The sequence below is a fragment of the Enterobacter cloacae complex sp. P14RS genome (genome assembly GCF_014895895.1).
Classification (GTDB): Bacteria; Pseudomonadota; Gammaproteobacteria; order Enterobacterales; family Enterobacteriaceae; genus Enterobacter; species Enterobacter bugandensis.
This window is the reverse complement of record NZ_JADBQM010000007.1, coordinates 56317-169749: the sequence shown is the minus strand read 5'-3', so window position 1 is coordinate 169749 and position 113433 is coordinate 56317. Positions and strand designations below refer to the sequence as shown.

The following is a 113433-nucleotide window of genomic DNA, read 5'->3' as shown; positions in this document are numbered from 1 at the left end:
CGCCAGCGGCGTAAGGCGCTCAGCAACAACGAGGGTTACGGCACGGATCTGAAAAATGAACCCGAGACGCCGGATAACATTAATCTCCCGCATCCGCTGATTGCTATCTCCCCGCTGCTGGTGGTAGGCATACTGAACCTGCTGTTTACCCGCTGGATCCCCGGCTGGTACGGCGTGAGTCACGAGCTTACCCTGCCCGGCCTGGCGAAACCGATTGTGACCGAGGTGGGCAAGATCACCGCCATCTGGGCCGTGGAGGCGGCGCTGATCGCCGGTATCGTGCTGGTGCTGATTTTTGGCTTTCGCAATATCCGGGGGCGTCTGGCTGAAGGCAGCCGAACGGCGGTGAGCGGAGCCATTCTGGCGGCGATGAATACCGCCTCGGAATACGGTTTCGGCGCGGTTATCGCGGCGCTGCCTGGGTTCCTGGTGTTATCCAAAGCGCTGGCGGCCATTCCGAATCCGCTGCTAAATGAGGCCATCAGCGTGACCGTGCTCGCGGGGATCACCGGTTCGGCGTCCGGCGGGATGAGTATTGCCCTTGCCGCTATGTCCGACTCGTTTGTTGCCGCCGCCCATGCGGCCAATATCCCGCTTGAGGTGCTGCACCGCGTGGCCTCGATGGCGAGCGGCGGGATGGATACCCTTCCCCATAACGGGGCGGTGATTACCCTGCTGGCTATCACCGGCCTGAGCCATCGCCAGGCCTACGGCGGCATTTTCGCTATCACCATCATTAAAAGTCTGGCAGTACTTTTTGTCATTGCCGTGTTCTATCTGACCGGCATTGTGTAAGGAGAGAAAAATGAATCTGAACGGTAAAACCGCCCTGGTCACCGGCTCAACCAGCGGCATTGGTCTGGGGATCGCCCGCGTGCTGGCGAAGGCGGGCGCGCAGCTGATCCTCAACGGCTTCGGCGACAGCGGATCGGCACGGGAAGAGATTGCGCAACTGGGCAAAAAGCCGGGCTATCACGATGCGGATCTGCGGGACGTATTGCAGATTGAAGCCATGATGCGCTACGCCGAATCGCAGTTTGGCGGCGTGGACATTCTTGTGAACAACGCCGGGATCCAGCACGTGGCCCCGGTTGACGCCTTCCCGGTGGAGAAATGGAACGACATTATCGCCATTAATCTTTCCGCGGTGTTTCACACCAGCCGGCTGGCGCTGCCGACCATGCGGGATAAAAACTGGGGGCGCGTCATCAATATCGCCTCCGTTCACGGGCTGGTCGCGTCGAAAGAGAAATCGGCCTACGTTGCGGCAAAGCACGGCGTGGTGGGCTTTACCAAATCCCTGGCGCTGGAAACCGCCCGCACGGGTATTACCGCCAATACTATTTGCCCCGGCTGGGTACTGACCCCGCTGGTGCAGCAGCAAATCGACAAACGTATCGCGGACGGCGTACCGCCGGAGCAGGCTCGCGAACAGCTTCTGGCGGAGAAACAGCCTTCAGGGGAGTTTGTTACCCCGGAACAGCTGGGCGAGCTGGCGCTGTTTTTGTGCAGCGACGGCGCCGTAAACGTTCGCGGCGCTGCGTGGAATATGGATGGCGGCTGGGTTGCTCAGTGATGAACAGGCCGGGTAAGGCAACGCCGCCGCCCGGCTAAAATCGCTAGCTTGAGCAGCTGACCTCCAGCCGCTTGCCCCAGTCAGGCGGGCGGCTGACGTAGTCATCATCCCGGTCGGCAAACGGCGTGCGCAACGCCAGATGCAGCCGGTGTAACTCGTCGTACTCACCCTGCTCTGCCTGCTCAATCGCCCGCTGCGCCAGCCAGTTGCGTAATACCATCGCGGGATTCGCTGCATTCATCTGCGCCTGACGGGTAGCGTCGTCTACCTGCTCCTGCTGCAGCCGCGTGCGGTACTGTGCAAACCAGTCGTCAAACGCCTGACGGTCAATAAACTCGTCGCGCAGCGGCGAGGCGGCGCTGTGCTGCTCCGTCTGGCCCAGCATTCGGAAGGTGCGGGTGTAATCGCTTCCCTCACGCGCCATCAGGGCAAACAGGCCGTTGAGGATGTCGTTGTCGCCCTTCTCCTGGGTCATCAGCCCCAGCTTGTTACGCATCAGCGTGCCGTATTCCCGCAGCAAAAGGTCCTGATAGCTGTCGAGCGCATCGTTCAGGGCATCAACGTCGATAAACGGCGATAAGGTTTGTGCAAGCCGCTGGAGGTTCCACAGCCCAACCGCCGGCTGATTGTCAAAGCTGTAACGCCCCTGATAGTCGGAATGGTTGCAGATATACCCCGGCTGATAATCGTCCAGGAAACCAAACGGACCGTAATCAAAGGTCAGGCCGAGAATCGACATGTTGTCCGTATTCATGACCCCGTGAGCAAAGCCTACCGTTTGCCAGCGCGCAATCATCGTGGCGGTACGGGCAACCACGTCCCGGAACCAGAGAACGTATTTATCCGCCTCATCCTGCAGATGCGCCCAGTGGTGGCGAATGGCGAAGTCCGCGAGCTGGCGAACCTTGTCCGGCTCGCGGCGATAGTAAAAGTGCTCAAAATGACCAAAGCGGAGATGGCTTTGCGCTATGCGCATCAGCATAGCCCCCTTTTCCACCGTTTCGCGCGTCACCGGCGTGTCGCTGGTGACGATCGACAGCGCGCGGGTGGTGGGAATCCCCAGCGCATGCATCGCTTCGGATGCCAGACTTTCGCGTATCGTTGACCGCAATACCGCGCGCCCGTCGCCCATTCGTGAGTAAGGGGTAAGACCTGCGCCTTTCAGATGCCAGTCAACCGTCTCCCCGTTGGGAAGCCGTTGTTCGCCGAGCAGGATCCCCCTGCCGTCACCCAGCTGCCCCGCCCAGACGCCAAACTGGTGTCCGCTATAGACCTGAGCCAGAGGCTGCATACCGGGGAGAAGCGTCTCGCCTCCCCAGACGCCAGCACTGTCTGAACGCTGAAACAGATCGGGCGGAATGGCCAGCTCATCGGCCAGCCGATCGTTATGCCAGATAAGACGTGAATTATGTAACGGTGTTGGTTTGAGTGCGGTGTAAAAGCCAGGCAACTCGTCATGCCAGTGAGCAGTAAAAGACAGGGTCATAAGTCCTCCTGCCTTTAGTGTAGAGGGTTTACCCGGACTTAAACACGGGCGAAAGGCAGGGTTATCGCTGCTGAACGAGCGTCGTGACGTGCTCCGCCGAGACGGCTGGCCAGAGCGCACCCTGCATGGCACCAAAATTGAAGGACAGAACGCGCTGCAGCAAACCGTGGTCGTCAATGCCGGAGACGATCACCGACTGGCAGTGCGGCGTTATTTGCCAGAGGATCGCGCGCATAAAAGGCTCGAAAGAAAGCTCAGAAGCACGCTGCTGGATGAATCCTTTATCAAGAATAACCCGTTTAAATAATCCATCATAGACGGCCTTGAGCGATGCAGCACCGGCTCCAAAGTTTGCCAGCACCAGCGGAAAATGGATCGCCATTCTTGCCAGCTGCAGATCGTCCTTTCCGTTATTTAAACCTGGATAGTTCTCATTAACAGTAAACTCAAGAAACGGATAACGCTCAAGAATTGAAACAGCATTCCCATTACTTAATAAAAACTCAACAATTGCTGGTGTAATATTGATCCATGCAATTAACTGATGCTGAATAAAAAACAGTTTACAGGTATCAAGCAATTGCAGTTTTTCGTTAAACAGCGCTAACTCCTCTGCCGCTGAAAGCCGAGGGATAACGAGCTCAGTGGGGATCCTCACATCGGTGCCGACGCCAGTAAAGTTAACCAGTATTTCTAAACCTTTTAGCTCGCCTGCGCTATTACGGGCAGGCAGAAGCATCAGTTCAGACTGGTAAGCATTATCTAGCGTAATAATCATTGCACTCGCCCCGCATTAAAGATGAGAGAGGACATCCTGGAGCAATTGCTGACACAATTCCACTGTCTTGATTTTAATAAGTTTAATTTCATTAGTTCCGTATTAATTTTCAGATTTATCCCTGAATCTGAAATAATCTTATCCTGGTTACTGAGTAATAGCCAGTTTTAGATAAAACAGACACATAAGGATGTTGCTAATTTAGGTAAATTTAACTTTAATCAGCTTATTTGAGAAAAACGGCATGGTTTAATAGTTACCATGCCGACATAAGAAACGTGTTCGGGCAGTCTAAATACGTCGCGCCTGCCAGAAATTTTTACGCCAGTACACGTTATCGAGAGAAGAGCGCATCACGCCGCGGCTGGTAGAGGCATGAATAAACTGATTGTCTGTATCATATATCCCAACATGCAGGCCGCTTTCTCCCGATCCGGTTTTGAAAAAGACCAGATCACCGGGAAGGAGATCGTCTTTATCAATTTCAGTGCCTATTTCCGCCTGCTTGCGCGTGTCTCGCGGAAGCTGTAAATCAAACTTGTCACGAAACGTCATCAGGACAAAGCCTGAGCAGTCCACCCCGCCGCGGCTCATGCCGCCGTAGCGATAAGGCGTGCCGCGCCAGTTGCTCAACTGATCGTTAAGGCTGGCAATAACGGTGATAGAATCCGATAGCCGCGGATTAGGCGGCGGTGCTCGATGGCTGCTGCATCCCGCAAGAAAGAGTGCCGCCACGAAGAGAAACCAGAATCGCATTTTCAGACGAATCCTCTGCTTTTATTGTTCTTTTGGTAATTTAGCGTGCAATTGTGTTAACAGGCAAGAAACGGTTACTCCTGCCCGGTAGAAATCAGCATCTTATGTCCCTCTATATCCAGCCTGCGGAACGACATGTTGTAGGCGCGGGCAAGATTTGGCGGCGTAAGGACCCTATCCCGCGTACCGCTGGCGATCATCCTGCCGCGCGACAGGAGCCACACGCGATGGGCGTGACGTAACGTATGGTTAAGATCGTGGCTGCTCATCACTACGGCGATACCTTTTCTGCTCAGAGCGCTTAGCAGGCTATCCAGCGCCGCCTGCTGGGCAACATCCAGACCGCTCATCGGTTCATCCAGCAGCAGCATCCTCCCGTGAGGATTGCCCGCGGGATGGATCTGCAGAATGACCGCCGCCAGACGCACCCGCTGCCATTCTCCTCCAGAAAGCTGGCTGGCATGCCGGGACAGTTTATCTTCCAGCCCTAACGCCGCAGCCACTTCCTCCAGCAGTGCCGTATGCTGTTTGTCGTGCAGATGCAGCATCAGATAATGCCAGACCGGCATCGCAAAAGGCGGTACCTGCTGCTGCACCAGGTAGCTGCGCCGGTGGGCCAGCGAGGCGGGTGACCAGTCGACCAAAGCATGTTCCAGCAGCGTAATCTGCCCTGGCCCGGTGGTCAGCCCCGCCATCCGCGCCAGCAGCGTACTTTTACCCGCGCCGTTTGGCCCGACGAGATGCAGGATTTCACCCGAATTGATGTCGCAGGTTACCGGCTCCAGACGCCCCTTCTCGGCGACGTCCGTGAGCTGCATCAGCAGCGACATTATTTCGCCAGCGCCAGCTTAATAGATTCCATGACGATCGGGTCCTCAGGCGTCATATCCGGCGAAAAACGCTGAACGACCTGGCCGTCACGACCAATCAGGAATTTTTCGAAGTTCCACAGAATATCGTCCGGATAGAGCGGCGCGCGGCCTTTGCTGGCCATGCGCTCGTAAAAACCGCTCTCTTCCGGCGCAACGGCCTTCGGCGCGGCGGCAATCAGCTTCGCATACAGCGGATGGCGGTCTTCACCGTTGACGTCAATTTTGCTGAACATCGGGAACGTCACGCCATAAGTGGTGCTGCAGAAGGTTTTGATCTCTTCCTCGCTGCCCGGCTCCTGGCCCAGGAACTGGTTGCACGGGAAGCCCAGCACGGTAAAACCGTCTTTCTCCCAGGCCTTCTGAATATTCTCCAGCTGCTCGTACTGCGGCGTCAGGCCGCATTTCGATGCCACGTTGACGATGAGCAACACCTTGCCTTTGTAGCTTTCCAGCGTGGTGTTATCCCCATCAATGGTGGTCACTTCGGTATTCAGGATATCTGACTGCATAGCATTTCCTCAGGTTGTCGATTTAACGTCCAGCTTTTAATAGTAGCCAGATAAAGACTGGCGCGCCCAGCGTTGCGGTCACCACGCCAACAGGCAATTCTGCGGCCGTCAGGGCGAGACGGGCGATGATGTCGGCCACCAGCAGCGTGGCTGCCCCGGCAACCGCCGAGGCCGGAAGCAAGGTTCGATGATCCGTGAAGCCGCAAAGACGCAGCATGTGCGGAATGACCAGCCCGATAAAGCCAATCGCCCCCGCCAGGGCCACGCTCACGCCTACCAGCCAGCCAATGGCAATGACCAGTACGTTACGCCAGAAACCAATCGGCATGCCGAGCTGGCGGGCAGAGATTTCCCCCAGCGCGAGCCGATTCAGCGGCTGGGCCTGCAGCGCAGCCCACGCGATGACCGGCACCAGCAGCGCCATTAGCCAGCCCTGGTGCCAGTCGACGCCGCCAAAGCCGCCCATCATCCAGTACATGAGCTGACGCAGGTCAAAGGAGGTCGAGAAGTAGACCGCCCAGGTCATCAGCGCGCTACAGATGATCCCCAGCGCGACGCCGGCAAGCAGCAGCCGGCTGGTCGACAGGTGCCGTCTGGCGAAGCGAAGAAGAATGATTGTGATCAGCAGTGCGCCGAGAATGGCGCTCAGGCTAATGCTCCAGCCGGAGAGTTCTCCCCCGCCCAGCATCACCGCCGCAATCAGCCCGACGCCTGCACCGTTCGACACCCCCAGCAGGCCGGGCTCCGCCAGCGGGTTTTCGAACAGCGCCTGCATAATAGTGCCAGACAGCGCCAGCGCGGCGCCGACCAGGATCACCGCGACGGTGCGCGGCAGGCGAATTTGCCAGACGAAGAGCTGCCCGTCAGGCCCCAGCCAGCTTTCAGGCCCGATCCAGCTGTCGCCTGCGCAGAGGCTAATACCCGCGGCAAGAATAAGCAGCAGCACCAGCAGAAGCAGGCGACGCCGATCGGAACGGTGCTGGCGATGAGCATAATCAAGCATGTGTACGGTTTGTTAGCGAGTGATGTAATTGATTTTACGGCGTGTTTGCCGGAGAGCGCAAAGAAAAAAGGCCGCGTGGGCGGCCTTTTTGGTTAGTTCATATTACTCTGCTTTAGGCGTTGCGTTTTCGACGCGGCTCTTTAACTTCTGGCCGGGTCTGAAGGTCACCACGCGGCGGGCTGTAATGGGAATATCTTCCCCCGTCTTCGGGTTACGGCCCGGACGTTGGTTTTTGTCTCGCAAATCAAAATTGCCAAAACCGGAGAGTTTTACCTGCTCACCATTTTCCAGAGCACGACGGATCTCTTCGAAAAACAGCTCTACCAGCTCTTTGGCATCCCGTTTGCTAAGCCCAAGCTTATCAAACAGATATTCTGACATTTCAGCTTTTGTAAGCGCCATAGGTTCAATCCCTCAATGATGCCTGGAATCGCTCTTTTAATGCCTCTACACATTTGGCGACGGTAGCGGCAATCTCCTCTTCTTCGAGTGTACGGCTGGTATCCTGAAGGATAAGGCTGATAGCGAGGCTCTTGAAACCTTCTGCTACGCCCTTGCCGCGGTACACGTCAAATAAGTTTACGCCAACTACCTGATTTACGCCAACTTTCTTACATTCGGCCAAAATATCTGCTGCGGGCACGTTTTCAGCGACCACAACCGCGATATCACGGCGGTTCGCCGGGAAACGGGAGACGTCCTGCGCCTGAGGAATGACGCGGTCTGCAACCGGGCTCCACTCCAGCTCGAACACGATGGTACGGCCGTTCAGGTCCAGCTTACGCTCCAGCTCCGGGTGGACAACGCCAATGAAACCAACGCGTTTGCCGTCTAAATAAATCGCCGCGCTCTGGCCCGGATGGAGCGCAGGAATCGCTTCCGCGCGGAATTCAATTTCAGATAATTTACCGGTCAGATCCAGAATCGCTTCCAGATCGCCCTTCATATCGTAGAAATCAACCGTACCTTTTGCCAGGTCCCAGTGCTCTTCGTAGCGGTTACCGCTGATGGCACCAGCCAGCATGAGATCCTGACGGATGCCTAAATTTGCCTGATTATCCGGCACAAAGCGCAAACCGCTTTCGAAAATGCGCACGCGGTTTTGCTGGCGGTTCTGGTTGTAAACGATAGTCCCCAGCAGGCCCGTCCACAGGGACAGACGCATCGCGGACATTTCGCTGGAGATTGGGCTTGGCAGGATCAGCGCTTCCTGACCCGGGTGGATCATCTGCTGCAGCTTAGGATCAACGAAGCTGTAGGTGATCACTTCCTGGTAGCCTTTGTCGTTCAGCATGGTTTTCACACGCTTCAGGGACAGGTCGGCTTCACGGTGGGTGCCCATCACCAGACCCGCCTGCACAGGCTCGTCAGGGATGTTGTTGTAGCCGTAAACACGGGCCACTTCTTCCACCAGATCTTCTTCAATTTCCATGTCGAAACGCCAGGATGGCGCAACGGCCTTCCACTCGTCCTGACCTTCGGTCACTTCGCAGCCCAGGCGCGTCAGGATGTCGGTCACCTGCGCGTCGGCAACGTGGTGACCAATCAGGCGATCCAGCTTGCTGCGGCGCAGGGTAATGGTCGCACGCTTCGGCAGGGTCGCTTCGTTGGTGACGTCGATAACCGGACCCGCTTCGCCGCCGCAGATGTCGATCAGCAGGCGGGTTGCACGCTCCATCGCTTTGTACTGCAGCGCCGGATCAACGCCGCGCTCGTAGCGGTGAGACGCGTCGGTGTGCAGGCCGTGACGGCGCGCGCGGCCGGTGATGGAGAGCGGGCTGAAGAACGCACACTCCAGCAGGACGTTTTGCGTTTCGTCGTTGACGCCAGAGTGTTCGCCACCAAAGATACCGCCCATCGCCAGCGCTTTGCTGTGGTCAGCAATCACCAGGGTGTCGGCGTTTAGTTTGGCTTCTGTGCCGTCCAGCAGCACCAGGGTTTCCCCCTCTTTCGCCATGCGCACAACGATGCCGCCGTCGATACGATCTTTATCGAACGCGTGCATCGGCTGGCCCAGCTCCAGCAGAACGTAGTTAGTGACGTCAACCACGGCGTCGATTGAGCGGATACCGCAGCGGCGCAGCTTCTCTTTCATCCAAAGCGGGGTTGGCGCTTTAACATTAATGCCTTTTACCACGCGACCGAGGTAGCGCGGGCAGGCATCAGCAGCGTCAACCTGAATCGGCAGCACGTCACTGATGGTCGCTTCAACCGGCACAATCTCCGGCGCGTTGAGTTCGGTCTGGTTCAGTACGGCCACGTCGCGCGCCACGCCGATAATACCTAAGCAGTCGGCACGGTTTGGCGTGACGCTGATTTCGATAGTATTGTCATCAAGCTTCAGGTATTCACGGATATCGGTGCCAACTGGCGCATCCAGCGGCAGCTCGATGATGCCGTTGTGGTCGTCGGAAATACCCAGCTCGGAGAAGGAGCACAGCATGCCTTCAGACGGCTCACCGCGCAGCTTGGCCGCTTTGATTTTGAAATCACCCGGCAGTACGGCACCGACGGTCGCCACGGCCACCTTCAGGCCCTGACGGCAGTTTGGCGCACCGCAGACGATGTCCAGCAGACGGTCGCCGCCTACGTTCACTTTTGTCACGCGCAGTTTGTCGGCGTTAGGGTGCTGGCCGCACTCGACTACTTCACCCACCACGACGCCGTTGAAGGCACCGGAAACCGGCTCAACGCCGTCAACTTCCAGGCCCGCCATGGTGATCTGGTTGGAAAGCGCTTCGCTGTCCAGCGTGGTGTTCACCCACTCGCGTAACCACAGTTCACTGAATTTCATTGTTCTGTCCTGCCCTTATTTAAACTGTTTGAGGAAACGCAGATCGTTTTCGAAGAATGCACGTAAGTCGGTCACGCCGTAGCGCAGCATGGTCAGACGCTCCATGCCCATGCCGAAGGCAAAGCCGGAGTATACTTCCGGATCGATACCCACGTTGCGCAGCACGTTTGGATGCACCATGCCGCAGCCCAGCACTTCCAGCCATTTGCCGTTTTTACCCATCACGTCAACTTCCGCAGACGGTTCAGTGAACGGGAAGTAGGACGGACGGAAACGAACCTGCAGATCTTCCTCAAAGAAGTTGTTCAGGAAATCGTGCAGCGTGCCCTTCAGGTTGGTGAAGCTGATGTTTTTATCAACAATCAGACCTTCCATCTGGTGGAACATTGGGGTGTGGGTCTGATCGTAGTCGTTACGATACACGCGGCCCGGCGCGATGATGCGGATTGGCGGTTCCTGATCCTTCATGGTACGGATCTGAACGCCAGAGGTCTGGGTACGCAGCAGACGCGTCGCGTCAAACCAGAAAGTGTCGTGGTCAGCGCGTGCCGGATGATGGCCAGGAATGTTCAGGGCGTCGAAGTTGTGGTAATCATCTTCGATTTCCGGGCCAGTCGCCACGGTAAAGCCGAGCTCACCGAAGAAACTTTCAATACGATCGATAGTACGGGTAACCGGATGCAGACCACCGTTTTCAATACGGCGACCCGGCAGAGAAACGTCGATGGTTTCTGCCGCAAGACGCGCGTTTAGTACCGCGCTCTCCAGCTCGGCCTTACGCGCGTTCAGCGCCTGCTGAACCTGCTCTTTGGCTTCGTTAATCACCGCACCCGCTGCCGGGCGTTCTTCTGGCGGCAGTTCACGCAGGGTTGTCATTTGAAGGGTCAGGTGCCCTTTCTTCCCAAGATATTCGACGCGGACATTGTCTAACGCGGCAACATCTGAGGCCTGATTAATGGCGGCTGTTGCACTGGCAACCAGCTCTGCGAGATGTGACATGATTTTCCTCATTATGTCGGTGCAGACACCGATTTGGTGGAGTTATTCTCTCAAATTCAGGCACAAAAAAAGCCTCCATCGGGAGGCTTATCTGGCGCTGTTTTTCGTTTCATCTTTCACGCGCTAGCCTCCTGGAGTCAGGTGCTAAAGTAAAAGAAGAAGCGGAAAATAGCAGCATTCATGCTTGCGTTACCTTGTTGGGTAAAAACCGGTAAGACCTTATTGAAAAGCCTGCACGGATAAATGTCAATCTTCTGATGGTGTTAAATGAAAAGAGGGAGCCAGGCCCCCTCTCTCAACTGGCTTATGCCAGTGCTGCTTTCGCTTTTTCGACCAGAGCGGTGAACGCTACTTTGTCGAATACTGCGATGTCAGCCAGGATCTTACGGTCGATTTCAACAGAGGCTTTTTTCAGGCCGTTGATGAATTTGCTGTAAGAAATACCGTTCTGACGTGCTGCTGCGTTGATACGCGCAATCCACAGTTGACGGAACTGACGCTTACGCTGACGACGGTCACGGTAAGCGTACTGACCTGCTTTGATAACAGCCTGGAAGGCAACGCGGTATACGCGTGAACGCGCACCGTAGTAGCCTTTAGCTTGTTTCAAAATTTTCTTGTGACGTGCACGTGCAATTACACCACGTTTTACGCGAGCCATATGTGCTCTCCTGTATCTATATTCTTAGTAAAAAATTAAACGTTAACGGCTTATGCGTACGGCAGGCACGCGATAACCAGACCCAGATCGCCTTTAGAAACAAGGCCTTTTGGACGCAGGTGACGTTTACGCTTAGTAGATTTTTTGGTCAGAATATGACGCAGGTTTGCGTGCTTACGCTTAAATCCACCACCACCGGTTTTTTTGAAGCGCTTAGCAGCACCGCGTACGGTCTTAATTTTTGGCATCTTAATAACTTCCACTTCGCATTGTTAAATAAACGAAACATAGGCGAACAAAACCTATGAAACCCGAAGGCTCCACAGATTTTGCTGCTTGAAGGCCTTACTGTTTCTTCTTAGGAGCGAGCACCATGATCATCTGGCGGCCTTCGATCTTCGTAGGGAAGGATTCGACTACTGCCAGTTCACTCAGATCGTCACGGACGCGGTTAAGCACTTCCATACCAATCTGTTGGTGGGCCATCTCACGACCGCGGAAACGCAGTGTGATCTTGGCCTTATCGCCATCTTCCAGAAAGCGAATCAGGCTGCGGAGTTTTACCTGATAATCGCCATCGTCGGTACCAGGACGGAATTTGATTTCCTTAACCTGGATAACTTTTTGCTTCTTCTTCTGTTCCTTAGAAGACTTACTCTTTTCATAAAGGAACTTGCCGTAGTCCATGATACGACAAACTGGCGGTTCGGCGTTAGGGCTGATTTCAACTAAATCTACTCCAGCTTCTTCAGCCTTTTCGATCGCTTCTCTCAGACTCACAATCCCCAGCTGCTCGCCTTCCAGACCTGTTAAGCGAACTTCCTGGGCGCGAATCTCGCCATTGATACGATTCGGACGTGCCGTTTGAACTCGTTTTCCGCCTTTAATACCTTATTCCTCCAGTTGTTGAAGACTGCGGCTGCGAATCTCTTGTTGCAGCTTCTCAATCACTTCACTTACGTCCAGGCTGCCCAGGTCTTTACCACGGCGGGTGCGAACGGCAACTTTGCCTGCTTCCACCTCTTTATCACCACAGACCAACATATACGGGACACGACGTAAAGTGTGCTCGCGGATTTTAAAGCCAATCTTCTCATTTCTCAAGTCTGCTTTTACGCGAATGCCCGCATTTTGTAGTTTCTGCGTCAATTCTTTAACGTAATCTGCCTGAGAATCGGTAATGTTCATCACCACGACCTGCACTGGCGCAAGCCAGGTTGGGAAGAAGCCCGCGAACTCTTCGGTCAGGATGCCGATGAAGCGCTCCAGAGAACCGAGAATAGCACGGTGAATCATGACCGGTACCTGACGCTCGTTGTCTTCGCCAACATAAGAGGCGCTTAAACGCTGCGGCAGGGAGAAGTCCAGCTGTACAGTACCGCACTGCCATGCGCGATCGAGGCAGTCATACAGGGTAAATTCAATTTTCGGACCGTAGAATGCGCCCTCGCCCAGCTGGTATTCGAACGGAATACCGTTCTCTTCCAGCGCTACGGCGAGATCCGCTTCTGCGCGATCCCAGGTCTCATCGCTACCGATACGTTTTTCCGGACGCGTTGAGAGTTTGACCACGATCTTCTCGAAGCCAAAGGTGCTGTACATATCGTAGACCATACGAATACAGGCGTTAACTTCATCACGAACCTGATCTTCAGTACAGAAGATATGCGCATCATCCTGCGTAAAGCCACGAACGCGCATCAGACCGTGCAGCGCACCTGATGGCTCGTTACGGTGGCAGCTACCGAACTCCGCCATACGCAGCGGCAGGTCGCGGTAGGATTTCAGACCCTGGTTGAAGATCTGAACGTGGCCCGGGCAGTTCATTGGCTTGATGCAGTATTCACGGTTCTCGGACGAGGTGGTGAACATCGCATCTTTATAGTTGTCCCAGTGGCCGGTTTTTTCCCACAGCACACGGTCCATCATAAACGGGCCTTTCACTTCCTGATACTGGTACTCTTTCAGCTTGGAACGTACGAACGTTTCCAGTTCACGGAAGATAGTCCAGCCATCGTTATGCCAGAACACCATACCCGGCGCTTCTTCCTGCATGTGGTACAGGTCAAGCTGCTTACCGATTTTACGGTGGTCACGCTTCGCGGCCTCTTCCAGGCGCTGCAGGTACGCGTTCAGGGCTTTCTTATCCGCCCACGCGGTACCATAGATACGCTGCAACATCTTGTTGTTGCTGTCGCCACGCCAGTAGGCGCCGGCGATCTTCATCAGTTTGAAATGATGACAGAAGCGCATGTTCGGCACGTGCGGTCCACGGCACATGTCGACGTATTCTTCGTGATGGTACAAGCCAGGCTTGTCATCATGAGCAATGTTTTCATCGAGAATAGAGACTTTATAGCTCTCGCCACGCTTGACGAAGGTTTCACGCGCTTCGTGCCAGCTGACTTTCTTCTTGATGACGTCATAGTTGGTCTCGGCGAGCTCGTGCATACGTTTTTCGAGCGCGTCGATATCTTCCTGGGTCAGGGTGTGGTCAAGATCAACGTCGTAGTAGAAACCGTTGTCGATAACCGGACCGATCGCCATTTTGGTGTTTGGCCACAGCTGCTTGATAGCATGACCCAACAGGTGTGCGCAGGAGTGACGAATGATCTCCAGACCTTCTTCGTCTTTCGCGGTGATGATTGCAAGCGTCGCATCGTTTTCAATCAGATCGGACGCATCAACCAGCTCACCGTTAACACGGCCAGCGATGGTCGCTTTCGCGAGGCCAGGACCGATGTCCAGGGCGACATCCATAGGGCTAACAGCGTGGTCAAAATGGCGTTGGCTGCCATCAGGAAGAGTAATTACAGGCATTTTATATCCTTATTTGCAGTGATGCCCCACACATAAGAGCATATACAAAGAAAATAATCGTGATTTGACAATAGATTACGACACCATCTGACCAACAATCGTCAAATTGGTTCGTCATCATGCACCTGCCGAATTCAGATTAATGCGGATTTACGGCAAGCGACGTAATGTTAACACTATCAGCAAGGAGATTGCACCCTCTGCAGCCAGAATGATGGGCTGGCACGTAGCGTAAATTTGCAGATTGCATCTCTCCGGCGCTCGCATTTCAGACATGCTGGGCTACTCTTGAACATGCCTTTTATATCAACAGGTGCATACCATGAATGTATCCAGTAGAACGGTTGTGATTTTGAACATCCTTTCCGCAACAGGTTTAGTGTTGATCCTCGCCGAACGATTCCACTGGTTCTGAGCCGACCCCTTGTTGGCATAACTCGATCGCTCCCGGGAAGGCGCATCTTTTGGCCCCGTTTGATAGACTATGCGTATCAACGAACAAGGATTAGGTTATGCCAACAAAACGATTTGCCGTAAAACACTGGAAAATGGTGCTGGTGCTGGTTGCCATCTGCGGTGCAATGCTGTTATTTCGGTGGGCGGCAATGATTTGGGGCTAAGTACAAATAAAAATAAATGCCGTTGCGTGTGATGAGAATTTATTGGCGCGGGTTAACCATAATAATGAAAACGGGCCGACACTTTCATCGGCCCGCTATGATTACATTTTATAGCCCAGCGAAATCGTGGTTCTGCGATCGGTATGATCCGGTGCCGTTTCTGGCGGTGAAGAGTTCCAGGTCACGTTGTAGGCCAATTTCAAACCGAAGTGTTCATTGATAGCCACGTTCAAAGCGCTTTCGGAATTCAGCGTCGTATCCTCGGCACCAAACACAGAAACACCCTGCGTAAATTTGGTGTTATCGGTCATCTGCCAGGCATACGTGCCGGAAGCATAGCCCAGCGGCTGGGTTTCATTTTCGCCATTGGTGTACTCGTCATAGCGGACACCCGGACCGAATTCGAAACGGAGGCTGTGTACCGGACCATTCAGGAACTGACGACCATAACCGGCGGTGAACACATCGCGCTGGCGATAGCCGTTGAAGCGGTCGGTTAACCAACTTGCCTGACCAAAGATGTAGTCATAGTCGGTCATGTTGTAACGGCTACGTCCACCGACCGCGTATTTCTCGGATGAGCGTTCATCGTTAGCGGACGTGTTGCTGGCATTTCCCCACAGCGACCATGCAGTGGTATTGCCGTACCAGGTCAGGGTGCTGTCCGCCGTCAGAGAAGAGCTTTTCGTGTTACCCGATTGCGCGAGATACCCGGCGTTCAGGTTACCTTCAAACGGTTTTTTGGCAGTGGAGGGATCGTCCATGACAGTAAAAACGGTGTCATCGGCGGCTGCATTCAGTGATGCAAAAACGCCACCCGCCAGCATCAGTGCTGCGGGTACTGTCTTCAAAAGCTTCATTTTATTTAAGGAGTCCGTACAACAAAAAAAGAGACCACCACGGTCTCGGAAACTTTCTTGAGGATCAATGACAAGGCGTCCAGAGAAAGGTAACAAATTATAAAAAGGCGCAAATAACATAGCAATATTTTCTTATTTCATTTTTTGAATAAGAACGATCTCAAAACGCGTTTTATTTTATATATCCCTCATCGCATTTATGTCAGCATTCATTTTTAAAATCATACTGTTATTTACATTGCCTTCCTGTCGATCGGTGCCAGGCTTAAAAGAACCCATGCTAAAAGGAGGTTATGATGGCTTCTATTTATACGCTGACGCTCTCCCCTTCCCTCGACTCCGCGACCATAACGCCGCAGATTTACCCGGAAGGTAAACTACGCTGTAGCGCACCCGTATTTGAGCCGGGCGGCGGCGGGATTAACGTTGCGCGCGCGATTACCCACCTCGGCGGTAAAGCGACTGCCATCTTTCCGGCCGGTGGTGCCACGGGGGAGCATCTTGTTGCCTTGCTGGCCGATGAACAGGTTGCCGTGGATACCGTAGACGCCAAAGACTGGACCCGGCAGAACCTGCATGTCCACGTTGAGTCCAGCGGGGAACAGTATCGTTTCGTTATGCCAGGCGCCAGGCTGAGCGATGATGAGTTTCGTCAGCTGGAAGAGAAGGTGCTAACCATTGAAAGCGGCTCGCTGCTGGTCATCAGCGGTAGCCTGCCGCCAGGCGTGAAAACAGAAAAGCTGACAGCACTGGTTGATGCCGTACTTCATCGCGGCATTCGCTGCATTGTCGACAGTTCAGGCGAAGCCCTGCAGGCGGCATTAGAACCCGGACAGCTTGAGCTCGTTAAGCCTAACCAGAAAGAGCTGAGTGCGCTTGTTAATCGCGAACTTAGCCAGCCGGATGACGTGCGTACTGCCGCAGAAGAACTGGTTCGCAGCGGCAAAGCGCACCGCGTTGTCGTCTCTCTCGGTCCTCAGGGTGCGCTGGCCGTCGACAAGACGGGCTTTGTGCAGGTTGTTCCACCCCCAATGAAGAGCCAGAGCACCGTCGGCGCAGGCGACAGTATGGTCGGCGCGATGGCGCTGAAGCTGGCGCAGGGCGCATCACTTCTGGAGATGACGCGCTATGGCGTCGCGGCGGGGAGTGCCGCCACCATCAATCAGGGAACGCGCCTGTGTTCGCTTGCCGATACACAGAAAATCGTCGATTACCTGTCACGAAGCTAACCGATATATCCCCCTCCTGACGGAGGGGGAATATCTGTGGAAGTCGCCAAATATGGCGTATCGACTATGCTAAAAAAACTTTCAGGATAACAACGAGGTGAATTATGAGCAGTGGTGATATCACCCGCTACGTCGTGACCATCAGCCTTCATGAAGCATCGCTGACCGAGCTTAACGAGCTCAACAATGCCTTTACACGGGCGAATTTCCTGCTCACGCTAACGGATGACGAAGGTCATATTCATGATTTAGGCACCCTGGCGTTTGGCCTGATCGCAGCCCTGAGTGAAGAAGAGGTGCATGCGCTGGCCGCCAGCCTGGTGGAAAGCGTGACCGACAAGCCTGCCGACATCACCGTGGAGACGTGGGAACGCTGGCAGAAAAAAGAACAATAAGTGCCCTGCATGAAATTAATCCGCTCAGGTGTGCGTTAGTTCGTATTTTTTTACCGCAGTTATGCGCTAACTTTATGATCTGGCAGACAACATGGGAGAGTCAACATGTGGCAGGCTATCAGTCATCTTTTACATGAGCAATTGGGTGAAGGTGAAATTGAACTGCGTAACGAGCTGCCGGGCGGGGAAATTCACGCCGCGTGGCATTTACGCTACGCAGGACGCGATCTGTTCGTTAAATGCGACGAGCGAGAGCTGCTCCCGATTTTTACCGCTGAAGCCGATCAGCTTGAACTGTTGTCCCGCAGTAAAACGGTGACGGTACCTGAGGTGCTGGCCGTGGGCAGTGACCGGGACTACAGCTTTCTGGTGATGGACTATCTCCCTGCCCGCCCGTTGGACGCCCATAACGCCTTTATTCTCGGGCAACAGTTAGCGCGTCTGCACCAGTGGAGCGACCAGCCCCAGTTTGGTCTCGACTTCGACAACGACCTTTCCACCACGCCGCAGCCCAATGCCTGGCAGCGCCGCTGGTCGACGTTCTTTGCCGAGCAGCGCATCGGATGGCAGCTTGAACTGGCCGCAGAGAAAGGGCTGGAATTTGGCAATATTGATGCCATCGTCGAGCATGTGCAACAGCGCCTGGCCTCCCACCAGCCTCAGGCGTCTTTGCTGCACGGTGATTTATGGTCCGATAACTGCGCGCTGGGCCCCAACGGCCCGTATATCTTCGACCCGGCCTGCTACTGGGGCGACAGAGAGTGCGATTTGGCCATGTTGCCCCTGCATCCCGAACAACCGCCGCAAATATACGATGGCTATCAGTCTGTCTCCCCCCTGCCGCCGGACTTCCTTGAGCGCCAGCCCGTGTATCAGCTCTATACGCTGATGAACCGAGCCATTCTTTTTGGCGGGCAACATCTGGTCAACGCCCAGCGCGCGCTTGAACGCGTGCTTGCGGCTTAAAGACAAAACGGGTGGTCTTGCCGCCACCCTAATTCGTTACAGAAAACCGAGCAGTGAGAAGAAGAAATATCCCGCCACGATGATGATAACCGGCAGGATATAGAGCGGGAAAATTTGCAGGAAAATGGTGTGACGAGGCACCACAATGCGGGATTCAATCTGCTCCCGGCTCATTCCTTCAGGACCTTTCGCCTTCTCAAGGATAAGCTGATCTTCCACCCCTTCGCGTAAAAAACGGGTCTGGCGACTCATTCGTGCGCCCGATGCCTGCAGCGCCATCGCAATAAAAATCAGCGCATAGATAATCCAGAACCCAACATTCAGCTGCTGGTGAAAGTCCGGCGTTGGCGAGTTGAACCAGAAGACGTTCAGGAACGGGGTATTAAACCGCACCATCTCAATCATGACATGCGCAAAATCAAGCATTACCGCATTAATGCCCGGCTGTTTTTCGCTGTGATCGTACATAAACTTCAGCACGGAGATCAGCGTAGAAATGACGGCGGGAATAAAAATCACCCAGCCTGCAATACGTTTTAAGACAGCAATGCGTCCAGCTTGTTGATACGTCATCAGTTCCTCTTCATAAAGACGCGTGATTTGAGCCTAAGTCTACCTGCTGGACATCAATTTCGCCCGCTCTTTAAAAGCAATATGCTAAATTGCAGACTGTGCTTAGCACTTATCGTCTGTCGAACACCTGGATAAGGAGACGTTGTGATGTCGACACCGCGCCAGATACTTGCCGCTATTTTTGACATGGATGGATTACTGATTGATTCCGAGCCGTTGTGGGATCGCGCCGAGCTGGACGTGATGGCCAGCCTGGGCGTTGATATCAGTCGCCGTAATGAACTTCCCGACACGCTGGGCCTGCGTATTGATATGGTCGTTGACCTGTGGTACACCCAACAGCCGTGGGTTGGGCCCGATCGCGACGAAGTCACCTCGCGAATTATCAGCCGCGCCATCGCGCTGGTGGAGGAGAACAAGCCGCTCTTACCGGGCGTACATGAGGCTGTCGCGCTGTGCAAGTCTCAGGGGCTGAAGGTTGGCCTGGCTTCCGCTTCACCGCTGCATATGCTGGAAAAAGTGCTGATCATGTTTGAGCTGCGCGACAGTTTTGACGCCCTGGCGTCTGCGGAAAAACTGCCCTACAGCAAGCCACATCCGCAGGTCTATATGGACTGCGCCGCGAAGCTGGGTCTTGATCCGCTTACCTGCGTCGCGCTGGAAGATTCAGTAAACGGCATGGTGGCCTCCAAAGCCGCGCGTATGCGCTCCATTGTGGTGCCCGATGAAGAAAACCGCCACGATCCCCGATATGCTCTTGCCGACGTTAAGCTGAATTCGCTGGCTGAACTGACGGTACAACACCTGCGCGGCGAATAGCGCCCCTCTTACAGGCAGCGTCATGCTGCCTGATAAAAACAAAACACAGTTTCATTTTGTTTGCTTTTCTCATCCCTGCCTCCTATCTTTAACGTCAACACGACGATAACCAGCTTCTGAGGCGCGTATGATACTGGACACCTTTACTCTTTCAGGCAAAGTAGCCCTCATCACCGGGTGCGATACCGGGCTGGGGCAAGGCATGGCTATTGCGCTGGCGCAGGCAGGTTGCGATATCGTTGGGGTAAATCGCAAAGCTCCAGAGAAAACGGCAAGCGCCGTCATCGCCCTGGGAAGACGTTTTGTGGCTATTCGGGCCGATCTGAGCCAGCAGGAAAATCTTCAGTACGTCGTGGACACCGCCGTGGCGGAGATGGGACGAATTGATATTCTGGTGAACAATGCCGGGACGATTCGCCGGGAGGAGGCTCTGACGTTCAGCGAAAAAGACTGGGATGACGTTATGAACCTGAATCTCAAGTCGCTCTTTTTCCTCTCTCAGGCGGTCGCTAAGCGATTTATCACCCAGGGCCAGGGCGGCAAAATTATCAATATCGCCTCTATGCTCTCCTTTCAGGGCGGCATTCGCGTGCCGTCGTATACCGCCTCGAAAAGCGGCGTACTGGGGATCACGCGCCTGCTGGCAAATGAGTGGGCGCTACATGGTATCAACGTGAATGCCATCGCGCCGGGCTACATGGCGACGAACAACACGCAGCAGCTGCGCGATAACGAACAGCGTAACGCGGAGATCCTTGACCGCATCCCGGCGGGTCGATGGGGAGTACCGGATGACCTTCAGGGGCCGGTCGTCTTTTTAGCCTCCCCCGCATCAGATTACGTGAATGGTCACACCTTAGCCGTCGACGGCGGCTGGCTGGCGCGCTGAGGCGCGTTTGTGACAAACAGTTACACCGTCACCTCTTTCGCCCACTGTATAAAAACCCTATACTGTATAAATTGACAGTTTCGTGGGTTTTATCATGACGGCGGAAGGCCACCTGCTTTTTTCAATTGCGTGCGCAGTATTTGCCAAAAACGCAGAACTTACTCCCGTGCTTGCACAGGGAGACTGGTGGCATATTGTCCCTTCCGCCGTTTTAACCTGTCTGCTGCCCGATATTGACCACCCAAAATCCTTCCTCGGACAGCGCCTGAAGTGGGTGTCGAAGCCCATCGCCCGCGCGTTCGGCCACCGCGGGTTTACCCACAGCCTGCTGGCCGTTTTTGGCCTGCTCACGCTTTTCTATTTAAAAGTCCCTGAAAGCTGGATAGTGCCGGGCGATGCCATTCAGGGCATGGTGCTGGGTTATTTAAGCCATATCCTCGCCGATATGCTGACGCCCGCGGGCGTGCCATTGCTTTGGCCCTGCCGCTGGCGTTTCCGTTTTCCGATCCTTGCGCCGCAGAAAGGGAATCAGCTTGAACGCGTGCTGTGCATGGCGCTGTTCGCCTACGCCGTCTGGATGCCGCAAACCTTGCCCGAAAATAGTGCAGTGCGCTGGTCTTCCCAGATGATCAATTCGCTGCAATTTCAGTTCAATCGTTTTATTCATCACCAGATTGAACAGTAAACCAACAAAATCATTCCATTTGTCATAAACCATTCCATTTGGATATAAGCGCCACATCACACTTCTGCTAACCTTCCGCCAACAGGATCGGGAAAAACCGATCCCACATAATAAATCAGGAGAACGGGGATGAATTTTCCACTCATCGCGAACATAGTCGTGTTCGTCGTATTACTATTGCTTCTCGCGCAGGCGCGCCACAAACAGTGGAGCCTGGCGAAAAAAGTACTGGTTGGTCTGGTCATGGGTGTGGCGTTTGGTCTGGCCTTACACGCCGTCTACGGCTCCGATAGTCCGGTACTGAAAGAGTCCATTCAGTGGTTCAACATTGTCGGTAACGGCTACGTCCAGCTGCTGCAGATGATCGTTATGCCGCTGGTGTTCGCCTCTATTCTGAGCGCCGTAGCCCGTCTGCACAACGCAACTCAGCTGGGTAAAATCAGCTTTCTGACCATTGGTACGCTGCTCTTTACCACGCTGATTGCCGCGCTGGTGGGGGTGCTGGTTACCAACCTGTTTGGCCTGACGGCCGAAGGTCTGGTTCAGGGTACCGCTGAAACGGCGCGTCTGACCGCAATTCAAACCAACTACGTGGGTAAAGTGGCTGATCTGACGGTTCCGCAGATGGTCCTCTCCTTCATTCCGAAGAACCCGTTTGCTGACCTGACCGGTGCAAGCCCAACCTCTATCATCAGCGTGGTGATCTTCGCGGCGTTCCTGGGCGTGGCTGCGCTTAAGCTGCTGAAAGACGACGCGCCGAAAGGCGAACGCGTGCTGACGGCGATTGATACCCTGCAAAGCTGGGTGATGAAGCTGGTCCGTCTGGTCATGCAGCTGACGCCATACGGCGTTCTGGCGCTGATGACCAAAGTGGTAGCCGGCTCTAACCTGCAGGACATCATTAAGCTGGGCAGCTTCGTTGTCGCCTCTTATCTGGGCCTGGGCATTATGTTCGTGGTGCACGGTATCCTGCTGGGCGTGAACGGCGTTAGCCCGCTGAAATACTTCCGCAAAGTATGGCCGGTACTGACCTTTGCCTTCACCAGCCGTTCCAGCGCAGCGTCTATTCCGCTGAACGTTGAAGCACAGACCCGTCGTCTGGGCGTGCCGGAATCTATCGCCAGCTTCTCTGCCTCCTTTGGTGCTACCATCGGTCAGAACGGCTGCGCGGGTCTCTACCCGGCGATGCTGGCGGTGATGGTTGCCCCAACCGTGGGTATCAACCCGCTGGATCCGGTCTGGATCGCCACGCTGGTCGGGATTGTTACCATCAGCTCCGCCGGCGTTGCAGGTGTCGGCGGCGGTGCAACCTTCGCCGCGCTGATTGTGCTGCCCGCGCTGGGCCTGCCCGTCACGCTGGTCGCCCTGCTGATCTCCGTTGAACCGCTGATCGACATGGGCCGTACCGCGCTGAACGTGAGTGGCTCCATGACTGCCGGTACGCTGACCAGCCAGTGGCTGAAGCAGACCGACAAATCCATTCTGGAAAGTGAAGACGACGCCGAGCTGGCGCACCGTTAATCTCGATAGAAATAAAAAAACCGCCTGATGGCGGTTTTTTTATGGCTGTTATTCTTCAACCTCTTCATCCTGGCGGATTTGCGTCGCCCATCGCTGGGCTGACTCCGGCACGGAAAACGCCGGCGACCGGCGGAAATGTTCCCCCATCAGGACAAAAGCCACATATTTACCGCGAAGCAGCCAGACATCACGAAAACCATCCACTTTCAGGGCATGGTCAGGCGGCGCGGGCTCAACGCGGGGCACATAGCTAATAACCTGGCGGTTTTGTTGACGAAGAGGTTTCATAAGCGACGGATTCACTAAAGCAAATTCTTGAAGCAGGAAAATTCTATGATAGCCGATCCTGCTGCCTTACGTCGCGCTCCGAGTGGGTGAGATGGCTCCTTTCGTTAATAACGTCATGTGAAAAACGCTTAGTTAGCGAGCTATCTCACGACATTGTTCTATCCTTAATAGGGTTTTTAGCAATGGATAAAGGAGAAGCGTGCAATGTCGAACAAAGATAAATCACATCAATCACCGATTCATGGCACTGAAGAATCTCAACCGGGTATGGACTCTCTCGCCCCTGCTGACGGCTCTCACCGTCCCTCGCCGGGCCCATCAGCCCCTGGCGAACAACCAACCGCGCCGGGAAGCATGAAATCGCCGGACACCGGAAACGAGAAGCTGAAATCGCTTGAGCCACACCGTAAAGGCGGCGAAGGTTTTGCACTCACCACCAATCAGGGCGTGCGCATTGCTGACGATCAAAACTCCCTTCGCGCAGGCGCGCGCGGACCGACCCTGCTGGAAGATTTCATCCTGCGGGAAAAAATTACCCATTTTGACCACGAGCGAATTCCGGAACGCATCGTTCACGCGCGCGGTTCTGCGGCGCACGGCTACTTCCAGCCCTATAAAAGCCTGAAAGCGATCACCAAAGCGGATTTCCTCTCCGACCCGGATAAAATCACGCCGGTCTTTGTGCGTTTCTCCACCGTGCAGGGTGGCGCAGGTTCGGCAGATACGGTGCGTGATATCCGCGGCTTTGCCACCAAGTTTTATACCGAAGAGGGTATTTTCGATCTGGTGGGCAATAACACCCCGGTGTTTTTCATTCAGGATGCGCATAAATTTCCTGACTTTGTCCATGCGGTAAAACCGGAGCCCCACTGGGCCATACCCCAGGGACAAAGTGCGCACGATACCTTCTGGGACTATGTCTCCCTGCAGCCTGAAACCTTACACAACGTGATGTGGGCGATGTCCGACCGTGGGATCCCGCGCAGCTATCGCACGATGGAAGGGTTCGGTATTCATACCTTCCGCATGATCAACGCGGAAGGAAAAGCCACGTTTGTGCGCTTCCACTGGAAGCCGGTAGCGGGCAAAGCCTCGCTGGTATGGGACGAGGCGCAGAAGCTCACCGGGCGCGATCCGGACTTCCATCGCCGTGAACTGTGGGAATCCATTGAAGCGGGTGACTTCCCGGAATATGAACTGGGCTTACAGCTGATCCCGGAAGAAGACGAGTTTAAGTTCGATTTCGACCTGCTTGACCCGACAAAACTCATCCCTGAGGAGCTGGTGCCCGTTCAGCTGGTGGGGAAAATGGTGCTTAACCGCAACCCGGATAATTTCTTTGCCGAAAACGAGCAGGCCGCGTTCCACCCGGGCCACATCGTCCCCGGACTGGATTTCACCAACGATCCGCTCTTACAGGGACGTCTGTTCTCGTATACCGATACGCAGATTAGCCGTCTTGGCGGGCCGAACTTCCACGAGATACCGATTAACCGCCCAACCTGCCCGTACCATAACTTCCAGCGCGACGGGATGCACCGTCAGGATATTGATACCAACCCGGCAAACTATGAGCCGAACTCCATCAACGACAACTGGCCGCGAGAAACCCCGCCGGGGCCGAAACGCGGCGGATTCGAATCGTACCAGGAGCGTATCGACGGCAACAAAATTCGCGAGCGCAGCCCCTCGTTCGGTGAGTATTACGCCCACCCTCGCCTGTTCTGGAACAGCCAGACGCCGATTGAGCAACAGCACATCATCGGCGGCTTTAGCTTCGAACTGAGCAAAGTGGTGCGCACCTACATCCGCGAGCGCGTGGTCGATCAGCTGGCGCGCATTGATATTCAGCTTGCCCAGAGCGTGGCGGATAACCTTGGTATCACACTAACGGACGAACAGCGTAACCTTGCGCCACCGAAAGAGGTTAACGGCGTGAAGAAAGATCCATCGCTGAGCCTGTATGCGGTGCCGGGTGGTTCAATTAAGGGCCGCGTGGTCGCCATCCTGCTGAACGACAAAACTCGCGCCAGCGACGTGCTGGGGATTATGCAGGCGCTAAAAACCCAGGGCGTACACGCCAAACTGCTCTATTCCCGCATGGGTGAAGTGACCGCCGACGATGGTTCTGTGCTGCCGGTCGCGGCGACCTTTGCCGGTGCGCCATCGCTGACCGTCGATGCGGTGATCGTGCCGTGCGGGGATATTGCCAGCCTGCTGACCAACGGCGACGCCGTCTATTATCTGCTGGAAGCCTATAAGCACCTGAAGCCCATTGCGCTATCCGGCGACGCGCGTCAGTTTAAAGCACAGCTGAAGGTGGCCGATCAGGGTGAGGACGGCATTGTCGAGGGCGATAACGTGGACGATGCGTTTATGACGAAGCTGTTTGATTTGCTCGCCGCGCACCGTGTCTGGTCGCGCAGCAGTAAGATTGATCAGATTCCGGCGTAAAAACCATTCCCGGTTGTGCGGCCTGATGCCCTCACCCACGGGAGAGGGAGAAAACAATAAAAACGGTAACCCAGGTTACCGTTTTGCTTTTACCTCGCCACCCGGCACTTCTTACAGATCCCCAAACGTCCCCAACCGATACCCACGCTCGGCAATGGCGTATTTCAGCGACGGCGACGTCAGGACATCCAGCTCCGCCAGGCGCGGCCAGCAGTAGGCGCTCTTACGCACGGTGTTATCGACAAAGGCAGGATGCGCCATGACCTCCAGCGACCGTTCCCCCCGCGCGGCGGAATCATCCAGCACCTTGAGGAACAGCGCTTCGTCGATCTCGTCACCGTAAAAGGCACTGCTGAACCCCTCAGTTGTTGTCACGGCACAGTCCGGCACGCCCTGCGCCTCACGATCCACGCGCATCGCCACGCCTTTGCGTTGGGCAAACGCCGCAACAATCGGGAAAATCGCCGGGATCATGTGCACATGATGGTGGCTGTCGATGTGCGTCGGCGCCTTGCCAAAAAGATCAACAAAGCGGTTGTACTGGCAGTCCAGCTCACGGGCAATCTCTTCGAGCGGCAGAGCGTCCTGCTCCGCCAGTTCCCAAATCCATTTGCCCAGCAGACCGTCACGCGTCAGGCCTGGCATGGGCGAAAGCGGCATCCCGAGCGTCAGCACAAAATGCATGCCGACACCCAGCTCTGGCACCTCGCGGCTCAGCTGCGCCGCGTGTTCAACCGCTTCACCGTTCACCAGTGCCGTTGTAGAGGTCACTACCCCGCGGCGACAGGCTTCAATAATGCCGTAGTTCTGGCCTTTCGAAAGGCCAAAGTCATCAGCATTAACGATCAGCAGGTTTTCCATTGTGCGTCCTCTCAGTGTTGTTTGAACTTCAGCTTCTCAATCGTGGCGGCAAAGTTCGGCAACCATTTTTCATGCGCCAGGATCATCTCGCTGGCCAGCTGCTCCGCATCGCGGTCGGAATGCACCAGCGGGCTGAGGTTCAGCGCCAGAAGCACGTCATTGAGTTCACCGCTCAGCGCCGCGTTGCTCGCCGCCACTTCAAAGCCTTTGATGGTGTGGATCAGGCCCATAACTTTGTCGTCGAAGTGGGTGATACGTGGATGCGGTTTAGCCCCCTCGCGCCCCAGAATGCAGGTCATCTCGACGGCCCAGTCCGCCGGGATATTGTCGATATGGCCGTGATGCGGCACGTTAACATAGTGCTCCGCCTGCTTGTCGTTGTAGATGGCGTTGATCACTTCACACGCTGCATCGGAGTAATAGGCCCCACCGCGCTGCTCAAGCGCTTTCGGTTTAACGTTCAGGTTCGGATCTTTATATAAATCGAACAGCTGCTTCTCAACTTTCTGAACGATTTGCGCACGCGCGCCGCCCTTATAGTACTCGCCCATTTCGATAGCCAGCATCTCTTTCTGCTTGAAGTAGTAAAGCAGGTACGAGCACGGCAGCAGATTCAGCGAGCGGATCAGCCCTTCGCTGAACGGCAGGTCAAAGATGTTCTTCACGGAGGCCGCGGTCAGGCGACCGGAAGCCACGCCGTCGAGCAGTTCGGCAAAGCGCGATTTTCCGTTCACGATGACGTCTTTAATGAACACTATGTGGTTCAGGCCGAACAGATCGATTGAGAGATCGTCACTGTCGGTCAGCTCCAGCACGTCGCGGATAAACATCTTCATGCCGATCGGGATATTACAGACGCCGATAAAGCGTTTGAAATTGGTATGACGATATACCGCCTCGGTCACCATTCCGGCCGGGTTAGTGAAGTTAATCACCCACGCGTTCGGGCAGATCTCTTGCACATCTTTGACGATGTCGAAAATCACCGGAATGGTACGCAGGCCTTTGAACAGGCCGCCCGCGCCGTTGGTCTCCTGCCCCAGGTAGCCGTGGCTCAGCGGAATACGCTCGTCCAGCTCGCGCGCTTTTAGCTGGCCGACGCGCAGCTGAGTGGTAACGAAATCCGCATCTTTCAGCGCCAGGCGACGATCGAGGGATTTATGCACGGTCATAGGCACGCCCGCTTTCTCAACCATGCGCTTGCACAGGTCGAAAATAATATCCAGCTTCTCCTGACCTTCCTCAACGTCCACCAGCCATAATTCGCTGACCGGTAATTCATGATAACGTTTCAGAAAACCTTCGAGTAATTCCGGGGTATAGCTGCTGCCGCCACCAATGGTTACGACTTTTAATTTTTTTTGCATAATATCTCCCTTAGCGTATCAGGTTAATCGCCTGCAAGGTATAGCGTACTCTTCCCGCTATTTGGGCAAGCCATTAAAGCAATATTTATGGCGGGTAATCCGCCGAAAGTTAATTAATTACCGTTAAATTCTTCCGGTAGCTGTTCGGTGTGAATGAGGTCAACTTCTTAAAAGTTTTAATAAACAGGCTGGGACTGCTATATCCTGACTCATAGGCAATATCGGTGACAGAATAGTTGGTAATCTCCAGCTGTTTTTTGGCAAAATTAATGCGGATTTCATTAATTATTTGCACCGGCGTTTTACGATAATAACGCTGCGTCGCGCGGGTCAGATATTCCTGGGATTTCCCCGAGAGGGATACCATATTTTCCAGCGCATTTTCGCTGAACTGGCCTTTATCGTGCATCAGTTCCACGGTGCTGCGCAGCCACTGTGGAACATCATCCGTCACCTGCTGCTCTTCACGGTGATGCCGCAACCGGTTCATCACGTAGAAGGTCACCGTTTCAATAAATTCATCAAACTCATTGTCGCGGAAGTTAAGCGAGGCGATGACCGTTTCAATCCAGGTCATGAACTCGTTTTTCACACGATATACCTGGGACGCCACAAAGCAGAACGGCACCAGCGGCAGATAGTGCTTCTCAAAGAAGCGTCTGCTGACGCCCACGTTCAGAATGCGGGTCGCGCCAAATTCGTAAAAGCTCTGGTGATAGGAACCCATCGGCAGGAAGACAAAATCCCCTCGCTCCAGCAGGACGCGCTTACCGTTGATCTCCTGGTAGTAGCGGCCGGTCAGAACAATCGTGAACTCATAGTAGTCATGCTGGTGCAGACCGCTGGCGCTCTCCGTCTTGTTGTAGATAACCACGTGAAAATTTTTGCCATTAAACAGTTGCTGTTCAAATGCGGTTTTGATTTCCATCGTGCTGACCTCCTGCTGCTCAATCCGACCTAGTGCATTTTCTCGTGAAGCTCAATCAACTCCGCCACCAGCTCACGCGCCAGCATGGACGTCATCAGGTGATCCTGAGCGTGTACCAGCACCAGGCTGACCTTCATCTTCCCTTCGCCCTGGTCGCTTTCAATCAGCTTTGTCTGCACCAGGTGCGCTTCGTTCAGCGCCGTGCGGGACTGCTCCATCATGGTTTTCGCGGCGGCGAAATCGCCCTGCTTGGCCTGCTTCAGTGCGGCATACGCCAGGCTGCGCGCCTGCCCGGAGTTGATGATAAGGCCCATCACCACTTCTTCGAGATCGTTCTCTGCGGCTTCGTCTGCGACGATACTATCCAAATCTAACATGTTTTAGCTCCTTGTGGCTGGCGCGGGCTTCCCCGCGCCGGTCAATCTTAGAATTTCAGTGAGAGGGCAATTTCCTCTTCGCTCTCTTCTTCATCAATGATGGTGGCAGCTTTGTTCGCAATCGCCACGAACGGCATGTACAGCAGGGTGGCAATCCCGAGGTTGAATATCGCCAGCAGGAAGGCCGCGACGCTACCGTTGGTGTTAAAGAAGGCACCCAGACCTGCTGGCATGGTCCACGGAGCAATGTTGGTGATCGGTGGAATAATACCCATGTAGTAGGCCGTCAGGGTGATCGCTGCCAGCAGCGGCTGCACCATGATGAACGGGATAAACATTACCGGGTTCATGATGATTGGCAGACCGAACAGAATCGGCTCGTTAATCTGGAAGATGCCTGATGGCAGGGCCAGTTTCGCCACCTGACGATAGTCAGCGCGACGAGAGACAATAAAGACCGCGATGATCAGACCCAGGGTCGCCCCGGTACCACCCAGGAAGATATAGGAGTCAAGCATCGGCTTCGCCCACACATGGAAGGTTTTACCTGCCGCCAGCGCCGCGTCAACGGAGCCGTACTGCTGGTAAAGCGCAACGTTTTCCAGTGCCCATGGGGTCATAATTCCGCTGTCCAGCGCGGCCAGTGCCAGTGAACCGTGCACGCCGAAGAACCACAGCAGAGAGGTGAAAATCACATACGCCCAACCGACCACGCCACCCATCGACGCCAGCGGCGTAGAGATAGAGTCCATGATGATCTGGTGGAAGTTCGTGCCCCAGTGAGAGAGCGCCCAGGCGATAATCCCCATGATGGAGAGGATAATGAAGCCTGGGATCAACGCGGAAAATGAACGAGAAACGGAGGCCGGCACGCTATCCGGCAGGCGGATAACCCAGTTGCGACGGATAATAAAGGTGAACATTTCTGCCACCACCAGGCCGATAACAATACCGGAGATGATGTTGGCTCCGCCCAGCCAGTTTGCGCCAACGGCGTAGGCTTCACCCACGCTGTAAGGCGTGACGGTCATAAACGCGGCAACGGATAATAATCCGGCGGCCAGCGGATCCACTTTCCGCTCTTCAGCCAGCGCCATCCCAATAAAGAAAGGCGCCATCAGCGACATAATACCCAACGTACCGTTATATACGTTGCCGCCGATGGCTTTAAAACCATTAAGGGTTTCAATAGTGGAAGCGTCTAACCGAATTCCTAATGAATAAAAGAAGGAACCTTCACCAAAGCTCAGAAAAACGTTGTTAATTAAAACGAACATGGCCCCGGCCAGCGTCAACGGCATTAATTTAATAAAACCGTTTTTGATGGCATTAACGTGAGGCTGCTTTCCTATTTTAACAGCAAAAGGAAGGAGTACCTTTTCAAGTGAAGCGATGATTTTACTCATAGGAAAATACCCTTAAATGCCGTAACGCATGTTACGGCGTAATTGTGTGTGAAATAACTCTTTGACGGGAAAAATAAAAATTAATTAGCAGCTTTTTTAATGGCTGCCACAGCAGCTTTAAGTACACCTAAACCATCGATCTTGCCGTACAGCCCCGAATCGATCACTTCGACCGGTTTATTCGGTAGCAGTCGTTGAATTTCGGGCAACATATAGGCAATTTGCGGCCCCAGTAACACCACATCGGCTTTCTGGCCTTTTTCGCCCGCCAGCGTTTCCGGAAACGCTTCAATCACCACAGGAACTTCATACTTTTCAGCCTGCGCGCGCATCTTTGACACCAGAAGCGAGGTTGACATGCCCGCTGAGCAGAACAGGTAGATATGTTTCTTTTCCATCATAATTTCCCTCTTGTATGACTACCTGCCGTCGCGCTATCACTCGACTCGCTGTCCCGGCAGACAGGTAGCTTGCGTACTGTTGTTTATCGTTGAAGTGAGTATACGCAATGGTACAGAGGGGAGATAATTCTGGATAGGCCTAAATTGTCTCTCATTGACCTGGCTTGTTGACTACCTTCACATTTCAGGCAAATAATTCGCGCAAAGAAATAAGATTAACGTATGAATAAAAAAACCGGCCCAGAGGCCGGTTTGTTAACATCTTCAGGCAAGCAGGGTTACTGCGCCTTAGGTGCCTGCGGATCGGTGTCGTATTCAGCACAGGTCTGATAGCCAGAGTTAATCACATGTCCGGTATCATCCAGCGCGACGAAGTAGGTTTCTGCCTTACCATCACGTTGACCCAGGATATAAGTCTGACACGTACCGCGCGCGTGAATCATGGTCACTTCAGAAGAAGGCTTGCCGGCGATCGCAGCCACCTGCGAACGTGTCATCCCTTTTTTAACGTCTTTAACCACGGGCTGGGTAAACTGATCCTTGGTGCGATCGTAAGCCGTACACCCTGCCAGCATCGTCAGTACCGCCGCTGCGCTAAGAATTCCTGCTACGTTCTTGTTCATATTCCGTCCTCTTGTTTATCAGCGTGTTATCTAAGCATGGGATAAAAAGTACTATTGTTCAACTTTGTGATTTACGCCAGACGAATTTCGGAAAATTCTAATAAAACAACGATAAGCTGCTAAATCGCCGCAAATTAACGCACTCGAAACTGTGATCCTTGTCGTTTTCCGCCCAAAGGGTTAGTTTTAACAGTTAACACATTCTGTTTATGTTCTGCATACGGAGGGCATGATGGCTCTGCAACAAGAGATTATTCAGGCGCTGGGCGCTAAGCCTGCGATAGATGCACAGGAAGAGATCCGCCGCAGCGTGGATTTTTTAAAGTCGTACTTAAAAAAGAACGCTTTCCTGAAATCCCTGGTGCTGGGCATCAGCGGCGGGCAGGACTCTACCCTGACGGGTAAACTCTGCCAGATGGCGATTTCAGAGCTTCGTGAAGAGACGGGCGACGAAGCGCTGCAGTTTATCGCCGTGCGTCTGCCTTACGGGGTTCAGGCGGACGAACAGGATTGCCAGGACGCCATCGCGTTCATCCAGCCCGACCGCGTGCTTACCGTCAATATCAAAGGCTCGGTGCTGGCAAGCGAGCAGGCGCTGCGCGAAGCGGGCATTGAATTGAGTGATTTTGTGCGCGGCAACGAGAAAGCGCGCGAGCGCATGAAAGCGCAGTACAGCATCGCCGGGATGACCAAAGGCGTTGTGGTAGGCACCGACCATGCGGCAGAAGCGATCACCGGTTTCTTCACCAAATACGGCGATGGCGGCACCGACATCAACCCGATTTTCCGTCTCAACAAGCGTCAGGGCAAGCAGCTGCTCGCCGCGCTGGGCTGCCCTGAGCATCTGTACAAGAAAGCGCCAACCGCGGATCTGGAAGACGATCGCCCTTCCCTGCCGGATGAAGCGGCCCTTGGCGTCACCTATGACAACATTGATGATTATCTGGAAGGCAAAACGCTGGATGAAGGTACCGCGAAAATTATCGAGGGCTGGTACCTGAAAACCGAGCACAAGCGCCACACGCCAATTACGGTGTTTGACGATTTCTGGAAATAAACGCAAAACGTTAATCTTTGCTCCCTCTCCCCTTTAGGGAGAGGGCATCACGCCACCCGGCTCTTTTTTAACCACAGCACACCTGCTACACTGTATACCTGAACAGTATATGGAGCAGTATGTGAGCAGGCGTCAATCAGCCCCGCGTCTTGAGTTTGAAGCGGCGGCTATCTATGAATATCCCGAACATCTTCGCCCCTGGCTTGAGGCGCTGCCTAAACAGCCGGGCGTGTACATCTTTCACGGTGAAAGCGAGACCCTGCCGCTCTACATCGGCAAAAGCGTTAACATTCGCAGCCGGGTGTTATCCCACCTGCGCACCCCGGACGAGGCCGCCATGCTGCGCCAGTCGCGACGCATTACCTGGTTCCAGACGGCGGGAGAAATGGGCGCGCTGTTGCTGGAAGCCCGGCTGATAAAAGAGCAGCAGCCGCTCTTCAATAAGCGCCTGCGCCGCAACCGCCAGCTCTGCTCCCTGCAGATCGCCGACGGCAAGCCGCAGGTCGTCTACGCCCGCGAGGTCGATTTCTCCCACGCCCCGAATCTCTTCGGGCTGTTCGCAAACAAGCGTGCCGCCCTACAGTCTCTGCAGGCGCTCGCGGACGAGCTGCAGCTTTGCTATAGCCTTTTAGGGCTAGAGGGCACCACGCGGGGCCGCGCCTGTTTCCGCTCCGCTCTGAAGCGCTGCGCAGGCGCCTGCTGCGGAAAAGAGAGCGTTGAGGCGCATCACGCCCGGCTCCTCGCGGGCCTGGCCGGGATCAGCGTCAACTGCTGGCCGTGGGACGGCGCCGTTGCGCTAAAAGAAGTGGGTGAAACCATGACGCAGTATCACATCGTCAATAACTGGCTCTGGCTGGGGGCGGTCGATGATTTAAGCGACGCGGCAACCCTGCTGCGCACCCCCGCGGGATTCGACCACGACGGCTACAAAATCCTCTGCAAGCCCGTATTAGCGGGCAAGTTCGAGATCATCGCGCTCAGTGACCCGGCAGCCAGTTAATTTCACTGAACAGCAGGGTGCCCTGAGACTCCAGCAGACGCAGAGTATGGGTCCCCTCCTGCCAGCTGGCGCCCTGATCGGCCGTGAGCAATTTATCACCCAATTGCCACGCCCCGCTTAATACAAACACCACGCCCCCGCGCGAACCAAAGGTGGTAAAAGTACGATCGGCAACCCGCACCTTCGCCTGACAGCAGTCGCGCCGGGTCATGATGTTGAAATCCATCGCCATCCTGCCATCGGAAAGCAGCGCCTTCACCGGCAAATCGCCGGCAAAACTGTAAGGCTGATGCTGTTTAAGGGTATGGCAGAACGCCTGACCGGCATCCAGCGTCACCTCCCCGCCTTCCAGCAGGGTAATGACCCGGTCGACACCGGGAAACGAGGAGAATTCGCCGTTGCTGGCGATGGTCGCGATACTGGCACGCCAGAAAAAATCGCGCGTCGCGGGAGGGATACAGCAAATTTCTCGCGTTTCGCCGGCACCATTGCGCCAGAGGCTGACCGGCATCTTACGAATATCAAAGAACTCCATCACCACTCCTGAATGGCACAACCCGTGCCAGGGCAAGGATATCGCTACCCCTGCAGTCTTGTTTGTTATCGTTAGGTATTCACAGACACAGTATCGGCAGCAGAGCGGGCAGGCCTTAGCGGAACGTTAATAAAAATGCTAACGCCATGACTCTACAGACATTCTCTGAAGCGACTACAGGAGAATACCGCGCTGGCGGCGGCAGGCAAGAGGGCAGAATAGAAAAACCGCCGGTCCTGTCCACAGCGATTTCGCTTTTGTGGACAGGATCCCGGCGGTCTTAAGAGAGTGAACCGATTATTCGGTTGGTGCTGGCATTTTACCTTCCATCGCCGGACGTTCTGTCAGACGCTTCTCAAAATTAGCATTAAACTGTTTTTTCTGTTCCGGGGTCAGAATGTTGTAGATCTTGTTCTGGGTTTCCATGTGGGCCAGCATGCGGGCTTTGTGCTGCTCGGCCATTTTGTCGATCTGCGCTTCGGCTTTCGCCTTATCGAAGCTGTCACTGGCAATAATGTCATGCATTGCGCGGCGCTCTTCCAGCGGAGGACGCTTCATCTGGTCACGCTGGCTTTTCATGATGTCGCGGATCTGCTGCTTCTGCGCGTCCGTCAGGTTCAAATCTTTGAACATCATCATCTCGTGGTGCATACCCGGCTTGCCTTTATGATGCATCATCATTTTGCCTTCAGCTGGCGCGGCGGTGGTGGTTGCGGTATCTGCGGCGAACGCCATGCTGGTAGCGCCCAGAGCCAGGGTAGAAGCAACAAACAGTGCAGTAAACTTACGCATAATTTATTTCCTTTCTTTCAGTTATTCTTCGGCGCTATGCCGTGTTGACGAGATTAACTTTACGGGGTTTATCGTCAATTAATCAGAGCAACGGTAAAACAATGAAAGTGTAAAAAACATTTTTTCGCCAAATGTGGAGGAAATAAGGATAAAGCGTGGAGAGTTGCAACAAGAAATATTCAATATGATGATTTTAAAGCTATTTAGCAGAAGTATAACGAAGTGACGGTGAATAATAAAGCAATTCGCCAGGAATATTCCGTAAAAGAAATCAGAGCGCTTTAATCGCTAAGAAAACATTTTTACTTCCCCTCCCGGATGGTGAGAGGGGAAAGGTTCAGGTGAGTTTTTCCAGCATCAGACCGGCCCGCAGGCCAAACGCTACGGAGGGGTTGGGGAACAGCACATATTCGGTGGTTTTCTGCACCTCGTAACGCTCTTCGCCATCTTCCGCCAGCAGAGCCCCTTTGCGAAACGGCGTGAAGTTCAGAGTGTGCGCGGCCATGTGAAGCTGGAAAGCCTCGCTGCGGCGGGTGATCTGCTGTACGACCCGGTACCGCTCAACGGGCTGATGTGCGTGCTCGGTAGCCGTCCCACCGAGCAGCGCCCGAAGCGCGAGCTCCGTTGGCACAAAGCGCGTGAGATCGTTCTGTCCGAACGGTAGCGCTTTTCCCAGCTCCAGCGTACAGGACAGCGCGCCAAACCGTTCGCAAGTGAAGTGAGTAAAGGTCCCGCCCGGCGACTGATGAAACACCAGCGCCTCCAGCCCGGCATCCCCCAGCCAGCTCAGAAACGCTTCATCCCACGGCTGATTGCGCTGCGGCAGAACGCCGAATCTGACATGGTAAGAGGCGCGGATCGCCGTATGCAGATCCAGATGCCAGCACGCCGATCCCGCCGCGGCAAAAAACGTCGTCACGACGTTCTCCAGCCACTGCGCGCGCGCCGTTTCGTCACTCTGCGGAAACTGCGACCAGCGACCGCCGAACATGCGGTTAATGTCGCTAACCAGATACCGTTTGTTTTGCGCCAGCGCAGGCGGATTGCCAAACACCACCAGCACGCGGCACGCAAGGGATATCTCGCCGCGATACAGCGCGCGCAGCAGCCCATCGACGATCTCAACGGGTGCGGTTTCATTCCCGTGGATCCCCGAGGAAAGCAGCAGCGATAACGCGCTGCTGGCCTTCGGCGTCAGCTCAAACACCCCGCGCCCCAGCCACCGCCAGCGGAATGAGGGGCCTTCCCCTTCACTCTTGTCCGGCGTTTCATCGGCCAGGGTCAGCGCCAGTAAATTTTCCATATTCACTCCTTTAGCGCTGGAACGGGTAAACCGAGCCCAGCTGCAGGATTGACGATAATTCGTCCAGCGCCTCGCGCCCTTCGCGCAGCAGCTGCGGGTCAACCAGATCGGCCTGCGTTAACCGGTCGCGATAGTAGCGGTCCACCCAGTTGTTCAGGGTGTTAAAGAGCGTCTCATTCATCATGACTGCCGGGTTAACGGCCTGTATTTCATTTGGCGTTAACACGACCCGCAGGCGCAGACAGGCGGGACCACCGCCGTTAGCCATGCTTTCGCGCAGGTCAAACACGCGAAGCTCGTCAATCGGGTTATCGGCCTTCACCAGTTCGGTGAGGTAGCGCCACACGCCCCGATGATCCCGGGACTCCTGCGGCAGCACCAGCATCATGCTGCCGTCATCGCGGCTCAGCAGCTGGCTGTTGAACAGATAGGTTTCGACCGCGTCCTGCACGCTGACCGCCTGCGTTGGCACCTGGATCGGCATAAAGCCCGGCACGCGTTCGCGCAGCGTGGCGAGCAGCTTATCCTGATGGGCAAAGGCCTGCTCATGGCAGAACAGCACCTGGCGGTTGGACACGGCAATCACGTCGTTATGGAACACGCCCTGGTCGATCACGTGCGGGTTCTGCTGGGCAAAAATCACCTGGGAAGGATTGACCTGGTTCAGGCGCGCAACCGCCTGGCTGGCCGCGAGCGTCTGACGCGCTGGATAACGGGTTGGCGCGGCGTGGCCGCCCTCTTCCCGCCCGTAGATAAACAGCTGCACGGCGGGATCGCCGTAATCGCCACCCAGCCGGTTATGGTTGGCCGCGCCTTCGTCGCCAAACATCGCCACCTGCGGCAGGGCCTGATGGATCTCAAAATGGGCGTCATGCTTGAAAATAGCGCGCAGCACGCGCTCGGTGGTGTCCGCTTCGGTGGCGCGATGAAACTTATTATTCAGGTTCGCCACCGTCAGATGGACTTTACCATCCAGCGTATCGGCTGACGGCGCGACGGTGGCCGCGTTTGCCACCCACATTGAAGAGGCAGAGCTTGCCGCAGAGAGCAAATGCGGCGTCTGCGTACCCGCTTTTTCGACGACCTGCTCGTCCGTACCACTAAATCCTAGCTGGCGCAGCACCGCCACGTTAGGGCGTTCCTGCGGCGGGATCACCGCCTGCGGGAAGCCGGCATCCGCCAGCGCCTTCATTTTTAGCAGCCCCTGCTTCGCCGCCAGCTTCGGGTTGGAGACCTGAAAGCGGTGCTTCGTCGAGGCTTCATTACCAAAGGAGAGACCGGCATAGTGGTGCGTCAGCCCCACCAGCCCGTCAAAGTTGACTTCACGCGCTTTCATGACCTTCTCCCTTCGTAAAATCGAGCCCCGGGTTAAGCGTCTCCGGCAGCGTCAGCGCCGGGGTTTCCAGACTCGCCATCGGCCACGCGCAGTAATCGGCGGCATACCAGGCGCTGGCGCGATGGTTGCCCGAGGCGCCCACGCCGCCGAACGGCGCGGTGCTCGCCGCCCCGGTCAGCGGTTTATTCCAGTTCACGATCCCGGCACGCGCTTCCAGCAGCAGTTGTTCAAACTTCTCGCGATGCGGCGATATCAGCCCGCTCGACAGGCCGTAGCGGGTGTTATTCGCCATCGCAATGGCCGCATCAAAATCGTCGTAACGCCAGACGCACAGCAGCGGGCCAAACACCTCTTCATCCGGCACGCTGCTCGCACCGCTCATCTCAACGATGCCCGGCGTCAGCAGCGAGGTACCCGGCTGAACCTGCTTCGGCTCCAGCAGGGTTTTCGCCCCGCGCGCTACGTGGTCCTGCCAGGCGTTGAGCACGTTCAGCGCGGCCTGTTCGGAGATCAGCCCGCCGATAAACGGCTGCGGATCGGCATCCCACGCGGCAGGCACCAGCCGCGCGCTCACCTCTACCAGACGCTTCAGGAAGGCATCCCCCTGCGCGCCGCGCTTGACCAGCAGGCGGCGGGCGCAGGTGCAGCGCTGTCCGGCGGTAATAAAGGCGGACTGGATCGTCAGGTGCACCGCAGCGTCGATATCATCAGGATCTTCGACAATCAGCGGGTTGTTGCCGCCCATCTCCAGCGCCAGAATTTTCTCCGGCTGCCCCGCTAGCTGGCGGTGCAGCTGATAGCCCGTTCCGGCGCTGCCGGTAAACAGCAGGCCATCGATATCGCTCAGCGCGCTGAGCGCCTGACCGGTTTCCCTCCCGCCCTGCACGAGGTTCAGCACGCCCGGCGGCAGCCCGGCCTGCTCCCACAGCTTCACCACCGCCTCGCCGGTTAACGGCGTAAGCTCGCTCGGTTTGAAGATGACGGTATTGCCCGCCAGCAACGCGGGGACAATGTGACCATTCGGCAGATGCCCAGGGAAGTTATACGGGCCAAACACCACCAGCACGCCGTGCGGACGGTGGCGCAGCGTGGCCGCGCCGTCCGGCATCTCGGTATGCTGCTCGCCGGTGCGGGTATGGTACGCCTTAACCGAAATGGCGATCTTATTGATCATCGCCGTCACTTCGGTCGCCGCTTCCCAGCGCGGTTTGCTGGTTTCGGACGCGATGATGCGCGTCAGCTCGGCCTTGTTGGCCTCCAGCAGTCCGGCAAATTTTTCAATAAGCGCCTGGCGCTCGGCGAATGGCCGTTTTGCCCACGCGGGAAACGCGTGTCGTGCGGAACGGCAGGCCTGCTCGACCTGCGCGACGCTGGCGTCATTTCCCTTCCACAGCACCTCTTTTCCAACTGGATTGGTTTTTACGCGCTGTTCGCCTTCGCCCGTTACCCAGTCACCGTTAATCCATAATGTCATGCTGTTTTCTCCTCAGGGCAGAGACGCACCAGGCGAACCGTATCGCCGGCGTTACATTTCAGGGCATCCAGCTCTGCAGCCGTCAGCACCAAACGTTCACATTTCGGGTTGGTCCGCACCAGCATGGCGCGGAAGTTGGCGTAATTTTCGTTCGCCACCAGGCATGCCGGCCAGTCACCCGGCGCGGGCTGGCCTTCGGATACCTCAACCAGGCGGCTTTTACGGATGGCGCGCACGCGGTCGATATCGCACTCAAGCGTTGGCCCGCCGTCAAAGATGTCGACATAGTTACGGTAGCGGAAGCCCTCTTTCTCCAGCACCGCGCGGGCAGGCGCGGTTTGCGGATGCACTTCGCCAATTACCGCCTGCGCTTCAGGCGTTAAGAAATGGGTATAGATAGGATGTTTAGGCATCAGCTCCGCGATAAACGCTTTCTGGCCGGTGCCGCAGAGATAGTCCGCCCGGCTGAACTCCATCGAGAAGAAGCGCTCGCCCAGGCTCTCCCAGAAGGGCGAGTAGCCTTTGTCGTCGATCACGCCGCGCATCTCTGCCACCACTTTTTCGTTAAAGCGATCGCGAAAAGCGGCCATAAACATAAAGCGCGATTTGGAGAGCAGATAGCCGTTGCCCTCTTTGCGCCACGCCGGGTCGAGGAACAGCGTGCAGAGCTCGCTGGCGCCCGTGTGGTCATTGCAGAGAAACAGCGTGGGCAGCGCGTTATAGACGTTCAGCTCTTTCGAGGCGTGAACCATGGTGCCGACGCGGTAGTTGTACCACGGGTCGTTAAGCCCGACGGCCACTTCGATGGCGCAGATCCCGGCCACGCTCCCCGTATCGGTGTCTTCCAGCACGAACACGTAACCCTGTTCGCTTTTTGGCAACGTCCCCTGCCAGGTTTGCAGGGCGCGCTCAATGCGCGCCGACAGCGTTTTTTCATCGGCAGGAAGCGAGGTCAGCCCGCCTCCCGTCTTACCGGCAAGCTGCATGAGCCCGGCAATATCGCCGCGCTCAACGGGACGGATGACCATCATGATGACACCCCGGATTTCACCTTCTCACACGCCAGCGCAAAACGATCCAGACCGGTTTGCACCTCTTCCTCGCTGACAATCAGCGCAGGGGCAAAACGCACCACGTTGGCACCGGCAATCAGCACCATCACGCCCGCTTTTGCCGCTTCCTGTGAAATAAGCTTCGCTTTTCCGGCAAACTCAGCCGTGAGCTCGCAGCCGATCAACAGCCCCAGGCCGCGAATTTCTTTAAACAGGCCAAGCTTGCCGTTAATGGCGTTCAGGCGCTCAACGAACCACTCGTGACGCTGCTTAACGCCCTTCAGCACCTCAGGGGTGTTAATGATGTCGAGAACCTGTCCGGCGACGGCGGTCGCCAGCGGGTTGCCGCCGTAGGTGGTGCCGTGGGTGCCCACGGTCATCACGCTGGCGAATTTATCGGTGGTCAGCGTCGCGCCAATCGGGAAGCCGCCGCCCAGCGCTTTGGCGGTAGAGAGAACGTCCGGCGTCACGCCGTAGTGCATATAGGCATACAGCTCGCCGGTGCGGCCCACGCCGGTCTGCACTTCGTCGAAAATCAGGACCGCGTCGTGACGGTCGCACAGCTCGCGCAGCCCCTGCAGGAATGCCTTTTGCGCCGGAAGTACGCCACCCTCGCCCTGCATCGGTTCGACAATCACCGCGCAGGTGGTGTCGTTAATCAGCTCGCTGGCGGACTGAAGATCGTTATAAATGCCGTGGCGAATATCTGGCGGCAGCGGAGCGAAATCCTGCGAATAAGAAGGCTGGCCGCCCGCGCTCACGGTAAAGAGCGTGCGCCCGTGGAAAGCATTTTTAAACGCCACAATCCCGCTCTTGTGCGCCCCAAACTTGTCGTGGGCATATTTGCGCGCCAGCTTCAGCGCCGCTTCGTTGGCCTCCGCGCCGGAGTTACAGAAAAAGACTTTTTCGGCGAAGGTCGCGTCAATCAGCTTTTTCGCCAGGCGCAGTGCGGGCTCGTTGGTAAAGCCGTTACCGGTATGCCAGAACTTCGCCGCCTGGTCGTTCAGCGCCTGACGCAGCGCCGGATGGGCATGACCCAGCGCATTCACCGCAATCCCCCCGGCAAAGTCGATATACTCTTTACCCTGCTGATCCCACAGGCGTGAGCCTTCCCCGCGAACCGGAATAAAAGCCGCCGGAGCGTAAACCGGCATCATCCATTCATCGAAATTTTCACGCGTAATTGACAGAGACATAGCGACCTCATCCGGTAAATAAAAAGTTATTTGAATGTTAAATAATTGAGTGTTTGCACTGTGAATGTAGATTGCAGCCTTCGTGCCAGCCAGCGATAAAAATGCATAAACGGGGTGAGGTAACAGAATATCAATAGGTTACAATATGGAGTTATTCACTGTTAGTGCATAAAAAGTGAATATTTTTACGACAAGCGGCGCTTTGCCGCATGAAAATCAGAAAGAGTATGCACAGGCCAAATATAATTCTGGAATTGTGATCGCTCGCGAAATTTATCGGCCCTTTACGCCCTGTTTGAGGGCGAAGCGCGTCAGAATGGTGCAAATATTGCACCACCGGCAATATCTGTCGCAGTTATTGGTCGAACCCGGTAACAGTTGACGCAAATTCTGCTACCATCCATGCACTATTCACCTTGCACTGGCAGCGACTATGAAATTTGTCTCTTTTAATATCAACGGCCTGCGCGCCCGCCCTCATCAGCTAGAAGCCATTGTTGAGCAACATCAGCCAGATGTGATCGGCCTGCAGGAGACCAAGGTTCACGACGACATGTTCCCCCTCGAAGAGGTGGCGAAACTCGGTTACAACGTCTTTTACCACGGTCAGAAAGGTCACTATGGCGTCGCGCTGCTCACCAAAGACACGCCGGTTTCCGTGCGCCGCGGCTTCCCCGGCGACGGTGAAGAAGCCCAGCGCCGCATCATCATGGCGGAAGTGCCTTCCGCGCTCGGGAATATTACGGTCATTAACGGCTATTTTCCGCAGGGTGAGAGCCGCGATCACGAGACAAAATTCCCGGCCAAAGCGAAGTTTTATCAGGATCTGCAGAACTATCTGACGACCGAACTGAAAAAAGAGAATCCGGTGCTGATCATGGGCGACATGAACATCAGCCCAACGGATCTGGATATCGGCATCGGCGAAGAGAACCGCAAGCGCTGGCTGCGCACCGGCAAATGTTCTTTCCTGCCGGAAGAGCGTGAGTGGATGGAGCGCCTGCTGGGCTGGGGCCTGGTGGATACCTTCCGCAATGCCAACCCGGAAACGCAGGACCGCTTCTCGTGGTTTGACTACCGCTCGAAGGGCTTTGACGACAACCGCGGCCTGCGTATCGATCTGCTGCTGGCGAGTACACCGCTGGCGGAGCGCTGCATCGAAACCGGGATCGACTACGACATCCGCAGCATGGAAAAACCGTCGGACCACGCGCCGGTATGGGCTAAATTCAAGCTGTAATCGCGCGTGAACATACGAAAAACACTCTTCCTGTGCGCCCTTCTGGGCGCATTTCTTATGACATTTGTCATTCTGCCGCCTGACACGCTCTCTCTGGCAGGAATTAAAACCCACCAGCAGACGCTACTCTCCCATGTCGACCACGCGCCGCTGCGTAGCGCGCTGATCTTCTTTGCGCTTTACGTGGCGGTTTCCGCTCTCTCGATACCCGGCGCGGCGGTTCTGACTCTGCTGGGCGGGGCGTTATTTACGCTGTGGGAAAGCACCGTGCTGGTTTCGTTTGCCTCCACGCTCGGGGCCACGCTGGCGATGCTCGCCAGCCGTTACCTGCTGCGCGACTGGGTGCAGCGGCGGTTTGCCCGACAGATGGCAACGGTAAATGCGGGCATGGCGCGCGACGGCGCGGGCTATCTTTTTGCCCTGCGCCTGATGCCGCTGTTCCCGTTTTTCCTGGTGAATTTACTGATGGGGCTGACCCGCATCACGGTCCGGCGCTACTGGTGGGTCAGCCAGCTCGCCATGCTGCCCGCGACGGTTATCTTTCTGAACGCCGGGCGGGAGCTGGGAAAAGTGGCATCGCTGCGCGATATTTTGTCGCCGGGCGCGGTATTCGCCTTTACACTACTGGGGTTATTACCGCTGGTTACGCGCCGGCTGTTTTCCCGCTATCTCCCTGCTGATAAAAAGTGAGGCATTATGCGCCGTGTGCGTTTTTGCACGTTTCTGACCGGTCTGCTGCTGGCAGCCCCCCTCTATGCCGCCGACGGCTGGCAAGCTATTCAACAGCAGGCCAAAGGCCAGACCGTCTGGTTTAACGCCTGGGGCGGCGATCCGGCGGTTAACCGCTACCTTGAGTGGGTCAGCGGTGAGATGCAAACGCACTATTCCATCACCCTAAAAATCGTCCCGCTGGCGGATGCCGCCGATGCGGTCAAACGTATTCAGACGGAAGCCGCCGCAGGGCGTAAGACCAACGGCTCGGTCGACCTCCTGTGGGTGAACGGCGAGAACTTCCGCACGCTAAAAGAGGCGAACCTGCTGCAAACCGGGTGGGCGCAGAGTCTGCCCAACTGGCGCTATGTCGATACCCGTAAACCCGTTACGGAAGATTTTGCCATTCCAACCGACGGGGCGGAATCGCCGTGGGGCGGCGCGCAGCTGACTTTTATCGCCCGCAAAGCCAGCATGCCAATGCCGCCGGAGGATCCGCAGGCGCTGCTGGCGTACGCGCAGCAGCACCCGGGCAAGGTGAGCTATCCTCGCCCACCCGATTTTACCGGCACGGCCTTTCTTGAGCAGCTGCTGCTGACGCTTACGGCGCATCCCGAGGCGTTACAAAAAGCGCCTGATGATACGTTTGCCCAGGTTACGGCGCCGCTCTGGGCCTACCTCGATAAACTGCACCCGCTGCTGTGGCGTGAAGGAAAAGACTTCCCTCCCTCACCCGCCCGGATGGATGCCCTGCTCGCCAGCGGAAGTCTGAACCTGTCGCTGACCTTTAACCCGGCGCATGCGCAGCAAAAAGTGGCGAGCGGCGAACTGCCTGCCGACAGCTACAGCTTTGGTTTTCGCGACGGGATGCTCGGCAACGTGCATTTTGTAGCTATTCCGGCTAATGCCAGCGCGAGCGCGGGGGCGAAAGTGGTCGCCAATTTCCTGCTGTCGCCGCAGGCGCAGATCCGCAAGGCCGACCCGGCCATTTGGGGGGATCCGAGCGTGCTGGATGCGAAAACGCTGCCCGAAGGTGAAGCGAAACAGCTGCAGGCCCACACGCCTCAGGGGCTGCCGAAGGTGCTCCCGGAGCCGCAGTCCGCGTGGGTGAACGCGCTGGAGCAGGAATGGCTGCGTCGTTACGGCACCCGTTAGGCTGGCTTGTCTGGCTGGCGATGACGGTGATTTATCTGCCGATCCTGCCCGCTGGCACCGTGCTGTTCGCGCCGGCCTTTTCCGTGACGAACTGGCAGCGGCTGCTAAACGATCCTCAGTTGCCGCAGGCAGCCGTTGCCACGCTGGTCTCAACGCTTATCGCTACGCTGGGGGCCTTGTTTATCGCCCTTTCCCTCGTGGCTCTTTTCTGGCCCGGCACCCGCTGGCGGCGCCTCAGCACGCGCCTGCCGTGGCTGCTGGCGATCCCCCACGTGGCCTTCGCCACCAGCGCGCTACTGCTGTTTGCCGAGGGCGGACTGTTTTATCAGGTTTGTACCGTCTGTTCGCCGCCGTTTGACCGCTACGGCGTAGGGCTGGGCCTGACGCTCGCGGTCAAAGAGAGCGCATTCGTGCTGTGGGCCATTTACGCCGTGCTGCCGGAAAAAGGGCTCGCGCAGCAGAAGATAGTCCTGCAAACCTTTGGCTACGGGCGTTTTCAGACGCTCAGCTGGCTGATCCTTCCGGCGATCGCGCCCGTCCTCGGGGCGGTGATGCTGGCGGTGCTGGCGTGGTCGCTGTCGGTTGTGGACGTAGCGATCGTTCTCGGGCCCGGCAACCCGCCCACGCTGGCCGTGCTGGCCTGGCAGTGGCTGAGCCAGGGCGACGCGCAGCAGCAGGTGAAAGGGACGCTGCTGTGCCTGGTGCTCCTTCTTTTGCTGGCCGCGCTTGCCGCTCTGGGGTACGGCCTGTGGAAGGTCTGGCGTCGCGCGATTCCGGACCTGAGCGGGACGCGCCGCAGGTTGCATCTCGTCCTGCCTGAACGCGCATTCAGCGGCTTTTTGCCCGCATGCGGCCTCCTTTGCGCCGCCGTGCTGTTGATGCTGGCGCAGCGGGACGACGTAGGTCCAGTGGGAACCAGCCTCTCTTTCGGTCTGCTTTCGAGCCTTATCTCCCTCATCGTCATTTTTCTCTGGCTGGAATGGGGGCCGCAGCGCGGCGCGGCGTGGGTGTGGCTACCGCTCGCCCTTCCGGCACTGCCGCTCGTCACCGGGCAATACGCGATTGCTTTGCATCTGGGTCTCGACGGAGGCTTTATCGCCGTCCTCTGGAGCCATCTGCTGTGGGTGCTACCGTGGATGCTGCTGGTGCTGCAGCCCGCCTGGCGGCGGATCGATCCCCGGCTTATCCTTACCGCCAGAACGCTCGGCTGGCGGCGGGCAAAAATTTTCTGCCTGCTGAAATGTCCCCTGCTGGTGCGTCCTGCGCTGCTGGCCTTTGCCACCGGTTTTTCCGTCAGCATGGCCCAATATATGCCGACCCTGTGGCTGGGCGCGGGACGTTTCGCCACGCTGACCACCGAGACCGTCGCGCTCAGCAGCGGAGGCAGCATCCCGGTTCTCGCTAACCGTGCCCTGGGATTACTGCTGGTCACGAGCGTCGTATTCGGTCTTGCTGCGCTGTTATCCCGGCTCGCGGGCCGCTACCGTCAAGGATTACGCTAATGCTCAAGGTCAATGATCTCACCATCGAACCGCTTTTCCGCGAGGTCAATTTTTGCGTACCCCGCGGGGAGATTGTCACCCTGATGGGGCCGTCCGGCAGCGGCAAATCGACCCTCTTTGCCTGGATGGTCGGCGCGTTGTCAGAGGATTTTCAGGCGCGGGGCGAACTGTGGATCGGCGAACGCCGCTGCGACGGTTTGCCCGTCGAATCCCGCGGTCTGGGGATTCTTTTTCAGGACGCGCTGCTGTTCGACCCTTTCAGCGTTGGGCAAAATTTGCTGCTGGCCTTGCCTGAGCGGATCGCGGGACGCGCACGGCGGGAAGCGGTCAAGCAGGCGCTGGATTCCGCCGGGCTTGGCGGTCATTACGACAGCGATCCGGCCACCCTTTCCGGCGGAGAGCGCGCCCGGGTGAGCCTGCTGCGCGCCCTGCTCGCAGAGCCGCAGGCGCTGCTGCTGGACGAACCGTTCAGCCGCCTTGATAAAGCGTTACGCACGACGTTCCGGGCATGGGTATTTGACGCCGTCCGCGCGCGCAATATTCCGGTGGTGCTGGTCACCCATGACGAGGACGATATTCCGCCCGGCGGCAAGGTGATGGAGATTTCTCGCTGGCAATAATGTGCTAACGCAATGTTTTCCGTTTCGGGAGAGACGACAATGCCCCCCTCTTTTACTGACGTCAGGTTATTCGATGAAACGTGTTTCTCAACTGACCGCGCTGGCCCTGATCTGCGGCCTCGCCTCTTTTTCCTCTCAGGCTGCTGATATGGCCAACGCGATGACGCTGTCTCAGCTTCAGGCGCAGCACGGCGCGGCAATCGACACCCGCCCCAGCGCCTTCTATAACGGCTGGCCGCAGACCCTCAGCGGTCCTTCCGGGCACGAACCCGCAGCGCTCAACCTGGCAGCCGCCTGGCTTAGCGCCATGAGCGACGAGCAGATTGCACTTTGGGCAAAACAGCATCAGCTTACCCCTGCGACGTCCATCGCGCTGTATGGCGACGAGAACGATAACCAGGCGGTGAAAGCCCGTCTGGAGAAAGCTGGTTACCGCCACGTTTCGCTGCTCAGCGATGCTCTGCAGACGCCCGACCGCCTTCAGCGCCTGCCTCACTTTGAACAGCTGGTCTACCCGCAGTGGATCCACAGGCTTCAGCAGGGCAAACCGGTGACCGCCGCGCCGGCGGGCGAATGGAAAGTCATAGAAGCGGCATGGGGCGCGCCGAAGTTTTACCTGCTTAACCACATTCCCGGCGCGGGCTACATTGACACCAACGAGGTGGAAAGCGAGCCGCTGTGGAACAAAGTCTCCGACGACAGGCTGAAAGCAATGCTGGCAAAGCACGGGATCCGTCACGATACCACCGTCATTCTGTACGGGCGCGACGTTTACGCCGCCGCGCGCGTGGCGCAGATCATGCTCTACGCGGGCGTGAAGGATGTGCGCCTTCTCGATGGCGGCTGGAAGGCGTGGTCAGATGCCGGTCTGCCGGTTGAGCGCGGTACGCCCGGCAAAGTGGCTCCTGCCCCTGATTTTGGCGCGCCGATCCCCGGCCAGCCGCAGCTGATGGTGGATATGGAACAGGCGCGCGGCATGCTGCACCGTCAGGATGCCTCCCTGGTCAGCATTCGTTCGTGGCCGGAGTTTATCGGCGAAACCAGCGGCTACAGCTACATCAAGCCAAAAGGTGAAATTGCCGGTGCCCGCTGGGGTCACGCGGGCAGCGATGCCACCCACATGGAGGATTTCCATAACCCGGATGGCACCATGCGCAGCGCTGACGACATCGCCGCCCAGTGGAAGCGCTGGAATATTCTGCCGGAACAGCAGGTCGCGTTTTACTGCGGCACTGGCTGGCGGGCGTCCGAAACCTTTATGTACGCCCGGGCGATGGGCTGGAAAAATATCGCCGTCTATGACGGCGGCTGGTACGAATGGAGCAGCCACCCGCAGAACCCGGTCACCGCCGGAGAGCGCGGACCAGAGAGTGCTCTCTAACGGGTGAGTGACTTCAGCGTCACGTAGCCGCTCCAGATGCGCGTTGTGGTGGTCAACCAGCACAGCGCGCCGAATATCCACGCGAACAGCGTAAACTGTGCCGGAAACAGGCAGCACAGCACGAACAGCGCGATGGTCTCCGTCCCTTCCGTTAACCCGCCGATATAGTAAAACGACTTATGCGCATAGCCGGGGTTGTCGATCTCGTGCTTCGCCGCCAGCGCGGCAAAGGCGAGAAAACTGCTGCCGGTGCCGATAAACGCAAACAACAGCCAGGCCGCCGCCAGCGCATTCTCTGCGGGTGCAGCCAGCGCAAAGCCAAACGGCACCAGCGCATAGAACAGAAAATCGAGGGCGATATCGAGAAACCCTCCCGCATCCGTCAGCCCTCTCCGACGCGCCAGCGCGCCGTCCAGACCATCCAGCAGGCGGTTCAGGACGATGGCGGCCAGCGCCGCCGGATACCAGCCGAGGGCCAGAAACGGCAACGCCAGCAGGCCGATGGCAAACCCGGCAAGCGTTAATCCGTCGGGCGTAACGCCCGGCTTATCCAGCACGGATACCAGACAGTCCAGAGCGGGCTTTACCCGCGGGTGCAGGTGACGGTCAAGCATCAGGCTTCCCTTTAAACGTGGCGCACAGCCCCTGTGCCGGTATATCCAGCGCGGCATTAAACCGGGCCGAGAGATTCTGAAAGGCAATGAGCGCCGTCATTTCAGTGATGGCATCATCCGTAAAGTGGCGTTTCATCGCCGTTTTGATTGCTTCATCCACCCGGGGCGGCGTGGCGGTCACCGCCTCCGCATAGGCCAGCGCCGCGCGTTCCTGTTCACTGAACACGTCAGAATCAGCCCAGCCGCTTACGGCCTGGACTTTATCCAGCGCGCCGCAGCGCTCGGCCAGGCGCAGGCTGTTGGCGTCAATGCAGAACGCACAGTGGCACAGCTGCGATACGCGCGTCATGAGCAGCGAGCGCAGCACTGGCGTCAGGCGCGCTTTTCTGCGCTCCAGAAACCCCACAAACAAAGCGACCAGCCAGAACAGACGCGGCATGCGTCCCCACCAGCGCGTGGGGTTCAGCACGGCGCCGAAGTGTTTTTGCTGCATGGCAGCAATAGGTTTTACGCTCGCCGGAAGGGTTGGGATGGGCTCTACCCAGGTGGACGTCTCTTTCACCTGATTCTCCTGATGGCTGGACTCTTTGAAAGGGCACGATAATATGGCGTTTTTCGCTATCAATTATTGACGACCATGCTAAAAACAGTCGATGTCGTTGCGGCCATCATCGAAAAAGACGACAAAATTTTACTGGCGCAGCGCCCTGCTCACGCCGACCAGCCGGGAATGTGGGAGTTCGCTGGCGGCAAAGTGGAGGCCGGAGAAACCCAGCCTGAGGCGCTTATCCGCGAGCTGCGTGAAGAGCTGGGTATCGAGGCTCAGCCTGAGCAGTACGTGGCGAGCCATCAGCGCGAGGTATCACAGCGGTTAATCAACCTGCACGCCTGGCACGTACCCCGCTTCAGCGGAGAGTTAACGGCGCACTACCACAGCGCGCTGGCGTGGTGTACGCCGGAAGAGGCTTTCAGTTATGAGTTAGCTCCGGCGGATATTCCGCTGCTGGAGGCGTTTATTCTTTTACGCGACGCCAGACCAGCGGATTCGTGCTGATGGTATGTTCATCGCGCTGGCACTGCAGCAGCACGCCATCCGCCTTCACGACGGCCCCTTCAGAATAGTTTTGATCCTGGTAGATGCAGCACTGGTTACACGGCTGCGCGCGCTGGCCGCTGGAGCTAAACACCTCCGGCGGCACGTTCACTTCTACATCCGGGCGAATGCGGTCAGCCTGCGCGCCTGCGGTCAACATCAATGATAACGCGGCCATCACGTAACGGTTCATAGACTTCTCTTCCTGTTGTGTCCTGATAATGACTATAACGGTAAATCGGGCAGAATCTTTAATTTAGCGCGCCATCGCTTTTTGTTATGACGCGGCCCGGGTCATTAATTTCCCTTTCGGTCCACATTTCTGCTTGCTTCACAAAGCGGTACGGGTGGTATAGTCAAAAAAACAACACAAATCGCATAAGCAACATACATTAATGACTATAAGAGGTTCTTATATCTATGGATCAGACACGCTCTCTGGAAAGTTTCCTTGCCTATGTTCAGCAGCGCGACCCGCACCAAAGCGAATTTGCTCAGGCCGTTCGTGAAGTAATGACTACCCTCTGGCCGTTCCTTGAAGAAAACCCGCGCTATCGTCAACTGTCGCTGCTGGAACGTCTGGTTGAACCAGAGCGTGTGATCCAGTTCCGCGTGACCTGGGTGGATGACCGCAACCAGGTACAGGTCAACCGCGCCTGGCGCGTGCAGTTTAACTCCGCCATCGGTCCGTTTAAGGGCGGCATGCGCTTCCACCCTTCCGTGAACCTGTCGATTCTGAAATTCCTTGGCTTTGAACAGACGTTTAAAAACGCGCTCACCACCCTGCCAATGGGCGGCGGTAAAGGCGGGAGCGATTTCGACCCGAAAGGCAAAAGCGAAGGCGAAGTGATGCGTTTCTGCCAGGCGCTGATGACTGAGCTCTACCGCCACCTCGGCCCGGATACCGACGTGCCTGCCGGTGATATCGGCGTGGGCGGACGTGAAGTGGGCTTTATGGCCGGGATGATGAAAAAACTCTCCAACAACAGCGCCTGCGTCTTTACCGGCAAAGGGTTATCGTTTGGCGGCAGCCTGATCCGCCCGGAGGCGACCGGCTACGGCCTGGTTTACTTCACCGAGGCAATGCTCAAGCGTCACGGCTTAGGTTTCGAGGGGATGCGCGTGGCGGTCTCCGGCTCCGGTAACGTGGCGCAGTACGCTATCGAAAAAGCGATGCAGTTTGGTGCCCGCGTGGTGACTGCCTCCGACTCTAAAGGCACGGTAGTGGACGAAGCGGGCTTTACGGCGGAGAAGCTGGCGCGCCTGTGCGAAATCAAAGCCAGCCACGATGGCCGGCTTGCCGATTATGCCGCGGAGTTTGGCCTGACGTATCTGGAAGGCAAACAGCCGTGGGGCGTACCAGTGGATATCGCCCTGCCGTGCGCCACGCAAAACGAACTGGACGCGGACGCCGCGCGCACGCTGATTAGCAACGGCGTGAAGGCGGTAGCGGAAGGGGCGAATATGCCGACCACTATCGAGGCGACGGATTTGTTCCTGGAGGCGGGCGTGCTGTTTGCGCCAGGCAAGGCGGCGAACGCGGGCGGCGTGGCGACCTCCGGCCTGGAGATGGCGCAAAACGCGGCGCGGCTCGGCTGGAAGGCGGAGAAAGTGGATGCCCGTCTGCACCACATCATGCTGGATATTCACCATGCCTGCGTCGAGTACGGCGGCGAGGCATCGCAAACCAACTACGTGCGCGGGGCGAATATCGCCGGGTTCGTGAAGGTGGCGGATGCGATGATTGGGCAGGGCGTGATTTAAGGTTTATATCGTGCGGCCGGGTGCCCTCTCCCACAGGGAGAGGGAGAAAACCGGGCGTATCAAGCCGCGCTCTTTTTCTTTTTGAACGGTTTCTTCGCGCCACCACCGGGTGCAACCATGCCTCTGAACCGCTTCACCGGCGTGCTGCGCGCCTGATCGATCAGCTGGTAAAGCGTCCCCACCAGCGGCTGCATAAAGTCCTGATAGCGGCACTGCTTTTCGCTGATTTGCGTCAGCACGGATTCCCAGTGCGCGGTCATGTCCGGCCTTGCGGCCAGCTCCGGCAGAGAGTGTATGAGCGCCCGGCCCGGTTCCGTTGAGTGGATGTAGCGCCCCTTTTTCTCAAGAAAACCTCGCTTAAAGAGCAGCTCGATGATCCCCGCGCGGGTTGCTTCCGTACCCAGTCCATCGGTGGCGCGCAGGATCTTCTTCAGATCTTTATCCTGCACAAAGCGGGCGATCCCGGTCATGGCTGACAGCAGCGTCGCATCGGTGAAGTGGCGCGGCGGCTGGGTCTGACGTTCAACCACTTCGCCCTTCTCGCACAGCAGTTCGTCATCTTTAGCGACCACCGGCAGCGGCGTGCCGTCGTTCTCCTCATCGCGCTCTTTGTTGCCGAGGAGCGTGCGCCAGCCCGCTTCCGCGAGGAAACGCGCTTTAGCGATAAACTTGCCTTTGGCAATTTCCAGCTCGATGACGCACTTGCGGAACACCGCGTCCGGGCAGAACTGCATCAGGTACTGACGGGCGATCAGGTTATAGACCTTCGCTTCGTTGTCGGTCAGGTTGACGCTGCTGGCGCGCGCCGTCGGGATAATCGCGTGGTGGGCATCGACCTTTTTGTCATCCCAGCAGCGGTTATGGGTGTCCGGGTTAACGACGGACTGCGGGAGCAGATCCGGCGCGTGGACGCCGATGGCATTCATCACCGAATGGCGTCCGGCAAAGTGCTCTTCCGGCAGATAGCGGCTGTCCGAACGCGGATAGGTGATGAGCTTGTGGGTTTCGTAGAGTTTCTGGCAGATATCCAGCACGTTCTGCGCGCTGAGGCCAAAGCGCTTCGCGGCCTCAATCTGCAGAGCAGAAAGGGAGAACGGCAGCGGCGCGGGTTCTGATTCCCGTTTATCGTTATAGCTGGTAACGATGGCCGGCTGGCCGGTAATACGGTTAACCACATGCTCCGCCAGCGGACGATGCAGCAAACGCCCCTCTTCATCCTGGTACGACTCGCAAGCGTCGCTCGGCTGCCAGACCGCGGTGAAGCGCTCGTCTTTCGGGGTGACGATATGCGCTTTCACTTCAAAGAAATCTTTGGCGACGAAGTTCTCGATCTCTTCGTCGCGACGCACCACCAGCCCCAGCACCGGCGTCTGCACGCGGCCCACGGAGAGTACGCCCTGATAGCCCGCGTTGCGCCCGAGGATGGTGTAGGCGCGGGTCATGTTGATGCCGTACAGCCAGTCCGCTCGGGCGCGCGCTAAAGCAGAGACGCACAGCGGAATAAACTCGCTGTTGGAACGCAGGCGCGAGATCGCCCGCTCAACGGCCTGCGGGTTGAGGTCGTTGATCAGGCAGCGCTGTACCTGCTGACGCTTTTCCGGCGCCAGCTCAAGATAGTCCAGCACTTCGTCCACCAGCAGCTGCCCTTCTCTGTCCGGGTCACCTGCGTGGACCACCTCCGTTGCCTCATGCAGGAAGCGCTTGATGACGTTGAGCTGTTTGGTGACGGACGGACGAGGCTGAAGACGCCACTTTTCCGGCACGATGGGCAGATCGTTGAGGTTCCAGCGGGCGTAGCGGCTGTCGTAGACGTCCGGCTGCGCCTGTTCAAGCAGGTGGCCGATACACCAGGTGACCACCTGCCCGTTACCGCATTCGATAAAGCCGTCGCCTTTGCGATGCGGTTTAGGCAACACGTCGGCGATGGCACGGGCCAGGCTCGGCTTTTCGGCAATAAACAACCGCATCGAATTAACGGATCTCAATCATCGGTCGGCCGCCGCGGGCGGTCACCAGTTCGCCGATCGCCGTCAGGGTGATGCCAAACTCGGCGGCGGTTGCCTGAACCTCGGCTTCGGATTCCGGCGTGACGGCCAGCAGCAGGCCGCCGGAGGTTTGTGGATCGCACAGCAGGTTGCGCCACGCCTCAGGAATTTCGCCCATCAGGTGCCCGTAGCTGGCGAAGTTGCGCTGGGTACCGCCCGGAACCGCGCCCTGGGCAATGTACTTTTCCACGCCAGGCAGCTTCGGCACGTCCTGATACCAGACCTGCGCCTGCACGCCCGCGCCCTGACAGACTTCAGAGAGGTGCCCCAGCAGGCCAAAACCGGTGACGTCGGTCATCGCCTTTACGCCGTCGATATTGGCGAACGCCGCGCCGGCGAGGTTCATCTGGCACATGACTTCCGTCGCCAGACCTTTGTGCTCCGGTTTGAGCAGGGATTTTTTCTCAGCGGTGGTGAGCACACCAATGCCCAGCGGCTTAGTGAGGAACAGCTTGCAGCCCGCCTGCGCGGTGCTGTTGCGCTTCACGCGCTCGGTCGGCACCACGCCGGTAACGGCCAGGCCGAAGATCGGCTCTGGCGCATCAATCGAGTGGCCGCCGGCCAGCGCAATCCCCGCCTGCTGGCAGGCGAAACGCCCGCCATCAATCACCTCGCGGGCGATTTCCGGTGGAATGGTGTTGATCGGCCAGCCCAGAATGGCGATGGCCATGATCGGCTTACCGCCCATGGCGAAGATATCGCTGATGGCATTGGTGGCCGCGATGCGCCCGAAGTCGAACGGGTTATCAACAATCGGCATAAAGAAGTCAGTGGTGCTGATAATGCTGGTGCCGTTACCTAAGTCATAAACCGCCGCATCGTCACGCGTTTCGTTGCCGACAAGCAGGTTCGGGTCGACAAACTTCGCCTGTTCACTGTGCAGAATGGTCTCCAGCACTTTCGGGGAAATTTTACAACCGCAACCGGCTCCGTGGCTGTACTGCGTTAAACGAATGGTTTGCTCGCTCATGGACGTCTCCTGTCATCTCAATCGCGCTATGGTAGCGCTCATTCCATAAAGAGGTAAGTATGACTGTCTGAATTCTGCGGCGGATGCTCAGAATCCAGACAGTTTAGCGCGTGTAATTAAAAACGGCTGACGAAAGGCGTGGTGTCCGGCACGCTAATGGTGCTGGAGGCTTTAAGCTGCGGGGTGCCGAGGTAAAGGAAACCGACAATTTTGTCGTGCTCACCGCAGGAGAATCCTGCCCGCACTGCGGCGCTCTCGGTCAGCGGCCCGGTGCGCCAGATACCGTTATAACCCTGCGCAACGGCGGCCATCTGCATCGCCATCACCGCACAGCCGGCAGACATTTCCTGCTCCCAGACCGGCACCTTATGGTCGGCCTGGCATTTCGCCACGACAGCGATAATCATCGGGGCGCGGAACGGCGCGTTACGCGCCTTATCGATACCTTTCTCATCCTGCCCGGCGGCAACTGCCCCCTGCTCCAGCAGCTGACTGAAGCGATCGCGGCCTTCGCCTTCAATCACAAAGAAGTGCCACGGCTGCAGCGTGCCATGATCCGGCGCACGCATACCGGCACGCAGAATGTTTTCCAGCTGCTCGCCCGCAGGGGCGGGTTCGGCCAGACGTGACGCGCTACGACGGTTAACAAGCAGTTCGAGTGCATCCATTGGTTAACTCCTTTCTTGAAATTTACTCACAAAATTAACACGACGGCAGATTTTGTTACAGCCTGGCAGGCGATTCCTGCTGACAAGTGGCGGTTGGGTCATTACGATAACCCAACATTACCGTCCAGTGGCGACGGAAACAGTCATTTTCTGGTTAGGGAGAATACATGCGAACCCTTTGGCGAATCTTTGCCGGTTTCTTTAAATGGACGTGGCGACTGCTCAACTTCGTCCGCAACCTGGTGATGAACATCTTCTTCATCCTGCTGGTTCTGGTTTGCGCGGGCATCTGGATGCATATCAGCAACGCGAATCAGGCGCAGCATTCGACTCGTGGGGCCCTGTTACTCGATATCACCGGCGTGATCGTTGATAAACCGTCCACCAGCAATCGTCTGGGGGTGATCGGCCGCCAGCTGTTTGGCGCGACGTCAGACCGCCTGCAGGAGAACTCCCTGTTCGATATCGTCGATACTATCCGTCAGGCCAAAGACGACCGAAACATCACCGGGATCGTGCTGGATCTGAAAGATTTTGCCGGCGGCGACCAGCCTTCTATGCAGTACATCGGTAAAGCGCTGCGCGAGTTCCGCGACAGCGGCAAGCCGGTGATTGCCGTGGGCGACAGCTACAGCCAGGGGCAATATTATCTGGCAAGCTTCGCCAATAAGATCTGGCTTTCGCCGCAGGGAACGGTCGATCTGCACGGTTTTGCCACCAACGGCCTGTACTACAAATCGCTGCTCGACAAGCTGAAGGTCACCACCCACGTCTTCCGCGTCGGCACCTATAAATCTGCCGTGGAGCCGTTTATCCGCGACGATATGTCCCCTGCCGCCCGTGAAGCGGACAGCCGCTGGATTGGCGAGCTGTGGCAGAACTATCTGGGTACCGTTGCCGCTAACCGTCAAATTACCGCTGAGCAGGTGTTCCCTGGCGCTCGCGGCGTGCTGGATGGACTGCGCAAGGTCGACGGTGATACCGCGAAATATGCGCTCGACAACAAGCTGGTTGACGCACTGGGCACCAGTGCGGATATCGAAAAAGCCCTGACCAAACAGTTTGGCTGGAGCAAAGAGGACAAAAACTACAGCGCCATCAGCATGTATGACTATGCTGCGAAAAAGCCGGACGACAGCGGCGACAGCGTAGCCGTGGTGTTTGCTAACGGCGCTATCATGGACGGTCAGGAAACCCCGGGGAACGTCGGCGGTGATACTACCGCGTCGCAAATCCGCGATGCACGCCTTGACCCGAAAGTGAAAGCGATTGTCCTGCGGGTGAACAGCCCTGGCGGCAGCGTTAGCGCTTCCGAAGTGATCCGCGCCGAGCTGGCCGCAGCGCGTGCCGCTGGCAAGCCGGTCGTCGTATCCATGGGCGGCATGGCCGCGTCTGGCGGGTACTGGATCTCCACGCCTGCCAACTATATTGTGGCGAACCCAAGCACGCTGACCGGCTCGATTGGCATCTTCGGGGTGATTAACACCGTGGAAAACAGCCTGGATTATCTGGGCGTGCATACCGATGGCGTTTCCACGTCGCCGCTGGCGGATGTGTCGATGACCAAATCTCTGCCGCCGGAAGTTTCAGAGATGATGCAGCTGAGCATTGAGAACGGCTATAAACGCTTTATCACGCTGGTTGCCGACTCGCGTAAGAAGACGCCGGAACAGATCGACAAGATTGCTCAGGGCCACGTCTGGACCGGACAGGATGCGAAGAGTAACGGTCTGGTCGACAGCCTGGGCGACTTCGACGACGCGGTGAAGAAAGCCGCCGAACTGGCGAAGCTCAAGCAGTGGCACGTTGAGTATTATCAGGACGAACCGTCGTTCTTCGATATGGTGATGGACAGCATGTCCGTCTCCGTACGCGCCATGCTGCCGGAGGCGCTGCAGGCGTACCTGCCGGCCCCGGTGACCACGGCTGCGAAAGCGATGAAGGCGGAAAGCGATAAGCTCGCGGCCTTTAACGATCCACAAAGTCGTTACGCGTTTTGCCTGACCTGCGCGAACGTCCGTTAAAAACCGTCCCCTCTTCCCGTGAAGAGGGGATTTTTTTCTTTTGAAGAACAAGAACTCACTACCATGCAGAAGAAATCGATTTATGTAGCCTACACTGGCGGTACCATCGGTATGCAGCGCTCTGAAAATGGCTATATCCCCGTCTCCGGCCATCTGCAGCGTCAGCTTGCGCTGATGCCTGAATTCCACCGTCCGGAAATGCCTGACTTCACCATCCACGAATACGAGCCGCTGATGGACTCCTCCGACATGACGCCGGAAGACTGGCAGCACATCGCGGATGACATTAAAGCCCATTACGACCAGTACGACGGCTTCGTGATCCTGCACGGCACCGACACCATGGCGTTCACCGCTTCGGCGCTCTCCTTCATGCTGGAGAACCTGAGCAAGCCGGTGATCGTCACCGGGTCGCAAATACCGCTGGCGGAGTTGCGCTCGGACGGGCAGATCAACCTGCTGAACTCCCTGTACGTGGCGGCGAATTACCCGATCAACGAAGTGTCGCTGTTCTTTAACAATCGCCTGTATCGCGGCAACCGCACCACCAAAGCCCATGCCGACGGTTTTGACGCCTTTGCCTCCCCTAACCTGCAGCCGCTGCTGGAAGCGGGTATTCATATCCGCCGTCTGGGAACGCCTCCGGCACCGAACACCGCCGGCGAGCTGATTGTGCATCCGATTACCCCGCAGCCGATTGGCGTGGTCACCATTTATCCGGGCATCTCCGCGGACGTGGTGCGCAACTTTCTGCGCCAGCCGGTGAAAGCGCTGATCCTCCGTTCCTATGGCGTCGGCAACGCTCCGCAGAACGGCGAATTTCTGAAGGAGCTTCAGGAAGCCAGCGAGCGCGGAATTGTGGTGGTAAACCTGACCCAGTGCATGTCTGGCAAGGTCAATATGGGCGGCTATGCCACCGGCAACGCGCTGGCGCACGCGGGGGTGATCAGCGGCTTCGATATGACCGTTGAGGCGACGCTGACTAAACTTCACTATTTACTGAGTCAGGATCTGGACATTCAGTCCATTCGCCGCGCAATGATGCAAAACCTGCGTGGCGAGCTGACCCCGGACGAATAAGGAGCTCTCATGAAGCAACGCGCCCTGCTACTGGTCGATTTGCAAAATGATTTCTGCGCGGGCGGCGCGCTGGCCGTCGCCGAAGGTGACAGTACCGTTGACGTGGCAAATACCCTGATTGACTGGTGCAAAGCCCGCGGTGAAGCGGTTGTCGCCAGCCAGGACTGGCACCCGGCGAACCACGGCAGCTTTGCCAGCCAGCACAACGTTGAGCCTTTCACCCAGGGTGAACTCGACGGTCTGGCGCAAACCTTCTGGCCGGATCACTGCGTACAGCAGACCGAAGGAGCGGAGCTGCACCCGCTCCTGAATCAGAAGGCCATCGACGCGGTGTTTCATAAAGGGGAAAATCCGGCTATCGACAGCTACAGCGCATTTTTCGATAACGGGCATCGCCAGAAGACGGCGCTGGATGCGTGGTTACGTCACCATGAAATCACGGAGCTGATCGTGCTGGGTCTGGCGACGGATTACTGCGTGAAGTTTACCGTGCTGGACGCGCTCCAGCTGGGTTATACCGTTAGCGTCATCACCGACGGCTGTCGTGGGGTGAACATCCAACCACAGGACAGCGCTCAGGCATTTATGGATATGGCCGCCGAAGGTGCCACGCTGTATACGCTGGCAGACTGGCAGGAAACGCAGGCGTAGCCTTTTAAGCCGGGTGGCGCTGACGCTTACCCGGCAAAACCCCTCCCCAATCCCCATAAAGTGAACTCCCTCGCATCCTCAGCGAAGCGGCAATGCTATTCTCTTCAGGCTGTTTTTTCGCCACGCCTTTTCTGTGGCGTGGTTATTTTATTAAGTCAAAGAGGAACTTGTATGAAACGTTTGCCCCTGCTGGCAGCATTACCCTTGCTTTGCGCGTCGCTTGCTTCCGCCGCACCTCTGATGTCCGTGGGCTACTTTAACGGGGGTGGCGACGTCACCGCCGGACCGGGTGGCGATATCAATAAACTGGACGTTCGTCAGATCACCCATCTGAACTACTCGTTTGGGCTTGTTTATAACAACGAGAAAGACGAGACCAACCCCGCGCTGAAAGATCCGGCGAAGCTGCATCAAATCTGGCTGTCGCCAAAAGTGGCGTCCGATCTGGCCTTAATCCCCACTCTGCGTAAGCAAAACCCGAACCTGAAAGTCCTGCTCTCCGTTGGCGGCTGGGGGGCGCGTGGCTTCTCTGGCGCAGCGGCAACCCAGGAGAGTCGCGCGGTGTTTATCCGCTCCGCGAAGGAAATTGTTGAGAAATACGGTCTGGACGGGATCGATCTCGACTGGGAATATCCGGTCAACGGCGCGTGGGGGCTGGTTGCAAGCCAGCCCGCCGACAGGGATAACTTCACCGCCCTGCTGAAAGAGATGCGCGACACGTTCGGGCAGAAAAAGCTGGTGACCATTGCGGTGGGCGCGAATGCGGAAAGTCCGAAAAGCTGGGTGGATGTCAAAGCCATCGCCCCGCTCCTCGACTACATCAACCTGATGACCTACGACATGGCGTACGGGACACAGTACTTCAACGCGAACCTGTATGACTCCAGCGCCTGGCCAACGGTGGCTGCCGCCGACAAATACAGCGTCGATTTTGTGGTGAACAACTATCTGGCCGCCGGACTTAAGCCGAAGCAGATGAACCTCGGGATCGGTTTTTACGGCCGCGTACCGAAACGTGCGGTTGAACCGGGCATTGACTGGAGCAAGCCGGACGCGCAAAAAAATCCGGTCACACAGCCCTACTTTGGACCGCAGGAGATCGCCCTGTTTAAGTCGCTCGGCTATGACCTGACTAAAGATACCTACGTGAAGTACAATGATATCGTGAAGAAGCTGCTGAACGATCCGCAGAAACGTTTTACCGAGCACTGGGACGTCCAGGCGAAGGTACCGTGGCTCTCGGTAAAGGGTGCCGATGGCAACGCGCTGTTTGCGATTTCGTATGAGAATCCGCGTTCTGTCGAGATCAAGGCGGACTACATCAAAGAGAAAGGTCTCGCCGGGGCGATGTTCTGGGAGTACGGAGCGGACGACAATAATCAGTTAGCGAAACAGCTGGCGGAGTCGCTCGGGATCCCGCATAAGTAGTAAGACACCAGGCCCTCTCCCACAGAGAGAGGGCCTGATGAGGGCATCAACCCGCACCGTTATTGCATTTTGATCGTCGCAATCGGCTTCGGCGTGATGCCAAAATCTTCCTTCAGCTCGCGCTTGCTCTTCATCACCATCTGACCGTTAGTGTCGATAGTCATGTGTTGCGCATCAGTGTTATTGCGCGCCTGCCACAGCATCACCAGCTGCAAACTGTTCTCTTTTTGCTCAGGCGTGAGCGCCACACCGTCCGGCCATTTTCCCAGCTCAACGGCGGTCACCAGACGCTGATAAACTTCCGGGGTCATCCCGTTAATCATGTCCTCAATATTCACGATATCTCCCTTTCAAAGGAATAATTTGCTGAATCGTTTTTTCAACCCTTAATCTGGTCGCCGTTTTCATCATCGGTGAAGCTCATTGAGGCTGAATTCACGCAGAAACGCTCACCCGTTGGCTGAGGACCATCCGGGAAGACATGCCCCAGGTGCGCGTCGCAGTTACCGCAGCGAATTTCCGTGCGCACCATACCGTGCGACGAGTCGGTCAGATAGCGGATTGCGTCATCGCTCACCGGCTCGTAAAAGCTCGGCCAGCCGCAGCCGGAGTCGTATTTCGTTTGTGAATTGAACAGCGGGGCATCGCAGACCAGACAGTGATAGACACCGTCTCGCTTGTTGTGCAGTAATCGCCCGGTAAATGGCGGCTCCGTGCCGTGATTCTGGGTCACGTAAAACTGCATTTCGGTGAGGTTTTTTTTCAAATCGTCAGGGTTATGTTGGTTCGACATATGCTTACATCTCGCTGTAGAAACAGACATCTTTTAACCCGGATTCTAACAAAACATTAACACCCTTGCGTGCACTTTTGTTCTAAACTTATGTGTCGCGAAAAGGCGGTCAGGCAATTGTGATCACGTTCACATTTTTATCCTGCGAGGACTTTAAAATTCCGGGCGCAGCCCCCATGTGGTTGCAAGCTCAAAGGGAAAGTGAGGCGAGTCAGTCGCACAAACGTTAGTCACAGGATTGATTTGTCGCAATGATTGACACGATTCCGCTTGACGCTGCGTAAGGTTTTTGTAATTTTACAGGCAACCTTTTATTCACTAACAAATAGCTGGTGGAATATATGACTATCAAAGTAGGTATCAACGGTTTTGGCCGTATCGGCCGTATTGTTTTCCGTGCTGCTCAGAAACGTTCTGACATCGAAATCGTTGGTATCAACGATCTCCTGGACGCTGAATACATGGCGTACATGCTGAAGTACGACTCAACTCACGGTCGTTTCGACGGCACCGTTGAAGTGAAAGACGGCCACCTGGTTGTTAACGGCAAAACCATCCGCGTTACTGCTGAGAAAGACCCAGCTAACCTGAAATGGAACGAAATCGGTGTTGACGTTGTTGCTGAAGCAACCGGTATCTTCCTGACCGACGAAACTGCACGTAAACACATCACTGCGGGTGCGAAGAAAGTTGTTCTGACTGGTCCTTCCAAAGACAACACCCCAATGTTCGTTCGCGGTGCAAACTTCGAAACTTACGCTGGCCAGGACATCGTTTCTAACGCATCCTGCACCACCAACTGCCTGGCACCGCTGGCTAAAGTGATCAACGACAACTTCGGCATCATCGAAGGTCTGATGACTACCGTTCACGCGACCACCGCTACTCAGAAAACCGTTGACGGCCCTTCTCACAAAGACTGGCGCGGCGGCCGTGGCGCGGCTCAGAACATCATCCCATCCTCTACCGGTGCTGCTAAAGCTGTAGGTAAAGTACTGCCAGAACTGAATGGCAAACTGACTGGTATGGCGTTCCGCGTTCCAACTCCTAACGTATCCGTTGTTGACCTGACCGTTCGTCTGGAAAAAGCTGCTTCTTATGAAGAAATTAAGAAAGCAATCAAAGCTGCTTCCGAAGGCCCAATGAAAGGCGTTCTGGGTTACACCGAAGACGACGTTGTATCTACCGATTTCAACGGCGAAGTGTGCACTTCCGTGTTCGATGCTAAAGCAGGTATCGCACTGAACGACAACTTCGTGAAACTGGTTTCCTGGTACGACAACGAAACCGGCTACTCTAACAAAGTACTGGACCTGATCGCTCACATCTCCAAATAAGTTGAGATGAGTGATTGATCCAAAAAGGCGACTTCGGTCGCCTTTTTTATTGTTTTTTAGACAGAGGATTGCTTAATGATAAATAAAATTTTTGCACTTCCGGTAGTCGAACAACTTACCCCTGTGCTCTCCCGCCGTCAGATTGACGGTGCCGACGTTATCGTCGTTGACCACCCGCGCGTTAAAGCCTCCGTGGCGCTGAACGGCGCACACCTGCTCTCCTGGAAACCGGAAGGCGAAGCGGAAGCGCTGTGGCTGAGTGACGCCACCTCGTTCAAAAAAGGGGATGCGATTCGCGGCGGCGTACCGATCTGCTGGCCGTGGTTTGGCCCGTCCGCACAGCCGGGTTTGCCTTCTCACGGTTTCGCCCGTAACGAGCAGTGGACGCTGAAAGCGCATAACGAAGATGACAACGGCGCAGTGCTGACCTTTGAGCTGCAGGCTAATGATGAAACCCGCGCCCTGTGGCCGCATGATTTCACCCTGTATGCCCGCTTCAAACTGGGTCAGAGCTGCGAGATTGAGCTGGAAGCCCACGGCGAGTTCGAGACCACCTCTGCCCTGCATACCTACTTCAACGTGGGTGACATCAATGCAGTGAAGGTGAGCGGCCTGGGCGATACCTTTATCGACAAAGTTGATAACGCGAAGGAAGGTAAGCTGAGCGACGGCGTTCAGGCGTTCCCTGACCGTACTGACCGCGTCTATCTGCATCCGGAAGCGTGCAGCGTGATCCACGACGGTGCTCTTAACCGCGGCATTGAGGTGGTTCATCACCATCACAGCAACGTGGTGGGCTGGAACCCGGGGCCTGCACTCTCCATCAGCATGGCCGACATCCCTGATGACGGTTACAAAACGTTCGTCTGCGTGGAAACGGCCTGCGTAACCACCCCGCAGAAAGCGAGCGAGGAAAAGCCGTCTCGTTTAGGGCAGACAATTCGCATCGTTAAGCGATAAGGTCGCTGCACCACACCAAAGCAAACGGGGCGCAAGCGCCCCGTTTTGATGCAATGATTGCACCGCGATAATGCACAATCAGAACTTGTAGGTCACACCCACCGAGAAGATGCCAGCCCAGGACTTATCAACCATCGGGCTATCCTTCACTTCGTCGCTCAGACGCTCGTAACGGCCGGTACCGTAGACGTTCCAGTCGCCAAGGAAGTTATAGCTCGCGGTCAGCTCCAGGTAAGGATCCCAGCCATCATCGGCGCTGTAGCTTTTCAGCCCACTGCGGCGGGACTCGTTTTTAGAAACGCCGTAGTAATAGTCGTTGTAGTTTTCACTGTTGTACTGCACGCCGATACCCGGCGTCAGGGTGAGCCCACCGTTGGTATAGCGATACAACCACGCCAGATCCCAGATAAAGCCGTTGCTATTATCCAGCGTATCACCCGCCAGGGCCGTACGGAGGAAGCCATACTGGGTGTTATGCACGTATGAAAGCCCGGCCATCATGGAGCTTTTGCGCTTGTCGAGCTGGCGAAGCGCGTGGCTGTCGCTGTCGCCTGGCTTGAAGTGCGTTGGATCGTAGTAGGCCATGATAGAAAGCTTATCGGCCGTATCGTTCCACAGATAGTAGCCGCCGCCGAGACCGCGGAACCAGAAGTTATCGCCTTCATAGGTGATAACGGGTACAGGATAAACATCGCGGTCATACTGTTTGTATGGGCTGTTAATGACGCCAACGCCCGCACCCACCGTCCACTGACTTTCCGCCTGAGCGGTGCTAACTGCGGTCGCGGCAAGGATGCCCAATGCCAGAAGTTTGAGTTTGGTCACAATCCATTCTTTCCTGTAGTCAAATAATCAGCGGGTGAAGTGTAACCGCCATTCCCGTACATCCCAAAATTTTTTGCCTGCTAATCAGTCTGATTAACCCATTATTTTTAACTTTTCAGATGACAACCCGCTTTCATTTATATGACCGCTGAATGAAAAACGTGCTTAAGCCTTATAACCAGGGTGGAAATTTTTGGATGAGTTATTGATATGTCATTGAAATTAGTTTTTCTCAGCATGCAAGTTTGGCAAATGCCATCTACGCTTAAATTTAAGAAGAGTTTTCCTGAACACCTGCGGTTCTTAGCGTCTGACCTGGCACACAGGTTGCTGCTCTGGAAGTGGGGTGCGAGAGATTCTCTTCCGGGAGCCTCCACTACTCATACGAACGGCTCTTATCCTGTGCTAAAAAACGAAAGGACGGCATGCCATGAATATATTCGATCACTATCGCCAGCGCTACGAAGCTGCCAAGGACGAAGAGTTCACACTGCAGGAGTTTCTTACCATTTGTCGGCAAGATCGCAGTGCCTATGCCAATGCGGCAGAACGGCTATTGATGGCTATCGGTGAGCCAAACATGGTTGATACTGCCCTGGAGCCACGGCTTTCCCGTCTATTTTCGAATCGGGTGGTCGCCCGATATCCGGCGTTCGAAGAGTTCTATGGTATGGAAGATGCCATTGAACAGATTGTCTCCTATCTGAAGCATGCCGCCCAGGGTCTGGAAGAGAAGAAACAGATCCTCTATTTACTCGGCCCCGTCGGCGGCGGTAAATCCTCGCTGGCTGAACGCCTGAAGTCGCTGATGCAGCGCGTACCGATTTATGTGCTGAGCGCCAACGGCGAACGCAGCCCGGTGAACGACCATCCGCTGTGCCTGTTTAACCCGCAGGAAGATGCGCAAATTCTGGATAAAGAGTTTGGCATCCCGCGTCGCTACCTCGGCACCATTATGTCGCCGTGGGCGGCAAAACGCCTGCACGAATTTGGCGGTGATATCACCAAATTCCGCGTCGTGAAAGTGTGGCCATCCATACTGGAGCAGATCGCTATCGCCAAAACGGAACCGGGTGATGAGAACAACCAGGATATCTCGGCGCTGGTGGGTAAAGTCGATATCCGTAAGCTGGAAAACTTCGCACAAAACGACCCGGATGCCTATGGCTATTCCGGTGCGCTATGCCGCGCCAACCAGGGGATTATGGAATTCGTCGAGATGTTTAAAGCACCGATCAAAGTGCTGCATCCTCTGCTGACGGCGACCCAGGAAGGGAACTACAACGGGACGGAAGGTATCTCCGCCCTGCCGTTTAACGGGATTATTCTCGCCCACTCGAACGAATCGGAATGGGTAACCTTCCGTAATAACAAAAACAATGAGGCCTTCCTTGACCGCGTGTACATCGTCAAGGTGCCTTATTGCCTGCGGATCTCCGAAGAGATCAAAATTTACGAAAAACTGCTTAACCATAGTGAGCTGGTGCATGCGCCATGCGCTCCTGGCACGCTGGAAACGCTCTCGCGCTTCTCCATCCTGTCGCGTCTGAAAGAGCCGGAAAACTCCAGCATCTATTCGAAAATGCGCGTCTACGACGGTGAAAGCCTGAAAGATACCGACCCGAAAGCGAAATCGTACCAGGAATACCGCGATTACGCCGGGGTTGATGAAGGGATGAACGGCCTCTCCACGCGTTTCGCGTTTAAGATCCTCTCCCGGGTCTTTAACTTCGACCACGCGGAAGTGGCGGCCAACCCGGTTCATCTGTTCTACGTGCTGGAGCAGCAAATCGAGCGCGAGCAGTTCCCGCAGGAGCAGGCTGAACGCTACCTTGAGTTCCTGAAAGGCTACCTGATCCCGAAATACGCCGAGTTCATTGGCAAAGAGATCCAGACGGCCTATCTGGAATCCTATTCAGAATACGGGCAGAACATTTTTGACCGCTATGTCACCTATGCTGACTTCTGGATCCAGGATCAGGAGTACCGCGACCCGGATACCGGCCAGCTGTTTGATCGTGAATCCCTGAACGCGGAGCTGGAAAAAATCGAGAAGCCTGCCGGGATCAGCAACCCGAAAGACTTCCGTAATGAGATTGTGAACTTCGTCCTGCGCGCCAGAGCGCATAATAACGGGCGCAATCCGAACTGGACCAGCTACGAGAAGCTGCGCACGGTTATTGAGAAGAAAATGTTCTCCAATACCGAAGAGCTGCTGCCGGTGATCTCGTTCAACACCAAAACCTCAACCGACGAGCAGAAGAAACACGACGATTTTGTCGACCGTATGATGGAAAAAGGCTACACCCGCAAACAGGTTCGCCTGCTCTGCGAATGGTATCTGCGCGTGCGTAAATCGTCCTAAAACAAGTGCCCGGTAGCGCCTGCGCCTGCCGGGCCAACAAAAACGCAAGTTGGCAAATGCAGTACGGGGGCTATATGACCTGGTTTATTGACCGGCGTCTTAACGGCAAAAACAAGAGCACGGTGAACCGCCAGCGCTTCTTGCGCCGTTATAAAGCGCAAATTAAACAGTCGATCTCCGAGGCCATCAACAAACGCTCGGTGACCGACGTCGACAGCGGCGAGTCTGTCTCCATCCCTACCGATGACATCAGCGAACCGATGTTTCATCAGGGGCGCGGCGGCCTGCGCCATCGCGTTCATCCAGGTAACGACCACTTCGTTCAGAACGACAGAATTGAGCGCCCTCAGGGCGGCGGCGGTGGTTCAGGAAGCGGTCAGGGGCAGGCCAGCCAGGACGGTGAAGGCCAGGATGAGTTCGTTTTCCAGATTTCGAAAGATGAATATCTCGACCTGCTGTTTGAGGACCTTGCGCTGCCGAATCTGAAAAAGAATCAGCATCGTCAGCTTAACGAGTATAAAACCCATCGCGCGGGCTATACCGCTAACGGCGTGCCCGCCAATATCAGCGTTGTGCGTTCGTTGCAGAATTCTCTGGCGCGTCGCACGGCCATGACGGCAGGCAAACGTCGCGAACTGCGCGAGCTGGAGAGCAGCCTGAAGGTCGTGGAAAACACGGAGCCGGCGCAGCTGCTGGAAGAGGAGCGCCTGCGTAAAGAAATTGCCGAGCTAAGAGCGAAGATCGACCGCGTACCGTTTATCGATACCTTCGACCTGCGCTACAAGAACTACGAAAAACGTCCTGAACCCTCCAGCCAGGCGGTGATGTTCTGTCTGATGGACGTCTCCGGCTCAATGGACCAGGCCACCAAGGATATGGCGAAGCGTTTCTATATCCTGCTCTACTTGTTCCTGAGCAGAACCTATAAGAACGTGGAAGTGGTTTATATCCGCCATCACACCCAGGCCAAAGAGGTGGATGAACATGAGTTCTTCTACTCCCAGGAGACCGGGGGGACCATCGTATCAAGCGCCCTGAAGCTGATGGATGAAGTAGTGAAAGAGCGTTACGACCCGGCGCAGTGGAACATTTATGCGGCGCAGGCGTCGGATGGCGACAACTGGGCCGACGACTCACCACTATGTCACGAGATCCTGGCGAAGAAAATTCTGCCGGTGGTGCGTTACTACAGCTATATCGAAATCACCCGTCGTGCCCACCAGACCCTGTGGCGGGAATATGAACATCTGCAGTCCATGTTCGATAACTTTGCCATGCAGCATATCCGCGATCAGGATGATATTTATCCTGTGTTCAGGGAGCTGTTCCACAAGCAATCTGCTACCAGCAACGCATAACCCAACAGCCAGCGAATCCGCTGGCTGTTTTCTTTCGACCCCGTTTATCCCGTGCTAATGTAGCAAGCTGCATACTGGATTATCACCGGGAAAATTGTGATGACTGACGACGTTATGGGGACAAGTACCCACCATCAGCTGATTACCTTACTCACCGAGCAGGGCGCGCGTTTTCGCATCATGGAGCACGAGGCGGTGGGGAAATGCGAAGCGGTGAGTGAAATTCGCGGGACCGATCTGCGCCAGGGGGCAAAAGCCCTGGTCTGCAAGGTGAAGGGCAACGGCGTTAAAAAACACGTACTGGCGATTCTGGCCGCCGACCTGCAGGCCGATCTGAGCCAGCTTGCCAGCCATTTTGGCGGGCTTAAAGCCTCCCTCGCCAGCCCGGCCGAGGTCGATACCCTTACCGCCTGCGTTTTTGGCGCGATCCCGCCCTTTAGCTTCCATCCTGATTTGGCGCTGGTGGCCGACCCGCTGCTGTTCGAGCGTTTCGACGAAATTGCCTTTAACGCCGGTTTACTGGAGAAATCCGTGATTATGGACACCCAGGATTACCTGCGCATCGCCCGTCCTGAGCTTGTAAACTTCCATAAAGCGTCGTCGTGACGACGCTAGCCTCTTCTTTCCAGAAACAGCACGGAGGCGACGAGAATCACGGCAATAGCGAAAAACGATGAAGAGATAATGAGCGTTTCAACAAACATGTGATCGTTCATGATGGCGATCCCTTTGCGATACCTGCCTTCGTTTTAATCCGCGTAAATGACAGGGTAATGACAGCGATAAAATCTTTTAAACGCTGTCCTCCGCCGCGTTTACGCGTACAGTAAGCAGGATAATTATTCTGGCAAGGATCCCCCATGTTTGACCCTACTCTGCTCATTCTTCTGGCGCTCGCCGCGCTCGGCTTTATCAGCCATAACACCACCGTCGCCATCTCGATTCTGGTGCTGATTATTGTGCGCGTGACCCCGTTAAATACCTTTTTCCCGTGGATAGAAAAACAAGGCCTCACCATCGGGATCATCATTTTAACCATCGGGGTGATGGCTCCCATCGCCAGCGGCACCCTTCCCGCCTCAACGCTGCTGCACTCGTTTGTGAACTGGAAATCACTGGTGGCGATCGCGGTGGGGATTTTTGTTTCGTGGCTGGGCGGACGCGGCGTGACGCTGATGAGCAGCCAGCCCTCGCTGGTGGCGGGCCTGCTGGTGGGCACGGTACTCGGCGTGGCGCTCTTCCGCGGCGTGCCGGTAGGCCCGCTGATTGCGGCTGGGCTGGTGTCCCTGTTTATCGGGAAGTCATAGTCAGGCTGGCCATGTAACGCGCCGGCGTCTGGCCCAGCCCCTTTTTGAACATGGTGATAAACGCGGTGGTAGAGTCATAGCCCAGAGACTGTGCCACCTGCTGCACCGATTTCCCGCTAATCAAATGCTGTAACGCCACGATCAGCTGAAGCTGGTGACGCCAGCGGCGAAAGCTTAAACCGGTCTCTTTGACCACCAGCCGCGCCAGGTTGCGTTCACTCATCGCGAAATGGCTCGCCCACTGCGCCAGCGTCTGCCAGGCGGCGGGCTCTTCCGCCATTTTCTCGCTCATCAGCCGGATTTTAGGATGGGGAGAGACGGGCAGCTGCAGATGCTCCTGGCGCTGGAGCGGCAGTTCGTCAAACAGGACGTCCACCAGACGCGATGTGGCCGCAAGATGCAGCTGTTCACGTGATTTCTCCGCCAGAGATAAAATCAGCTCCCGCACCAGAGGAGAGATTTTCAGGGTGCAGCAGCGGTCGGGCAGGCTGGCGGCACCAGGCTCAATAAACAAAAAGCAGAGCTGCGCCCCCGGCGTGGCCCTGTTGCTGTGCGGCATTTGGCCTGGGATCCAGACGGCATACTGGGGCGGTACCATCAGCATCGCATTTTCCACTTCGCAGGTGATCGCGCCGCCAAGGGCCAGAATCAGCTGCCCCTTACGGTGTTGATGCTGCGGAATATATTGTTCTTCCGTCACCACGCGGATGCGAAACGCGACGGCCGCATCGTGCTGGCTATCAGGATCGTAGCCGTCCAGTCCCAGACCAATCATCAGGTTGTCCGATATTAGCGATAAACTGTCATTTTAGCCTGATTTCAACCGCTGAGAAAATCGGTATTGTGTGCGCTCGCTTGAACGTATGAGAACACAATGACTACTGCTCTTCGCACCTCAGGAAAACAGGGCGCGCTGTTGATTGCAGGCATCCTGATGATTGCCACCACGCTTCGCGTCACCTTTACCGGCGCAGCGCCGCTGCTCGATACCATTCGCCTTGATTATGGCTTAAGCACGGCGCAAACCGGTCTGCTGACCACCCTGCCCCTGCTGGCCTTTGCTCTTGTCTCCCCGCTCGCGGCGGGCGTTGCCCGGCGTATCGGCATGGAGCGCAGCCTGTTTATCGCCCTGATGCTGATTTGCATCGGGATTGCGGTTCGCTCCCTGCCTTCCGCTACCCTGCTTTTCATCGGAACGGCGGTGATTGGTTGCGGGATCGCGCTGGGGAATGTGCTGCTGCCCGGCTTAATTAAGCGTGACTTTCCGGGTCAGGTGGCAAAACTCACCGGCGCCTATTCCCTGACGATGGGTGTCTCTGCCGCGTTAGGCTCGGCGCTGATCGTACCTCTGGCTCAGGGTGATGCGGGCTGGCATGGCGCGCTGCTGATGCTGATGGCGTTTCCGCTGATCGCGCTGTTGCTCTGGCTGCCGCAGTGGCGTCAAAAACACGTCGCAACCGTAACGGGCGCAGGCGCGCTGCATAACCGCGCGATCTGGCGCTCGGCACTCGCCTGGCAGGTGACGCTCTTTCTGGGGATTAACTCGCTGATTTATTATGTCATCATCGGCTGGCTGCCGGCGATACTGCTCAGCCACGGCTTCAGCGAAGCGCAGGCCGGCTCGGTGCACGGCCTTTTACAGCTTGCCACGGCCGTGCCGGGGCTTGCCGTTCCGCTCGTCCTCCAGCGCCTGAAGGATCAGCGAACCATCGCCGGAGCGGTTGGGCTGATGTGCGCGGTTAGCGCGGCGGGTTTGTGGTTTATGCCTGAGATGGCGGTGATGTGGACGCTGGTGTTTGGCTTTGGTACCGGGGCAACGATGATCCTCGGCCTGACGTTCATCGGCCTGCGCGCCAGCTCCGCACACCAGGCGGCAGCGTTGTCCGGTATGGCACAGTCTATTGGTTATCTGCTCGCCGCCTGCGGTCCGCCGCTGATGGGTAAAATTCACGATTCGGCTGGAGACTGGCGGATCCCGCTTCTCGCCTGCGCGCTGGCCGCTGTCGTCATGGCCATCTGCGGCGTACTTGCCGGGCGCGACCGGGAAATCGCGCCCCGATAAACACAGTGGCAGACCATCGGGTCTGCCTTTTTTACCCGCGCGCCGCGCGCAGCATTGCCTGCACCAGCACCACCGGACGCCCTTCCAGCGCAGCACGCTCGTGCTGGAATAAGGTGATCACAAAGAACGGATGGGTCACCAGCTCCGCAGCGCGAATTTCCCCCTGCTCGTCCCAGCCCGTCACGCGCATATCACTGCTCTCCAGTTCCTGAGCAAACGCCGCCGATACGCCATAGTTACAGTGATAACCCTCTACGATTTCCGGCTTTCCGTAGGCCTTCGCGATCAACGTATTATTGCGCAGCTCAATAGCATCGGTTTTCTCCACCAGCGAGCAGGTCAGCGGCGCAATCACCATCGTGCCTTCGGTATCCGTCTCAGCATGTGCCGCGTCGCTCCAGCCCAGCACGTTACGGGCATACTCAATTAACGCATGCTGGAACCCACCGCAGGTGCCCAGGAACGGAATGCTGTTTTCACGCGCGTAGCGTGCGGCAATAAAGGCCGCCTCGGTATTTTTATAGGGGCTTGCGGGAACCAGCCAGATGGCATCGTAGCCCACCAGATCCTCAGAACTGGTTAATTCCGTGGTGGCAAGCCAGTCGTAATCGGCGGTGAGGTCAAGGACCGCGGCGGCGTCGTCAATGGCCAGCGGGATCGCCTTGTGTGCAATAACATCAGGATTGTAATCGCCAACCAGCGCAATGCGCAGCGTCGTTTTAACCGGGAGGTGTTCCATGAAAGGTTCCTTATGCCAGAGTATTATCAGATAACATAAGGAACCTCAGACTACCGATCTTCTGCAATTATCACAATACCTTAAATTGGGAGGGTGGAATTATGATTCAGTGCAAACGCGTCTATGAACAGGCGAGCCCGGGCGATGGCTATCGGGTTCTGGTGGACAGGCTCTGGCCCCGCGGGGTGAAAAAAACGGACCTCGCGTATGACGAATGGTGTAAAACGCTTACACCGTCCAGCGCGTTACGCAAGGACTTTCATAGCGAAGCGATTGATTTCGCGGCCTTCACTAAAGCCTACAAGGAAGAGCTGGCGCAGCATAAGGACGAAGGAGAGCGTCTGGCGGCGCTGGCGAAAAAGCAGACCGTAACCCTGCTCTACGGCGCGAAGGACACGACGCAGAATCACGCTCTGGTCTTAGCCGACTGGCTGCGCCATCTGTGATCAGCTGACCGTCAGCTCATCCTGAATTTGCGGAGCTTCGTCCGGGGTGAGCGGCATCAGATGTTCGGCGCGAACAAACGCAAAGCCGTGCTGATTGTCAAAGGCGTAGACGTCTCCCGTCACCAGCCAGAGCGCGCGGTCCGCGCTTGCGGGTAACTGCGTCATCACGCCGTTGACCGGGTTAACGAAACGCTGGCCGGGTTGGCAGAGACCAAATAGCTCCACAGATTTACCAATATTGCGACGGCCTGACGCCGTGCGGGCACCGACGATCATCGCCACGCTGCCCGGTTTAAGCTGAAACATACTTCTCTCGCGGTAACGGTAGCCAGAAATTGGCTAAGAATAATCCTAAAGAGAAGTGTATCGCAGCTACTGTCCCTCTGTCACCTGGCAGGTTGCGGATGATCGCGACGATAGAGCGTCCATTCGTCGATCACTTCGCCACCGGGCAGCTTGCACTCGGTGCGGACCCCCTGCGGGCTTTGAATTGGGACCTGTTCCCCGCCCTTTTCCAGGCAGTAAACGGAAGCCGGATTCGCCATGCCCACGGCGTGCGGCGGTTTCGGGGCATCGGGTGGGGTTGTTTTTGCGGTGCAGGCAACCAGGGGAAGCGCCAGCGCCAGTAGCAGAAATCTCATCTTGTTGATCCTTTTGACATCATCATTGGCTAAGGGTAACGGCTTGTCGCCGCTTTCTCCATGATTTCTCCATTCTAACTGCACTTTTCAACGCTACAGTCAGGCATGTTCTCACTTTGACCAGAGAACATCATTCCGTAATCAAGATGTCTTTGCCCCGTTCTCAACAACGGGGCTTTTTTTCCCGCCTGCTGCCTACCTCTGCATATATTAAATTTTCTATATTCATGTTTTACTATGCCGGAAGCCTAAAAATTCAGCATAACATGCAGATGCAGACGTCTTCTGCCTGGGAGTCATTCTACGTCATGTCGGATCTTATCCTCGCTCGCGTTTCAGAAACCCTTGCCACCGAGCAATCCCTTGAAAGCCTCGTTCGTCAGCTGCTGGAGATGCTGGAAATCGTCACCGACATGGAGTCGACTTACCTGACGAAGGTGGATATAACAGCCCGGCTGCAGCATATCCTCTATGCCCGAAACAGCAAGCAGATGACTATCCCGGAAGGGTTAAGCGTGCCATGGGATGAAACGCTGTGTAAGCGCGCGCTGGATAGCGACACATTATTCAGTAACGATGTCCCCGAGCGTTGGCCGGAGTGTGAAGCGGCGAAAGCTCTCGGCATCACTACATATATGAGCATCCCCGTTCATCTTGCCGATGGCTCGCTTTACGGTACGCTCTGCGCCACCAGCACGGCAAAAAAACCGCTCAGCGCGCGCGGCGAGCAGATGCTAAAACTCTTCGCCGGGTTGATTAGTCAGTACATTCAGAAAGAGTCTCTGGTGACCCAGCTCCGTGAAGCCAACGCGGCGCTTATCGCCCACTCCTACACAGATGCCCTTACAGGGTTACCCAACCGTCGCGCCATTTTTGAGGATCTGACCACCCTGTTTTCGCTGGCGCGGCATCTGAAACGTAACGCCATCATTGCCTTTATCGATCTGGATGATTTTAAACTGATTAACGATCGATACGGGCATGAAGCAGGCGACCAGTTCCTGATTGAAGTGGGCAAGCGTTTGACCGCAGAAAAACAGCAGGACGATATCATCGGCCGGCTGGGCGGCGATGAGTTCCTGGTGGCCACTCTGAGCAACGTCGAGAATGAGGAGCAAATTCACCTTCTCAGAACGCGCCTCAGCGCCCGAATTGCGGGGGAATACTGGCTGGGTAGCATCAGCATCATTTATCCTGGCGCCAGCCTCGGCGTTATCGAAGTGGATCCCGGCGTAACCGATCCGGACAGTGCGTTACGTGCCGCAGATATCGCGATGTATCAGGATAAGAAAGGAAAAAGCAAAACAGGCTTTCTCGCGATGGATTAACCCCGTACACTCTACGGCGTTATAAAACCGAAACAGGTGATGATATGAGAATAGGGATCCTCTTCCCGGTCGTTATTTTTATAACGGCGGTGGTGTTTCTGGCGTGGTTTTTTGTCGGTGGTTACGCTACTCCGGGGGCATAAATGAGAAAAACCACCCTTATAATGTTGATCGTTGCCGTCGTGGCGTTTGCCGGCACGCAATTTGGCTGGTGGTAAACCCGTTACGTAAAAAGGCCGCCATATGGCAGCCTTTTTAACGCTTCAGTATTAGCTTTTGATCTTTCTGTAGATAAACAGCACAACCAGCGCGCCGATCACCGCGACCGCGAAACTGCCGAAGTTAAAGCCATCGACTTTACCAAAACCGAACAGCGTACTGATCCAACCGCCGACTACCGCGCCGACAATACCCAGTATTATGGTGACGATAAACCCACCGCCATCTTTGCCCGGCATGATCCACTTCGCCAGAATACCCGCAATAAGCCCAAAGATAATCCAGGATAAAATTCCCATAACTTTCCTCTCTGTATGGTTTTTGTCATTAAATCAACGACACAAAAAGGATAGCACAGGATCTGAGAAAGGAAATTTGTGATAAGCCTCACAGAGAGAGTCTGCGCATTTCTTCATCAACATGCCCTTCCACAAGAACTGTGGGGTTGCATCTTTTGTTGAGAAAGATTATCTTTCTCAACACTGAATAGTTGAGATAAACACTCAGGTATTCAGTACGACATTGCTCACATTGCTTCCAGTATTTCTTGCCCACTCATGAGTGGGCTTTTTTTTGATCAAGCCCCAACGAAAGCGTGCCGGTTGCGCCCGCCGCGTTTTGCCTGATAGAGCGCCTGGTCGGCAGCATTAATAATATTCTGCTGGCTACCCGCGATGTTGACAGCACGCGCACTGGAGACCCCTACGCTTACCGTGACCCACCCGAAGGGGCTAAACGCGTGTTCAATTTGCTGAGAGAAAACATAGCGAATAATCGTCTGCGCAAGGCGGAGCGCCTCCTGGATATCCGTTTCAGGCAAAATCAGCGCAAACTCCTCCCCGCCATACCGCGCCACAATCTGGTTGTCGCGGGTGAGACTTTCCCTGAGGCAGTTTCCCAGCAACGCCAGGCATCTGTCCCCTTCCGGATGACCGTAGTTATCGTTGTACTTTTTGAAGTAGTCCACATCCACAAGGAGCAGCGAAACCGGCGCGTCCTTTGCCGCACACGCCGCAATTTCCGAGAGGATTTTTTCATCAAAGATGCGCCTGTTATAAAGCCCTGTCAGCGCATCCTCCGAGGCAATAATCTTTAGCGCTTTGTTATCCCGTGCTTTTCTGGATAAGTCGGAATAGAGGAAACAGGACGCCACGATGAGCGTCGCGGTAAACACCAAAATAAGTGCGGCAAGCTGAATCGCCTGCTTGCGCCACGGTGAAAGGGCTTCATCAATGCTTACCGCTACCGTCGTAACCAGTCCGTAGCGCCTGTTTTTCTCATAGGCATAAATGCGTTCGATTTTATCAAACCTGGAGACAGAGCTGGCTATCCCTGTATTTTGTACCTTGAGGTATTTTCTGAAGAGAGGTGAGTCAGAAAAAATCGTACCGATATAGTTATTTTTAAAGGGATAACGAATCAGTAAAACGCCTGCTTGCGTCGTTAAACCAATAACGCCCGCGTGACCAATATTAATTTGTCCATAAAGCGCCAGAAAATTTTCGATACCCAGCGTCACCACCACAACACCGTTAAATGCACCGGTGTGGGTTTCAAGGCGTCGGCTAAGAGTAATAACCCATTTACCATTGGTTCTGCTTATCACCGGCTCACCGATATAAATCTGCTGACTTTTATTTTCCTTGTGATAGACAAAAAATGCCCTGTCCGCGCCATTATGGGGGCCCGCAAAATTCTTGTGCAATGCAGTGAAGATATCCCCATGCGCATCATAGACAACCACATTATTAATCTGAGTAAGAAGATTATCCTGATTGCTTATCATTCGCTGAATATTGATCGCCTGTTGGGGGGTCATACCATAAATTTCGATTGTGTCGGAAACGGTGGTAATCAACATTTCACTTTGGCGAATGATCCCTTCCGTGTAGACGTTAAGGGTATGGCTCAGGTTGGCAACGCTGGTATTGATTTGCTGGATTGACTGCTGTCGGGACGTGGCAATCTGGACGGCAAGCGACAATGAAACAATCAATGAGACAATGATGACGGTAATGGTTGTTGTGTAAAAAGTATTTTTCACATGCACGAGCTTTTCCACCTTATCACGCCTGGCATCCCTGGCTGACAACTCTTGTCACTGTAACAAAGCTCAGGTTAAGAGGAAAACAAATTGCACTTAAGCATAACGGCTGCCGTTATTATCAGGCTTGTAGCTTGCACTGCCTGTGATAAGATTTGAGAGATGAGGGAGCGGACAGGGTATCTGGAAAATGAAAAAGATCATTGCCGTTACTATCGTTTCAGCGTTTCTGGTCTTCCTGTCTCTTTTTGCGGTTAATGCAGTTATCGGGAGCCAGCAGAAAAGCAAACAGCTTGAGATTTCCCGAACCCTTTTACAGCATTCAGAAAGTCTGACCCAGAGCATGGCGCAGACGCTCAAAAACCTGACCACACAGGGATGCGACAGAGATAGCCTCGATCGCTACCGGCAGGTCAAGCTCGAAAGCCGCTATGTCGCTGACGTCGGTTTTATTGAAAAGGGAAAAATAGTCTGTACCGCTTTTTGGGGTAAACTCGTTAATCCTGTCTCGCTTCCTGAAGAGCTCCATGAAACGCCCAGAGGATTTCTCCTCGCGCAATTTTCGAGAAAGGATTTTTTTACCGGCAATGCGGCCATCTATAATAATCACATTATCTTCACCTCCCGCTATGCTTACGATAAATTCACCCCGGTTACGGAGAGCTATTCTCTGAGCACCACCACCAGGGACTTAAGCAGAACGTTTTTTTCGGCTACGCCTGAATTAAACCAGCAGAGCGAACTGAATTCCTCCTTGTTTACCCTGACCCTCACCCGGTGCAGCACCACGTGGGATTTGTGCGTCATTGTGAAGCATCACAACGCGGGACTGGCCTCGTTATCTCCCGTTTTATTTATCGTTCTCGCGGTCATTTTATGTTTTATCTGGATAGCGATAACGCTCTTTTTCTTTCGACTCAACGAGGACCGGTTCTCCCTGGAGCGGACGCTGGTCAAAGCTGTTATCACTAATACTATCGGCGTTCATTACCAGCCCATTGTTCGGATTGAGGATAAAAAAATTGTAGGCGTGGAGGTCTTGTCGAGATGGCGTGACGCAAGATACGGTGACGTCTCCCCGGAACTGTTTATTCCATTAATCAAAAAAATTGGCCTGTATAAAAATTACTATATTAATATTCTCCAAAAATCCCTTTCGGATATCGCGCCACTTATTATTAAATATCATCTGGTTGTTTCGCTCAATGTTGGCCGAACGGAAATTGAAGACGGACAGTTTATCAGCATTTTGCGCCGTAGCTGTTTAGCTAATAACATTCCGCTCTCTCTGATCAAAATCGAGCTTTCTGAAAAAGCCATTTCAACGGGGAATATTCTGGAAGATTTCTGCAAGGATTTAAAAAACCTTGGCGTGAGAATATCCATTGATGACTTCGGGGTGCAAAACTCAAACCTGGCAAGGCTTTCGCTGCTTGAATATGATGAGATCAAAATCGACAAGTCGCTGGTCGATGGCATCAGTGAACATTACAAGCAGAACATTTTTGTCATTTTTAGCGACGCCCTCGCAAAACTGAATAAAACGCTTGTTTTCGAAGGCGTAGAGAGCGAAATACAGTATCGCTTTATTGCTGAAAGATACCCCGAGGCGCTGATTCAGGGATGGTATTTCTCAAAATCCGTCACCCGAAGCGAGCTTGCGAAGCGACTCGCTGGGATCGCGCGGTAGGTTACTCGTATCCCCACTGATTGAGAAAGTTCGCAATATCATCAATACGTTCGGCACGAACCCCGGCTTCATGCGCCATCTCCTGCTGAGCTTCCTCATCGATCTCCTCATTATTCGACAAACGCGTGAGAAGCAGCTGGAAATAATGCGCCAACGAGTCCTGCTCTGACTCACTCACGGGCTTTGTGGCTTCCGTCGCGTACTCTTCGACGATGTCATAATACTTCAGTGGGATTTCGTTATTCATAACAGCGTTAATCTCTGAGGGTGAAGCCACAAGTATATCCGACGACGTACGGTTAACCAACGCGTTGCGTCAGATAAGCAGGGCAAGCAGGGCTGCAAGAGCAGGTATGGCCTGAACGTACAGTATCTTTCGGCTGGCGGTCGCTGCGCCAAAGAGTCCGGCAATCAACACGCAGGTCAGGAAGAAGATGGCAACAGATATACCCTTTTCACCAAGCCAGAGGCTCCAGAGCAGACCCGCAGCCAGAAAACCATTATACAGCCCCTGATTCGCGGCCAGCACGCGAGTGTCGCGCGCAAAATCGGGACGCAGATTAAAAGCCTTGTGCCCTGTTCTGGTGTTCCACAGGAACATTTCCAGCACAAGAATGTAGATATGGATGAATGCAACGACAGCGATAAGAACAGTAGCGAGCATCGTGTTATTTCCCGCAGGCAGAAGCAAAAAAAACGGGAACCCTCAGGCCCCCGCTCTTGTTTAACCCAGAATCTGGATTACATGTTCGCGATAATCGCGTCGCCAAACTCTGAGCATTTCAGCAGCTTAGCGCCTTCCATCAGACGTTCGAAATCGTACGTTACGGTTTTCGCGTTGATCGCGCCTTCCATACCCTTGACGATCAGGTCTGCGGCTTCGAACCATTCCATATGACGCAGCATCATCTCTGCGGAGAGGATGATAGAGCCTGGGTTCACTTTGTCCTGGCCTGCGTATTTTGGTGCAGTGCCGTGGGTTGCTTCAAACAGGGCGCACTCGTCGCCGATGTTCGCGCCAGGGGCGATACCGATACCGCCCACCTGTGCCGCCAGGGCGTCAGAGATGTAGTCACCGTTCAGGTTCATACAGGCGATCACGTCGTATTCAGCAGGACGCAGCAGGATCTGCTGCAGGAACGCATCGGCGATCACATCTTTAATGATGATCTCTTTGCCGGTGTTCGGGTTCTTGATCTTCTGCCACGGGCCGCCGTCGATCAGCTCACCGCCGAACTCTTCGGTCGCCAGCTGGTAGCCCCAGTCTTTGAACGCGCCTTCGGTGAACTTCATGATGTTGCCCTTGTGAACCAGGGTCACAGAATCACGGTCGTTGGTGATCGCGTATTCGATGGCCGCACGCACCAGGCGCTTGGTCCCTTCTTCAGAGCACGGCTTAATGCCGATACCGCAGTGCTCAGGGAAGCGAATTTTCTTCACGCCCATCTCTTCGCGCAGGAATTTAATCACTTTTTCTGCATCAGCAGAGTCCGCTTTCCACTCGATACCCGCGTAGATGTCTTCTGAGTTTTCGCGGAAGATAACCATGTCGGTCAGTTCAGGGTGCTTAACCGGGCTTGGGGTGCCCTGATAGTAACGAACCGGACGCAGACACACGTACAGGTCCAGCTCCTGACGCAGCGCCACGTTCAGGGAACGGATGCCGCCGCCGACCGGAGTGGTCAGTGGGCCTTTAATAGCAACGCGGTAGTCGCGGATCAGGTCCAGCGTTTCCGCTGGCAGCCAGACGTCCTGGCCATAAACTTGCGTCGATTTCTCACCGGTGTAAATTTCCATCCAGGAAATTTTACGCTCGCCTTTGTAGGCTTTCTCAACAGCGGCATCAACCACTTTCAGCATTGCCGGGGTAACGTCTACACCGATACCGTCGCCTTCGATGAACGGAATAATCGGATTGTGAGGAACGTTAATCTTGCCGTTTTGCAGGGTGATCTTTTTACCTTCCGCCGGAACAACTACTTTGCTTTCCATTAACCTCTCCTTCGAGCGCTTCTGGTTGTTACTGATCTTATGTTAATAAATTGTAATGAGCCCTTCGATAGTACCTGATTGTCCTGCGCCATGAAAGGTCTTCGTTATTAGGCTATAATGCGGCAATTGATAACGCCTGAAAATACCATGAAGAAAACTTCTTTTACAAAACACCGGGTTGAGCGATTCAGCTCACGACAAGCCGCCAGACGACCGCAAGAAACCCAGCCAAAGCGGGTTATTCTGTTCAATAAACCCTACGATGTTTTGCCGCAGTTTACCGATGAGGCCGGACGCAGCACGCTCAAGGATTACATCCCTGTTCAGGGCGTCTACGCCGCCGGTCGCCTGGACCGGGACAGCGAAGGACTTTTGGTCCTAACCAACGACGGCGCCCTACAGGCAAAGCTTACACAACCGGGCAAACGCACCGGCAAAATTTACTTTGTGCAGGTTGAAGGCGAGCCGGACGAAGAGACGCTGGCGAAACTGCGCAGCGGGGTGACGCTGAACGACGGTCCCACCCTGCCCGCCGGTATTGAACGCGTGAATGAGCCGGAGTGGCTGTGGCCGCGTAACCCGCCCATTCGCGAGCGCAAATCCATCCCGACAAGCTGGCTCAAAATCACCCTGTATGAAGGCCGCAACCGCCAGGTGAGACGAATGACCGCGCACGTCGGCTTCCCTACCCTACGTCTGATTCGCTACGCTATGGGCAGCTACACGCTGGATACGCTGGCAAACGGCGAATGGCGCGACGCTGCCCCTTAAGGAGAAACGATGTTTAAACCTCATGTTACGGTCGCCTGCGTGGTGCACGCGCAGGGAAAATTCCTCGTTGTGGAAGAGAGCATCAACGGCAGGGCGCTGTGGAATCAGCCTGCCGGGCATCTTGAAGCCAATGAAACGTTGCTGCAGGCCGCGAAGCGCGAGCTCTGGGAAGAGACCGGCATTCGCGCTGAGCCCCAGCACTTCATTCGCATGCACCAGTGGATTGCGCCCGACAGCACCCCATTCCTGCGCTTTTTATTCGCCGTTGAGCTTAGCGAAACGTGCGCCACAGAACCGCATGATGACGATATCGATCGCTGCCTGTGGGTCACCGCCGAGGAGATCCTGAACGCGCCAAACCTGCGCTCACCGCTGGTTGCGGAAAGCATCCGCTGCTGGCAGTCAGGCGCACGCCTGCCGCTGGGTGTCATCGGAGAATTTAACTGGCCGTTTACAGAGGGTGTCAACGGTGGGGGGGCGTGATAGAATACGCCGCCTTGAAGTTCAATGTCGTGAGTATTCCATGTCAGATAACAGCCAGAAAAAAGTGATCGTCGGCATGTCCGGCGGTGTCGATTCCTCCGTTTCCGCCTACCTGTTGCAGCAACAGGGCTATAAGGTGGAGGGCCTGTTCATGAAGAACTGGGAGGAAGACGATGGCGAGGAATACTGCACTGCCGCAGCGGATCTCGCCGACGCGCAGGCCGTATGCGACAAGCTCGGCATTGAACTGCACACCGTTAACTTTGCCGCAGAATACTGGGACAACGTCTTTGAACTGTTCCTGGAAGAGTACAAAGCGGGCCGTACCCCGAACCCGGATATTCTGTGCAACAAAGAGATCAAATTTAAAGCCTTCCTGGAATTCGCCGCGGAAGATCTGGGCGCTGACTACATTGCGACCGGTCACTACGTGCGTCGTGCGGACGTGAATGGCAAAAGCCAGCTGCTGCGCGGCCTCGACGGCAATAAAGATCAGAGCTACTTCCTTTATACGCTGAGCCACGAACAGATTGCGCAAAGCCTGTTCCCGGTCGGCGAACTGGAAAAGCCGGAAGTGCGTAAAATTGCCGAAGAGCTGGACCTGATCACCGCGAAGAAAAAAGACTCCACCGGTATCTGCTTTATCGGCGAGCGCAAATTCCGTGATTTCCTGGGCCGCTACCTGCCTGCACAGCCAGGTAAAATTGTCACCGTTGATGGCGACGAGATTGGTCAGCATCAGGGGCTGATGTACCACACCTTAGGCCAGCGTAAAGGCCTGGGTATTGGTGGGACGAAAGAAGGCAGCGAAGATCCGTGGTACGTGGTCGACAAAGACGTCGAAAACAATATTCTGGTGGTGGCTCAGGGTCACGACCACCCGCGTCTGATGTCCGTTGGCCTTATCGCACAGCAGTTGCACTGGGTCGATCGCGAGCCCCTGAAAGGCACGCTGCGCTGCACGGTGAAAACGCGCTACCGCCAGACCGATATTCCTTGCACCATCACCGCGCTTGATGTCGACCGTATTGACGTCCGTTTCGACGAGCCGGTCGCCGCCGTTACCCCGGGCCAGTCTGCTGTCTTCTACAGCGGCGAAATCTGCCTGGGCGGCGGAATCATTGAACAGCGCCTGCCGCTGCCCGCTGTTTAACCGATTGCACACATAAAGGAGACCGTGTGGCGAAGAATTATTATGACATCACCCTTGCGCTGGCAGGAATTTGCCAGTCTGCTCGTCTGGTGCAACAGCTGGCGCATCAGGGTCACTGTGACGCTGATGCCCTGCACGTTTCGCTCAACAGCGTTATCGACCTCAACCCCGGTTCAACCCTGGGCGTGTTCGGCGGCAGCGAAACCAATCTTCGTCTCGGTCTTGAAACCCTGCTTGGCGTGCTTAACGCCAGTAGCCGTCAGGGGTTAAACGCGGAACTGACCCGCTACACCTTAAGCCTGATGGTGCTTGAGCGTAAGCTGAGCGCGGCAAAAGGCGCGCTCAATACCCTGGGCGATCGCATCGCCGGCCTACAGCGTCAGCTCGACCATTTTGACCTGCAGTCTGAAACGCTGCTGAGCGCCATGGCGGGCATTTACGTTGACGTCATCAGCCCGCTGGGCCCGCGCATTCAGGTCACCGGCTCCCCTGCCGTGCTGCAAAGCCCGCAGGTGCAGGCGAAGGTCCGCGCTTCCCTGCTGGCTGGGATCCGCGCCGCCGTGCTGTGGCATCAGGTTGGCGGTGGCCGCCTGCAGTTAATGTTTTCTCGTAATCGCCTGACCACTCAGGCAAAACAAATTCTTGCTCATTGTTAACCTCCCGGAGTTGCGAATTATGGAATTATCCTCACTGACCGCCGTATCCCCTGTCGATGGACGCTACGGCGATAAAGTCAGCGCGCTGCGCGGAATCTTCAGCGAATATGGTTTGCTGAAGTTCCGTGTTCAGGTTGAAGTACGCTGGCTGCAGAAGCTGGCCGCCCAGGCAGCAATCAAGGAAGTTCCTGCTTTTGACGAAAAGGCAAACGATTACCTTGATAAAATCGTTGCTGAGTTTAGCGAAGAAGATGCCGCGCGCATTAAGACCATTGAACGCACCACCAACCACGACGTGAAAGCGGTTGAGTATTTCCTGAAAGAGAAAGTGGAAAGCGTCCCGGCCCTGCATGCGGTATCCGAGTTCATTCACTTCGCCTGTACGTCCGAAGATATCAATAACCTGTCTCACGCGCTGATGCTCTCCACCGCGCGTAAAGAAGTGGTGCTGCCTTACTGGCGTAAAATCATCGACGCGGTGAAAGCGCTGTCCGTGGAATACCGTGACATTCCGCTGCTTTCCCGTACTCACGGCCAGCCAGCCACCCCATCCACGATGGGTAAAGAGATGGCGAACGTGGCGTACCGTATGGAGCGCCAGTATCGTCAGCTGGAGCAGGTTGAAATTCTGGGTAAAATCAACGGCGCGGTCGGTAACTACAATGCCCACATTGCCGCGTACCCGGAAGTTGACTGGCATCAGTTCAGCGAAGAGTTCGTGACCTCTCTGGGGATCCAGTGGAACCCGTACACCACCCAGATTGAGCCGCACGACTACATTGCAGAGCTGTTTGACTGCATCGCGCGCTTCAACACCATCCTGATCGACTTCGATCGCGACGTGTGGGGCTACATCGCGCTGAACCACTTCAAGCAGAAGACCATCGCCGGAGAAATTGGCTCCTCCACCATGCCGCACAAAGTGAACCCAATCGACTTCGAAAACTCCGAAGGCAATCTGGGCCTGGCGAATGCCGTGCTGCAGCATATGGCGAGCAAGCTGCCGGTTTCCCGCTGGCAGCGCGACCTGACCGACTCCACCGTGCTGCGTAACCTGGGCGTGGGCATTGGCTACGCGCTGATCGCGTATCAGTCCACCCTTAAGGGCGTGAGCAAGCTCGAAGTGAACCGTGACCGTCTTCTGGACGAGCTGGATCACAACTGGGAAGTATTGGCAGAGCCGATTCAGACCGTGATGCGCCGCTACGGTATCGAAAAACCGTACGAGAAGCTGAAAGAGCTGACACGCGGTAAACGCGTCGATGCCGAAGGCATGAAACAGTTTATCGACGGTCTGGCACTGCCGGAAGAAGAGAAAACCCGCCTGAAGGCCATGACTCCGGCGAATTACATTGGCCGCGCCATCACCATGGTTGATGAGCTGAAGTAATGTTCCTTCCCCCCCTTTCCGCCCGGAAAGGGGGTTGCTTTTCCCCGGTTTACTGAATGTTTATCCCCACAGCAACATAATCAGCGTTAAACTATTCATACTATTTATTCTGGGAGAAAAGATGATGCGCGTACTGGTTGTTGAGGATAACGCATTGCTACGCCACCACCTGAAGGTTCAGCTTCAGGAGATGGGACATCAGGTGGATGATGCTGAAGATGCAAAAGAAGCCGATTATTATCTCAATGAACACCTGCCGGACATCGCCATTGTCGATTTAGGCCTGCCTGATGAAGACGGCCTGTCGTTAATTCGTCGCTGGCGCAGCCATGACGTTTCCCTGCCGGTTCTGGTTCTCACCGCCCGCGAAGGCTGGCAGGACAAAGTTGAAGTGCTCAGCGCCGGTGCGGATGATTACGTCACCAAACCGTTTCACATTGAAGAAGTGGCGGCGCGCATGCAGGCGCTGTTACGCCGCAACAGTGGGCTGGCTTCACAGGTTATCTCCATTCCGCCTTTCCAGGTGGATCTCTCCCGTCGCGAGCTCTCGATTAACGATGAAGTGATCAAGCTCACCGCGTTCGAATACACCATTATGGAAACGCTGATCCGTAACAGCGGAAAAGTAGTGAGCAAAGACTCCTTGATGCTCCAGCTCTACCCTGACGCTGAGCTGCGCGAGAGTCACACCATAGACGTGCTCATGGGCCGTTTGCGTAAGAAAATTCAGGCGCAGTATCCGCAGGACGTGATTACGACCGTCCGCGGCCAGGGCTACCTGTTCGAATTACGCTAAATGAGACGGATTTTGCGCCACATTCTGCCCCTCTCGCTGCGGGTTCGTTTTTTACTGGCAACGGCCGCGGTGGTGCTGGTGCTGTCGCTCTCCTACGGTCTGGTCGCCCTGGTGGGCTACAGCGTCAGCTTCGATAAAACGACCTTTCGACTGTTACGCGGCGAAAGTAATCTGTTTTATACCCTTGCTACATGGGAAGACAACCACATCACCGTTGAAATGCCGGAGAACCTGGATCAACAGAGTCCTACTTTAGCCCTGATTTACAATGAAAAGGGAAAGTTGCTTTGGGCGCAACGCGATATTCCGTGGCTGGCGAAAAGCATTCGTCCGGAGTGGCTCAAAACCAACGGGTTTCATGAGATAGAAGCCGATCTCAATACCACCAGCACGCTGATTCGCGAAGATCGCTCGATGCAGCAAAAGCTCAATGAAATCCGGGCTGACGATGCCGAGACGGAAATGACGCACTCGGTGGCGATCAATATCTACCCGGCGACCATGAACATGCCGCAGTTAACCATTGTGGTGATCGACACCATTCCGGTTGAGCTAAAACGTTCCTATAAGGTCTGGGGCTGGTTCGTTTATGTTCTGGCCGCAAACCTGCTGCTGGTGATCCCGCTGCTTTGGGTGGCGGCGTGGTGGAGCTTGCGCCCTATTGAGTCCCTGGCGCGAGAGGTGCGCGAGCTTGAGGAACATCATCGTGAAAAGCTCAATCCGGAAACCACCCGTGAGCTGACCAGCCTGGTGCGTAACCTCAATCGCCTGCTGAAAAGCGAGCGTGAACGCTATGATAAGTACCGTACGACCCTGACCGACCTCACCCACAGCCTGAAAACGCCGCTGGCCGTAATGCAAAGCACCCTGCGTTCCATGCGCAGCTCAAGGCTGAGCGTCGACGATGCCGAGCCGGTGATGCTGGAACAAATCAGCCGAATCTCGCAGCAAATTGGCTACTATCTGCACCGCGCCAGCATGCGTTCCGGCAGCGCGCTGCTGAGCCGCGAGCTGCACCCGGTGGCTCCGCTGCTGGATAATCTCACGTCCGCCCTTAACAAGGTGTATCAGCGTAAAGGTGTCAACATCAGCCTCGATATTTCGCCTGAAATTAGCTTTTTAGGCGAAAAAAATGACTTTATGGAAGTGATGGGCAACCTGCTGGATAACGCCTGTAAATACTGCCTGGAGTTTGTTGAAGTATCGGCGCGCCAGACGGATAACGAGTTACACATCATCGTTGAGGATGATGGCCCCGGGATCCCGCTTAATAAACGTGATGTGGTGTTCGATCGCGGTCAGCGAGCGGATACGCTGCGCCCCGGTCAGGGCGTGGGTTTAGCCGTCGCCCGCGAGATTGTCGACCAGTATGACGGAAAAATCGAAACCAGCGAAAGCTTGCTCGGCGGGGCCAGAATGGAAGTGATTTTTGGTCGTCAGCAGCCCACATCGGATGATAGTTAACCCGTTATGTGAAAAATGCGAGGATCTCGCAGCCGGGGGGCTGAGCTTCCGTTATAATCCGAGTCAGTAAGAGCCTGCGGATAAAAAAATATGGATTATCATTTAACACTTAACTGGCCCGAGTTTATTGAACGTTACTGGCAAAAGCGCCCGGTGGTTCTGAAACGCGGGTTCAGCAACTTTGTCGACCCTATCTCACCTGACGAGCTGGCCGGTCTGGCCATGGAAAACGAAGTCGACAGCCGTCTGGTCAGCCACCAGGACGGGAAATGGCAGGTCAGCCACGGTCCTTTCGAAAGCTACGATCATCTCGGCGAAAGCAACTGGTCGCTGCTGGTGCAGGCGGTTAACCACTGGCACGAGCCGACTGCCGCGCTAATGCGCCCGTTCCGCGCCCTGCCCGACTGGCGAATGGACGATCTGATGATCTCCTTCTCCGTACCTGGCGGCGGCGTGGGTCCGCATCTGGACCAGTACGACGTGTTTATCATTCAGGGCACGGGCCGCCGCCGCTGGCGCGTGGGCGAAAAAGTGCCGATGAAGCAGCACTGCCCGCACCCGGATCTGCTTCAGGTGGATCCGTTCGAAGGCATTATCGACGAAGAGCTGGAGCCAGGCGATATTCTCTACATTCCGCCAGGATTCCCTCACGAAGGTTACTCCCTGGAGAACTCGCTGAACTACTCTGTCGGGTTCCGTGCGCCAAGCGGCCGCGAAATGATCAGCGGCTTTGCCGACTATGTCCTGCAGCGCGAGCTGGGAAGCTATCGCTACAGCGATCCGGATGTGCCTGCACGCGAGCATCCGGCAGACATCGTGCCAGAAGAGCTGGATAAGCTGCGCGGCATGATGCTGGATCTGATCAACGAGCCGGAACATTTCAGGCAGTGGTTTGGCGAATTTATCAGCCAGTCACGCCACGAGCTGGACGTTGCACCGCCGGAGCCGCCGTATCAGGCAGATGAGATCTATGATGCGCTGCAGCAGGGTGACAAGCTGGTTCGTCTGGGCGGATTACGCGTGCTGCGCATTGGTGAAGAGGTCTTCGTCAACGGTGAGAAGCTCGACTCCCCGCACCGCCCGGCGCTGGAAGCCATTGCCAGCCATATGGTACTGACTGCAGAAACCTTTGGCGACGCGCTGGAAGACCCATCCTTCCTCGCGATGCTGGCCGCGCTGGTCAACAGCGGGTACTGGTTCTTTGAGGACTGAGTTGTGACAATGCCCGGTGGCGCTGCGCCACCGGGCATTTTTTTAGCGTTTAGCGGTTAACTCGGCTATGCGCACAATCACCTTCACCGCCTTTTCCATCCCTTCCAGCGTCACAAACTCATGCTTGCCGTGGTAGTTATAGCCCCCGGTAAACAGGTTCGGGCACGGCAGCCCCATAAACGACAGCTGCGAGCCGTCAGTTCCGCCGCGAATCGGTTTTAATACCGGTTCAATATCGCAGTCTCGCATCGCCTGCTGGGCGATATCCAGAATGTGCGGATGGGCCATCACCTTGTCGCGCATATTGTAATAGCTGTCTTCAATGATCAGCTCAATATAGCAGTCAGGATGCAATCCCTTCCCAACCTTCTTGGCGATCTCCATCATTTTGCGCTTGCGCGCCTCAAAAGCTTTACGGTCAAAATCGCGGATGATGTAGTGCATCTGCGCGCTGTCCACGGTGCCTTTGATGCTGGTGAGGTGATAAAAGCCCTCGTACCCCTCTGTCTGTTCAGGGCTCTCTTCCGCCGGGACTTCCGCATGAATACGCGACGCCAGCGACAGCGCGTTCACCATCACCCCTTTGGCAGACCCCGGGTGAACGTTGTTTCCGACAATTTTTATGGTCACCGACGCCGCGTTGAAGTTTTCATACTCCAGCTCGCCCACGCCACCACCGTCGACGGTATACGCCCACTGCGCGTTAAAAGCGTCCACGTCGAAGTGCTTCGCGCCCTTACCCACCTCTTCGTCCGGGGTAAAGGCAACGCGGATGTCCCCGTGCGGGATGTTTTTATCTTTCAGCACTGCCAGCGCCGTCATGATTTCCGCGATGCCCGCCTTGTCATCCGCCCCCAGCAGCGTTTTACCGTCGGTGGTGATCAGCGTCTGGCCGAGCAGCTGGTGCAGCACCGGGAACATCACCGGAGAGAGCACTTCGTCGCCAATCCCCAGCGCGATATCACCGCCGCGGTAGTTTTCCACGATCTGCGGGTTCACGTGTTTGCCGCTAAAATCAGGTGAGGTATCGACATGAGAAATAAAGCCAATCGCCGGAATATCACCCGGCACATTCGCCGGCAGCGTTCCCATCACAGTGCCTTTTTCGCTTAACGTGACGTTGACCAGCCCCATGGCCTCAAGCTGCTCTTTAAGCAGGTTTAACAACTTCCACTGGCCTTCGGTGCTTGGCACCTGGCGGACACCCGGCTTAGATTGGGTATCCAGCGAAACATACTGTAAAAAACGCTCAAGTAATTTATCCATGCAGTCACCCTCACTTTTTGTGACAACATTATCAGTAAGCATCAAAACGCAAATATTGCGTCAGGTCACTTTTATCCCGCAAACGAGAACTTTTTACGTTTATATCTTTATGCGTTAATAAATGTAGCTTATGAATCAGTGACAAGGATTGGCGATTACGGGGGATTGCCGTAGAATGTCCGCCCTCATTACGAGTCACCAAGGTGGTTACACACAAACCCCGCTTCAGTCTGCTGCCTGAGGCGTCTATATGGGACAGCGCAAAAATTGAATACACAATCCCGTTCTCGTTCACCGCTGGTGCAACTGGAACGAATTCGTAAAAGCTTTGATGGCAAAGACGTCATTTCCGACCTCAACCTGACCATCAATGATGGTGAGTTTCTTACGCTGCTTGGCCCTTCCGGCTGCGGCAAAACCACCGTACTGCGCCTTATCGCCGGGCTGGAAAGCGTTGATAATGGCCGCATCCATCTTGAGAACCAGGACATAACCCAGGTTCCTGCCGAAGATCGCCACGTCAATACCGTTTTTCAGAGCTACGCCCTGTTCCCGCACATGACCGTGTTTGAGAACGTGGCGTTTGGCCTGCGGATGCAAAAAACCCCGGCTAATGAGATCGAACCGCGCGTCACCGAAGCCCTGCGCATGGTTCAACTGGAGACGTTTGCCCAGCGAAAGCCCCACCAGCTCTCCGGCGGTCAGCAGCAGCGCGTGGCCATTGCCCGCGCGGTCGTCAATAAACCGCGCCTGCTTCTGCTGGATGAATCCCTCTCCGCGCTGGATTACAAGCTGCGCAAGCAGATGCAGAACGAGCTGAAAGCGCTACAGCGCAAGCTCGGCATCACCTTTGTCTTCGTCACGCACGATCAGGAAGAGGCGCTGACCATGTCAGACCGTATCGTGGTAATGCGTGACGGTAAGATTGAACAGGACGGTACGCCGCGTGAAATATACGAAGAGCCGAAAAACCTCTTTGTCGCCAGCTTTATTGGCGAGATCAATATCTTCAACGCCACCGTACTTGAGCGTCTGGATGCACAGCGCGTTCGCGCGAACGTCGAGGGACGCGACTGCATTATCACCGTGAACTTTGCCGTCGAGAAAGGACAAAAACTCAACGTCCTGCTGCGCCCGGAAGATCTCCGCGTTGATGAGATCCACGACACGGCCGACGTCGAAGGTCTGATCGGTTACGTTCGCGAACGTAACTATAAAGGGATGACCCTCGAGTCCGTTGTGGAACTGGAGAACGGCAAAATGGTGATGGTCAGCGAATTCTTTAACGAGGACGATCCTGACTTTGACCACTCTCTTGACCAGAAAATGGTTATCAACTGGGTAGAAAGCTGGGAGGTTGTGCTGGCTGATGAAGAACACAAGTAAGTTCCAGAAGGTGGTCATTGCCACTATCGTCGGTTGGCTTGTGTTATTTGTCTTTTTACCCAACCTGATGATCATCGCCACCAGCTTCCTGACCCGCGACGATGCAAACTTCGTTTCGCTGGTCTTTACGCTGGACAACTACGCGCGCCTGCTCGATCCGCTCTATTTCGACGTGCTGTTGCACTCGCTCAATATGGCGCTGATTGCCACCGTGGCCTGCCTGCTGCTGGGGTACCCTTTCGCATGGTTCCTGGCGGGACTGCCGCAAAAGGTGCGCCCGCTGCTGCTGTTTCTGCTGATTGTGCCGTTCTGGACCAACTCGCTGATTCGCATCTACGGGCTGAAAATCTTCCTCAGCACCAAAGGCTACCTCAACGCGTTTCTGCTGTGGCTGGGCGTGATTGATACGCCAGTGCGCATCATGTTTACCCCAGGTGCGGTAATCATTGGCCTGGTCTATATCCTGCTGCCGTTTATGGTGATGCCGCTCTACTCCAGCATTGAGAAGCTCGATAAACCGCTGCTGGAAGCGGCAAAAGATCTGGGGGCCAGCAAGCTGCAGACCTTTATCCGCATTATCATTCCGCTGACCATGCCCGGCATTATTGCGGGCTGTCTGCTGGTGATGCTCCCGGCGATGGGCCTGTTCTACGTGTCTGACCTGATGGGCGGGGCGAAAAACCTGCTGATTGGGAACGTGATCAAGAGCCAGTTCCTGAACATCCGCGACTGGCCGTTCGGCTCCGCGACCAGCATTACGCTCACGGTGGTGATGGGGCTGATGCTGCTCGTTTACTGGCGCGCTTCTCGCCTGCTCAACAAGAAGGTGGAACTCGAATGATCGGTCGACTGCTTCGCGGCGGTTTTATGACCGCCATTTACGCTTACCTTTATATCCCGATTATCATTTTGATCGTGAACTCGTTTAACAGCTCGCGGTTCGGGATCAACTGGCAGGGGTTTACCACCAACTGGTACAGCCTGCTAATGAACAATGACAGCCTGCTGCAGGCCGCACAACACTCGCTGACGATGGCGATCGTCTCCGCCACCTTCGCCACGCTGATTGGCTCGCTGACCGCCGTGGCGCTGTATCGCTACCGTTTTCGCGGCAAGCCGTTCGTCAGCGGCATGCTGTTTGTAGTGATGATGTCGCCGGACATCGTGATGGCGATTTCGCTGCTGGTGCTGTTTATGCTGCTGGGCGTACAGCTTGGCTTCTGGTCGCTGCTGTTTTCCCATATCACCTTCTGCCTGCCGTTTGTGGTGGTCACCGTCTACGCGCGTCTGAAAGGGTTCGACGTGCGCATGCTGGAAGCGGCGAAAGATCTGGGTGCCAGCGAGATGATCATCCTGCGCAAAATCATCCTGCCGCTGGCGATGCCTGCCGTCGCCGCCGGATGGCTGCTCAGCTTTACCCTGTCGATGGATGACGTCGTGGTTTCCTCCTTCGTGACCGGGCCGAGCTACGAAATTCTGCCGTTGAAGATCTATTCGATGGTAAAAGTTGGCGTCTCACCGGAGGTGAACGCGCTGGCGACCATACTGCTGCTGTTTTCGCTGGTTCTGGTGATCGCCAGCCAGGTTCTTGCTCGTGATAAAACAAAATCTCAGGGGACAATGAAATGAAAAAAATGCTCGCCGCTGCGGCGCTGGTGCTTGGCATGGGTGCCGCGCACGCTGATGACAGCAAAACGCTCTACTTCTACAACTGGACGGAATACGTGCCGCCGGGCCTGCTGGAGCAGTTCACCAAAGAGACGGGCATCAAGGTGATCTACTCGACCTACGAGTCGAATGAAACCATGTACGCCAAGCTCAAAACCTACAAGGACGGCGCCTACGATCTGGTGGTTCCTTCCACGTACTTTGTCGACAAAATGCGCAAAGAGGGCATGATCCAGAAGATCGACAAAACGAAGCTAACTAATTTTTCAAACCTCGATCCTGAGATGCTCAACAAGCCTTTCGACCCGAATAACGACTACTCCATTCCGTACATCTGGGGCGCGACGGCGATTGGCGTGAACAGCGAGGCCATCGATCCGAAAACGGTCACCGGCTGGGCGGATCTGTGGAAACCGGAATACAAAGGCAGCCTGCTGTTAACCGATGACGCGCGTGAAGTGTTCCAGATCGCGCTGCGTAAGCTTGGCTATTCCGGTAACACCACCGCTCCGAAAGAGATCGACGCGGCTTACAACGAGCTGAAAAAGCTGATGCCTAACGTGGCGGCATTCAACTCTGATAACCCGGCAAACCCGTATATGGAAGGCGAAGTAAACCTGGGGATGGTGTGGAACGGCTCTGCGTATGTTGCCCGTCAGGCCGGGACGCCGCTGGAGGTGGTCTGGCCGAAGGAAGGCGGGATCTTCTGGATGGATAGCCTCGCGATCCCGGCCAACGCGAAGAACGTGGACGGTGCGCTGAAGCTGATTAATTTCCTGCTGCGTCCGGACGTGGCGAAACAGGTAGCCGAGACGATTGGCTACCCGACGCCAAACCTGGCCGCCCGCAAACTGCTGAAGCCTGACGTGGCTAACGATAAGTCACTCTATCCGGATGCCGAAACCATCAGCAAAGGAGAATGGCAGAACGATGTAGGCGACGCGAGCCGCCTTTACGAAGAGTATTATCAGAAGTTAAAAGCAGGTCGTTAATGCAATACATAACGGGCGACGCAACGTCGCCCGTTACTCTTACAGCCCCTTCAGAAGCTTATCTACAAACGCTGGCACCACCTCGCTCGCCAGGCCATATTGCTTCTCTTCAAACTCGCTGCCCACCTGGCTCGGCTCCAGATTGAGCTCCACCGTATGCGCCCCGTGCAGTCGCGCTTCGTGAACAAACCCCGCCGCCGGGTAAACGTGCCCTGATGTGCCAATAGCGATAAACACGTCCGCCATCGCCAGCGCGCTGTAGATCTCATCCATCCCCAGCGGCATTTCGCCAAACCAGACCACGTGCGGACGCAGGCGCGACGGGAACTGGCAGCAGTGGCACTTGTCCTCTGGCAGCACGTCCTCTTTCCAGTCCAGCACCTGGCCGCTCCAGGCGCAGCGAACTTTAAGCAGCTCGCCATGCATGTGGATGATGTTCTTGTTACCTGCCCGCTCGTGCAGGTTGTCGATATTCTGCGTCACCAGCAGAAAGCGGTCCCCGAGCACCTCTTCCAGCTTCGCCAGCGCCAGATGCGCCGCGTTTGGCGCAATCTCAGGCTGCTGAAGCTGCCGACGGCGAGCGTTGTAAAACGCCTGCACGAGATCCGGATCGCGGGCAAAGCCTTCCGGCGTCGCCACGTCCTCGACGCGGTGCTCTTCCCACAGCCCGTCTGCCGCACGGAAGGTTTGAATTCCTGACTCGGCGGAGATCCCCGCCCCGGTCAGTACCACCACTCTGGGTTTATCCATCGCTTCTGGCATGATTCTGTCTCTGAAAAAGATCCGCTGGCGCAAGCGCTCTCGTAAGCGGCGTTTGTTTTTGCGAAAACGGCTGAGTCGACCCTGGCGACGCGACAGCATAAAGACCTCGTAAACTAATCGGTGAGATGAAGGAATGCGGCTCCGCGCATGCCTCCCGCGTCCCCGTGTCGCGCGCGTTCAATGCGCGGCACGCGGGCGACCGGCAATAAATGTCGGGGCAGACGCCCGGACAACCGTTCCGTAATCGCAGTAAAGTTTGACAGCCCTCCCCCGATCACCAGCAGATCCGGGTCGACGATGGTGAGAATATTTCCCAGGCACACCGCCAGCAGATCCAGATAGCGCTCGACGTGTTCACGCGCCTGCGCATCCCCCTGCTCCCACAGGGTAATGATTTGAGGGGCCTCAAGTTTCTGATGATAGAAGTGTTCGTAAAGCCATGCAAACCCGCGTCCTGAGAGATAGTTCTCGATACAGCCGTGCTGGCCGCAGCCGCAGCGGGTCAGCGGGAAATCACGCCCTACCACCTCCAGCGCATCCACCGGGAGACGGATATGACCAAACTCCCCGGTGATGTAGCTGCGCCCGGTAATCGGCTTGCCGTTGATGACAATCCCCCCGCCTACGCCGGTACCGAGGATCAGCCCCATCACCAGCGGATAGCGGCGGAATTCATCGTCCCAGGCTTCAGAGAGAGCAAAGCAGTTGGCATCGTTATCTAAACGCACGTCGCGTTCAAGGAGGGCCGAGAGGTCGGCGCGGAGCGGTTTACCGCTGGCGGCAGGCACGTTGGCGGCATACAGCGTGCCATCATCGGTTTCCGGCATGCCCGGAATACCAATGCCGACGCTGCCTTTCACGCCAAAGCGTTCATCCGCCTGCGCCACCAGCGCAGTAATGGCGGTTAAAAATTCATCGTAGCTTTCGCGTGGCGTGGGAACGCGGGTTTCCCACTGCAGTTTGAGGTCTTTATCAAACACGCCGAGCGCAATCTTGGTGCCGCCAATATCAAATCCATAATACATAACGCATTCCTCTTTCTGACATAGCGGCCTCAGGACCGCTACACCATGACGTAATTACTGGCCACTTAATACCCTCGCCGGATCAATTCGGCTTGCGCGACGCGCCGGATACCAGCTTGCCAGCAGACTCAGTAAAAGTGCTGTAACCAGCACATAAAAAACGTCCAGCCAGTGCAATTCAGACGGCAGGAAGTCAATAAAATAGATGTCACCGGACAGGAACTGGTGACCAATAAGCTTTTCAATCCCGTTGATAATCGGCGTCAGCTGCAGAGAAACCACCACGCCAATCACCACGCCGCAAAGGCTGCCGAACAGCCCTGCCAGCAAACCGTACCAGACGAAGATGGCGCGAATAAGACCGTCTTTTGCCCCGAGGGTACGCAACACGGCGATGTCGCCGCTCTTGTCCTTAACCGCCATTACCAGCGTCGAGACGATATTAAAGCACGCCACGCCAATCACCAGCACCATCGCCAGATACATGATCGCACGGATCATCTGGATATCACGGTACATATATCCGTAAGTGCCGATCCAGCTTTTGATGTAGACATAGTTATTGGTGACGCTGCCGGCATCACGCACCAGTTTGTTGGCGTTAAAGACGTCGTTCACCTTAATGGCAATGCCCGTCACGCTGTCGCCCATGTCGAGATACTGGCGTGCATCCTCCATCGGCACCATCGCAAAGCTGTGGTCAAGCTGACCGCTCAGCTGAAGAATACCGGTAACGTGCAGGCGCACGCGTTTTGGCTGCTGCAGTTTGTGATCGGCACTGGCGTTGGGGATCATGATTGACACCCAGTCGCCCTGCTTCACCTTTAGGGCATCGGCAACGCCTTTACCCATAATGATCTGCTGCTCGCCGGCCTTAAAGTTCGCCCATGCGCCGTTCTGAACATATTTCGGCAGCGCGCTGAGCCGCTCCTCCTGGGCCGGGTTGACCCCTTTAACCTGGATGGCGCGCAGGTTTACCCCGCTCTCCACCAGCCCGGTAAAGTTAATGTAGGGCGCGGCCGCGGCAATGCCCGGCACTTTTTCCACTTTGGCGAGCGCATCGCTCCAGTTGGCCCACGGCTGGTTAACCGGCTCGATCTCCCCGTGCGGCACCACCGCCAGAATGCGGTTATTCAGCTCGCGCTCAAAGCCGTTCATGGCGCTCAGGCCGACAATCAGCACCGCTACGCCCAGCGCAATACCGATGGTCGAGATAACGGAGATCAGCGACACCATGCCGCCGCGTCGGCGACCGCGGCTAAAACGTAACCCGATGAGTAACGATAACGGTGACGCCATTACTCTGCTCCCATCAGGGTCAGTTCCGCGTTCAGATGGCCGTCGCGCATCTCAAGCTGGCGACCCATGCGTTTTGCCAGCTGCAGGTCGTGAGTCACCACCAGAAACGCGGTTCCCTGCGAGGCGTTCAGCTCGCCGAGAAGCTGGAAGATACTGTCCGCATTGCGTGCGTCCAGGTTACCGGTCGGTTCATCCGCCAGCACCAGGCGCGGATTATTGACCAGCGCGCGGGCAATCGCCACGCGCTGGCGCTCGCCGCCGGACAGCTCCGACGGGCGGTGATTTCCCCGGTGGCCCAGTCCTACCGCTTTCAGCATATCGCTGGCGCGGGCGTTAATTTCTGCCGGTTTCTTTTTACCAATCAGCAGCGGCATCGCCACGTTTTCCAGCGCCGTGAAGTCCGGCAGCAGGTGGTGGAACTGGTAGATAAAGCCCAGCTCGCGGTTACGCAGCTCGGCCTTCGCCGCAGAGGACATTTTGCTCATCGGCTGACCGGAGAAGATCACGTCGCCGTTGGTTGGCGTGTCCAGCCCGCCCAGCAGGTGCAGCAGAGTACTTTTGCCCGAGCCGGAGCTGCCGACAATCGCCATCATCTCGCCCTCGCCCACGCTGAAGCTCACATTGTGCAGCACGTCAGTCTGCACAGTGCCTTCCTGATAGCGTTTGGACAGGTTGTCGCATTGCAACAGGATCTTATTCATAACGTAAAGCCTCAGCGGGTTGAGTGGCGGCAGCGCGCCAGGAAGGATAAAGCGTAGAAAGCAGCGCAATGGCCATCGCGGCCAGCGCAATTCCGACCACCTGCAGCGGCTCGATAGCCACCGGCAGCGCCGCGCCGTCAAGGAGCGCGCCGATGATCGGCATTAAATTATTAAGCTGGCTGGCAAGCAGTGCGCCGAGCACGGCGCCCAACAGCGCGCCGATAATGCCTGCACTGGCCCCCTGCACCATAAAGACCGCCATGATCTGGCGCGGCGTCAGACCCTGGGTTTGCAGGATGGCGACTTCGCCCTGCTTCTCCATCACCATCAGGCCCAGCGAGGTGATGATGTTAAATGCAGCCACGGCGACGATCAGGCTCAGCAGCAGCCCCATCATGTTTTTTTCCATACGCACGGCCTGGAACAGCTCGCCTTTACGCTCGCGCCAGTCCTGCCATTTGGTGCCGTCCGGCAGTTTTTGCTGGCTGAGGGTATCGACCTTCAGGGGCTGATCGAGCCACAGGCGCCAGCCGGTGATATTTCCCGCCGGGTAACGCATCAGGCGTGACGCATCCTGAATGTTCACCAGCATCTGATAGCCGTCAACTTCGCTGTTGGCGGCAAAAGTACCAATCACGTTAAACAGGCGCTGGCTCGGCAGGCGACCCATTGGCGTAAACTGGCTGGCGGACGGCACCATCACGCGCAGCTGATCGCCGCGGTTGACGCCAAGCTGCCCGGCAAGCTGCTCACCCAGAATCACGTTGTATTTTCCGGCTTCCAGATCGGTTTGCTTCACGTTAACCAGGAACGGCGTCAGCGGATCTTTTTGCGCCGGGTCGATACCCAGCATCACGCCGACCGCCACGCTGCGGGCGCTTTGCAGCACCACATCGCCAGTGGTTAAGGGCGCAACGCGCGTGACACCCTGTAACTTCGCCGCGCTTTCCGGCAGCTGTTGCGGGTTAACGGAACCGTTGTTCGATGAGAGAACGGCCTGCGGCATCAGCCCCAGGATGTTGTTTTGCAGCTCGCGCTCGAAGCCATTCATGACGGAAAGCACCGTCACCAGAGCCATCACGCCGAGCGTAATGCCAATAGTCGAAAGCCAGGAGACAAAGCGACCGAAGCGGTCCGCGGCGCGCCCACGCATGTAGCGTAAGCCTATGAAGAGTGCGACAGGTTGATACATGAAGTCCGTCTGTTTGCTGATAGCAGACCCACGAGTATATAAGCGAATCCGTTAAGGGTAAATGACTGAAACCGTAAGCTTTGGTAATCATTTTTCCGAAAAATTCAGATAAATCAGGGTACTAATGTCTGAAACCGCGCCTCGCAACCTCCACCTTTTCCGAAAAACCTCCTGATACAGACTGTTACCCATTACATCACGGTTTCGTTTAACAACAATTGCTCGTTCGTCTATGGCAATAAGGTAGTTGCGAACAATGAAGCAAAAAGCATTATGGATAAACCAGATAAAAGGGCTGTGCATCTGTCTGGTGGTGATTTACCACTCGGTCATCACCTTTTATCCTCATCTCAGCGGGCTACAGCATCCGCTCTCCGGTCTCCTCGCCAAATGCTGGGTCTATTTTAACCTCTATCTCGCCCCGTTCCGGATGCCGGTTTTCTTCTTTATCTCCGGCTATCTGATCCGTCGTTATATTGATGAGGTAGACTGGCGCACCAGCCTCGACAAGCGGATCTGGAGCATTGTCTGGGTTCTGGCGCTGTGGGGGATCCTGCAATGGCAGGCGCTGACCCACCTGAACGCCTGGCTGGCGCCCGATCGCGAGCTTGCCACCTCGTCGAACGCGGCCTACGCCGATTCCCTGGCAGGATTTGTGCGGGGCATGCTCACCGCCAGCACCAGCCTGTGGTATCTGTATGCTCTGGTGGTCTACTTCACGCTATGTAAACTGCTGAGCCGCTGGAAGCTGCCGGTACTCGGACTGCTTGCGCTGGCGAGCATCGCGATCAACTTCCTGCCGCTGCCGTGGTGGGGAATGAACAGCGTGGTACGCAACATGATCTACTACAGCCTGGGGGCGTGGTATGGCGCAGAGCTGATGGCGTGGATGAAAAGCTTCAACCTGCGCCGCACCTGGCTGGCTACTGGCGCTTTCGCGGCCGTCTCCGTGGTGCTGTGGTTTGCTAACGTTCCTCTCCTGCTTTCTCTGCTGTCGATCGTGTTGATCATGAAGCTGTTCTACAGCCTTGAGCAGCGTTATGCCGTGCATCCCAACAACCTGCTGAACGTGATTGGCTCAAACACCATTGCGATCTATACCACCCACCGCATCTTAATTGAGGCCTTCAGCCTGATCCTGATTGGCGAGATGAATGCCGCCCTGTGGCCGGTCTGGGCAGAACTGTGCTTAATACTGGTCTACCCGATTGCCAGCCTGCTGATCTGTACCCTTGCCGGGCTCGGGGTGCGTAAAATTTCCACCGCGCTGTTCGGGGACCTTTTCTTCTCTCCTCCGTCTACGCGGAGCCTGTCACCTGCCACCCGTTAATGCCCTCTCCGCCCCCGTTTTGGGGGCGTTTAGCCCTGCCGTGCGGTTACAATTTGCTTATGTAAAACGATCGAGGATAATAAAGACATTGCGTATCAGTGATATGCCCCAATACTGTTGGTATATCCATAAGAGACTCTGACATAGCCATGCCTGAACACTATCGTTATTCCTTGCCCGTCAAAGCGGGCGACCAGCGCCAGCTGGGTGAACTCACGGGCGCGGCCTGCGCCACGCTGGTGGCAGAAATCGCTGAGCGGCACCCTGGCCCGGTGGTGCTGGTTGCCCCGGATATGCAAAACGCCCTGCGCCTGCACGATGAAATTCGCCAGTTCACCAATAGCCTGGTGTTCAGCCTGGCCGACTGGGAAACGCTGCCGTATGACAGTTTCTCCCCGCATCAGGAGATCATCTCCTCGCGCCTGTCGACGCTCTATCAACTCCCGACCATGCAGCGCGGCGTGCTGATTGTGCCGGTGAATACCCTGATGCAGCGCGTCTGCCCGCACAGCTATCTGCACGGCCACGCGCTGGTGATGAAAAAAGGCCAGCGCCTGTCTCGCGACACCCTGCGAGACCAGCTTGACGGTGCCGGATATCGCCATGTCGATCAGGTCATGGAGCACGGGGAATATGCCACCCGCGGCGCGCTGCTCGACCTTTACCCGATGGGCAGCGACCAGCCGTATCGTCTGGATTTCTTTGATGATGAAATCGACAGCCTGCGCGTGTTCGATGCCGACACCCAGCGCACGCTGGAAGAGGTGGAATCCATCAATTTACTGCCTGCCCACGAGTTCCCGACGGACAAAACCGCCATCGAGCTGTTCCGCAGCCAGTGGCGCGACAGGTTTGACGTAAAGCGTGATACAGAACATATCTATCAGCAGGTCAGCAAAGGTACGCTCCCGGCCGGAATCGAATACTGGCAGCCGCTGTTCTTCAGCGAGCCGCTGCCCGCCCTGTTCAGCTACTTCCCGGCGAATACACTGATTGTGAACACCGGCGATATCGACGCCAGCGCCAGCCGCTTTGAAAGCGAAACCCGCGCACGCTTCGAAAACCGGGGCGTTGACCCGATGCGTCCGCTCCTGCCGCCGGAAGCGCTGTGGCTGCGCACCGACGAACTCAACGCCGAGCTGAAGCGCTGGCCGCGCATGCAGCTGAAAACCGATTCGCTTGCCGATAAGGCCGCCAACACCAACCTCGCCTTCCGCACGCTGCCGGAGCTGGCCGTTCAGGCGCAGCAGAAATCCCCGCTGGATAATCTGCGCAAGTTCCTGGAGTCCTTTACTGGCCCGGTGGTGTTCTCCGTTGAGAGTGAAGGCCGCCGCGAAGCTTTGGGTGAGCTGCTGGGACGCATTAAGGTGGCCCCGAAGCGCATCCTGCGTCTGAGCGAAGCGACCGGAAACGGTCGTTATCTGATGATCGGCGCCGCCGAGCACGGGTTCATCGACACGCTCAACAACCTGGCGCTGATTTGCGAAAGCGACCTGCTGGGCGAGCGCGTCGCGCGCCGCCGTCAGGACAGCCGTCGGACCATCAACCCGGACACGCTGATCCGCAACCTGGCCGAGCTGCATCCAGGCCAGCCGATTGTTCACCTGGAGCACGGCGTTGGCCGCTATCAGGGGATGACCACGCTGGAAGCGGGCGGTATCAAAGGTGAGTACCTGATGCTGACCTACGCCAACGACGCCAAACTCTATGTACCGGTCTCGTCGCTGCACCTGATCAGCCGCTATGCGGGCGGCGCGGAGGAAAATGCGCCGCTGCACAAGCTGGGCGGCGACGCCTGGACGCGTGCACGCCAGAAAGCGGCGGAAAAAGTGCGCGACGTGGCGGCCGAACTGCTGGATATCTACGCCCAGCGCGCGGCCAAAGAGGGCTTCGCCTTTAAGCACGACAAAGAACAGTACCAGCTGTTCTGCGACAGCTTCCCGTTTGAAACTACGCCGGATCAGGCTCAGGCTATTAACGCCGTGCTGAGCGACATGTGCCAGCCGCTGGCAATGGACCGCTTAGTCTGCGGCGACGTCGGCTTCGGTAAAACCGAAGTGGCGATGCGCGCCGCCTTCCTTGCGGTTGAAAACAACAAGCAGGTGGCAGTGCTGGTGCCGACCACCCTGCTCGCCCAGCAGCACTTCGACAACTTCCGCGACCGCTTCGCCAACTGGCCGGTACGCATCGAGATGCTGTCGCGTTTTCGCAGCACCAAAGAGCAGACGCAGATCCTGGAGCAGGCAAGCGAAGGCAAGATCGATATTCTGATCGGTACCCACAAGCTGCTGCAAAGCGATGTGAAGTGGAAAGATCTGGGGCTGCTGATCGTCGACGAAGAGCACCGCTTCGGGGTGCGTCATAAAGAGCGCATCAAAGCGATGCGCGCGGACGTCGACATCCTGACCCTGACCGCCACGCCGATCCCGCGAACCCTGAACATGGCGATGAGCGGCATGCGCGATCTGTCGATTATCGCCACGCCGCCGGCGCGTCGTCTGGCGGTAAAAACCTTTGTCCGCGAGTACGACAATCTGGTGGTGCGTGAGGCCATTCTGCGTGAAGTGCTGCGCGGGGGTCAGGTCTATTACCTGTATAACGATGTCGAAAATATCCAGAAAGCCGCCGACAGGCTGGCGGAACTGGTACCGGAAGCGCGTATTGCCATCGGTCACGGACAGATGCGCGAACGCGAGCTGGAGCGGGTGATGAACGACTTCCACCACCAGCGTTTTAACGTGCTGGTGTGTACCACCATCATCGAAACCGGGATCGACATTCCAACGGCGAACACGATTATCATCGAACGCGCGGATCACTTCGGCCTGGCCCAGCTTCACCAGCTGCGCGGCCGCGTCGGGCGTTCGCACCATCAGGCCTACGCCTGGCTGCTGACGCCGCATCCGAAAGCGATGACCACCGACGCGCAAAAGCGCCTGGAAGCCATCGCCTCGCTGGAAGACCTCGGCGCAGGCTTCGCGCTGGCCACGCACGATCTGGAGATCCGCGGTGCGGGTGAACTGCTAGGTGAGGACCAGAGCGGCTCCATGGAGACCATCGGCTTCTCGCTCTATATGGAGCTGCTGGAAAACGCGGTGGACGCTCTGAAGGCCGGGCGCGAGCCGTCTCTGGAAGATTTGACCAGCCAGCAAACCGAGGTCGAGCTGCGAATGCCTTCCCTGCTGCCAGATGATTTCATTCCGGACGTGAATACCCGCCTGTCGTTCTACAAGCGCATCGCCAGCGCGAAGACGGAAAACGAGCTGGAAGAAATTAAGGTTGAGCTGATCGACCGCTTCGGCCTGCTGCCAGATGCTGCGCGTAATCTGCTGGATATCGCGCGCCTGCGCCAGCAGGCGCAGAAGCTGGGCATTCGCAAGCTTGAGGGCAACGAAAAAGGCGGCGTCATTGAATTTGCCGAGAAGAACCACGTCAACCCGATGTGGCTGATCGGCCTGCTGCAAAAACAGCCGCAGCACTTCCGTCTTGATGGCCCGACGCGACTGAAATTTACCCAGGAGCTGACGGAGCGCAAAACGCGCATGGACTGGGTGCGTAACTTTATGCGTCAGCTGGAAGAGAACGCTGTCGCGTAACTCGCCCTTCCCCCCGTTAGCGCAGTGCTGGCGGGGGGACAATTTACAAACTCTTTGCACTTCACCCGATCTTCCCGACACACCCATTCGCCATAATTATCTTTAACCCCTTTTAAAACAATAACCTTATCATTTATATGGATTATGGTGATGATGACCTCTTCGCGTTATACCCGCTGGATAACCCTGTTTGCGCTGGCAGCCACCGTCGTGGTTGCGCTTCCTGCGCGGGCAAACACCTGGCCCCTTCCCCCGCCCGGCAGCAAGGTGGTGGGCGAAAACCGTTTTCATGTGGTTGAAAACAATGGTGGCTCACTGGAAGCGATAGCCAAAAAATATAACGTCGGTTTTCTGGCCCTGCTGCAGGCGAACCCCGGCGTCGATCCGTACGTCCCGCGCGCGGGCAGCGTACTGACGATTCCGTTACAGACTATCCTGCCGGATGCCCCGCGGGAGGGGATCGTGATCAACCTGGCGGAGTTGCGTTTGTACTATTACCCGCCGGGTAAAAATGAGGTTACCGTCTACCCTATCGGTATTGGTCAACTGGGCGGCGATACGCTGACGCCGACGATGGTCACCACCGTCTCGGATAAACGCGCCAACCCAACCTGGACGCCGACGGCCAACATTCGCGCCCGCTATAAGGCCCAGGGCATCGATCTTCCTGCCGTGGTTCCGGCAGGCCCGGATAACCCGATGGGTCATCACGCGATCCGCCTTGCCGCATACGGCGGTGTGTACCTGCTGCACGGTACGAACGCGGATTTTGGCATCGGCATGCGCGTCAGCTCCGGCTGCATTCGTCTGCGCGATGACGATATCAAAACGCTGTTTAACGTCGTTACGCCGGGAACGAAGGTGAATATTATCAATACGCCGATTAAGGTCTCTGAAGAGCCAGGCGGCGTGCGGCTGGTTGAGATTCACCAGCCGCTATCAAAAAATATCGGCGATGATCCCCAGACGTTACCCATTAACCTGAATGCCGCGATGGTGAGCTTCAAAACGAATGCGAATACCGATAGCCTGGTGATGGAGCGCGCGATGGAAGCGCGGTCAGGCATGCCGACCGATGTCACCCGGCATCACGATGTCGTCCAGCAGTCCATGTAAGACGGAAAGTAAAACGCCCTGCTAAGCAGGGCGTTTTTTATTGCAGTGGCATAAATGAGGGTTTATGCCCGGCTTATTTGTAGATGACAGCGGTGCCGTGCAGGGTGTTAGGACCGGTCACAGAGGTGATGCGGTAAGATTTTGCACCCATTGCTTCCGCTTTTTGTGCCAGCTGATCTTCCAGAGAGCTCAGGTTAGTCCCGGCAGACGCAGAGATCGTCCCGACTTTATGCTGATCGGCTGGAGTGGATTGTACCTGTACAGCAGCAAAGCTTGCGAAAGAGAGTGAACTCAGTACAGCAGCAGCGATGAGGGTTTTTACGTTTTTCATAATGTTTACCTTTGGCAGATGAATTTTTTGGTCGTTAGCTATTTTGTTAACGATCGATAGGTAAATAATAAATGTGATCCAGCTCACGCGTCAACACATTTTTATAACGAGCATTAATTAAATTTTAAAATTGTTATTTTTCATACATATATGATTAATTTATTTTTAAGCATTCTGCACTGGTGGTGGGTTGCGTTTATTTTTATAATGGTCATTCAACAAACCAACAGAGGACCAACGGCAAATGACAACCGACGTCACGAGTTGTGTGAAGAAAAGCCGTGGCCGACCAAAAGTGTTTGACAGGGATGCAGCGCTTGATAAGGCCATGACTCTCTTCTGGCAACATGGGTATGAAGCGACCTCGCTTTCCGATCTGGTAGAAGCCACCGGAGCTAAAGCGCCGACGCTGTATGCTGAATTTACCAATAAAGAGGGGCTGTTCAGGGCGGTGCTGGACAGGTACATTTCGCGCTTTGCGGCGAAACACGAAGCCCAGCTATTTTGTGAAGAGAAAAGCGTTGAACAGGCGCTACGGGATTACTTCACCGCCGTTGCCACCTGCTTCACCAGTAAAGAGACCCCCGCGGGCTGCTTTATGATTAACACCTCTGCCACCCTGGCGGCAGCATCAAAAGAGATCGCCAATACGGTGAAATCGCGTCATGCGATGCAGGAGGAGACGCTCAGCGCATTTCTGGCTCAGCGCCAGCAGCGCGGTGAAATTCCCGCACACTGCCAGCCTCAGATGCTGGCGCAATACCTGAGCTGTATTTTACAGGGAATGTCGATCAGCGCCCGTGAAGGGGCGACGCTGGAAAAACTGCAGAACATTTCCGACACCACGCTGCGCCTGTGGCCTGAACTGCTCAAAATCTGACGCAAAAAAAAGCTCCTCAGCCTGAGCGCTTGAGGAGCTAAGTTCAGAGAACATCTTTTTTACGCTTTGTTATTCAGTACCAGCTGGCCGTTTCCATCCAGTGGAATTTGGGTGCCCGGGTCTTTATCCATGCGGATTTTGCCCTGCTGATCGCCAATTTTGTAGGTCACATCATAGCCCAGCATTTTTTCCGACTTGTCATAGACGGTTTTACAGCGCTGCTGGGTCGTGGTGTAGGTATCGTTATCCTGCATTGCGCCCTGCACCTGGTTACCGGCATAGCCGCCACCCAGCGCGCCGACCACGGTCGCGACATCTTTACCCCGACCACCGCCAAACTGGTGACCAATCACCCCACCCGCTACCGCACCCAGAACAGAGCCGGCAATACGGTTTTCATCCTGTACCGGACGACGGTGGGTTACGGAGACGTTACGGCACTCCTGACGTGGGGTTTTTACGGTTTCTTTAATAGGCGTTGCTGAAACCACCTGCGCATACTGCGGGCCGCGATCTAAAACGTTGAGACTGGCAACAGCAGCCACACCTAACGCAGCTGCGACGCCGATCCCTATACCCGCCAACATTGATTTATTCACGGGACTTCCTCCTTTGTTGCTATTGGTAACAATTCTGCTATGGAGGCGCGGCTTCGCCAATAAGACAAAGGATCAAAAAGTGGACATCGGGGAGAGATATACCGCGTTTAGGAGAACTCTTAGGCACCTAATCCACGACAAGCAGCATGATATGCTAAAAAATCCCTCCGGAGGGCCCGGAGGGAGTGAAAGATTAGTGCAGCTTCAGACGCGGACGAATGACGCGGTTGATTCTGCCCACCAGCATCATCAGGCCCGTTTTAAAGTAGCCGTGCAGCGCGATCTGGTGCATACGGTACAGGGAGATATACACGAAGCGTGCAATGCGCCCTTCCACCATCATCGAGCCACGCATCAGGTTACCCATCAGGCTACCGACGGTAGAGAAGTTTGACAGCGATACCAGAGAACCGTGGTCTTTATAGACATACGCCTTCATTGGCTTGCCTTTGTACTGCGCCAGGATGTTGTGCAGCACCAGGCTTGCCATCTGGTGCGCGGCCTGAGCGCGCGGCGGCACGAAGCCCCCTTCAGGACGCGCGCAGGAGGCACAGTCACCAATAGCGAAGATTTCAGGGTCGCGCGTGGTTTGCAGCGTCGGCTCGGTGACCAGTTGGTTAATGCGGTTCGTCTCCAGACCACCGATATCTTTCATAAAGTCAGGCGCTTTGATACCTGCCGCCCAGACCATCAGATCCGCTTTGATGTACTCGCCGTCTTTGGTGTGCAGTCCACCTTCGTCAGCGCTGGTCACCATGGTCTGCGTCAGGACGCGCACGCCCAGTTTCGTCAGTTCATTGTGCGCTGCGCCGGAAATGCGCGGAGGCAGCGCAGGCAGAATACGCTCACCCGCTTCAACCAGCGTCACGTTCAGCGCTTCGTTAGTTAACCCTTTGTAACCGTAGCTGTGCAGCTGTTTAACCGCATTGTGCAACTCTGCGGACAGCTCAACGCCTGTCGCGCCGCCGCCGACAATGGCAATGTTAACCTTGCCATTCGCACCCAGATTGCTGGTGTACTTCAGGAACAGGTTCAGCATTTCCTGATGGAAACGACGCGCCTGGTGCGGGTTATCGAGGAAGATACAGTGCTCTTTAACGCCCGGCGTGTTGAAGTCGTTGGAGGTACTGCCGAGCGCCATCACCAGCGTGTCATACGCCAGCTTGCGCTCGGGGACCAGCAGCTCGCCTTTTTCATCACGCAGCTCGGCCAGGGTAATGGTTTTGCTCTCACGGTTGATGTCAACCACCGAGCCCAGCTGGAACTGGAAATGGTGATTGCGCGCGTGCGCCAGATAGCTCAGCGCGTCCACGCCCTCATCCAGTGAGCCGGTCGCCACTTCGTGCAGCAGCGGTTTCCACAGGTGGCTGTGGTTACGATCCACCAGCGTGATTTTGGCTTTTTTACCGCGCCCCAGCTTCTTGCCTAATTGTGTGGCCAGCTCCAGCCCGCCAGCACCACCGCCTACAATCACTATCTTTTTCAATGGCGTAGTCAACGTGACCCCCTCAAATTATTAACCAATTGTTAATTAAAAGTTATGAAAATAACCCTTAATTAACAACAGGTTACAGCACTGAAACCATTCAGGTGCATTGAGAATAACACGTCAGGCGCATTGGTCATACCAAAATTGATATGCATCAAGTTTTGATGGCTTAAAAGTAGACAATTCTGGACAAAAAGAAACCCGGTGCGCGTTCGCGACCGGGTTTCTGAAGTGGCAGGCTGTGGTTTAGCCCAGCGTTTTAAAGGCTTTGATGCGCTGGAGGTGCGGGGAGATGTTCTTGAACTTGTGGGTCTGCTCTTCGTCCCAGACGATCTCGTAATAGTGATGTAGCAGCTCTGCGGCCCGATGGCTGTTCAGTGCTTCATCATTACGCGAGAGGATCACCAGACAGCGATCGCGGTTTTTCTCACGGAAGTTGCTCACGCACTTGGTCGCAATATCGACATACTCTTCCGGGCGGTCAATTTTGCCTTCCATGTTCTCATTCGGGAAAAGGTTAGGATTGAAGACCACCTGGCGGATGTCGCACAGGAAGCCAATCCGCTCCGCCCAGTAGCCGCCCAGCCCCACGCCGCAAATCAACGGGCGATCGTCGACGTTAAGCTGCAGCATCTTGTCCACCTCTTTGAGCAGATGCTGCATATCATGCTTCGGATGGCGCGTACTGTAGCTAATCAGCCGTACATCGGGATCGATAAACTGCAGCTGTAGCACCTTCTCATGATTACCAGGACTGTTTGAGTCAAAACCGTGTAAATAGATGATCATTGTCTTCTCACCACGCTACGCCTTCCGGGAGGGTTTACAGGCTGGCTTTATGTGCCTGCCAGCGCTCATTCAGGTCTTCAAGCCGGGCGTTGACCGACTTCCAGCGCGCCGAATCCATCAGCTCCTGACGGCTAAATGAACCTTTATGATACAAATGCGTAACACGCTCTGCATTGATCGGTGACAGGTTATCCAACACGCTAACGGCACCTTTACGATTATTGCAGACCAGGATCATATCGCAACCTGCATCCAGCGAGGCCTGACCGCGCTCAGCATAGCTGCCCATGATTGCCGCCCCTTCCATCGACAGATCGTCGGAGAAAATGACGCCGTTGAAACCCAGCTCCTGGCGCAGAACGGTTTTCAGCCAGTGCGGGGAGCCGCTGGCAGGACGCGGATCGACATCGCTGTAAATCACGTGTGCTGGCATAATGGCGTCCAGCTTGTTATCGGTGATAAGCGAGCGGAACACCGACATATCTTTGGCGCGAATTTCCGCTTCCGGACGCGGGTCGCGCGGGGTCTCTTTGTGGGAATCCGCCGTCACCGCCCCGTGGCCCGGGAAGTGTTTCCCGGTGGTTTTCATTCCCGCATCGTGCATCCCGTCGATAAACCGGGTCGCCATTGCCAGCGCAATACGCGGATCTTCATGGTAGGAGCGCTCGCCAATCGCGGCGCTGATATGGCCCACATCCAGCACCGGGGCAAAGCTGATGTCGATATCCATGGCAATCATTTCGCTGGCCATCAGCCAGCCGGCTTCCTGCGCCAGTTTCCCACCCTCTTCCGTGCCGAGCAGCGCGGCGAAAGACTGGGCTGCCGGCAGGCGGGTAAAACCGTCGCGAAAACGCTGCACGCGGCCGCCTTCCTGATCGACGGCCACCACCAGATGATTGCGCGACGCGGCGCGGATCTGGCGCACCAGTTCACGCAGTTGCGCCGGATCGTGATAGTTGCGGGTAAACAGGATCAGGCCGCCCACCAGCGGATGCGCCAGAATTTCACGCTCCTCCGCATCCAGCTCAAACCCTTCTACATCCAACATGACTGGACCCACACTCACCTCTCTTATCCTTTCGTTTGTAACTGGCGCCAGGCATCGTCTGCCAGCGCAATAAATTGTTTATCTCTGGACTGCTGCAAACGCATCTCAAACCAGCCCGCCATCAGCATGATGACCCAGGGCCGCCAGCGTCTCACCTGGCGTGCCAGCGCATCGGCGTTAAAGTGCGCAACGCTGGCATACTCTCTGATGAGTTTCTGCCGCGCGGCTTCACTTTCCGTCCAGACCGCGGCCAGCTCCAGCGCCACATCGCCGTCTCCGGCATATTCCCAGTCGATAAGCCTGGCGCCCTGTGGCGTATGCACGATGTTCCCGGCGTGCACATCCATATGTAACGGCGAGAGCCGAATCGGTTGCGGCTCGCCCGCTTTACGCAGCCGTTTGAGATGCGCAAGCCACACTGGGGTACGTCTTGCTGGAGAGGCTTGTTGCCAGTAGTTTTCCAGCAGTGGAAGTAAGGCGATTCGCCACCCCAGACGCTGTTGCTGGTGCAGATGATACAGCATCGCCGCAAGCGCTGGGGTGTCCGGCAGCGCGCTTTTCACCTCCCCCTCCAGATAGTCGACGGCCATCCAGCCCTTGCTGAAAAATCGGGGTTCAGGCACGAGATCCGACGGAAGGCGTTTGAGGGCGCGAAACTGACGGCGAAACTGGAAAGCCGGGGCGAAGGGATCGTGGTTCTGCCGCAAGACCAGACGGTGCGCGCCCCGCGCTATAATGCAACTCGCGCCGCTAAGCCCGGAGTGGGCCTGCGGCGCGATAAGGCGGTACTGTGGAAAATAACGCGTCAGAATCTCATCACGCGTGGTGTCATTGTTGCGTAACCGCACCTTTACCTGACCAGATAATTTCGCCTGTCTGAACCAGCATCAGCTGCATCTGCAGGGCTGGGGTATTCACATTACCGGTCGCATTAGAGTACAGCACATACTGGGCGCCAACGTTGCGGGCAATGCCAATCGCCTTGCTGCGGGTGCCGAGGCTATCCTGCGGCGACAGGCCCAGCTGCTGTTTGGCTAATGCAAGCTGCTGAGCAGAGACCAGCGTAAACTTACCGTTGTTTGCCAGTGCATTGCGCAGCGTTTCTGTCGCTTCGCCCGCGTTCAGCGAACCGTTGGTACGGTTGTTCACGCTATCGACCAGCAGCACGCTGCCTGCCGTCACGCCCTGAGCCTGCAGCATTTTACCGACCATCGGCTGCATCGCACCGTTCCAGTCGTAATGGCGCACGCGCGGCGCAGGTTGTGAGGTCTGGTCCTGATGTTCAATCGGGCCAGGCTGTGACGGAATAGACGGTACAGACGGCACGGTTGGCTGGGTCTGCGTTGGCGGTGTCGGCTGCTCGGTACCCGGCTTTGCCTCTTCCACAGGTGCTGGCTGTTCTGTACGGGTCACACACCCTGCGAGGAACAGCGCGAATGCGGTCACGAGCGCATAACGGCTCATATTTTTAATCAAGGTTCACCCCTTAGAGATAAAGATAAAGTCTCACCTTATGCGCACCCAGATAGCTGGCGCTGTCATAGAGCGTTACCGACGACCTTGCCGGAAGAGTGACGCTGCGCGGCGCCTCCAGCGGGTGCATCTCAAGACCTCTTACGTCATACCAGAAAAAACGGTAGTGGACCGTCACCGGTTCATTTCTTTCGTTATAGAGCGTAGAGGAGGCAGAAGATTTAATTTCACTGATGGTCAGTGCGGGCTGTTGCGCCGTGATGCCCGCAGCCAGCACGGAGGATTCCATTACCAGCGTCTGTTCATCGCTGACGGGGATCGCCGGACGCGTGCTGCACCCCACAACCATCATCATCATTACCAGCGCTGCAATACGCCCTTTAAACATGTTACAGACCTTTGTGAGCCAGCATCGGTCCCAGCGGACGTCCACCCAGCAGATGCATGTGAATATGATAAACTTCCTGGCCGCCATGACGATTACAGTTCATGATCAGACGATAACCGTCTTCCGCTATGCCTTCCTGCTCGGCAATTTTCGCCGCCACCGTCAGCATACGACCTAACGCCACTTCGTGCTCGGTTTTTACGTCGTTTACGGTCGGAATCAGAATATTAGGAATGATAAGGATGTGTGTCGGTGCCTGAGGGGAAATGTCCCGGAAAGCCGTTACCAGTTCATCCTGATAGACGATATCCGAAGGGATTTCGCGGCGAATAATTTTACTGAAAATCGTTTCTTCAGCCATGACCTTTTCCTTTTTTGTTAGGTGCGTCCGCTGTTAACACACTCTCTGGTGGACTGTGTGACACAATTTAAGAGTATGAGCGAGTTTCTCCTGTCCTTTCAACCTTCTCCCCCGAATTCTTTGCTGAATATTCATCAGCTGACTGAAGAGTGACCGCTCGCGTGCCTTAACGGGCTAAAACATTATTTCAGTTTCGAACGACACATCTGTTTACAGCATTAATGGCAATGCGTATATTTCGCATTTGCATTTTCATGCGCATTTTTAACATAGAAAACGACGTCAGACCGTATTTGTGGGACTGACGCAAACACTCTTCACCGTTCATAAGGGTTTGATAATGTCTTTCATTGATCACACCAGGGATGGGCAACGTCAGCCTGTCGCAACGCCTACGTTGCTGGCAGCCTGTATTGCTATGGCATTGACGCCAGCCGCCGCTTTCGCTGCATCAGCAACCGAAGACACCGTCGTCGTGGATGGAGGTTTTGACAATACGCAGGATCCTTCCGCAAGTCAGGACCGGGATTACAGCGTAAAAACCACCACCACCGGCACAAAGCTGTTGCTGGTTCCCCGTGATATCCCACAGTCCGTTAGCGTCATTAGCCAACAGCGCATGGCCGATCAGAACCTTCAGTCTATCGGCCAGGTGTTAACCAACACGACTGGCGTAACGGCGCAGGTGCAGGACAGCGATCGTACCGTATTTTACTCGCGCGGATTTTTCGTCAGTAACTACGCCTTTGACGACCTGCCAACCTCCATCAGCGAAGTGTGGAACTTCGGCGACACCGCCGCCGATACCGCGATTTACGACCGTATCGAAGTGGTTCGCGGCGCAACCGGGCTGATGTCCGGCACCGGTAACCCGGCGGCGTACGTCAATATGGTGCGTAAGCATGCGGACAGCAATGAGTTTAAAGGCAATGTCTCCGCCAGCTACGGCAGCTGGGACAAACAGCGCTACGTGCTGGATCTCCAGGCACCGCTGGTAGAGTCCGGGAAGGTACGGGGACGCCTGATTACGGGCTATCAGGACAACGACAGCTTCGTGGATAACTACCACTACCGGAAGAAGTTCCTCTACGGCGTGGTGGATGCGGACGTCACTGACAGCACCACCCTCTCTGTAGGGTATGAATATCAGGAAAGCCACACCGCCGATCCAACCTGGGGCGGATTGCCGACCTGGTACAGCGACGGGAGTAAAACCGACTACAATCGCAGCCAGACCGTCGCGCCTGACTGGGCCTACTCAGACAAGGATAGCACCCGCATCTTCGCTAACCTGACCCAGCGTTTCGACAACGGCTGGGAAGCGCACGTCAACGGCATGCACGCGGAGACCAACTTCGACAGCAAGCTGATGTATATGTCCGGCTATCCGGAAAAAGAGACCGGGGCGGGCATGGTTGGCTACGGCGGCTGGAACAGAGGTGAACGCAAACAGGATGCGGTTGATGCCTTCCTGCGCGGCGGCTTCGATCTTTTCGGCCGCCAG

At 56.0% G+C, this 113433-nt stretch carries 119 protein-coding genes and 1 other annotated feature (2 of these 120 cut by a window edge); of the genes, 54 read left to right on the top strand and 65 right to left on the bottom strand.

Annotated elements, in window-relative coordinates:
• A protein-coding gene (locus IM295_RS07440) for a GntP family permease (RefSeq protein ID WP_202815537.1) crosses the window boundary here: on the top strand, nt 1-795 show its 3' portion. Its footprint begins 600 nt before the window's first position; only the last 795 of its 1395 coding nucleotides appear in the window; the start codon falls outside the window, past its left edge; its stop codon occupies nt 793-795.
• Between the two features lie 10 nt (nt 796-805).
• Nucleotides 806-1576, top strand: a complete 771-nt coding sequence (locus IM295_RS07435; RefSeq protein WP_047368360.1) for a 3-hydroxybutyrate dehydrogenase — start codon at nt 806-808, stop codon at nt 1574-1576.
• Between the two features lie 43 nt (nt 1577-1619).
• Here IM295_RS07435 and selO read toward each other — a convergent pair whose 3' ends face one another.
• The 14 genes from selO to thrS all read right to left on the bottom strand — a co-directional run bounded on the left by selO (nt 1620) and on the right by thrS (nt 14254).
• Nucleotides 1620-3062 carry a protein adenylyltransferase SelO gene (gene selO / locus IM295_RS07430; protein WP_045630224.1) on the bottom strand — a complete coding sequence of 481 codons (1443 nt, stop codon included), beginning with the start codon at nt 3060-3062 and terminating at the stop codon, nt 1620-1622.
• A 61-nt stretch (nt 3063-3123) separates the two neighbouring features.
• A complete protein-coding gene (locus IM295_RS07425) occupies nt 3124-3840 on the bottom strand; it encodes an EAL domain-containing protein (protein WP_028012821.1) in 717 nt (238 codons plus the stop codon).
• Between the two features lie 291 nt (nt 3841-4131).
• Nucleotides 4132-4596: a C40 family peptidase gene (locus IM295_RS07420; RefSeq protein ID WP_028012820.1), complete on the bottom strand. Its 465-nt coding sequence runs from the start codon at nt 4594-4596 to the stop codon at nt 4132-4134.
• Between the two features lie 74 nt (nt 4597-4670).
• The gene (btuD, locus tag IM295_RS07415) at nt 4671-5426 is read right to left on the bottom strand and encodes a vitamin B12 ABC transporter ATP-binding protein BtuD (RefSeq protein ID WP_047368358.1); all 756 of its coding nucleotides are present in this window, start codon (nt 5424-5426) and stop codon (nt 4671-4673) included.
• Complete coding sequence (locus IM295_RS07410) at nt 5426-5977, bottom strand: glutathione peroxidase (protein WP_028012818.1); 552 nt, start codon at nt 5975-5977, stop codon at nt 5426-5428. Before IM295_RS07410 ends, btuD begins: the two co-directional genes overlap by 1 nt.
• 22 nt (nt 5978-5999) lie before the next feature.
• Entirely contained in the window at nt 6000-6980 is a 981-nt protein-coding gene (btuC, locus tag IM295_RS07405) for a vitamin B12 ABC transporter permease BtuC (protein WP_028012817.1), read from the bottom strand.
• Between the two features lie 102 nt (nt 6981-7082).
• On the bottom strand, nt 7083-7382 hold the full coding sequence (gene ihfA, locus IM295_RS07400; protein WP_003857805.1) for an integration host factor subunit alpha: 300 nt from the start codon (nt 7380-7382) through the stop codon (nt 7083-7085).
• A gap of 4 nt (nt 7383-7386) precedes the next feature.
• The gene (gene pheT, locus IM295_RS07395; protein WP_193066473.1) at nt 7387-9774 is read right to left on the bottom strand and encodes a phenylalanine--tRNA ligase subunit beta; all 2388 of its coding nucleotides are present in this window, start codon (nt 9772-9774) and stop codon (nt 7387-7389) included.
• Between the two features lie 15 nt (nt 9775-9789).
• A complete protein-coding gene (gene pheS, locus IM295_RS07390; RefSeq protein WP_010426091.1) occupies nt 9790-10773 on the bottom strand; it encodes a phenylalanine--tRNA ligase subunit alpha in 984 nt (327 codons plus the stop codon).
• Nucleotides 10774-10835: 62 nt separating this feature from the next.
• Nucleotides 10836-10960, bottom strand: a sequence feature (Phe leader region).
• Nucleotides 10911-10955 carry a pheST operon leader peptide PheM gene (gene pheM / locus IM295_RS07385; protein ID WP_001386830.1) on the bottom strand — a complete coding sequence of 15 codons (45 nt, stop codon included), beginning with the start codon at nt 10953-10955 and terminating at the stop codon, nt 10911-10913. It overlaps the preceding feature by 45 nt.
• Nucleotides 10961-11077: 117 nt before the next feature.
• Nucleotides 11078-11434: a 50S ribosomal protein L20 gene (gene rplT, locus IM295_RS07380; protein ID WP_000124850.1), complete on the bottom strand. Its 357-nt coding sequence runs from the start codon at nt 11432-11434 to the stop codon at nt 11078-11080.
• A gap of 50 nt (nt 11435-11484) precedes the next feature.
• Nucleotides 11485-11682: a 50S ribosomal protein L35 gene (gene rpmI / locus IM295_RS07375; RefSeq protein ID WP_003030583.1), complete on the bottom strand. Its 198-nt coding sequence runs from the start codon at nt 11680-11682 to the stop codon at nt 11485-11487.
• Nucleotides 11683-11779: 97 nt separating this feature from the next.
• Nucleotides 11780-12322: a translation initiation factor IF-3 gene (gene infC / locus IM295_RS07370; protein WP_023616141.1), complete on the bottom strand. Its 543-nt coding sequence runs from the start codon at nt 12320-12322 to the stop codon at nt 11780-11782.
• Nucleotides 12323-12325: 3 nt separating this feature from the next.
• Nucleotides 12326-14254 carry a threonine--tRNA ligase gene (thrS, locus tag IM295_RS07365; protein ID WP_028012814.1) on the bottom strand — a complete coding sequence of 643 codons (1929 nt, stop codon included), beginning with the start codon at nt 14252-14254 and terminating at the stop codon, nt 12326-12328.
• 322 nt (nt 14255-14576) lie between these two features.
• Here thrS and yncL point away from each other — a divergent pair, with 322 nt between their 5' ends.
• Both yncL and yniD read left to right on the top strand, forming a co-directional pair.
• The gene (yncL, locus tag IM295_RS07360; RefSeq protein WP_071787459.1) at nt 14577-14669 is read left to right on the top strand and encodes a stress response membrane protein YncL; all 93 of its coding nucleotides are present in this window, start codon (nt 14577-14579) and stop codon (nt 14667-14669) included.
• Nucleotides 14670-14766: 97 nt separating this feature from the next.
• Nucleotides 14767-14874: a small membrane protein YniD gene (yniD, locus tag IM295_RS07355; RefSeq protein WP_088205299.1), complete on the top strand. Its 108-nt coding sequence runs from the start codon at nt 14767-14769 to the stop codon at nt 14872-14874.
• Between the two features lie 101 nt (nt 14875-14975).
• Here yniD and IM295_RS07350 read toward each other — a convergent pair whose 3' ends face one another.
• Nucleotides 14976-15734 carry a YdiY family protein gene (locus IM295_RS07350; RefSeq protein WP_028012813.1) on the bottom strand — a complete coding sequence of 253 codons (759 nt, stop codon included), beginning with the start codon at nt 15732-15734 and terminating at the stop codon, nt 14976-14978.
• 296 nt (nt 15735-16030) lie between these two features.
• Here IM295_RS07350 and pfkB point away from each other — a divergent pair, with 296 nt between their 5' ends.
• From pfkB to IM295_RS07335, 3 genes are all read left to right on the top strand, one after another.
• On the top strand, nt 16031-16963 hold the full coding sequence (pfkB, locus tag IM295_RS07345; RefSeq protein ID WP_028012812.1) for a 6-phosphofructokinase II: 933 nt from the start codon (nt 16031-16033) through the stop codon (nt 16961-16963).
• Nucleotides 16964-17067: 104 nt separating this feature from the next.
• A complete protein-coding gene (ghoS, locus tag IM295_RS07340; RefSeq protein WP_028012811.1) occupies nt 17068-17358 on the top strand; it encodes a type V toxin-antitoxin system endoribonuclease antitoxin GhoS in 291 nt (96 codons plus the stop codon).
• Between the two features lie 105 nt (nt 17359-17463).
• The gene (locus tag IM295_RS07335; protein WP_041910453.1) at nt 17464-18324 is read left to right on the top strand and encodes a fructosamine kinase family protein; all 861 of its coding nucleotides are present in this window, start codon (nt 17464-17466) and stop codon (nt 18322-18324) included.
• A gap of 36 nt (nt 18325-18360) precedes the next feature.
• Here IM295_RS07335 and IM295_RS07330 read toward each other — a convergent pair whose 3' ends face one another.
• On the bottom strand, nt 18361-18897 hold the full coding sequence (locus IM295_RS07330; protein ID WP_045261585.1) for a YniB family protein: 537 nt from the start codon (nt 18895-18897) through the stop codon (nt 18361-18363).
• A gap of 147 nt (nt 18898-19044) precedes the next feature.
• Between IM295_RS07330 and hxpB the strand changes: the two genes are divergently transcribed.
• The 4 genes from hxpB to IM295_RS07310 all read left to right on the top strand — a co-directional run bounded on the left by hxpB (nt 19045) and on the right by IM295_RS07310 (nt 22811).
• Entirely contained in the window at nt 19045-19716 is a 672-nt protein-coding gene (gene hxpB / locus IM295_RS07325) for a hexitol phosphatase HxpB (RefSeq protein WP_193066472.1), read from the top strand.
• A 127-nt stretch (nt 19717-19843) separates the two neighbouring features.
• A complete protein-coding gene (kduD, locus tag IM295_RS07320; protein ID WP_193066471.1) occupies nt 19844-20605 on the top strand; it encodes a 2-dehydro-3-deoxy-D-gluconate 5-dehydrogenase KduD in 762 nt (253 codons plus the stop codon).
• Between the two features lie 94 nt (nt 20606-20699).
• Nucleotides 20700-21290 carry a metal-dependent hydrolase gene (locus IM295_RS07315; protein ID WP_032644865.1) on the top strand — a complete coding sequence of 197 codons (591 nt, stop codon included), beginning with the start codon at nt 20700-20702 and terminating at the stop codon, nt 21288-21290.
• 129 nt (nt 21291-21419) lie between these two features.
• The gene (locus tag IM295_RS07310) at nt 21420-22811 is read left to right on the top strand and encodes an L-cystine transporter (protein ID WP_155026170.1); all 1392 of its coding nucleotides are present in this window, start codon (nt 21420-21422) and stop codon (nt 22809-22811) included.
• A 48-nt stretch (nt 22812-22859) separates the two neighbouring features.
• On the opposite strand, the gene cedA is transcribed toward IM295_RS07310, so the two are convergent.
• On the bottom strand, nt 22860-23135 hold the full coding sequence (gene cedA / locus IM295_RS07305; protein ID WP_223239595.1) for a cell division activator CedA: 276 nt from the start codon (nt 23133-23135) through the stop codon (nt 22860-22862).
• A gap of 168 nt (nt 23136-23303) precedes the next feature.
• Between cedA and katE the strand changes: the two genes are divergently transcribed.
• Complete coding sequence (katE, locus tag IM295_RS07300) at nt 23304-25553, top strand: catalase HPII (protein WP_193066470.1); 2250 nt, start codon at nt 23304-23306, stop codon at nt 25551-25553.
• 111 nt (nt 25554-25664) lie between these two features.
• On the opposite strand, the gene chbG is transcribed toward katE, so the two are convergent.
• The 7 genes from chbG to osmE form a co-directional block, all read right to left on the bottom strand.
• Nucleotides 25665-26414, bottom strand: a complete 750-nt coding sequence (gene chbG / locus IM295_RS07295) for a chitin disaccharide deacetylase (protein ID WP_126326152.1) — start codon at nt 26412-26414, stop codon at nt 25665-25667.
• Between the two features lie 11 nt (nt 26415-26425).
• Entirely contained in the window at nt 26426-27781 is a 1356-nt protein-coding gene (locus IM295_RS07290; protein WP_193066469.1) for a 6-phospho-beta-glucosidase, read from the bottom strand.
• A 109-nt stretch (nt 27782-27890) separates the two neighbouring features.
• The gene (chbR, locus tag IM295_RS07285) at nt 27891-28733 is read right to left on the bottom strand and encodes a transcriptional regulator ChbR (protein ID WP_028012801.1); all 843 of its coding nucleotides are present in this window, start codon (nt 28731-28733) and stop codon (nt 27891-27893) included.
• A gap of 5 nt (nt 28734-28738) precedes the next feature.
• Nucleotides 28739-29086 (bottom strand): PTS N,N'-diacetylchitobiose transporter subunit IIA, encoded by a 348-nt coding sequence (gene chbA, locus IM295_RS07280; RefSeq protein ID WP_028012800.1) that lies wholly within the window; start codon nt 29084-29086, stop codon nt 28739-28741.
• A 47-nt stretch (nt 29087-29133) separates the two neighbouring features.
• Entirely contained in the window at nt 29134-30492 is a 1359-nt protein-coding gene (gene chbC, locus IM295_RS07275) for a PTS N,N'-diacetylchitobiose transporter subunit IIC (RefSeq protein WP_193066468.1), read from the bottom strand.
• Nucleotides 30493-30572: 80 nt separating this feature from the next.
• Complete coding sequence (gene chbB, locus IM295_RS07270; RefSeq protein WP_014883474.1) at nt 30573-30890, bottom strand: PTS N,N'-diacetylchitobiose transporter subunit IIB; 318 nt, start codon at nt 30888-30890, stop codon at nt 30573-30575.
• Nucleotides 30891-31171: 281 nt separating this feature from the next.
• Entirely contained in the window at nt 31172-31516 is a 345-nt protein-coding gene (gene osmE / locus IM295_RS07265; protein ID WP_003857836.1) for an osmotically-inducible lipoprotein OsmE, read from the bottom strand.
• A gap of 232 nt (nt 31517-31748) precedes the next feature.
• Here osmE and nadE point away from each other — a divergent pair, with 232 nt between their 5' ends.
• Nucleotides 31749-32573 carry an ammonia-dependent NAD(+) synthetase gene (gene nadE, locus IM295_RS07260; protein ID WP_048959444.1) on the top strand — a complete coding sequence of 275 codons (825 nt, stop codon included), beginning with the start codon at nt 31749-31751 and terminating at the stop codon, nt 32571-32573.
• Between the two features lie 121 nt (nt 32574-32694).
• The gene (gene cho / locus IM295_RS07255) at nt 32695-33573 is read left to right on the top strand and encodes an excinuclease Cho (protein WP_032644984.1); all 879 of its coding nucleotides are present in this window, start codon (nt 32695-32697) and stop codon (nt 33571-33573) included.
• Here cho and ves read toward each other — a convergent pair.
• The 7 genes from ves to IM295_RS07220 form a co-directional block, all read right to left on the bottom strand.
• Nucleotides 33551-34108, bottom strand: coding sequence for an environmental stress-induced protein Ves (ves, locus tag IM295_RS07250; protein WP_045261590.1), 558 nt, complete (start codon nt 34106-34108; stop codon nt 33551-33553). The two genes, cho and ves, sit on opposite strands and share 23 nt — an antisense overlap.
• Nucleotides 34109-34405: 297 nt before the next feature.
• Nucleotides 34406-34900 (bottom strand): ATP-independent periplasmic protein-refolding chaperone Spy, encoded by a 495-nt coding sequence (gene spy, locus IM295_RS07245; RefSeq protein WP_028012795.1) that lies wholly within the window; start codon nt 34898-34900, stop codon nt 34406-34408.
• A gap of 337 nt (nt 34901-35237) precedes the next feature.
• Complete coding sequence (astE, locus tag IM295_RS07240; RefSeq protein ID WP_193066467.1) at nt 35238-36203, bottom strand: succinylglutamate desuccinylase; 966 nt, start codon at nt 36201-36203, stop codon at nt 35238-35240.
• Nucleotides 36204-36213: 10 nt separating this feature from the next.
• Nucleotides 36214-37539, bottom strand: coding sequence for an N-succinylarginine dihydrolase (astB, locus tag IM295_RS07235; protein ID WP_193066466.1), 1326 nt, complete (start codon nt 37537-37539; stop codon nt 36214-36216).
• The gene (gene astD / locus IM295_RS07230; protein WP_193066465.1) at nt 37526-39013 is read right to left on the bottom strand and encodes a succinylglutamate-semialdehyde dehydrogenase; all 1488 of its coding nucleotides are present in this window, start codon (nt 39011-39013) and stop codon (nt 37526-37528) included. Before astD ends, astB begins: the two co-directional genes overlap by 14 nt.
• Complete coding sequence (gene astA / locus IM295_RS07225; protein ID WP_028012791.1) at nt 39010-40044, bottom strand: arginine N-succinyltransferase; 1035 nt, start codon at nt 40042-40044, stop codon at nt 39010-39012. Before astA ends, astD begins: the two co-directional genes overlap by 4 nt.
• Nucleotides 40041-41261 (bottom strand): aspartate aminotransferase family protein, encoded by a 1221-nt coding sequence (locus tag IM295_RS07220; protein ID WP_063153851.1) that lies wholly within the window; start codon nt 41259-41261, stop codon nt 40041-40043. Before IM295_RS07220 ends, astA begins: the two co-directional genes overlap by 4 nt.
• A gap of 433 nt (nt 41262-41694) precedes the next feature.
• Between IM295_RS07220 and xthA the strand changes: the two genes are divergently transcribed.
• The 6 genes from xthA (at nt 41695) to IM295_RS07190 (ending at nt 47870) form a co-directional block, all read left to right on the top strand.
• Complete coding sequence (gene xthA, locus IM295_RS07215) at nt 41695-42501, top strand: exodeoxyribonuclease III (protein ID WP_032644863.1); 807 nt, start codon at nt 41695-41697, stop codon at nt 42499-42501.
• A 6-nt stretch (nt 42502-42507) separates the two neighbouring features.
• Nucleotides 42508-43191: a TVP38/TMEM64 family protein gene (locus IM295_RS07210; protein ID WP_193066464.1), complete on the top strand. Its 684-nt coding sequence runs from the start codon at nt 42508-42510 to the stop codon at nt 43189-43191.
• Nucleotides 43192-43206: 15 nt separating this feature from the next.
• Entirely contained in the window at nt 43207-44367 is a 1161-nt protein-coding gene (locus IM295_RS07205) for an ABC transporter substrate-binding protein (RefSeq protein ID WP_370551803.1), read from the top strand.
• A complete protein-coding gene (locus tag IM295_RS07200) occupies nt 44340-45869 on the top strand; it encodes a thiamine ABC transporter permease (RefSeq protein ID WP_193066462.1) in 1530 nt (509 codons plus the stop codon). The genes IM295_RS07205 and IM295_RS07200 overlap by 28 nt, the downstream gene beginning before the upstream one ends.
• Nucleotides 45869-46489: an ATP-binding cassette domain-containing protein gene (locus IM295_RS07195; RefSeq protein WP_193066461.1), complete on the top strand. Its 621-nt coding sequence runs from the start codon at nt 45869-45871 to the stop codon at nt 46487-46489. The genes IM295_RS07200 and IM295_RS07195 overlap by 1 nt, the downstream gene beginning before the upstream one ends.
• A 73-nt stretch (nt 46490-46562) precedes the next feature.
• Nucleotides 46563-47870, top strand: a complete 1308-nt coding sequence (locus IM295_RS07190) for a sulfurtransferase (RefSeq protein ID WP_049136812.1) — start codon at nt 46563-46565, stop codon at nt 47868-47870.
• Here IM295_RS07190 and IM295_RS07185 read toward each other — a convergent pair.
• On the bottom strand, nt 47867-48484 hold the full coding sequence (locus tag IM295_RS07185) for a CDP-alcohol phosphatidyltransferase family protein (protein WP_193066460.1): 618 nt from the start codon (nt 48482-48484) through the stop codon (nt 47867-47869). The genes IM295_RS07190 and IM295_RS07185 overlap by 4 nt on opposite strands.
• Nucleotides 48477-49046, bottom strand: a complete 570-nt coding sequence (locus tag IM295_RS07180; protein ID WP_045261601.1) for a carboxymuconolactone decarboxylase family protein — start codon at nt 49044-49046, stop codon at nt 48477-48479. Before IM295_RS07180 ends, IM295_RS07185 begins: the two co-directional genes overlap by 8 nt.
• 75 nt (nt 49047-49121) lie before the next feature.
• On the opposite strand from IM295_RS07180, the gene IM295_RS07175 reads away from it, so the two are divergent.
• A complete protein-coding gene (locus IM295_RS07175; protein ID WP_045261602.1) occupies nt 49122-49538 on the top strand; it encodes a pyrimidine (deoxy)nucleoside triphosphate diphosphatase in 417 nt (138 codons plus the stop codon).
• Here the strand turns inward: IM295_RS07175 and IM295_RS07170 are convergent.
• Nucleotides 49498-49770, bottom strand: a complete 273-nt coding sequence (locus IM295_RS07170; RefSeq protein ID WP_193052863.1) for a YnjH family protein — start codon at nt 49768-49770, stop codon at nt 49498-49500. The two genes, IM295_RS07175 and IM295_RS07170, sit on opposite strands and share 41 nt — an antisense overlap.
• 227 nt (nt 49771-49997) lie before the next feature.
• On the opposite strand from IM295_RS07170, the gene gdhA reads away from it, so the two are divergent.
• Nucleotides 49998-51341, top strand: a complete 1344-nt coding sequence (gene gdhA / locus IM295_RS07165) for an NADP-specific glutamate dehydrogenase (protein ID WP_193066459.1) — start codon at nt 49998-50000, stop codon at nt 51339-51341.
• A 59-nt stretch (nt 51342-51400) separates the two neighbouring features.
• Here gdhA and IM295_RS07160 read toward each other — a convergent pair whose 3' ends face one another.
• The 3 genes from IM295_RS07160 to IM295_RS07150 form a co-directional block, all read right to left on the bottom strand.
• Nucleotides 51401-53308 (bottom strand): DNA topoisomerase III, encoded by a 1908-nt coding sequence (locus IM295_RS07160; RefSeq protein WP_045261603.1) that lies wholly within the window; start codon nt 53306-53308, stop codon nt 51401-51403.
• Nucleotides 53309-53312: 4 nt separating this feature from the next.
• Complete coding sequence (gene selD, locus IM295_RS07155) at nt 53313-54356, bottom strand: selenide, water dikinase SelD (protein WP_193066458.1); 1044 nt, start codon at nt 54354-54356, stop codon at nt 53313-53315.
• A gap of 116 nt (nt 54357-54472) precedes the next feature.
• Entirely contained in the window at nt 54473-55024 is a 552-nt protein-coding gene (locus IM295_RS07150) for an NAD(P)H nitroreductase (RefSeq protein ID WP_028012776.1), read from the bottom strand.
• Between the two features lie 167 nt (nt 55025-55191).
• Between IM295_RS07150 and sppA the strand changes: the two genes are divergently transcribed.
• The 4 genes from sppA to IM295_RS07130 all read left to right on the top strand — a co-directional run bounded on the left by sppA (nt 55192) and on the right by IM295_RS07130 (nt 60207).
• Entirely contained in the window at nt 55192-57048 is a 1857-nt protein-coding gene (sppA, locus tag IM295_RS07145) for a signal peptide peptidase SppA (RefSeq protein ID WP_193066457.1), read from the top strand.
• Between the two features lie 63 nt (nt 57049-57111).
• Nucleotides 57112-58128, top strand: a complete 1017-nt coding sequence (gene ansA, locus IM295_RS07140) for an asparaginase (RefSeq protein ID WP_028012774.1) — start codon at nt 57112-57114, stop codon at nt 58126-58128.
• Between the two features lie 9 nt (nt 58129-58137).
• Nucleotides 58138-58779, top strand: a complete 642-nt coding sequence (gene pncA / locus IM295_RS07135; RefSeq protein ID WP_028012773.1) for a bifunctional nicotinamidase/pyrazinamidase — start codon at nt 58138-58140, stop codon at nt 58777-58779.
• A gap of 171 nt (nt 58780-58950) precedes the next feature.
• Nucleotides 58951-60207 (top strand): glycoside hydrolase family 18 protein, encoded by a 1257-nt coding sequence (locus tag IM295_RS07130; RefSeq protein WP_193066456.1) that lies wholly within the window; start codon nt 58951-58953, stop codon nt 60205-60207.
• Nucleotides 60208-60266: 59 nt separating this feature from the next.
• Here IM295_RS07130 and IM295_RS07125 read toward each other — a convergent pair whose 3' ends face one another.
• Nucleotides 60267-60545 carry a YeaC family protein gene (locus tag IM295_RS07125; RefSeq protein ID WP_028012771.1) on the bottom strand — a complete coding sequence of 93 codons (279 nt, stop codon included), beginning with the start codon at nt 60543-60545 and terminating at the stop codon, nt 60267-60269.
• A 41-nt stretch (nt 60546-60586) separates the two neighbouring features.
• A complete protein-coding gene (gene msrB / locus IM295_RS07120; protein WP_028012770.1) occupies nt 60587-61000 on the bottom strand; it encodes a peptide-methionine (R)-S-oxide reductase MsrB in 414 nt (137 codons plus the stop codon).
• Nucleotides 61001-61341: 341 nt separating this feature from the next.
• On the opposite strand from msrB, the gene gapA reads away from it, so the two are divergent.
• Nucleotides 61342-62337, top strand: coding sequence for a glyceraldehyde-3-phosphate dehydrogenase (gene gapA / locus IM295_RS07115; RefSeq protein ID WP_006809136.1), 996 nt, complete (start codon nt 61342-61344; stop codon nt 62335-62337).
• 75 nt (nt 62338-62412) lie between these two features.
• A complete protein-coding gene (locus IM295_RS07110) occupies nt 62413-63297 on the top strand; it encodes a D-hexose-6-phosphate mutarotase (protein ID WP_069732428.1) in 885 nt (294 codons plus the stop codon).
• A gap of 78 nt (nt 63298-63375) precedes the next feature.
• On the opposite strand, the gene IM295_RS07105 is transcribed toward IM295_RS07110, so the two are convergent.
• Nucleotides 63376-64122 carry a MipA/OmpV family protein gene (locus IM295_RS07105; RefSeq protein ID WP_041910477.1) on the bottom strand — a complete coding sequence of 249 codons (747 nt, stop codon included), beginning with the start codon at nt 64120-64122 and terminating at the stop codon, nt 63376-63378.
• 430 nt (nt 64123-64552) lie between these two features.
• Here IM295_RS07105 and yeaG point away from each other — a divergent pair, with 430 nt between their 5' ends.
• From yeaG to IM295_RS07090, 3 genes are all read left to right on the top strand, one after another.
• Nucleotides 64553-66487: a protein kinase YeaG gene (gene yeaG, locus IM295_RS07100; protein ID WP_014883443.1), complete on the top strand. Its 1935-nt coding sequence runs from the start codon at nt 64553-64555 to the stop codon at nt 66485-66487.
• A 74-nt stretch (nt 66488-66561) separates the two neighbouring features.
• On the top strand, nt 66562-67845 hold the full coding sequence (locus tag IM295_RS07095) for a YeaH/YhbH family protein (RefSeq protein ID WP_028012767.1): 1284 nt from the start codon (nt 66562-66564) through the stop codon (nt 67843-67845).
• 99 nt (nt 67846-67944) lie between these two features.
• The gene (locus tag IM295_RS07090; RefSeq protein WP_193066455.1) at nt 67945-68451 is read left to right on the top strand and encodes a YbaK/prolyl-tRNA synthetase associated domain-containing protein; all 507 of its coding nucleotides are present in this window, start codon (nt 67945-67947) and stop codon (nt 68449-68451) included.
• A 5-nt stretch (nt 68452-68456) separates the two neighbouring features.
• Here the strand turns inward: IM295_RS07090 and yoaI are convergent, their stop codons facing one another.
• A complete protein-coding gene (gene yoaI / locus IM295_RS07085; protein WP_088205013.1) occupies nt 68457-68561 on the bottom strand; it encodes a small membrane protein YoaI in 105 nt (34 codons plus the stop codon).
• Nucleotides 68562-68705: 144 nt separating this feature from the next.
• Here yoaI and IM295_RS07080 point away from each other — a divergent pair, with 144 nt between their 5' ends.
• A complete protein-coding gene (locus tag IM295_RS07080; RefSeq protein ID WP_008500737.1) occupies nt 68706-69152 on the top strand; it encodes a DUF441 domain-containing protein in 447 nt (148 codons plus the stop codon).
• Here IM295_RS07080 and IM295_RS07075 read toward each other — a convergent pair.
• Nucleotides 69136-69927, bottom strand: a complete 792-nt coding sequence (locus tag IM295_RS07075; RefSeq protein ID WP_041910482.1) for a helix-turn-helix transcriptional regulator — start codon at nt 69925-69927, stop codon at nt 69136-69138. The two genes, IM295_RS07080 and IM295_RS07075, sit on opposite strands and share 17 nt — an antisense overlap.
• Nucleotides 69928-70026: 99 nt before the next feature.
• On the opposite strand from IM295_RS07075, the gene IM295_RS07070 reads away from it, so the two are divergent.
• Nucleotides 70027-71214, top strand: coding sequence for a CynX/NimT family MFS transporter (locus IM295_RS07070; RefSeq protein WP_028012764.1), 1188 nt, complete (start codon nt 70027-70029; stop codon nt 71212-71214).
• A gap of 31 nt (nt 71215-71245) precedes the next feature.
• On the opposite strand, the gene IM295_RS07065 is transcribed toward IM295_RS07070, so the two are convergent.
• Entirely contained in the window at nt 71246-71953 is a 708-nt protein-coding gene (locus tag IM295_RS07065; protein ID WP_193066454.1) for a CTP synthase, read from the bottom strand.
• Between the two features lie 101 nt (nt 71954-72054).
• Between IM295_RS07065 and IM295_RS07060 the strand changes: the two genes are divergently transcribed.
• Nucleotides 72055-72399, top strand: a complete 345-nt coding sequence (locus IM295_RS07060) for a DUF488 domain-containing protein (protein WP_193066453.1) — start codon at nt 72055-72057, stop codon at nt 72397-72399.
• On the opposite strand, the gene IM295_RS07055 is transcribed toward IM295_RS07060, so the two are convergent.
• Both IM295_RS07055 and IM295_RS07050 read right to left on the bottom strand, forming a co-directional pair.
• Nucleotides 72400-72705: a periplasmic protein gene (locus IM295_RS07055; protein WP_045630116.1), complete on the bottom strand. Its 306-nt coding sequence runs from the start codon at nt 72703-72705 to the stop codon at nt 72400-72402.
• An 80-nt stretch (nt 72706-72785) separates the two neighbouring features.
• Entirely contained in the window at nt 72786-73040 is a 255-nt protein-coding gene (locus IM295_RS07050) for a DUF333 domain-containing protein (RefSeq protein WP_045261615.1), read from the bottom strand.
• Between the two features lie 308 nt (nt 73041-73348).
• Here IM295_RS07050 and IM295_RS07045 point away from each other — a divergent pair, with 308 nt between their 5' ends.
• Together IM295_RS07045 and IM295_RS07040 are read left to right on the top strand one after the other, a co-directional pair.
• Nucleotides 73349-74368 carry a sensor domain-containing diguanylate cyclase gene (locus IM295_RS07045; RefSeq protein ID WP_045630223.1) on the top strand — a complete coding sequence of 340 codons (1020 nt, stop codon included), beginning with the start codon at nt 73349-73351 and terminating at the stop codon, nt 74366-74368.
• 44 nt (nt 74369-74412) lie between these two features.
• Nucleotides 74413-74511, top strand: a complete 99-nt coding sequence (locus IM295_RS07040; protein ID WP_193066452.1) for a YoaK family small membrane protein — start codon at nt 74413-74415, stop codon at nt 74509-74511.
• Between the two features lie 126 nt (nt 74512-74637).
• Here IM295_RS07040 and IM295_RS07035 read toward each other — a convergent pair whose 3' ends face one another.
• On the bottom strand, nt 74638-74886 hold the full coding sequence (locus IM295_RS07035) for a GlsB/YeaQ/YmgE family stress response membrane protein (RefSeq protein ID WP_028012758.1): 249 nt from the start codon (nt 74884-74886) through the stop codon (nt 74638-74640).
• A 278-nt stretch (nt 74887-75164) separates the two neighbouring features.
• Nucleotides 75165-76649 carry a diguanylate cyclase gene (locus IM295_RS07030; RefSeq protein WP_367117665.1) on the bottom strand — a complete coding sequence of 495 codons (1485 nt, stop codon included), beginning with the start codon at nt 76647-76649 and terminating at the stop codon, nt 75165-75167.
• Nucleotides 76650-76821: 172 nt separating this feature from the next.
• Between IM295_RS07030 and IM295_RS07025 the strand changes: the two genes are divergently transcribed.
• Nucleotides 76822-78321: an EAL domain-containing protein gene (locus IM295_RS07025; protein WP_192970920.1), complete on the top strand. Its 1500-nt coding sequence runs from the start codon at nt 76822-76824 to the stop codon at nt 78319-78321.
• Between the two features lies 1 nt (nt 78322).
• On the opposite strand, the gene IM295_RS07020 is transcribed toward IM295_RS07025, so the two are convergent.
• The 3 genes from IM295_RS07020 to icd all read right to left on the bottom strand — a co-directional run bounded on the left by IM295_RS07020 (nt 78323) and on the right by icd (nt 80313).
• Nucleotides 78323-78568: a DUF2543 family protein gene (locus tag IM295_RS07020; protein WP_193066451.1), complete on the bottom strand. Its 246-nt coding sequence runs from the start codon at nt 78566-78568 to the stop codon at nt 78323-78325.
• Between the two features lie 69 nt (nt 78569-78637).
• Nucleotides 78638-78985 (bottom strand): DUF1304 domain-containing protein, encoded by a 348-nt coding sequence (locus IM295_RS07015; protein WP_028012754.1) that lies wholly within the window; start codon nt 78983-78985, stop codon nt 78638-78640.
• Between the two features lie 77 nt (nt 78986-79062).
• Nucleotides 79063-80313: an NADP-dependent isocitrate dehydrogenase gene (gene icd, locus IM295_RS07010; RefSeq protein ID WP_003857898.1), complete on the bottom strand. Its 1251-nt coding sequence runs from the start codon at nt 80311-80313 to the stop codon at nt 79063-79065.
• A 117-nt stretch (nt 80314-80430) separates the two neighbouring features.
• Here icd and rluE point away from each other — a divergent pair, with 117 nt between their 5' ends.
• From rluE to IM295_RS06970, 8 genes are all read left to right on the top strand, one after another.
• Nucleotides 80431-81084 (top strand): 23S rRNA pseudouridine(2457) synthase RluE, encoded by a 654-nt coding sequence (rluE, locus tag IM295_RS07005; RefSeq protein ID WP_045261618.1) that lies wholly within the window; start codon nt 80431-80433, stop codon nt 81082-81084.
• Between the two features lie 9 nt (nt 81085-81093).
• Nucleotides 81094-81567 carry an NUDIX hydrolase gene (locus IM295_RS07000; protein ID WP_028012752.1) on the top strand — a complete coding sequence of 158 codons (474 nt, stop codon included), beginning with the start codon at nt 81094-81096 and terminating at the stop codon, nt 81565-81567.
• Between the two features lie 40 nt (nt 81568-81607).
• Entirely contained in the window at nt 81608-82720 is a 1113-nt protein-coding gene (gene mnmA / locus IM295_RS06995) for a tRNA 2-thiouridine(34) synthase MnmA (RefSeq protein ID WP_063437665.1), read from the top strand.
• Between the two features lie 26 nt (nt 82721-82746).
• The gene (gene hflD / locus IM295_RS06990) at nt 82747-83376 is read left to right on the top strand and encodes a high frequency lysogenization protein HflD (RefSeq protein WP_013097081.1); all 630 of its coding nucleotides are present in this window, start codon (nt 82747-82749) and stop codon (nt 83374-83376) included.
• Nucleotides 83377-83395: 19 nt separating this feature from the next.
• Nucleotides 83396-84766 (top strand): adenylosuccinate lyase, encoded by a 1371-nt coding sequence (gene purB / locus IM295_RS06985; RefSeq protein WP_014883421.1) that lies wholly within the window; start codon nt 83396-83398, stop codon nt 84764-84766.
• 124 nt (nt 84767-84890) lie between these two features.
• Nucleotides 84891-85562, top strand: coding sequence for a two-component system response regulator PhoP (gene phoP, locus IM295_RS06980; protein WP_025911763.1), 672 nt, complete (start codon nt 84891-84893; stop codon nt 85560-85562).
• The gene (gene phoQ, locus IM295_RS06975; RefSeq protein WP_193066450.1) at nt 85563-87026 is read left to right on the top strand and encodes a two-component system sensor histidine kinase PhoQ; all 1464 of its coding nucleotides are present in this window, start codon (nt 85563-85565) and stop codon (nt 87024-87026) included.
• A 90-nt stretch (nt 87027-87116) separates the two neighbouring features.
• The gene (locus IM295_RS06970) at nt 87117-88238 is read left to right on the top strand and encodes a cupin domain-containing protein (RefSeq protein WP_047364295.1); all 1122 of its coding nucleotides are present in this window, start codon (nt 87117-87119) and stop codon (nt 88236-88238) included.
• 42 nt (nt 88239-88280) lie between these two features.
• Here IM295_RS06970 and pepT read toward each other — a convergent pair whose 3' ends face one another.
• On the bottom strand, nt 88281-89504 hold the full coding sequence (pepT, locus tag IM295_RS06965; RefSeq protein ID WP_193066449.1) for a peptidase T: 1224 nt from the start codon (nt 89502-89504) through the stop codon (nt 88281-88283).
• A 237-nt stretch (nt 89505-89741) separates the two neighbouring features.
• Here pepT and potA point away from each other — a divergent pair, with 237 nt between their 5' ends.
• Genes potA through potD form a run of 4 tightly spaced genes read left to right on the top strand, consistent with a single transcriptional unit; the run spans nt 89742 to nt 93550 of the window.
• A complete protein-coding gene (potA, locus tag IM295_RS06960; RefSeq protein WP_167401640.1) occupies nt 89742-90890 on the top strand; it encodes a spermidine/putrescine ABC transporter ATP-binding protein PotA in 1149 nt (382 codons plus the stop codon).
• On the top strand, nt 90874-91731 hold the full coding sequence (potB, locus tag IM295_RS06955; protein ID WP_041910497.1) for a spermidine/putrescine ABC transporter permease PotB: 858 nt from the start codon (nt 90874-90876) through the stop codon (nt 91729-91731). The genes potA and potB overlap by 17 nt, the downstream gene beginning before the upstream one ends.
• Nucleotides 91728-92519: a spermidine/putrescine ABC transporter permease PotC gene (potC, locus tag IM295_RS06950; protein ID WP_048959704.1), complete on the top strand. Its 792-nt coding sequence runs from the start codon at nt 91728-91730 to the stop codon at nt 92517-92519. Before potB ends, potC begins: the two co-directional genes overlap by 4 nt.
• Nucleotides 92516-93550, top strand: coding sequence for a spermidine/putrescine ABC transporter substrate-binding protein PotD (gene potD, locus IM295_RS06945; protein ID WP_193066448.1), 1035 nt, complete (start codon nt 92516-92518; stop codon nt 93548-93550). Before potC ends, potD begins: the two co-directional genes overlap by 4 nt.
• A gap of 39 nt (nt 93551-93589) precedes the next feature.
• On the opposite strand, the gene cobB is transcribed toward potD, so the two are convergent.
• The 5 genes from cobB to lolC are packed head-to-tail and all read right to left on the bottom strand — an operon-like array spanning nt 93590 to nt 98529.
• Nucleotides 93590-94411, bottom strand: a complete 822-nt coding sequence (gene cobB, locus IM295_RS06940; RefSeq protein WP_193066447.1) for a Sir2 family NAD+-dependent deacetylase — start codon at nt 94409-94411, stop codon at nt 93590-93592.
• Nucleotides 94412-94425: 14 nt separating this feature from the next.
• On the bottom strand, nt 94426-95337 hold the full coding sequence (gene nagK, locus IM295_RS06935) for an N-acetylglucosamine kinase (protein WP_028012741.1): 912 nt from the start codon (nt 95335-95337) through the stop codon (nt 94426-94428).
• A 54-nt stretch (nt 95338-95391) separates the two neighbouring features.
• On the bottom strand, nt 95392-96636 hold the full coding sequence (lolE, locus tag IM295_RS06930; protein WP_045261624.1) for a lipoprotein-releasing ABC transporter permease subunit LolE: 1245 nt from the start codon (nt 96634-96636) through the stop codon (nt 95392-95394).
• Complete coding sequence (lolD, locus tag IM295_RS06925; RefSeq protein WP_008500772.1) at nt 96636-97337, bottom strand: lipoprotein-releasing ABC transporter ATP-binding protein LolD; 702 nt, start codon at nt 97335-97337, stop codon at nt 96636-96638. The genes lolE and lolD overlap by 1 nt, the downstream gene beginning before the upstream one ends.
• Nucleotides 97330-98529: a lipoprotein-releasing ABC transporter permease subunit LolC gene (gene lolC / locus IM295_RS06920; protein WP_028012739.1), complete on the bottom strand. Its 1200-nt coding sequence runs from the start codon at nt 98527-98529 to the stop codon at nt 97330-97332. Before lolC ends, lolD begins: the two co-directional genes overlap by 8 nt.
• Nucleotides 98530-98785: 256 nt before the next feature.
• Here lolC and IM295_RS06915 point away from each other — a divergent pair, with 256 nt between their 5' ends.
• The 3 genes from IM295_RS06915 to IM295_RS06905 all read left to right on the top strand — a co-directional run bounded on the left by IM295_RS06915 (nt 98786) and on the right by IM295_RS06905 (nt 104571).
• Nucleotides 98786-99859, top strand: a complete 1074-nt coding sequence (locus IM295_RS06915; RefSeq protein ID WP_063437660.1) for an acyltransferase family protein — start codon at nt 98786-98788, stop codon at nt 99857-99859.
• Nucleotides 99860-100008: 149 nt separating this feature from the next.
• The gene (gene mfd, locus IM295_RS06910) at nt 100009-103455 is read left to right on the top strand and encodes a transcription-repair coupling factor (protein ID WP_193066446.1); all 3447 of its coding nucleotides are present in this window, start codon (nt 100009-100011) and stop codon (nt 103453-103455) included.
• Nucleotides 103456-103605: 150 nt separating this feature from the next.
• Nucleotides 103606-104571, top strand: coding sequence for a L,D-transpeptidase family protein (locus IM295_RS06905; protein WP_193066445.1), 966 nt, complete (start codon nt 103606-103608; stop codon nt 104569-104571).
• Between the two features lie 73 nt (nt 104572-104644).
• Here IM295_RS06905 and bhsA read toward each other — a convergent pair whose 3' ends face one another.
• Nucleotides 104645-104902, bottom strand: coding sequence for a multiple stress resistance protein BhsA (gene bhsA / locus IM295_RS06900; protein ID WP_045630104.1), 258 nt, complete (start codon nt 104900-104902; stop codon nt 104645-104647).
• Between the two features lie 244 nt (nt 104903-105146).
• Between bhsA and comR the strand changes: the two genes are divergently transcribed.
• On the top strand, nt 105147-105782 hold the full coding sequence (gene comR, locus IM295_RS06895; RefSeq protein ID WP_028012732.1) for a TetR family copper-responsive transcriptional repressor ComR: 636 nt from the start codon (nt 105147-105149) through the stop codon (nt 105780-105782).
• Nucleotides 105783-105841: 59 nt separating this feature from the next.
• Here the strand turns inward: comR and IM295_RS06890 are convergent, their stop codons facing one another.
• The 8 genes from IM295_RS06890 to hinT all read right to left on the bottom strand — a co-directional run bounded on the left by IM295_RS06890 (nt 105842) and on the right by hinT (nt 111929).
• The gene (locus IM295_RS06890) at nt 105842-106381 is read right to left on the bottom strand and encodes a glycine zipper 2TM domain-containing protein (protein WP_028012731.1); all 540 of its coding nucleotides are present in this window, start codon (nt 106379-106381) and stop codon (nt 105842-105844) included.
• 193 nt (nt 106382-106574) lie between these two features.
• Nucleotides 106575-107879, bottom strand: a complete 1305-nt coding sequence (locus IM295_RS06885; protein WP_028012730.1) for an NAD(P)/FAD-dependent oxidoreductase — start codon at nt 107877-107879, stop codon at nt 106575-106577.
• Between the two features lie 237 nt (nt 107880-108116).
• Entirely contained in the window at nt 108117-108659 is a 543-nt protein-coding gene (gene ycfP / locus IM295_RS06880) for an alpha/beta hydrolase YcfP (protein ID WP_008500781.1), read from the bottom strand.
• A gap of 34 nt (nt 108660-108693) precedes the next feature.
• Nucleotides 108694-109719 carry a beta-N-acetylhexosaminidase gene (gene nagZ / locus IM295_RS06875; protein WP_041912030.1) on the bottom strand — a complete coding sequence of 342 codons (1026 nt, stop codon included), beginning with the start codon at nt 109717-109719 and terminating at the stop codon, nt 108694-108696.
• An 11-nt stretch (nt 109720-109730) separates the two neighbouring features.
• Nucleotides 109731-110555 carry a thiamine kinase gene (gene thiK, locus IM295_RS06870; RefSeq protein WP_193066444.1) on the bottom strand — a complete coding sequence of 275 codons (825 nt, stop codon included), beginning with the start codon at nt 110553-110555 and terminating at the stop codon, nt 109731-109733.
• A complete protein-coding gene (gene lpoB, locus IM295_RS06865) occupies nt 110536-111180 on the bottom strand; it encodes a penicillin-binding protein activator LpoB (RefSeq protein WP_088205017.1) in 645 nt (214 codons plus the stop codon). Before lpoB ends, thiK begins: the two co-directional genes overlap by 20 nt.
• A 13-nt stretch (nt 111181-111193) precedes the next feature.
• Nucleotides 111194-111568, bottom strand: coding sequence for a YcfL family protein (locus tag IM295_RS06860; RefSeq protein WP_045261636.1), 375 nt, complete (start codon nt 111566-111568; stop codon nt 111194-111196).
• Nucleotide 111569: 1 nt separating this feature from the next.
• Nucleotides 111570-111929: a purine nucleoside phosphoramidase gene (gene hinT / locus IM295_RS06855; protein WP_006809243.1), complete on the bottom strand. Its 360-nt coding sequence runs from the start codon at nt 111927-111929 to the stop codon at nt 111570-111572.
• A gap of 340 nt (nt 111930-112269) precedes the next feature.
• On the opposite strand from hinT, the gene fhuE reads away from it, so the two are divergent.
• On the top strand, nt 112270-113433 hold the 5' portion of the coding sequence (gene fhuE / locus IM295_RS06850) for a ferric-rhodotorulic acid/ferric-coprogen receptor FhuE (protein WP_193066443.1). The gene runs 1026 nt beyond the window's last position; the window shows 1164 of its 2190 coding nt (coding positions 1-1164); the start codon lies at nt 112270-112272; its stop codon lies off the right edge, out of view.

Coding starts and splice junctions, on each gene's coding strand:
- mnmA (WP_063437665.1), top strand. CDS start 81,608: ATGTCAGATAACAGCCAGAAAAAAGTGATCGTCGGCATGTCCGGCGGT.
- katE (WP_193066470.1), top strand. CDS start 23,304: ATGTCGAACAAAGATAAATCACATCAATCACCGATTCATGGCACTGAA.
- IM295_RS07050 (WP_045261615.1), bottom strand. CDS start 73,040: ATGAGATTTCTGCTACTGGCGCTGGCGCTTCCCCTGGTTGCCTGCACC.
- astD (WP_193066465.1), bottom strand. CDS start 39,013: ATGACATTATGGATTAACGGTGACTGGGTAACGGGCGAAGGCGAACAG.
- lolC (WP_028012739.1), bottom strand. CDS start 98,529: ATGTATCAACCTGTCGCACTCTTCATAGGCTTACGCTACATGCGTGGG.
- IM295_RS07000 (WP_028012752.1), top strand. CDS start 81,094: ATGTTTAAACCTCATGTTACGGTCGCCTGCGTGGTGCACGCGCAGGGA.
- pheS (WP_010426091.1), bottom strand. CDS start 10,773: ATGTCACATCTCGCAGAGCTGGTTGCCAGTGCAACAGCCGCCATTAAT.
- IM295_RS07150 (WP_028012776.1), bottom strand. CDS start 55,024: ATGGATGCACTCGAACTGCTTGTTAACCGTCGTAGCGCGTCACGTCTG.
- pepT (WP_193066449.1), bottom strand. CDS start 89,504: ATGGATAAATTACTTGAGCGTTTTTTACAGTATGTTTCGCTGGATACC.
- rplT (WP_000124850.1), bottom strand. CDS start 11,434: ATGGCTCGCGTAAAACGTGGTGTAATTGCACGTGCACGTCACAAGAAA.
- yncL (WP_071787459.1), top strand. CDS start 14,577: ATGAATGTATCCAGTAGAACGGTTGTGATTTTGAACATCCTTTCCGCA.
- IM295_RS06915 (WP_063437660.1), top strand. CDS start 98,786: ATGAAGCAAAAAGCATTATGGATAAACCAGATAAAAGGGCTGTGCATC.
- gapA (WP_006809136.1), top strand. CDS start 61,342: ATGACTATCAAAGTAGGTATCAACGGTTTTGGCCGTATCGGCCGTATT.
- ihfA (WP_003857805.1), bottom strand. CDS start 7,382: ATGGCGCTTACAAAAGCTGAAATGTCAGAATATCTGTTTGATAAGCTT.
- IM295_RS07410 (WP_028012818.1), bottom strand. CDS start 5,977: ATGCAGTCAGATATCCTGAATACCGAAGTGACCACCATTGATGGGGAT.
- chbC (WP_193066468.1), bottom strand. CDS start 30,492: ATGAGTAAAATCATCGCTTCACTTGAAAAGGTACTCCTTCCTTTTGCT.
- chbB (WP_014883474.1), bottom strand. CDS start 30,890: ATGGAAAAGAAACATATCTACCTGTTCTGCTCAGCGGGCATGTCAACC.
- IM295_RS07420 (WP_028012820.1), bottom strand. CDS start 4,596: ATGCGATTCTGGTTTCTCTTCGTGGCGGCACTCTTTCTTGCGGGATGC.
- lolD (WP_008500772.1), bottom strand. CDS start 97,337: ATGAATAAGATCCTGTTGCAATGCGACAACCTGTCCAAACGCTATCAG.
- gdhA (WP_193066459.1), top strand. CDS start 49,998: ATGGATCAGACACGCTCTCTGGAAAGTTTCCTTGCCTATGTTCAGCAG.
- icd (WP_003857898.1), bottom strand. CDS start 80,313: ATGGAAAGCAAAGTAGTTGTTCCGGCGGAAGGTAAAAAGATCACCCTG.
- IM295_RS07090 (WP_193066455.1), top strand. CDS start 67,945: ATGACTGACGACGTTATGGGGACAAGTACCCACCATCAGCTGATTACC.
- spy (WP_028012795.1), bottom strand. CDS start 34,900: ATGCGTAAGTTTACTGCACTGTTTGTTGCTTCTACCCTGGCTCTGGGC.
- astE (WP_193066467.1), bottom strand. CDS start 36,203: ATGGAAAATTTACTGGCGCTGACCCTGGCCGATGAAACGCCGGACAAG.
- ycfP (WP_008500781.1), bottom strand. CDS start 108,659: ATGATCATCTATTTACACGGTTTTGACTCAAACAGTCCTGGTAATCAT.
- potD (WP_193066448.1), top strand. CDS start 92,516: ATGAAAAAAATGCTCGCCGCTGCGGCGCTGGTGCTTGGCATGGGTGCC.
- IM295_RS07065 (WP_193066454.1), bottom strand. CDS start 71,953: ATGGAACACCTCCCGGTTAAAACGACGCTGCGCATTGCGCTGGTTGGC.
- IM295_RS06860 (WP_045261636.1), bottom strand. CDS start 111,568: ATGTTTAAAGGGCGTATTGCAGCGCTGGTAATGATGATGATGGTTGTG.
- IM295_RS07350 (WP_028012813.1), bottom strand. CDS start 15,734: ATGAAGCTTTTGAAGACAGTACCCGCAGCACTGATGCTGGCGGGTGGC.
- lolE (WP_045261624.1), bottom strand. CDS start 96,636: ATGGCGTCACCGTTATCGTTACTCATCGGGTTACGTTTTAGCCGCGGT.
- IM295_RS07195 (WP_193066461.1), top strand. CDS start 45,869: ATGCTCAAGGTCAATGATCTCACCATCGAACCGCTTTTCCGCGAGGTC.
- phoP (WP_025911763.1), top strand. CDS start 84,891: ATGCGCGTACTGGTTGTTGAGGATAACGCATTGCTACGCCACCACCTG.
- comR (WP_028012732.1), top strand. CDS start 105,147: ATGACAACCGACGTCACGAGTTGTGTGAAGAAAAGCCGTGGCCGACCA.
- purB (WP_014883421.1), top strand. CDS start 83,396: ATGGAATTATCCTCACTGACCGCCGTATCCCCTGTCGATGGACGCTAC.
- yoaI (WP_088205013.1), bottom strand. CDS start 68,561: ATGAACGATCACATGTTTGTTGAAACGCTCATTATCTCTTCATCGTTT.
- nadE (WP_048959444.1), top strand. CDS start 31,749: ATGGCTCTGCAACAAGAGATTATTCAGGCGCTGGGCGCTAAGCCTGCG.
- sppA (WP_193066457.1), top strand. CDS start 55,192: ATGCGAACCCTTTGGCGAATCTTTGCCGGTTTCTTTAAATGGACGTGG.
- ghoS (WP_028012811.1), top strand. CDS start 17,068: ATGAGCAGTGGTGATATCACCCGCTACGTCGTGACCATCAGCCTTCAT.
- thrS (WP_028012814.1), bottom strand. CDS start 14,254: ATGCCTGTAATTACTCTTCCTGATGGCAGCCAACGCCATTTTGACCAC.
- IM295_RS07290 (WP_193066469.1), bottom strand. CDS start 27,781: ATGCAAAAAAAATTAAAAGTCGTAACCATTGGTGGCGGCAGCAGCTAT.
- msrB (WP_028012770.1), bottom strand. CDS start 61,000: ATGTCGAACCAACATAACCCTGACGATTTGAAAAAAAACCTCACCGAA.
- IM295_RS07185 (WP_193066460.1), bottom strand. CDS start 48,484: ATGCTTGACCGTCACCTGCACCCGCGGGTAAAGCCCGCTCTGGACTGT.
- hxpB (WP_193066472.1), top strand. CDS start 19,045: ATGTCGACACCGCGCCAGATACTTGCCGCTATTTTTGACATGGATGGA.
- IM295_RS07425 (WP_028012821.1), bottom strand. CDS start 3,840: ATGATTATTACGCTAGATAATGCTTACCAGTCTGAACTGATGCTTCTG.
- IM295_RS07310 (WP_155026170.1), top strand. CDS start 21,420: ATGAATTTTCCACTCATCGCGAACATAGTCGTGTTCGTCGTATTACTA.
- pheT (WP_193066473.1), bottom strand. CDS start 9,774: ATGAAATTCAGTGAACTGTGGTTACGCGAGTGGGTGAACACCACGCTG.
- osmE (WP_003857836.1), bottom strand. CDS start 31,516: ATGAACAAGAACGTAGCAGGAATTCTTAGCGCAGCGGCGGTACTGACG.
- IM295_RS06905 (WP_193066445.1), top strand. CDS start 103,606: ATGATGACCTCTTCGCGTTATACCCGCTGGATAACCCTGTTTGCGCTG.
- IM295_RS07220 (WP_063153851.1), bottom strand. CDS start 41,261: ATGTCTCTGTCAATTACGCGTGAAAATTTCGATGAATGGATGATGCCG.
- IM295_RS07015 (WP_028012754.1), bottom strand. CDS start 78,985: ATGCTCGCTACTGTTCTTATCGCTGTCGTTGCATTCATCCATATCTAC.
- nagK (WP_028012741.1), bottom strand. CDS start 95,337: ATGTATTATGGATTTGATATTGGCGGCACCAAGATTGCGCTCGGCGTG.
- IM295_RS07170 (WP_193052863.1), bottom strand. CDS start 49,770: ATGAACCGTTACGTGATGGCCGCGTTATCATTGATGTTGACCGCAGGC.
- IM295_RS07070 (WP_028012764.1), top strand. CDS start 70,027: ATGACTACTGCTCTTCGCACCTCAGGAAAACAGGGCGCGCTGTTGATT.
- IM295_RS07075 (WP_041910482.1), bottom strand. CDS start 69,927: ATGATTGGTCTGGGACTGGACGGCTACGATCCTGATAGCCAGCACGAT.
- yniD (WP_088205299.1), top strand. CDS start 14,767: ATGCCAACAAAACGATTTGCCGTAAAACACTGGAAAATGGTGCTGGTG.
- rluE (WP_045261618.1), top strand. CDS start 80,431: ATGCGGCAATTGATAACGCCTGAAAATACCATGAAGAAAACTTCTTTT.
- IM295_RS07035 (WP_028012758.1), bottom strand. CDS start 74,886: ATGGGAATTTTATCCTGGATTATCTTTGGGCTTATTGCGGGTATTCTG.
- kduD (WP_193066471.1), top strand. CDS start 19,844: ATGATACTGGACACCTTTACTCTTTCAGGCAAAGTAGCCCTCATCACC.
- IM295_RS07020 (WP_193066451.1), bottom strand. CDS start 78,568: ATGAATAACGAAATCCCACTGAAGTATTATGACATCGTCGAAGAGTAC.
- IM295_RS07055 (WP_045630116.1), bottom strand. CDS start 72,705: ATGTTTCAGCTTAAACCGGGCAGCGTGGCGATGATCGTCGGTGCCCGC.
- IM295_RS07200 (WP_193066462.1), top strand. CDS start 44,340: ATGGCTGCGTCGTTACGGCACCCGTTAGGCTGGCTTGTCTGGCTGGCG.
- chbA (WP_028012800.1), bottom strand. CDS start 29,086: ATGTTAGATTTGGATAGTATCGTCGCAGACGAAGCCGCAGAGAACGAT.
- IM295_RS07095 (WP_028012767.1), top strand. CDS start 66,562: ATGACCTGGTTTATTGACCGGCGTCTTAACGGCAAAAACAAGAGCACG.
- hinT (WP_006809243.1), bottom strand. CDS start 111,929: ATGGCTGAAGAAACGATTTTCAGTAAAATTATTCGCCGCGAAATCCCT.
- selO (WP_045630224.1), bottom strand. CDS start 3,062: ATGACCCTGTCTTTTACTGCTCACTGGCATGACGAGTTGCCTGGCTTT.
- IM295_RS07110 (WP_069732428.1), top strand. CDS start 62,413: ATGATAAATAAAATTTTTGCACTTCCGGTAGTCGAACAACTTACCCCT.
- potC (WP_048959704.1), top strand. CDS start 91,728: ATGATCGGTCGACTGCTTCGCGGCGGTTTTATGACCGCCATTTACGCT.
- potB (WP_041910497.1), top strand. CDS start 90,874: ATGAAGAACACAAGTAAGTTCCAGAAGGTGGTCATTGCCACTATCGTC.
- pncA (WP_028012773.1), top strand. CDS start 58,138: ATGAAGCAACGCGCCCTGCTACTGGTCGATTTGCAAAATGATTTCTGC.
- IM295_RS06970 (WP_047364295.1), top strand. CDS start 87,117: ATGGATTATCATTTAACACTTAACTGGCCCGAGTTTATTGAACGTTAC.
- btuD (WP_047368358.1), bottom strand. CDS start 5,426: ATGTCGCTGCTGATGCAGCTCACGGACGTCGCCGAGAAGGGGCGTCTG.
- IM295_RS07330 (WP_045261585.1), bottom strand. CDS start 18,897: ATGACGTATCAACAAGCTGGACGCATTGCTGTCTTAAAACGTATTGCA.
- pfkB (WP_028012812.1), top strand. CDS start 16,031: ATGGCTTCTATTTATACGCTGACGCTCTCCCCTTCCCTCGACTCCGCG.
- phoQ (WP_193066450.1), top strand. CDS start 85,563: ATGAGACGGATTTTGCGCCACATTCTGCCCCTCTCGCTGCGGGTTCGT.
- ves (WP_045261590.1), bottom strand. CDS start 34,108: ATGGAGTTCTTTGATATTCGTAAGATGCCGGTCAGCCTCTGGCGCAAT.
- rpmI (WP_003030583.1), bottom strand. CDS start 11,682: ATGCCAAAAATTAAGACCGTACGCGGTGCTGCTAAGCGCTTCAAAAAA.
- yeaG (WP_014883443.1), top strand. CDS start 64,553: ATGAATATATTCGATCACTATCGCCAGCGCTACGAAGCTGCCAAGGAC.
- IM295_RS07175 (WP_045261602.1), top strand. CDS start 49,122: ATGCTAAAAACAGTCGATGTCGTTGCGGCCATCATCGAAAAAGACGAC.
- selD (WP_193066458.1), bottom strand. CDS start 54,356: ATGAGCGAGCAAACCATTCGTTTAACGCAGTACAGCCACGGAGCCGGT.
- IM295_RS07435 (WP_047368360.1), top strand. CDS start 806: ATGAATCTGAACGGTAAAACCGCCCTGGTCACCGGCTCAACCAGCGGC.
- bhsA (WP_045630104.1), bottom strand. CDS start 104,902: ATGAAAAACGTAAAAACCCTCATCGCTGCTGCTGTACTGAGTTCACTC.
- ansA (WP_028012774.1), top strand. CDS start 57,112: ATGCAGAAGAAATCGATTTATGTAGCCTACACTGGCGGTACCATCGGT.
- IM295_RS07080 (WP_008500737.1), top strand. CDS start 68,706: ATGTTTGACCCTACTCTGCTCATTCTTCTGGCGCTCGCCGCGCTCGGC.
- astB (WP_193066466.1), bottom strand. CDS start 37,539: ATGAAAGCGCGTGAAGTCAACTTTGACGGGCTGGTGGGGCTGACGCAC.
- IM295_RS07060 (WP_193066453.1), top strand. CDS start 72,055: ATGATTCAGTGCAAACGCGTCTATGAACAGGCGAGCCCGGGCGATGGC.
- IM295_RS07315 (WP_032644865.1), top strand. CDS start 20,700: ATGACGGCGGAAGGCCACCTGCTTTTTTCAATTGCGTGCGCAGTATTT.
- IM295_RS07025 (WP_192970920.1), top strand. CDS start 76,822: ATGAAAAAGATCATTGCCGTTACTATCGTTTCAGCGTTTCTGGTCTTC.
- xthA (WP_032644863.1), top strand. CDS start 41,695: ATGAAATTTGTCTCTTTTAATATCAACGGCCTGCGCGCCCGCCCTCAT.
- IM295_RS07045 (WP_045630223.1), top strand. CDS start 73,349: ATGTCGGATCTTATCCTCGCTCGCGTTTCAGAAACCCTTGCCACCGAG.
- mfd (WP_193066446.1), top strand. CDS start 100,009: ATGCCTGAACACTATCGTTATTCCTTGCCCGTCAAAGCGGGCGACCAG.
- cobB (WP_193066447.1), bottom strand. CDS start 94,411: ATGCTGTCGCGTCGCCAGGGTCGACTCAGCCGTTTTCGCAAAAACAAA.
- IM295_RS07040 (WP_193066452.1), top strand. CDS start 74,413: ATGAGAATAGGGATCCTCTTCCCGGTCGTTATTTTTATAACGGCGGTG.
- btuC (WP_028012817.1), bottom strand. CDS start 6,980: ATGCTTGATTATGCTCATCGCCAGCACCGTTCCGATCGGCGTCGCCTG.
- IM295_RS07160 (WP_045261603.1), bottom strand. CDS start 53,308: ATGCGGTTGTTTATTGCCGAAAAGCCGAGCCTGGCCCGTGCCATCGCC.
- IM295_RS07130 (WP_193066456.1), top strand. CDS start 58,951: ATGAAACGTTTGCCCCTGCTGGCAGCATTACCCTTGCTTTGCGCGTCG.
- astA (WP_028012791.1), bottom strand. CDS start 40,044: ATGATGGTCATCCGTCCCGTTGAGCGCGGCGATATTGCCGGGCTCATG.
- IM295_RS07335 (WP_041910453.1), top strand. CDS start 17,464: ATGTGGCAGGCTATCAGTCATCTTTTACATGAGCAATTGGGTGAAGGT.
- IM295_RS07190 (WP_049136812.1), top strand. CDS start 46,563: ATGAAACGTGTTTCTCAACTGACCGCGCTGGCCCTGATCTGCGGCCTC.
- chbG (WP_126326152.1), bottom strand. CDS start 26,414: ATGGAAAACCTGCTGATCGTTAATGCTGATGACTTTGGCCTTTCGAAA.